The sequence below is a fragment of the Sanguibacter sp. Leaf3 genome (assembly GCF_001425965.1).
GTDB lineage: Bacteria > Actinomycetota > Actinomycetes > Actinomycetales > Cellulomonadaceae > Sanguibacter > Sanguibacter inulinus.
In genome coordinates this window covers 171,077-286,419 of sequence record NZ_LMRH01000004.1, presented here as the reverse complement: position 1 = coordinate 286,419, position 115,343 = coordinate 171,077, and the positions used below count along the sequence as shown (strand labels likewise).

Below are 115,343 nucleotides of genomic sequence, written 5' to 3'. Positions count from 1 at the left end.
TGTACAACCTCATCGAGGCCAAGCGCTCGGTCCGCAAGCTCTACACGGAGAACCTCGTGGCCCGCGGCGACATCAGCGTCGAGGAGGCCGAGCAGGTCCTCCAGGACTACCAGGCCCAGCTCGAGCGCGTCTTCACCGAGACCCGCGAGGGTGGCTACACCCCGCCCGCCAACTCCGACCCTGTCGCCGGTCTCGAGCGCCCTGAGTCCCAGCGCGAGGACGCCGGCACGATGGTCGGCTGGAAGACCGCGACCGACCAGTCGGTGCTCGACCGCATCGGGCAGGCGCACGCCACCCCGCCGGCCGGCTTCACGGTGCACCCCAAGCTCGCGCAGCTCCTCGAGAAGCGTGCGGCGATGTCCTCCGAGGGTGGCATCGACTGGGGCTACGGCGAGATCCTCGCCTTCGGCTCGCTGCTCATGGAGGGCACGCCGATCCGCCTCGCCGGCCAGGACTCGCGCCGCGGGACCTTCGTGCAGCGCCACGCCGTGATGCACGACCGCGAGACGGGCGCCGAGTGGACCCCGCTGCTCTACCTCTCGGGCGACCAGGCGAAGCTCTGGGTCTACGACTCCTCGCTCAGCGAGTTCGCGGCCCTCGGCTTCGAGTACGGCTACTCGGTCGAGCGCCCCGACGCACTCGTGCTGTGGGAGGCGCAGTTCGGCGACTTCGTCAACGGCGCGCAGACGATCATCGACGAGTTCATCTCCTCGGCCGAGCAGAAGTGGGGCCAGAACTCCTCGGTCGTCCTCCTCCTCCCGCACGGCTACGAGGGCCAGGGACCGGACCACTCCTCGGCCCGCGTCGAGAGGTTCCTCCAGCTCTGCGCCGAGGACAACCTCACGGTCGCGTTCCCGAGCACCCCGGCCTCGTACTTCCACCTGCTGCGACGTCAGGCCTACGCCCGTCCGCGCCGCCCGCTCGTGGTGATGACCCCGAAGTCGATGCTGCGCCTCAAGGCCGCCGCCTCGCCGACCGAGGACTTCACGAGCGGCACCTTCCGCGAGATCATCGCCGACGACCTCGCCGAGGCTTCTGCCTCGTCGGTCGACCGGGTGCTGCTCTGCTCGGGCAAGGTCTACTACGACCTGCTCGCGCACCGCGTGAAGAGCGGCGACAGGTCGACGGCGATCGTGCGTCTCGAGCAGCTGTACCCGCTCGAGGGCGAGATGCTCCGCGAGGCGCTCGCGCCCTTCGGTGACGCCGAGGTCGTCTGGGTCCAGGACGAGCCCGAGAACCAGGGCGCGTGGCCCTTCATCGCGCTCAACGCCCCGGAGGCCATCGGCCGCGAGATGCGCGTCGTCTCGCGCACGGCGTCGGCCTCGCCGGCGGCCGGCTCGGCCAAGAAGCACCTCGCCGAGCAGACCGACCTGGTCGAGCGCGCCTTCGCCCGCTGACCCGGCTGCACGACCGCTCCACGTGGACGGGCGCACGACACGCGAAGGCGTGGCGGGCGCCCGTTCCGCGTCTGGCGCGCCGACCTGACGGAGAATGGGCTCAGCAGCCGTGACAGGCTCAGCACGACCGGACGCCCGGCATCCCTCGCCGTCCCCCAGCACCGAACGACCAGGAGCACCCGTGACATCGCCAGGCCAGGACCAGCTCCGCATCTGCGTCGTCGGAGACGAGCTCGCCGCAGGCGTCGGGGACCCGAAGGGCCTCGGCTGGCTGGGCCGGGTCACAGCCCGCACCCACTCCCCAGCGCTCACCATGGTCTTCCCGCTCGTGGTCCCCGGCGAGACGACGACAGCGCTCAGCGCCCGCTGGGAGGGCGAGTTCAACCGCCGGGCGACAGGTGCTCCCGAGGTCGACCACAGGCTCGTGATCGCACTCGGCCGCGCTGACGTCGACGCCGACCTGTCGGTCGCCCGCAGCCGCCTCAACCTCGCGAACATGCTCGACGTCGCCGACTCCCGGCGCATCCCGGCCTTCGTCGTCGGCCCGCCCCCCGGTGCGGACGCCGACCGCGAACGGCTCGCCGAGCTCTCGTCAGCCTTCGGGGACGTGGCCAACCGCCGCCGCGTGCCCTACGTGGACACCTTCACCCCCCTCGTCGACCACGAGCAGTGGCTCGGCGACATCGCCGCCAACGGCGTCCCCTACCCGGGCCAGGCGGGCTACGGGCTCATGGCGTGGCTCGTCCTGCACACGGGCTGGTACGGCTGGTTGGGTCTGCCGGACGACGACGCGTCAGCCTGAGGGCTCGCGGACGGCTGCTAGGGGGCAAGCACCGTGCGCCCATCGGTGACACACCCGGCGACGCGTCGCACAGCGCCGTGACACATGACGAGAGCCCGTCCCCTGAGGGGCGGGCTCTCGTCGTGCGAGCGTCTGGTCCGGTCAGGCAGGATGCTCAGACCACCTGACACCGACCGCCGCGCTCGCTGTCGCTGTCAGAGCGTGTGCGAGACGGTGACGTCTCCGGAGACCGTGCTGGCGTCGACGAAGAGCGTCGCGCCGGCCTCGGCCCGGGTGATCTGCGCCGTGCGGTTCTCCCCCGTGATCCGCTCGCCGTCGAAGGACGCCGTCCCGGTCACGGTGCGCGCCTTGAGGTCGATGCCCGTGCCGGGGGCGACCCGCACCGAGATGCGCCCGGAGACCGTCTTGGCGCTCACGTGCCCGGCGCTGCCGGCCAGCTCGAGGGCGACCTGGCCCGAGACGGTCTGCACGTCCGCCCGGGTGATCGTGCCCGCCACGTGCGCCGTGCCCGAGACCGTCCGGACGGTGACCGGACCCGTGTGCTGCGTGACGGCTGCCCGTCCGGAGGCCGTGGTCAGGGACAACGGACCGGTGAGGCTGACAGCCTCGGCCGAGCCGCTCGCCGTGGTGACGGTGACCGGGGCCTCGACGTCCTGCACGCTCACGTCGGAGCGCGCCGTGGTGACCTTGACCGTCGCGGCGCGCGGGACCCGCACGACCACGTCAGCGGTGTCCTTGCCCGAGAAGCTCTTGACCCTGTCGACCAGGCCCTCGACACCCGAGAAGTCGTAGGAGACCGAGAAGGTCTCCCCCTCCAGCCGGGCGACGACGGGACGGTCGGACAGCGCGAGGACGTCGAGCTCGACGTCGACCCTGTCGTGCGCCTCCACGCGGACCGAGCCGCCCGTCAGCGAGACGACCACGCGGGTCACGGGCCCGTCCCCGGCGCCGAAGGTCGGCTGCTCGCCGAAGGCTGCCGCAGCGTCGGCCGCGTTGGCCACCACAGAGGTCGTCAGGGTCCGCGGCTCCGCGATGACCCAGGTCTCGTTGCGCATGCACACACTCCTGTCGTCGGGGCGGTGCACGTCGGCTCGTCGGCTCTGCGCCCGGCCGGGTCCGTGCACCTCGTCGTCCCACCGTAGACGCCCTGGCTGGGCGTCACCAGAGACGTGCGCCCGACCCGGCGACGACGTGACCGCGCCAGACCTACCCTGCGGTGCTGAGGCCCTCGCGGTCGAGGAGGGTGAAGGGGCTCGACGGGAACACCTGCTCGGTGAGCGTCACCAGCCCACCCCCGACGTAGACCTCGACGACAGTCGCGTCGACCACCACGACGACGTCGACGACGTCGTCCGCCCCGACCGGCAGCGGTGCCCAGTCGACCGAGGGGAAGGCCGGGTGGAAGTCGACGGCACCGCTCTGCGTCCTGTCGCAGGTGATGCTGCGCTCGTCCCCGTCGACCGTGAGGACCAGCCGATCCGACCCGCCGTCGTCACCGGTGAGCACGAGGGCTGTCCGGTCCCCCGCGCCGCAGGGCACGGAGAGCTCGAAGACACCCGGCAGGACCTCCGCCGGAGGCAGGACGGGGTGCTGGCGCACCCGGTGACGCCCGTCCGCGCCCAGCACGAGGTCGACCTCCCGGACGAGGGACATCGCCGAGCGCCACGGAGCTGTCGGGGTGTCGTTGGCGTACTCCCAGTTGCTGGCCCACCCGACCATCAGGCGTCGACCGTCCGGGACGTGGTTGAAGGAGACCGCGGCGTAGTAGTCCCTTCCGTAGTCGAGCCAGTCGTGGTCGGCGGGCTCGGTCGAGGTCGACAGGCGCTCCGCGACGAAGGTCGTCCCGTCGAAGTCTCCGACGAAGTACTGCGAGCCTGATCCTCCGGCGATCCCGCCGGGGTTGAGGCTGACGACGAGCACCCAGCGGGTCTCGCCGGTCTCCTGCACGACGAGCGGGAAGAGGTCGGGGCACTCCCACACACCACCGGTCGCGTGCGCCGGGCCGAAGGCCGACGCGTAGGTCCACGAGAGGAGGTCGGGCGAGGTGTAGAGGACCGCACGCCTGTCGACGGCCTCGACGGCGACCATCACCCAGTGGCCCTCCCCCGGGCCGCCGTCGGCGCCGGCCTCTGCGCCGAACCAGAAGACCTTCGGGTCGCGGAACTCGGTCGACCCGATGTCCAGGACCGGGTTCCCCGCGTACCTGGTCCAGGTGGCTCCGGAGTCCACGCTGTAGGCCAGCGACTGCGACTGGATCCCCGGCGCACCGGCGCGAGGGCGGGCCGCACTGGTGTAGACCGCCACGAGGGCCGTCTCACCGGGCCCTGCGAGCCCGCTGGTGTTTTGGCTGTCGACGACGGCGCTGCCCGAGAAGGCCATCTCGTCGTCGGTCGCCCAGATCGCGACGTCCTGCTCCTGCCAGGTCACGAGGTCGGTCGAGGTCGCGTGCCCCCACGAGATCTCCCCCCAGGTCGACCCCTGCGGGTTGTTCTGGAAGAAGAGGTGATAGGTGCCGTCGTGGAACAGCAGACCGTTGGGGTCGTTGAGCCAGGTGTCGCGCGCCGTGAAGTGGGCGACGGGACGCAGCGAGGGGACTGTGCCCGTGGAGGGAGGGGGGAAGGTCACGGTGTGGCTCCTGAAGAGTCGAGGGGTCGTCGTGCTGCGAGGGGGCGGCCGGAGCCGGAGCGGGCGGTGCGCCCGCTCCGGCTCGGTGGTCAGGCGCCGCCCTGCTGGAAGCGGTCGTAGGCCTGCTGGTAGGTCGCGGTCACGTCGTCGACACCCATCGACTCGAGGGTCGAGACATAGCCGTCCCACTCGGCCCCGACGGTGCCCTCGACGATCCAGCTGGCGAACTTCTCCTTCACCAGGCTGTTGATGTCGGTCACGACGAAGGACGTCCGGTCGAGCTCGTCGGTCGAGAGCAGGACCGGGGGGTAGGCCTCGTTGGCCGCGTAGGGGGCGTAGTACTCCTCGACGAGGTCCTGGCGGACCTTGGCGCGCGGCTCGGGGGCCACGACGGTCTCGAAGTCCTCGGCCGTGGTGATCTTGGGGCCGCCGGGGGCGACCTTCTGGCGTCGCTCGCCCTCGGACTCGCCCTCGGCGGCAGGGATCTGGACCAGCATGCCGTCGGCATCCTCTTCGAGGGTCACGCCGAGCGGGCCCCAGCTGGCCTGCGCGGACATCACCGGGTCGTAGAGACGGTCGGCCCAGCGCATGGTCGCTGCCGGGTAGGCGTTGGCACGGGTGATCGCCATCGCCCCGCGGCTGATCTCCTGGTTGTTCGCCACGCTCGCCAGGCGCTCTCCGTCGACACCCTCGAGGACACCGAGCATCGCGTAGTCGCCGGCGCGGTCGTCGCCGACCATCTCCTCGAGCTCCCACCAGAAGAACGACCCGAGGACCGGGGTCTCGGCCTTGCCCTTGGACAGGTAGGCCACGTCGTCCTGCGAGAAGGACTCGGGGTCGATCAGACCCTGGGAGTACCACTCGGAGAGGCCTTCGATCCCGGCGCGGTACTCGTCCGTGCTCGCGGTGAACTGCACCTTCCCGTCCCGGACGATGCGGTGGTCGTTGTTCTCCGGCTGGCCGCCGAGGGCTGCGACGAGGTCGTGCGGGTTGGCGCAGAACGAGTCGGTCCTGAAGGACAGCGGGATCTCGTCGGCCTTGCCGTTGCCGTTCGGGTCCTGCGTCTTGAAGGCCTCGAGGGCCGCGTGGTACTCCTCGACGGTCGTCGGCATCGCCAGCCCGAGGGCGTCGAGCCAGGCCTTGTTGATGTACAGGAAGTTCGGGTACTGCAGGATCCCGAGCTCTTCGACCGAAGGGAGGGTGTAGATGTGCCCCTCGGAGTCGGTGAGCGCCGCCCGGATGTCGGGGCGCTCCTCGAGGATCGCAGAGAGCGTCGGGGCGTACTCCTCGATGAGGTCTTCGAGGGGCAGCAGCGTCCCGTTGCTGCCGTTCTGGACGATCTCGGCGTCGCTCAGACCCGTGTTGTAGAGGACGTCGGGCAGGCTGTCGCCTGCGAGCATGAGGTTCTTCTTCTCGGCGTAGACCTGCTCGGGGAGGTTGGTCCAGTCGATCGCGATGTTGGTGTCCTTCTCCCACTGCTGGACGAGCTCCATGTCGCCGTAGTCGGGGGCGAGGGCGGACTTCGTCCCGCCGAAGGTCAGCGTGATCTTCGTGTCGACGACCGGCAGCCCCTCGAGGTTGAGGCCGACGTCGGCCGACTGGTCGTCGACGGCTCCGCCACCCCCTCCTCCGCAGGCGGCCAGCAGCAGCGAGCCGGTGACGGTGAGCGTGGTGACTGTGGTGAAACGGCGGTGTCTCATGAGGGTCTTCCTGTCGGTTCGGCGCATCAGGGGGAGCATGGGCGGATCAGCTCTTCACAGCGCCGAGCAGGGCGCCCTTGGTGAAGTGCTTCTGCATGAACGGCAGCACGACCAGGAGAGGGATGCTCGAGATCACGATCATCCCGTACTTGATCAGCTCGCCGAGGCGTTGAGCAGCGGCGTAGGAGTCGAGCCCGGCGGTGCCTCCCGCGGAGGTCACCTCGGACTGGATGAGGACGTTCCTCAGCACCAGCTGCAAGGGGTACTTGCTCTCGTCGTCGAGGTAGATGAGGGCGTCGAAGAACGCGTTCCAGTTCGCCACGAGGTGGATCATGATCATGAGGAAGATCAGCGGCTTCGACAGCGCCAGGACGATCTGGAAGAAGAACCTGAAGTCGTTGGCACCGTCCAGCTGGGCGGCCTCGCGCAGCTCGCCGGGGACGTTGTTCTCGAAGAACGCCCGGGCGATGATGAGGTTCCACACCCCGACGGAACCAGGCAGCACCACGGCCCAGATCGTGTCGAGCATGCCGAGGTCGCGGACCACGAGGTACCGGGCGATGAGACCGCCGTCGATGAACATCGTGGCGATGAAGACCATCATGATCACCTTGCGGCCGAAGAGGTCCCTGCGGGACAGCGCGTAGGCGCCGCACAAGATGAGGACCACGCTGATCGTGGTGCCCAGGACCGTGTACAGGACCGAGTTGGCGAAGCCCCTCAGGATCGCCGGGTCGGCGAAGATCCGCTGGTACCCCTCGACCGTGAAGCCCTTCGGCCAGAGCCACACCTGACCGTTGAGGATCGCCGAGGGCTCGCTGAACGAGGCGATCACGATGAAGTAGAGCGGGTAGAGGATCACGGCGATCGCGACCAGCAGAGTGCCGATCGAGACGACGGTGAACGCGGGGTCGCCGAAGCGCTCCCTGAAGGACCGCAGGGGCGGCAGCCTGCGAGGCTGACGCGGCGGCGGGGTCGAGCCTGCATCGGTGGCAGGGCTCGTCGGAGAGATCGTGTGGGTCATGGCGTCATCACCAGAGGCTCGATTGGCCTGCGCGCCTGGCGATCCGGTTGAACGTCAGGAGCAGGACGAGGTTGATCAGGGAGTTGAACAGGCCGATCGCGGCCGAATAGCTGAACTGCGCCTGCTGCAGACCTGCCTTGTACACGTAGGTCTGGATCACCTCGGAGGTCGGCAGGTTGAGGTCGGTCTGCATGAGCAGGACCTTCTCGAACCCGAGGTTGAAGAGGTTGCCGATCGCCAGGATGAACAAGATCGTCACGACCGGGAGGATCCCGGGGATGTCGATGTGCCGGATCCGTTGCCACCTGTCGGCGCCGTCGACCCGGGCCGCCTCGTGCAGCGAGGGGTCGATCGCGGTGAGCGCGGCGAGGTAGACGATCATCGAGAAGCCGGCGTTCTGCCAGATGTCCGACCCGCTGTACAGGGGCCGGAACCAGTCGGGCGACCCCATGAAGAAGATCGGGTCCCCGCCGAGGGCGACGATCGCGTTGTTGACGATCCCCGACTGGGGCGAGAACAGCAGATGGATCATGCCGACGACCACGACGACCGAGATGAACGACGGCGAGTACAGGACCGTCTGCGTGAACTTCTTGAACCTGTCGCTCTGCAGCTGGTTGACGATCAGCGCGAGGATGATCGGCACCGGGAAGGCGATGAGCAGCCCGAGAGCGTTGACCGTGAGGGTGTTGGCCAGGAGCCTCTCGAACTGGAACGAGCTGATGAAGCGCTCGAAGTGCTCGAGACCGACCCACGGGCTCCCGGAGAAGCCGTCGGCCGGGTTGTAGTTGCGGAAGGCGATCTGGGCGCCGTACATCGGCCAGTACTTGAAGACGAGGACCGAGAGCAGCGCCGGGGCTAGTAATACGTATAACTGCCAGCTCCGCCGAGCACGCCTCAGCGTCTGCCGGAAGCCTGCGGGACGTCGCACCGGGCGCGTCTGCGCGCTCCGGGGTGGGGACTTCGTGGTCATGCGGGCACCTTTGCCTCGGTCACCGATCCACGAGAGATCAGCGAGCACTCGACGGGATGCGCACCGGCGGTGTCCGGAGCGCCAGAGAGAAGGATCTCGACGGCCGTGGTGGCCATCTGCTCGTACGGGAGCTCGAGCGTCGTGAGCCCCGGGTCGAGATAGGGGGCGACCATCTGGTGGTTGTCGAAACCGACGATCGAGCAGTCCTGCGGGGTCCTCAGACCGAGCCTCTCGAGGGCCCTGTAGGCACCCCAGGCTGTGCGGTCGTTCCCGCAGAAGATCGCTGTGGGACGGTCGGAGGCGGACATGAGCTCAGTGGTGAGCGCGAGCCCGTCCTCGACGATCCCAGTGCCGTAGCGGACCCAGTCCGGCCGCTCGGCGATCCCGGCCTCGTCGAGGGCTCGGCGGTAGCCGGCGAGACGTCCGATCCCCGCAGGCAGCGTGCTGTCCGGTGACTGGATGTTGATCATCGCGATCCGGGAGTGACCGGCCTCGACCAGGTGCCGGGTCGCCGTGTAGCCGCCGAGCTCTTCGTCAGGGAAGACGCTCGGGACCCGCCCGGCACTGTCCTGGGCGTTGACGACCACTGTCGGGACGCCGGCGAGCCCCTCGGGCACCTCGACCACCCTGTGGAACATCGAGGCGTAGACGACGCCCCGGACCCTGTAGGACAGCATCGTGTCGACGGCCGCAGCCTCGAGCCCAGGGTCGCCGAAGGTGTCGACCCCGAGGATCACGTTGCCGGTCTCCCAGGCCAAGAGCTGCGCACCCTTGAGGAGCTCTCCTGCGAAGGGCGAGCTCGCGACCTCGTCGGAGATGAAGCCGATCATCCCGGACTCGCCGCTGCGCAGGGACCTGGCGAAGGCGTTCGTGCTGTACCCGAGATCACGGACCGCACCCATGACACGGTCCCGGGTCGCGTCGGCGACCCTGCTCCCGCGCACATTGTTGAGGACGAGCGAGACAGTCGCCTGCGAGACACCTGCACGCTCCGCGACATCCTTCATCGTCACGGGCTGGGTACGTCGCACCATCGCTGCTCTCCATCGAGTCGGTTAATCGTATAACTGAAAGGTAGGGGCGGTCTGCGGGCGGTGTCAAGAGCCGTCTCGCGGCAGTCTGACGGAGGCGGTCGCGCAGGGCAGGCCGGGCGCGTCGACGCCGCGCACGCGGCGCTCGCCGGCCCCGGCCCGGCCCGCCCCTACCGCAGGGCGGCGACCTCAGCCGATCAGACCAGCACCGCGCAGCTCGACCGTGAGGTCCTGCGGGTTCGTCGCGACGGCGCACGCGTCCTCGTAGCTGACCACACCGTCGCGGACCAGGTCGAAGAGATGCTGGTCGAAGGTCTGCATCTTGTAGTAGCCGCCGTCGGCGATGAGGTCGAGCAGCGGCGGGTTGTTCGCAGGGTCGACGATCGCCTCGGCCGTGCGTCCCGTGTTGACCATGACCTCGCAGACCACCCGGCGCCCGGCGATGTCCGCCCGGCGCACGAGCCGCTGCGAGACGACCCCGCGCAGCGACTGCGACAGCGCGGCACGGACCTGCGTCTGCTCGTGCGGCGGGAAGAAGTCGACCACCCGGTTGACGGTCTCCTGCGCGTCGATGGTGTGCAGGGTCGACATGACGAGGTGCCCGGTCTCGGCCGCCGCGAGCGCAGCCCGCACGGTCTCGGAGTCGCGCATCTCGCCGACGAGGATCACGTCGGGGTCCTGGCGCATGGCCGCGCGCAGGGCCGAGCCGAAGTCGTTGGTGTCGTGGCGGACCTCCCGCTGGGAGATGATCGCCTTCTTGTCCTCGTGGAGCACCTCGATCGGGTCTTCGATCGAGATGATGTTGACCTCGCGGAGCGTGTTGATGAGGTCGACCATCGAGGCGAGGGTCGTCGTCTTGCCCGAGCCTGTCGGTCCGGTGACGAGGACGAGGCCTCGGGGTTCCAGGGCGAGCTCCCCGACGATCTCGGGCAGCCCGAGCTCGGAGAGCGACACCGTCCCCTCGGTCACACGGCGCAGCACGAGCCCGACGTGCCCGCGGGCCTGGTAGGCGTTCACGCGGAACCGGCCCACGCCGTCGAGCTGATAGGCGAAGTCCGCCTCGTGGTTGCGCTCGAAGTCGCTCAGGAAGGAGTCGGGGAGCACCTCGGCGAGCATCGACAGGGTGTCGGCGGGCTCGAGCGGGGCGACCTGCAGCTTGCGCAGCCGCCCGTCGACCCTGACGCGCGGCGAGGAGCCGACCTTGCAGTGCAGGTCGGAGGCTCCGGTGCTCGCGAGGGCGTGGAGCAGCGGGATGACGGACTGGCGCGTTTCGCTCACGTGCGATCCATCGGCAGGAGCGCAGCGAGACTTGAGGCACGAGGGCAGGTGACAGCCACCGCCACGCCCGGGTTCGAGGCACTGTCCTATGTGTGGGACCATAGAGACGAGGCTCGTGCGCTGTCGCGCGCGACCAACCAGTCCTTCGACGTCAGGGAGTAACCATGAGCAAGCGCGGACGCAAGCGTCGCAGCCGTAAGGGCAGCGCAGCGAATCACGGCAAGCGTCCCAACGCCTGATTCGTCGATACGTACACGAAGGGCCCCGTCGCAGCTGCGACGGGGCCCTTCGTGCGTCTGGGGGTGAGCGCCCGGATCCGGTGCTCCGGTACAGCCTGACGTGTCACGTGCGCACGTGACTCGGCCGAGGCACCGGCGGGCCTGCTCGCCCGGTGGTGCTCAGCCCTCGCTGAGCAGCGTGATCTGGGTGTGGATGCGCACGCGCAGGTGCTCGGGGGCCTGCTCGGTGCACGAGCGGCGGAGCAGGCGCTTGACCATCTCGTCGATGCCGAGCTCGGCGAGGCACGGAGAGCACTCGGCGACGTGCACGCGCATCTTCTCGGCGTCCGAGGTGGTCATCTCGGAGTCCAGGAACTCGAAGAGGTGCTTCATCACCTCGTCGCAGCTGTCGTCGTCTCTCACCGTTCCCCCTTCGTGCTCGTCGTCCCTGCCGTACGGTCTGCCCCTGCGAATCCCCGGTCGGCCGCGTAGTCCGTCAGCAGCGCGCGCAGCTGGCCACGCCCACGGTGCAGCCTCGACATCACTGTGCCGATCGGCGTGCCCATGATCTCGGCGATCTCCTTGTACGGGAAGCCCTCGACGTCCGCGAGGTACACCGCGATGCGACGGTCCTCCGGGATCTCCTGGAGGGCCCGCTTGACGTCCGAGTCCGGCAGCCTGTCGAGCGCCTCGGCCTCGGCCGACCGCAGACCCGTCGAGGTGTGCGACGCCGCCCGGGCGATCTGCCAGTCCTCGACGTCCTCGGCAGCAGACTGCTGGGGCTCGCGCTGCTTCTTGCGGTACGTGTTGATGAAGGTGTTGGTGAGGATCCTGTACAGCCAGGCCTTGAGGTTGGTGTCAGGCCTGTACTGGTGGAAGGCCGCGAAGGCCTTGGCGAAGGTCTCCTGGACCAGGTCCTCGGCGTCGCTCGGGTTGCGGGTCATCCGCAGCGCGGCGGAGTACAGCTGGTCGAGGTGCGCGAGCGCGTCACGCTCGAACCGTCGGGTCCGTTCGGCGTCGCCCTCGGCCTCGGGCGCGCGGTGGGTGTCTTCAGTCATCACGACCGAGCCTAGTCCCACAGGCACCCCGGTGCCTGCACGGGCAGCCCGGGTGGTCGTCGTCTCTTCCAGTACGCATGTCACGAGGGCGTCAACACGACTGCGGCCGCACGCATTCCCGGTCGCCTCTGCGACGCCCTCGCGCAGCGTCCGCCCACGTCCGGCGATAGAGTCGGAGCCAGACGGCGCCGACCCCGGCGCCAGCACCTGCGAGACCCCGCGGGACCTGCTGGACCAGCTGCTCCCGGCCGGGCACAGCGGGACCTGCCGGACCCTGGTCGTGAGGAGACCCACCGATGCTGCTGCGCAAGATCGCCCGACCCCTGCTGGCCACCTGGTTCGTGCACGACGGCCTCGACGCCCTCCGCCACCCTGCGGCGCACGCCGTGGCGGCGCGCGGTCCGGCCGACCAGGTCACCTCCCGGATCGGCCAGGCCCCGCTCACGGAGAACCAGCTCAAGACCGCTGTCCGCGTGCACGGCGCGCTCACCGTCGCCGCCGCCGTGTCGATGGCCACGGGTGCCGCACCGCGCCGCTCGGCCCTGTTCCTCGCCGCACTGACGGTCCCGGTCGCCCTCGCCGACCAGCCCTTCACCTCCGGCCCGGTCTCCCGCTCCGTGCGGACGGAGCGGTTCGTCCGCAGGCTCGGCGCCCTCGGCGCTGCGCTGCTCGCCGGCGTCGACACCGAGGGGCGTCCCGGCATGTCGTGGCGGATCGAGAACGCCCGCGACAAGCACGCTGCGATCAAGGCCGCCAAGGAGACCACGGCTGCGCGCGCAGCGCGGGTCGCGAAGGTGAGCAAGGCGGCGTCCTCCGCCAAGACGAAGGTCGTCGACGCGGTCACCCCTGACTGACCCCAGCTCTTCAGCCCCGTCCGCGGGGCCCTCGCACGCCACCGGGTGCCGAGACCGCTTCACGGTCTCGGCACCCGGTGCCATAACCTGGGGACCATGACGAGCACCCCCACGACGAGCCCCGCCGAGCACGCCGACCTCTGGGCTGCGCCGACCCTGGCAGCAGCCCCCGGCCGGCTCGACGCGACGGTCGAGGTCCCCGGCTCGAAGTCGCTCACCAACCGGTTCCTGGTGCTCGCCGCGCTCGCCGACGGCCCGGGCACCCTGCGCGGCGCGCTGCGCAGCCGCGACACCGACCTCATGGTCGCAGCGCTCCGCTCCCTCGGTGCGACCGTGGTCGAGGGCGAGAGCCCGAGCGAGTGGCACATCACCCCCGGCGCGGTCAGCGGGGACGTCACGGTCGACTGCGGGCTGGCCGGCACCGTCATGCGTTTCGTCCCGGCTGTCGCCGCGCTCTCCGGCGCCCGGGTGACCCTCGACGGCGACGAGGGCGCCAGGGTCCGTCCGATGGGACCGATCCTCGACGGGCTCCGCGGTCTCGGCGTGCGCGTCGACGACGGCGGGCGTGGGCTGCTCCCCTTCACCATCCACGGCACAGGCTCGGTCCGCGGCGGGTCGGTCGATGTCGACGCCTCCGCGTCGAGCCAGTTCGTCTCCGGTCTCCTGCTGGCCGCAGCGCGCTTCGAGCAGGGCCTCACGCTGCGCCACACGGGCACGACGCTGCCGAGCATCCCGCACATCGACATGACCGTCGAGCTGCTGCGCGAGGCCGGCGTGGTCGTCGACGACTCCCGACCGGCGATCTGGCAGGTCTCGCCGGGCCCAGTCGCAGCGCGCGACGTCAGGGTCGAGCCCGACCTCTCCAACGCCGGTCCCTTCCTCGCCGCAGCCCTCGTGGTCGGCGGCACGGTCCGCGTGCCGGGGTGGCCGGCGACCACCACCCAGCCCGGCGCGATGATGGCCGAGCTGCTGACCCGCATGGGCGGCTCCGCGCACCTCGAGGGCGACGTCCTGGCGGTCACCGGCACCGGCGAGGTCCGCGGGATCGACGTCGACCTGCACGCCGCGGGCGAGCTCGCCCCGACCATCGCCGCCCTCGCCGCGATCGCCGACTCCCCCAGCCGGCTGCGCGGCATCGCGCACCTGCGCGGGCACGAGACGGACCGTCTCGCGGCCCTCGCGACCGAGATCACCCGTCTCGGCGGGCAGGCCGAGCAGACGAGCGACGGTCTGGTCATCACCCCGCGCCCGCTGCACGGCGGGGTCTTCGAGACCTACCACGACCACCGCATGGCGACAGCGGGGGCGATCATCGGCCTGCGGGTGCCCGGGGTACAGGTCGAGAACGTCGGCACGACGGCCAAGACCCTCCCCGGTTTCACCGACCTGTGGTCCGGCATGCTCGCCGCACAGGGCGCGGGAGCCTGACCGCCGTGGGACGACGCCCGATCGACGAGTCCGACTTCCACAGCCGTCCGAGCAAGCGGGGCTCGCGCCCACGGACCAAGACGCGCCCCGAGCACGAGGACGCCGTCTCGGGCCTCGTCACCGGTGTCGACCGCGGCCGCTACACGCTCCTGCTCGACGAGGACCAGCCTGACGAGCACGTGATCTCGGCGATGAAAGCACGCGAGCTGACCCGGCAGCGTGTCGTCTGCGGCGACAGGGTCGACGTCGTGGGTGACACCTCCGGAGAAGAGGGCAGCCTCGCCCGCATCGTCCGGATCACCGAGCGCACCACGGTCCTGCGCCGCACAGCCGACGACACCGATCCCTACGAGCGCATCATCGTCGCGAACGCCGACCAGCTCGTCATCGTCACCGCCCTGGCCGATCCCGAGCCCCGCACCCGCATGATCGACCGCTGCGTGGTCGCCGCCTACGACGCCGGCATGGACGTCCTGCTCTGCCTGACCAAGGCCGATCTCGCCTCCCCCGACGCCCTGCGCTCCCTCTACGAGCCGATCGGTGTGTCCGTCGTGACGACCTTCCGCGGCGACGAGGGCGAGATCACGCCGCTCGACGCCGTCCGCGACGCGCTCTCGGGGCGGACCTCGGTGTTCGTCGGGCACTCGGGGGTCGGCAAGTCGACCCTCGTCAACGCCCTGGTCCCCGGTGCCATGCGCACGACAGGCGTCGTCAACGACGTCACCGGGCGCGGACGCCAGACCTCGACCTCGGCGGTCGCCCTGCGCCTGCCCGAGCACGACGGAGCCCGCGGCTGGGTCATCGACACCCCAGGTGTCCGCTCCTTCGGGTTGGCCCACGTGCAGATCGAGCACCTGCTCACGGCCTTCGACGACCTCGACGAGGTCGCCCAGGAGTGCCCGCGTGGCTGCACCCACCTCGAGGGCTCTCCCGACTGTGCGCTCGACGACTGGGTCACCGCTGCCGACGACGACGAGGTGCGGGCTGCCCGCGCTGCCCGGCTCGACTCCTTCCGCAGGCTGCTGGTCTCGCGCAGCTGACGTCTCGCGCAGGCACGAGCCGGTGCGCCGTCCGCTGGTGACCTCCTGCTGGTGGACGCGCGCCGCGGCGCAGCGCCGCGACCTCACGAGATACGGTGAGGGGCATGACCGCCCGCTCCCAGTACGACGACGACCTCAGGCTCGCGCTCGTGATCGCCGACCAGGTCGACGCGCAGACCATGTCACGCTTCAAGGCCCTCGACCTGCACGTCGAGTCGAAGCCCGACCACACGCCCGTCTCCGACGCCGACAAGAGCGCCGAGGAGATCATCCGTGGGCAGCTGGGCAGGTCACGCGGCCGTGACGCCGTGCTCGGCGAGGAGTTCGGGGCGACGGGCCACGGCGCGCGCCGGTGGATCATCGACCCTATCGACGGCACCAAGAACTTCGTGCGCGGGGTCCCCGTCTGGGCCACCCTCATCGCGCTGGCCGACGGCGACGACATCGTCATGGGTGTCGTCAGCGCCCCGGCGCTCGGGCGCCGCTGGTGGGCCGCTCGCGGGACCGGCGCGTGGACCGGCCGTTCGCTGTCCTCGGCCACCCGTCTGCGTGTCTCCGGCGTCAGCGACATCGCTGACGCGTCGATGTCGTACTCGAGCCTGAGCGGGTGGGAGGAGCGCGGTCGGCTGCCGCACTTCCTCGACCTCTCGCGCCAGGTGTGGCGCACCCGCGCCTACGGGGACTTCTGGTCCTACATGCTCGTCGCCGAGGGAGCCGTGGACATCGCCGTCGAGCCCGAGCTCGAGCTGTACGACATGGCGGCCCTCGTGCCGATCGTCACCGAGGCCGGTGGACGCTTCACCTCGCTCGCCGGTGTCGACGGGCCCTTCGGCGGCAACGCGGCTGTGACCAACGGGCACCTGCACGACCACGTGCTCTCGGCCGTGGGGTTCCAGACGCACTGAGACAGCTCAGCGCCGCAGCGCGACGGCGGCCCAGCGCCCGCCGCAGCCGCCCTGCGCCCGCCGCAGCCGCGCAGTGGCGGCGTCAGCGAGCAGCCCCCAGGAAGATCAGCGAGGGATCGAGGAGATCTCGGTCGCGTCGTACCAGAGCAGGTCGCGGTCGGCCAGACGCTCGATCGCGTCGTCGTCGCCCCCCATGACGGCCTGGATGTCGCTCGCGGCCTCGGGCTCGTCGACGTGCGCGCAGACGATGCGTATGCCCGTCAGTGGACCCTCGACCGTCACTGCGCTCGACGCGACGTCGTCGTCGTCGGCCGCCGGCTCGACGGGTCGGACCGAGGAGTCAGGGACGTCGACCGACACGACGGCGCGGAGCCACGGGACGGCAGGGTCGGCGGCGACGAGGACCAGGGAGTCGTCTGCTGCGGCGAGCTGGGCGACGTACTCGACCTCTTCCAGGTCGTCGACCCCCTCGGCGGCGAGCTCGGCCACGAGGGCCGGGGTCGCGGCGTGAGCCCCCCGCGTCTCGAGCGTCATGGTGGGGCCGGTGAGGGCGTCGATCTCGGCGAGCGTCACGGGGACGTAGAGGCGCATGGCTCTAGTGTGCCACCCGTGGCACACCGGGATACCGAGTCCACAGAGGCGACCTCCGGGTGATGTGGGCGACTTATCCACAGGATCCCGTTTGTCTGTACTTCGTCAACCTCGCATAGCTATACCTAGAGGACCGAGGACCCGGGCAGGAGTCGACGGAGCCGGACGTGCAGTCAGGCCCGAGCACTGGTCTCGGGCCCATCTGTCACCTACCGAAGGACCACCATGACTGCGCTGGCCCCTACAGCCCCCGCCGCCGACAGACAGGAGCTCCGTCGCACCGACACGGCATCTGTCAACCGAGAGAGCTCAACCGCTACGGTCTCGGCACGCCACGGGCTGCGGCACAGGGCCGCTCCGGCACCGGTGCGGCGCACACCTGCCCCACCAGGACGAGAACCCGCCGCCGACCCCGGCGACCCGACGGCGCTGTGCTGCGCCGTCGCCCACGCCGCGACCGAGGTCCTGAGGGGTGTGCGCCCTCTGGCACAGCTCGTGCGGTCGGTGTCCCCCGAGGTCTACGACCAGCTCGAGGCGCTCGCCCGTGTGCGGTCCGCCGCACGCGACCGCCGGGGCGCACCACCCACCCCGCAGTCCCGCTCCAGGGTCCGCAGGGCACGCGTGGTCCGGGTCGCGCCGGAGGCCGCCGAGGCCACCGTGATCATCGACGACGTCGACAGGGTCAGGGCCGCCGCCCTCCGTGTCGAGCTGCACCGCGGACGGTGGCGCGTCGTGGTGCTCGAGATCGGCTGACGCGACCGGCTGCAGCACGACCAGCGTCGCGCCAGCGCTCCAGCATCGCGCTGGCATCGAAGGTACCCAGAACGCAGAGAGGGCCCCACGGTTGCCGTGGGGCCCTCTCTGTCGTGTAGCCGTGCAGTCCTGCTCCGCTGTCAGGGGCAGCCCCTGCCGGCCGACGTCACTTCTTCTTCTTGGCCCGCCGACGCTCTTCGCGGTTGCCCGACCCGTCCTCGTCGTCGGTCGAGACCGTGCGCGTGGCGCCGCCCTCGCCGGTGACCACGGCACCGACGCCGTCTTCGCTCGGAGCCGTGTAGCTGAGCGGGACCTTGCGGTCGGGGCCATCCAGCCCCTTCGCCACGAGAACCTTCTCGGTGCCGTCCTCGTCGGGCTGGGCGACGACAGCACCAGCCGCTCCGAGAGCCTGGGCGGCAGCCGTGCCGGCAGCTGCCGCAGCACCTGCTGCCGTGACCGCCGGAGCGGTCTCGACCTTGACCTCGAGGTTGAACATGTAGCCGACGGACTCTTCCTTGATGGCCTCGGTCATGGCCTGGAACAGCAGGAAGCCCTCACGCTGGTACTCCACGAGCGGGTCGCGCTGGGCCATCGCGCGCAGACCGATGCCCTCCTTGAGGTAGTCCATCTCGTAGAGGTGCTCGCGCCACTTGCGGTCGAGGACCGAGAGCACGACACGACGCTCGAGCTGGCGCATGTTCGCCTCGCCGAGCTCGGTCTCGCGCGCCGTGTAGGCGTGCTCGGCGTCGGAGAGCACCTCTGTGAGGATGAGCTCGTGGGTGAGCGCGTCGACGCTCCCTGCCTGGGCGACGACCTCGTCGACCGTGATCGAGACCGGGTAGACGGCCTTGAGCGCGGTCCACAGGCCTTCGAGGTCCCACGAGTCGGGGTGACCTGTCGCGGTCGCACCCTCGACGTAGGCGGTGAGCACGTCCTTGATGAAGTGCTGGATCTGCTCTGCCATGTCTTCGCCCTCGAGCACACGACGACGCTCGTCGTAGATGACCGAGCGCTGGCGCGAGAGGACGTCGTCGTACTTGAGGACGTTCTTGCGGATTTCGAAGTTGCGGCTCTCGACCTGCCCCTGGGCCGAGGCGATGCCTCGGGTGACGATCTTGGACTCGAGCGGCATGTCGTCGGGGAACCGCTGCATCATCGAGTCGGCGAGCGCGCTGCCGAACAGGCGCATGAGGTCGTCCTGGGTCGACAGGTAGAAGCGGGACTCGCCCGGGTCTCCCTGACGGCCGGAGCGCCCACGCAGCTGGTTGTCGATACGACGCGACTCGTGGCGCTCGGTGCCCAGCACGTAGAGACCGCCGAGCTCGGCGACCTCGTCGTGCTCGTCGGCGACGGCCTTCTTCGCTGCCTCGAGGGCGTCGGGCCACGCGGCCTCGTACTCCTCCGGGGTCTCCGCGGCGTCGAGGCCCCGTGCCTTGAGGTCGGCGATGGCGAGGAACTCGGCGTTGCCGCCGAGCATGATGTCGGTGCCTCGACCGGCCATGTTGGTGGCGACGGTGACTGCGCCCTTGCGGCCGGCGAGGGCGACGATCGACGCCTCACGCTCGTGCTGCTTGGCGTTGAGGACCTCGTGCGGGACGCCCTGCTTCTTCAGCTTGGCGGCGAGCAGCTCGGACTTCTCGACGCTCGTCGTGCCGACCAGGACGGGCTGACCGGCCGCGTGACGCTCGACGATGTCTTCGACGACGGCGTCGAACTTCGCGTTCTCGCTCTTGTAGATGAGGTCGGGCTGGTCGATGCGCTGCATCGTGCGGTTCGTCGGGATGGGGACGACGCCGAGCTTGTAGGTGCCCTGGAACTCGGCAGCCTCGGTGTCGGCCGTACCTGTCATGCCGCCCAGCTTGCTGTACAGGCGGAAGTAGTTCTGCAGCGTGATGGTCGCGAGGGTCTGGTTCTCGGCCTTGATGGCCACGCCCTCTTTGGCCTCGATGGCCTGGTGCATGCCCTCGTTGTAACGACGGCCGGCCAGGATACGGCCGGTGTGCTCGTCGACGATGAGCACCTCGCCCTTGATGACGACGTAGTCCTTGTCGCGCTTGAACAGCTCCTTCGCCTTGATGGCGTTGTTGAGGAAGCCGATGAGCGGCGTGTTGAGGGACTCGTAGAGGTTGTCGATGCCGAGGTAGTCCTCGACCTTGGCGATCCCGGGCTCGAGCACGCCGACGGTGCGCTTCTTCTCGTCGACCTCGTAGTCCTCGTCGACGGTGAGGCGGCGCACGACCCGGGCGAACTCGCCGTACCACTTGTTGGCGTCGCCCGAGGAGGGGCCGGAGATGATGAGCGGGGTGCGGGCCTCGTCGATGAGGATCGAGTCGACCTCGTCGACGACGGCGAAGTTGTGGCCGCGCTGGACGAGGTCGTCGGTCGACCACGCCATGTTGTCGCGCAGGTAGTCGAAGCCGAACTCGTTGTTCGTGCCGTACGTGATGTCCTTCGCGTACTGCTCGCGGCGCTCTGCGGGCGTCTGCCCGGACAGGATGCAGCCTGTGCTGAGCCCGAGGAAGCGGAAGACACGTCCCATGAGCTCGCTCTGGTACTTGGCGAGGTAGTCGTTGACGGTCACGACGTGGACGCCGTCGCCCGACAGCGCGTTGAGGTACGCGGGGAGCGTGGCGACGAGGGTCTTGCCCTCACCGGTCTTCATCTCAGCGATGTTGCCGAGGTGGAGCGCCGCACCGCCCATGAGCTGGACGTCGAAGTGGCGCTGCCCGAGGGTCCGACGGGAGGCCTCGCGGACGGCGGCGAAGGCCTCCGGGAGGAGCTCGTCGAGGGTCGCGCCCTGGGCGATCCGCTCCTTGAAGCGGTCGGTCTCCTCGCGCAGCTCTTCGTCGGTGAGCGCCTCGAAGCTGTCTTCGAGGGCGTTCACCTGGTTGGCGAGCCCTGAGAGCTTCTTGACGATGCGCCCCTCGCCGAAACGTAGGACCTTATCGAGGATCGCAGCCACGCAGTACTCCCGGTTCGAGTTCACAGCTCTCCCGCCGAGCCGAGCGGCTCAGAGGGCATACAACTCTCATCGTATGCGAGACCGGACCGGTCTCGACACACCTCTGCCGGGCGATGTCGGAGCCGACCTGGGAGGTCGTGGTGGTGGGCGCCGGGTCGTGGTGGTGGACGCCGGGTCGTGGTGGTGGACGCCGGGTCGGGTCGCCGGGTCGGGTCGTGGGTCGCCGGGTCAAGTGGTGGACGCCGGGTCGGGTGGGGCGACGCACGTGAGACAGGGGTACTGGGGGGCAGAGTCTGACTCTGCTCCCCCGGCACCCTCCGACCGTCGCACGACGCCCGGCCCCCTCCCCGATCAGGCCGGGTGGGGCGCGTCGCCCTTCCCGCTGCTGGACTGCTCGGTGCTGCCCGTAGTGCCACCAGACGGGACCTCCGGGGATGTCGCGGCATCCGCTCCCGTCTCACCAGCGGCCGCCTGGTCGTCGTCCTGGTCGCCGCCCTCGTCGTCGACCGCCGTGTGCTCGCCACGGAACTGCGTCATGTAGAGGCGGTAGTACGCACCCCGACGCTCGAGCAGCTGGTCGTGCGAACCGGTCTCGACGATCCGGCCGTCTTCCATCACGAGGATGGTGTCGGCGTCGCGGATGGTCGAGAGCCTGTGCGCGATGACGAAGGACGTCCGGTCGGTCCGCAGCGCAGCCATGGCGTGCTGGACGAGCAGCTCGGTGCGGGTGTCGACCGACGACGTCGCCTCGTCGAGGATGAGCAGCGACGGGTTGGCGATGAAGGCCCGTGCGATGGTCAGCAGCTGACGCTCGCCGGCCGAGACGCTTCCACCGTCTGCGTCGAGCACGGTGTCGTAGCCGTCGGGGAGCTGCCGGACGAACCTGTCGACCATCGTCGCCTGGGCTGCGGCCACGACCTCGTCGTCTGTCGCGTCGAGACGCCCGTAGCGGATGTTCTCGCGGATGGTGCCCTCGAAGAGCCAGGCGTCCTGGAGGACCATGCCGACCTGGGACCGCAGCTCGCCACGGCTCAGGGTCGTGATGTCGACCCCGTCGAGCAGGATCCGCCCGCCCGTGAGCTCGTAGAACCGCATGATGAGGTTGACCAGGGTGGTCTTGCCCGCACCCGTCGGTCCGACGATCGCGACGGTGTGCCCGGGCTCCGCCGAGAACGACAGGTGCTCGATGAGCGGGACCTCGGGGTCGTAGCTGAACGAGACGTCCTCCAGCTGGACGAGCCCCTCGGTCCGCTCGGGGAGCGTCGCCGTGGCCTGCTCGGGCTCCTGCTCGTCGGCGTCGAGCAGCTCGAAGGTCCGCTCGGCCGAGGCCACACCGGACTGCAGCATGTTCGCCATCCCGGCGATCTGGCCGAGCGGCTGGGAGAACTCGCGGGAGTACTGGATGAAGGCCGTCGCGTCGCCGAGGGTGATCTGACCCGAGGCGACCCGCAGGCCTCCGACCACGGCGATGAGCACGTAGGAGAGATACGAGACGAAGGTCATCGCGGGCATGATCATGCCCGAGACGAACTGGGCTCCGAACGACGCCTCGTACAGCTTCTCGTTGCGGACGTCGAACTCTTCGAGCATCTCCTCGTCGCGACCGAAGCTGCGGACGAGCTCGAGCCCGGAGTACGTCTCCTCGACGTGACCGTTGACGGCCCCGGTGTTCTTCCACTGCGCGGCGAAGAGCTTCTGCGAGCGTGAGCCGATCACCCCGGCGATGACGCCGGAGAGCGGCAGCGCGATGAGGGCGATGAGCGCGAGCTGCCACGACACGATGAACATCATCGCGGTGATGCCCAGGACCGTGAGGACCGACTGGACCAGCTGGGAGAAGGCCTGCTGGAGCGCGGCCTGGATGTTGTCGACGTCGTTGGTCACGCGGGACATGAGGTCACCACGCTGCCGGGTGTCGAAGTAGCTGAGCGGGAGCCTGTTGATCTTCTCCTCGATGTCCTGGCGCAGCCTGTAGACCACCCGCATGACGAGGCCGTTGAGGATGAACCCCTGGGCCCAGCTGAGGAACGACGCGACGACGTACAGGCCGAGGACCACGAGGATGAGCTGGCCGAGCCTGTCGAAGTCGATGCCCTGGCCGGGCACGATGTCGGCGTTGGAGAGGAGGTCGGCGAACTGGTCGTTCCCCTCCGCGCGTGCGCCGGCGACGACCTCCTCGAGCGGCACGCCCTCGGGCAGCCTGGAGCCGAGCACCCCGTTGAAGATCGTGTCCATCGCACGGCCGAGGATCCTCGGCGCGATGACGGTGAGGACCACCGAGACCACGACGAGCGCGACCACGACAGACATGCGCACCCGCTCGGGGGCCAGGAGCCCGACGAGCCGCTTGGCGGAGGGCCAGAAGTGCTGGGCCTTCTTGGCGGGGGCACCGCCGAACATGTCCCCGTCCATCTCGGTGGGGACGTACTCGGGCTCGAGGTCGTCGACCTCGTCGACCACCACTGTCGAGCCGGGCTGGTGGTCGCCTGCGGCGACGTCCTTCGTCTTCTTGCGCGCCATCATCACGCCACCCCCTCCACGCTCAGCTGTGACTCGACGATCTCGCGGTATGTCTCGTTGCTCTCGAGGAGCTCGTCGTGGGTCCCTCGACCGACGACAGCGCCCCCGTCCATGACGAGGATCTGGTCGGCCGACCGGATCGTCGAGACACGCTGGGCCACGATGATCACCGTCGCGCCCGCCGTGGCCTCGCCGAGACCTTCGCGGAGCCTGGCGTCGGTCGCGACGTCGAGGGCCGAGAAGGAGTCGTCGAAGAGGTACACGCGAGGCCGTGCGACGAGGGCTCGGGCGATGCAGAGCCGCTGACGCTGGCCGCCGGAGACGTTCGTGCCGCCCTGGGACACCCGCTCGTCGAGGCCGTGCGTCTTCTCCCGCACGAAGTCAGCCCCCTGGGCGACCCGCAGAGCCTCCCAGAGCTCGGCGTCTGTCGCCTCGGGGCGGCCGAACCTCAGGTTCGAGCCGATCGTCCCCGAGAAGAGGTAGGGCTTCTGCGGGATCAGCCCGACCACGCTGGCCATCTCGTGACGCCCGAGATCGCTGACCGAGACCCCGTCGATCGCGACGCTGCCCTGCTGGGGGTCGTACTGGCGCGAGACGAGGCTGAGCAGCGTGGTCTTGCCGGCGCCTGTCGACCCGATGATCGCGGTCGTCTGGCCCGGCTCGGCGACAAAGCTGACCCCGTCGAGCACGGGACGCTCGGCGCCCGGGTACCCGAAGGTGACGTCGCGGAACTCGACCCGGCCTGCGGTCGGGACCGTCGCAGCAGTCGTGCGCGGCACCGTCAGGCTGGTCTTGGTCCGCAGGACCTCGTCGATGCGCTCGGCGCAGACGACGGCGCGCGGCACCATCATCACCATGAACACGCCCATCATCACGGCCATGAGGATCTGCAGGAGGTACTGCAGGAACGCGGTCAGCGAGCCGATCTGCATCTCGCCCGCGTCGACCCGGTGACCTCCGAACCACAGCACCGCGGCCGTAGCCAGGTGCAGGATCATCATGATGATCGGGAACATCAGCACGAACACGTTGCCGACCTTGACCGACACCGTGGTGATCGCCATGTTCGCGCGCTCGTAGCGCTCCGACTCGAAGGGCTCCCGGACGAAGGCACGGACGACGCGGATGCCGGTGATCTGCTCGCGCAGCACACCGTTGATCCCGTCGATACGGTCCTGCATCAGCCGGAACAGGGGCAGGAGCAGGTAGACGAGGAAGCTGACGACGATCAGCAAGAACGGGACCGAGACCCACAGCAGCCACGACAGACCGACGTCCTCGCGGAGCGCCATGATGATCCCGCCGATGCACATGATCGGCGTCGACACCATGAAGTTCAGCGTCATGAGCACGAGCATCTGCACCTGCTGCACGTCGTTCGTGCTCCGGGTGATGAGCGTCGCGGTGCCAAAACCGTTGATCTCGAGAGCGCTCAGCGAGTCGACCTTGCGGAAGATCTCCCGGCGCAGGTCGCGACCGACGGCCATGGCGGTCTTGGCGCCGAAGTACACACCGCCGATCGCGGTGAGCACCTGGACGAGGCACACCACGAGCATGGTGATGCCCGTGGACCAGATGAAGTCGGTGTCTCCGGTCGAGACGCCCTTGTCGATGATCTGGGCGTTGAGGCTGGGGAGGTAGAGAGCAGCGATGGTCGAGACCAGCTGCAAGATGAACACCCCCACGATCCACGCGGAGTATGGCTTCGCGTGGCGCAAGGTAAGAGCGACGAGTGTCACGGGACTTCCTTCGAGCAGTCGAGCAGACAGGGGAAGGGACAGGTCGACGCCTGTGGAGGCAGGTGCGACGGCACGGACCGGAGAGGTCCGACGACGGTGCGGTCCAGAGCTGGACGACCGGGGGCGAGCACGTCCGCACAGATCATGCCCGACATGAGCGAAATTCTGCTACTTCATTCTTGCTCTCCTCCGGACGGGGCGGCCGAGTCGTCAAGGGGTGCCGAGTCGCCCAGGAGCACCGAGCGGTCGAGGTGCCCCGAGAGCTCGCCCGCGAGGTCGCCGGCCCGCTCCACCTCGACGTGGTCGAGCCCGAGCCACCGGGCGAGGACGCGGAGCTCTTGGGCGAGCGCAGCCGGGGTGCGGTCGGTGACCTCGGGGTCGCGGTGGGCCGAGAGCACCCTGAGGACACCTGCGCGCCTGTCCGCCTTGAGGTCGACCCGTGCGGTGATCGACTCTCCCTCGAGGAAGGGCAGCACGTAGTAGCCGTGGACCCTGCGGGGCGCCGGGACGTAGATCTCGATGCGGTAGTGCGTGCCGAAGAGCTCGGCGAGTCGCCTCCTCTCGAAGACGAGGGGGTCGAAGGGGCTCAGCAGCGTCTGCGCGACGGCCCGGCGCGGAGTGGTCGCGTCCCGGTGGCGGAAGGCGGGGCGGTCCCACCCGTCGACGACCACGGGCTCGAGTGCGCCCTCCTCGACGAGCTCGGCGAGAGCGTCCCGCGGGGCCGCACCCTTGAGCCGGAAGTAGTCGGAGAAGCAGCGCAGCGTGCCGACCCCGTGCGCCCTCGCACCGATCTCGACCAGCCCACGGATGCACTCGGCGTCCGCGGGCACAGGTGCCGCCAGGACGTCCGCGGGGAGCACCCGCTCGACGAGGTCGTACCTCCGCTCGAAGCTGGCGGTCCGCCCCGCCGAGGTGATCTCTCCTGTGAAGAACAACAGCTCGAGCGCACGCTTGGCCACGCTCCACCGCCAGCCCCAGCCGTCCTCGGGCCGGTCAGAGGCCGAACCGAGGTGCCGCTCGACCTCGGTGGCCGTCAGCGGGCCGTGCTCGGCGACGATCTGGCGGATCGCCTCGACCTCGGCGCTGTGGGTGGCCTCGGTCGCACTGATGCTCCCCCAGGCCTGGTCCCGGTATCTGCGTCGTCGCCACTCGAGCAGCCTGTAGGTGGCGGGCGGGACGAAGGACGCCTCGTGCGCCCAGTACTCCACGAGCCGTCGCGGCGCGCGACCGGCGGCACGGTCGAGCAGCGCGGTGTCGTACGGGCCCAGCCGCGAGTACACGGGGACCAGGTGCGCCCGGGCGAGCACGTTGACCGAGTCGATCTGCAGGAGCCCCATCCGGCCCACGGCCTTGTGGAACCGTGCCGCCGAGACCGGCCCGGACGGCCGCTCCCCTGCCAGCCCCTGCGCGGCGAGCGCGGTCCGGCGCGCGGCAGACAGGGACATCCGACGGGCGGCACGCGGTGCTGGAGAGACCATGGGCTGAGTGTGGCCTGCGCCACCGACATCCGTCGAGGTCAGGTCGCGCCCCTCACCTGTGCCCGCGCACGCCGACGGCGCGACCTCTGCTGAGGTCGCGCCGTCGTCGTGCTGTCCTGCTGGTCACCGCCGCAGGTGATGCTGCGGCGGGACGGTCGGACGCCTCAGTCGGCCGCTGCTGCCGCGGCTGCGAGCGCTGCAGCGTCGATGCTGCAGGAGGTGTCCAGGGCGATCACGCCGTAGGTCCACCCTCGACGCCTGTAGGCGACAGAGGGACGCGCGGTCTCAGAGTCGATGAAGAGGAAGAAGTCGTGCCCCACCATCTCCATCTCGTAGAGCGCGTCGTCGATGGTCATGGCCTCAGCCGAGTGGAGCTTCTGCCGGATCACGACAGGAGAGTCTCCGAGCTGCGTCTCGACGGTCTCGCCCGGGTCCGAGGGAGCTGTCGGCTCCGGGGTGACGGGCGGGAGCGGCGGCTCGTACGGCCGGACGTCCGCGGTGTCCATGGGGGCGGGGTTGCGGAAGCGGTTCTTGCGACGGTCGTTGGCGCGACGCAAGCGTTCGGTCAGCTTGTTCATCGCGAGGTCGAGTGCTCCGAAACGGTCGTCTGCTGCGGCTTCGGCGCGGACGACGGGTCCCTTGTCGCGGACGGTCAGCTCGACGCGTTCGCGGATCCCAGACTGCCGGGGGTTGTTCTCGTGAGTGACCTCGACGTCGACGCGCTGGGCGCTCGGTGCGAGCTGCTCGATCTTGGCGAGCTTGTCCTCAGCGTGTCGGCGAAAACGGTCAGCCACCTCGGTGTGCCTACCGACGACAACGATCTCCATGTGAGCCTCCAAGGGAGTGGGTGGGCGTTGCTCCAACGCCCGTCTACCAGGTACGGGGGCGCCCTCGCGGGAGCCAGTTCTTCACCACCTCCCACCTCTGTCGAGATCTTCTAGACAGGCTATCCCGTCCGACGACCCGAGTGCACCACGAGACTCTGAGAAGAGTCTGTGACACCCTCGTCGGAGCTCTCACCAGGGAGTTGTCGACCGATCGCGCCAGGCCTGGGTGCGACCGCCAGCACGAGCCCGAGGACGACCGAGCACCCCACCTCGTGCAGGGCGCGCTCGCACTCCGCGAGGGTCGCACCCGTGGTGAGGACGTCGTCGACGAGCACGCAGACGATCTCCCGCCCGGTCCCCGGCCGTGCGCGACGCCGGTGACGCCGGCGGGCCCGCAGCGCCCCGGAGAGGTTGCTCGCGCGCTCTCGCGCACCCAGGCCAGCCTGGTCGAGCGTCCGCCTCTTCCGGTGGCCCAGCGCACGGACGAGCCGGACGCCGGGCTCCTGCGCACGCCTGGCGGCCGCGCCCCGTCCTCCGGCTCTCCCCGAGCTCGCTGCGGGCCCCGCGCCCGACAGCACCTCGACCGCCGCCCGCGCGAGCTCGGTGGTCGGCTGCCTCCCGCGTCGGCGCACAGCAGAAGGCGTCGAGGGAGCCGGCACCACCCACACCTCGCAGCCCAGCCGGAGGTGCTCGTCGACGACGGCTCGGCCCTCGGCGACGACCTCGCGGAAACGCGAGACCAGGACCGGCGTGACGTCGGTCCGTCCGCGGTCCTTCCACGCACCGACGAGCGTCTTGACGGACCCGGCGTACGGGACGCCGGCGAGGACCGGCCACAGGCTCACGAGCCCGTCATCCTCCCCGGCGTCTGCCCCGAGACCTCCGGCTGGAGAGGCGCCGACGTCTCGGGTGGGGTCGCCCTCACGGTGCCGCGCCGGAGCAGCACGGGGCGCCGGCAGACGGGCGAGCCGCGGTGCTGACAGGTCAGCACGGCGCGCAGCCGTCCCGAGCGCACCGAGGCAGCCCGGGCAGACCACAGCGTCGGGGGCACCGCAGCCGGCACAGGCCAGCGGTACCACCAGGCGGACGAGGTCTTGGAGGAGTGTGACGCAGGTCGTGGTCGTCCGCTGAGATCTCATGGTCCGACGGTCCCAGGACCTGCCGCTGTCCGGCCATCCAGCCCGCGAGACCTGTGGACGTCACCCCGCGTCCAGCGCAGTGTGGACGACGAGTCCTGAGCCGCCGCGAGGACCCCGTCAACGCCGAGAGCGCCGGAGGGAGCAGGGCACCCGAGGCACCGGAGCCGAGGAGCCTGGGCACCCTGGTCGGCCTGGGCCATCCGGTCGGCCCTGTCGACCCGGCCGGCCCGGTCAGCCCGGGAAGGTCGGCAGCCTGACGTCCTGGGCGACCCGCGTCCAGGTCGCCCCTGTCGTCGCGCGGTTGAGCAGCTCGCCGTCTGTCGTGACCACGTAGACGGCGCGCCGTCCGCGGCCCGAGGCGATCCACTCGGCCCCCTCGACGCCAGACAGCGCCTCGGAGTGTGCAGCGAGCGGCACGAGGTGGACCGTGCGCACACCCGAGGTCTGGCCCTGGGCGAGCACGGCGAGCGTCGACTCGTCGACCCACACCACCTGCGAGGCGTCGACGACGGCCGCGCCTGCCACGAGCGCGTCGGAGAGCCTGACAGGGATGTCGGTGTCGCCCCGGACGATCCCGGCCACGTCGATCCTGGTCTGCCCCGCAGTCCCCGTGCCGTCGCGCGAGACCACGGCGATGCGCGCCCCGTCGCGGGACACCTGGATCGACACGACGCTGCGGCCGTCGAGCCAGTCGGCGGCCACAGCCGTCACCACACCGTCAGGGGACACGACCTGGAGCGGCGAGCCGGGGAGCATGTCCCCGGACCAGGTCCAGCCGAAGCGGTCGATCGACGGCGCGACGAGGTCTTTCCCGGTGAGCAGCACCCGGCTGGGCTCGGCTGCCGTCGCCGCGGTCCGGATCGTCGTCCGCCCCGACCTGTAGACCACCTCGGCCCCGGTCACGCTGATCGCGAGGGCCGTCGGGTCGCTGCCCGCGAGGCTCAGGAGACCCTCGACGGGCTCGACCCCGGAGCTGGACACCGTGCTGACGGCCTCGCCGCTGAGGACCAGCGGGCTCGCGAGCGCGGGCATGGGGTCACGGGTCGGGTCGACCCGTGTGCGGATGTCGAGCGGCGCAGAATTGACGGTCACCTCGACGGCCCGGACACCCGAGACACGCAGCAGCACGGCCTCGAGCTGGGCCCGGAGCATCGCCCGCTCGTCGTCTGTCGCCCCGAGCACCTCTTGGCTGAGGTCGACGCTCGCCGTCCCGTCCTCGTCCACCACGACCGAGTCGAGCACGAGCCGCGTGCCCTCGGGGGCGACGACGGAGACAGAGTCCCGCAGCCACTCGGACGGTCCCGCGAGCACCCCGTTGACAGCGTGCGCCGCGGTGTTGGTGCTCGGGTACCACCGCACGTCGGGGACGAGGAACTCTCCGTCCCGCGACGGGAAGTACAGGCTCGTCTGGCGGAAGATCGTGCTGAAGTTCGAGTCCGACATGAAGGTGCCGTCCTCGGTCCCGGTGATACGCCACTGGCCGTCGGGCTGCTGCTCGAGGGAGAACGAGAGGTCTTGCAGCGTGCCGACTGTCGCCTCGGTGTAGCGCCCCTCGGCGTCGAGCTGGGAGGTCACCGCGACCTGACCGCGGATCTCCGCGAGGACAGGTTCTGCTGGCTCGTCGGTCTCCGAGCCGTCGTCGAGGTCGGTCGGCGCACCGGCGATCGTCTCGTCCGTCGGGCCGGAGACCTGGTCCAGCTCGGGGTCGCGCGCCATGACGACGGTGCGCACCGTCGGGTCCCAGGCCTGAGCCGCGCCCTCGTCGAGGAACTCGCGGGCCGTCACCCAGTCTTCGTAGACGCCACCGGCCTGGGCGCTGAGGAATCCGGCGACGATCTCCTCAGGGCCGGCCCCGGCGCGCGGACCGCGCGGCTGGAGGTAGACGGGACCGGGGTCGGTGATGGTCACGTCGCCCCGCTGGACCCCGCCGTCCTGGGGGATCTGGGCACAGGCTCCCGTCACGAGCACGCTCGCGGCGACGAGCAGCCCCGTCACGGCGCGGCGGGCACGTCCGGGCCGCGATGTGCCACCGCTACCGGGTATGGACTGGTGCTCTCGTCGGCTCATCGTGGCCCTCCGAGCTCGTGGACGGGTCCGACGGCACCTGGACCTGCACCCTCGTCGCCGTCAGGCTCGTGGTCGTCGTGCCCGGGCAGGTGGGCGATGTCGGGCAGGCTCGCCGGTCCCGCCTCGTCGCTGCGGCGGACGTGCGTCTCCGGGTCCGACTCGCGGTCTTCTGGCGCCTGGCCGGCCTCCAGCTCGATCGGCGAGCTGGTCAGCACGATGCCTGCCCGCCGCGGCAAGGTCAGTCTGAAGGCCGCGCCCAGACCGGGTCGGGCCCACGCCTCGAGCCACCCGCCGTGCAGGAGCGCGTCCTCGAGTGAGATCGCGAGCCCGAGCCCTGTCCCGCCGCTCGTGCGCGCTCGCGCAGGGTCGGCGCGCCAGAACCTGTCGAAGACGTGCGAGACCTGGTCCTTGGGCATGCCGACCCCGTAGTCACGCACGTGCACGGCCACGGCGGTGAGGTTGGAGGAGACGCGTACCTCGACGGGACCGCTCTCGGCGTACTCGATCGCGTTGACCAGGAGGTTGCGCACCACCCTCTCGACCCGCCGGCGGTCGATGTCAGCCGTGACAGGCCGCTCGTCGAAGTAGGCCGCGACCCACACGTCCTTGCGCGAGGCGAGCGGGGTCGCGTGGTCGATCGCCGCGTTGACGACGTCCCGCAGGTCGAGCGCCTCGGCGTCGAGGACGGCGGCCCCGGCGTCGAAGCGGCTGATCTCGAGCAGGTCGGCCAGCAGGTCCTCGAACCTGTCGAGCTGCGCCTGGAGCAGCTCTGCAGACCGCTTGAGGACGGGATCGAGCTCGTCACGGCTCTCGTAGATGAGCTCGCTCGCCATGCGCACAGTGGTGAGCGGGGTGCGCAGCTCGTGCGAGACGTCCGAGACGAAGCGGCGCTGCAGGGTCGAGAGGTCGTCGAGGCGCTGGATCTGGTCCTGGAGGCTCTCGGCCATCTCGTTGAAGGAGCGGGCCAGCGTCGCGATCTCGTCTTCACCCTTGGCGAGCAGCCGCTCGTCGAGGTGCCCGTCGGCGAGGCGCTCGGCGACCTGCGCGGCGCGCTGCACCGGTCTGACCACCTGGCGGGTGACGACCCACGTGCTGCACGCGAGGAAGATCACCAGGGCCGCGCCGGCGATGGCGAGCACGCGCTGCATGAAGCTCAGGGTCTCCTGCTCGGCCTCGAGGGAGTACAAGAAGTACAGCTCGTAGCTCCCGGCGACAGGGACGTCGACCTTCGACCCGACGAGCACTCCCGGGATCGTCCCCGTCCCCGAGCTGTCGGGGATCGAGACAGACTGCCAGCGCTGCTCCTCGCCCTGGGCGGTCTGGGCACGCAGGTCGTCGGTGACGAGCCCGCTCAGCTGAGGCGCGGTGCTGCTGTTGAGGACCGAGGACGCGCTGTCGGGGTCGGTGCGCCAGAGGAAGATCTCGCGGCCGCTCGAGCCACCGCCCTGCAGCAGGCGGACCAGGTCGTTGACGAGCTGCTGGACGCCCGTCGTGGTCGTGGCGGTCGTCGTGTTGAAGGTCGTCTGCGCCTGGGAGGTCGAGCGCGCGCTCTCGGTGAGGACCTGGGTGATCCGCTGCTCGAAGAGACCGTCGCGGATCGCGCCCGAGAGGTAGGTGCTGAGCACCATCACGGCGAGGAGCCCGAAGCCGATCGCTGTCGACGTCACGCGCAGCTGCATCGACGTGCGCCAGGCACGCACGATCCTGCGCAGGGCCCACTGGACCCGGCGGACGGCACGTCGCAGGCTGCGTCTCACCGACCGGGGGACCGGACGAGGCGCCCCGGTCATGTCGCCGTGGCGCCAGCCTTGTACCCGACGCCGCGGACCGTCAGCACGATCTCGGGGATCTCGGGGTCGTGCTCGATCTTGGACCGCAGACGCTGCACGTGGACGTTGACGAGGCGGGTGTCGGCAGCGTGCCTGTAGCCCCAGACCTTCTCGAGCAGGACCTCGCGGGAGAACACCTGCCACGGCTTGCGGGCGAGGGCGACCAGCAGGTCGAACTCGAGGGGGGTCAGGGAGATCGCGGTGCCGCCCCGGGTCACGCGGTGACCGGTCACGTCGATCTCGAGGTCGCCGATGGTCAGCCGCTCGGGAGCCGGCTCGTCGGTCCTGCGCAGCCGCGCACGGATCCGGGCGACGAGCTCCTTCGGCTTGAAGGGCTTGGAGATGTAGTCGTCAGCACCGGACTCGAGACCCTGGACCACGTCGAGGGTGTCGCTCTTGGCGGTGAGCATGATGACGGGCACGCCGGACTCGGCGCGGATCTGACGGCACACCTCTGTCCCGTCCTTGCCCGGCAGCATGAGATCGAGCAGGACGAGGTCCGGGGAGGTGCTGCGGAAGACCCCGATCGCAGCGTCGCCGTCCGCACAGAACACCGGGTCGAATCCCTCGGTCTTGAGGACCAGCCCGATCATCTCGGCGAGCGCGGTGTCATCGTCAACGACCAGCACACGTGACTTCATCCAGCCATCTTGCCATCCTCCCCGCGTGGGCGGCGCGTGGCACGATGAGCAGGGAGGATGATCTTCCACGAGCAGCACCCCGTTCTGGTCCGGCGAGCACAGCGAGAGGCACCACCGATGACGAGCCCTGAGGACGCGCCCGAGGAGAAGCCCGCGCCGTTCGCACCGCCCGGTGGGACGCCGCCAGAGCCCGGTCCTGCTGCTCCCGCGCAGCCTGGTGCCGTGCAGCCCACCTCCCCGACGACCCCGGCACCCGGTGGCTGGGGCCAGCCCTCCGCGCAGGTCGGCTACGGCCAGCCCCGCTACGGGCAGTACGCACCGGGCGGCCCGCCGCAGGCCGCGCCCGGGGTTGGGCAGCAGCCGTACCCGGGCGCGCCGCCCTCGGGCCCCGGGTACGGGGCGCCGCAGAGCGGGCAGCAGCACGGCGGGCAGCCGCAGTACGGCGCGCAGCAGTACGGCGGTGCCCAGTACGGCGGGCAGCAGCACGGTGGCTTCCCCGCGCCGGGCTGGCGCCCGGGTCCGGCGAAGCCCGGGATCATCCCGCTGCGTCCGCTCTCCCTCGGCGAGATCTACGACGGTGCCTTCGCGGCGATCCGCAAGAACCCCAAGGTGATGCTCGGGGTGGTCGCCCTCGTGACCGCCGTGGCGACCATCGTCCCCGCGCTGATCTCCTACCTCCTCGCACCGTCGGCCAACCAGTGGCTCGACGACGGCGTCGTCTCGCTCTTCGACGACGGCTCGGGCCAGGTCTCCTCCGAGCTCGGGCTCGACGGCCTGGCCGGCCAGCTGTCCCAGACCCTCTTGGTCACGATCGGTGTGTACCTCGGCTCGATCGTCACGACAGGGCTGCTCATCGTGGCCATCTCGCGCTCGGTCATCGGCAAGTCCTTCACGGTCTCCGAGCTCTGGCTGCAGGTCCGTTCGAAGCTGGTCGGGCTCGTCGCGATCTCCCTGCTCCCCTCGATCGGCATCCTGCTGGTGGCCGGGGTCTTCATCGGCGCCATCGCCCTGCTGGCGTCGGCCGACGCCGTCGGGCTCGTGCTGCTCGTGACTGTCGTCGCGCTGATCGTGATCGTCGTGGTCGCCGTGTGGCTCACGACGAGGTTCATCCTCACCCCCGCCGCCTACGTCCTCGAGGGACAGCGGCTCGGCACGTCGATCGCCCGGGGGTGGACGCTGAGCCGCGGATCGTTCTGGAGGCTCTTCGGCATCTACCTGCTGTCGTCGATCATCACCTCGATCGTCTCCGGCCTCGTCGCCTCGCCCGGTCAGATCATCGCCAGCATCCTCTTCCCCACGGGTGACACCGTCCCCCTCGGCGCGGTCGCGATCACCGTCGTCGCGCAGATCATCGCCTCGACCATCTCGACGACCTTCTTGTCGAGCGTGGTCGCCCTGCTCTACATCGACGTGCGGATGCGGCGCGAAGGACTCGACGTCGAGCTGGCCGCGGCGGCCGACGAGGCCTGATGCACCTCGCAGGCATCCCCGTCGACCCTGACGCGACGACAGCCCGCGACCTGCTGCGCGGCGAGCTGACCAACCCCGTCTACCACGACAGCCCGACGCTCTTCGAGAGGTTCGTGCGCTGGTTCACCGGGTTGTTCGACGGTCTTGTCGTGCCCGGCGTCAGCGGTGTCTGGGGCGCGGTGCTCGTGGTCGCCGGCGTGCTCGTCGTCGCCGGCGTCGCGCTCGTCGTGTCCGGGCCGTTGCGCCGAGACCACCGCCGGACCGCGGCCCCGGTCCTGGACCAGGACGACACCCGGTCGGCTGCAGACCTCCTGGCTGCCGCGGATCAGCAGGCCCGCGCCGGCGACCTGGCCGGTGCGACGCTCGACGCGTTCCGCGCCCTCGTGCGACGCTGCGAAGAGCGCGCGCTGCTCGACGACACCCCCGGCAGGACCGCCGACGAGGCCGTCAGGGCGCTCGGGGCACCGTTCCCCGGCTACGCGTCGGCCCTCGACCACGCGGGCGACACCTTCGACGCCGTCTACTACGGGCGGCGCCCGAGCGACCGCAGCACCTACGACGGCATCCGCGCGCTCGACGACGCGCTCGCCGCGACCTCCCCGCAGCTGCCGGCCGCGCGCACGCCCGTCGTCGGGACGCTCTCATGAGCCTCCAGACGCCCGGGGCTCCGGCACCCGTGCCTCCGGCATCTCGGGTGTTTCCGCCGTCTCCGGTGTCTCCGGCAAGCACGACGACGACGTCGATGTCGTCGACCACCTCGGCCGCGTCTGCGAGCGCCGCGGTGCGCGGGGACGGGACCACCGTCGCGTCCCGCGCGCGTCGACGCTGGCGGACGTCCCGGATGGTCGTGGCCGGGCTCGCCGCAGCGCTGCTCGCCGGGGCCGTCCTCGTGACGCTGACCCCCACGACGTCGACCATCAGGTTCGCCGCCGACAACCCCTCCCCCGACGGCGGGATGGCGCTCGCGCAGGTGCTCGGCGACCAGGGGGTCAGGGTCCGCCCGACCACGTCGGTCGCCGAGGCGATCGGCCTCGCCGGCCCCGGGACGACCCTGCTGGTCGCCGACGACTACGGCATGCCCGACGACGTCGCACGGTCGCTGACCGGCACCGGTGCCCAGGTCGTGCTCGTCGCCCCCGGGCCCGAGCTCCTCGCCGCAGCGACAGACCAGGTGACCCACGCCTCCCGCAGCCCCGACCTCGCGACCCCGTCGCCCGCCCGCTGCGAGGACCCCGACGCCGTCGCGGCCGGTGAGGTCACGACGGCGGGTGCACTGCTCAGGCTCGCCGACGACGCGCAGGACGCGCAGGTCTGCTTCACCGACGCCTCGGGCGCCGGGCACTATGCCGTCACGACGCTCGACGACGACCCCGACGTCACCGTGCGCATCCTCGACGACGCGACAGGCCTGACCAACGCCCAGGTGACGACGGCAGGCAACGCGGCGCTCGGCCTGCGGATGCTGGGGCACGAGGAGACCCTCGTCTGGCTGGTCCCCGACCGCCCGACGACGGCCGACGAGCCCGGGGGCGTCATGGCCATGCTCCCGCCGTGGGCCGTGCCGCTCGCCGTCCAGCTGCTGCTGGTGGTGATCGTCCTGGCCCTGTGGCAGGGGCGGCGTCTCGGTCCGCTCGCGACCGAAGACCTCCCCGTCGTCGTGCGCTCCTCGGAGACGACGCTCGGACGGGGGCGCCTCTACAGGCGGTCGCGTGCCTACGGGCACGCCGGTGCGTCGTTGCGGGCCGGCGCTGCCGACAGGATCGCCCGGCGCCTGGGCCTGCCGAGGTCGAGCAGCCCCGACGCGCTCGTGGACGCCGTCTGCCGCGCCACCTCCCGACCCTCCGAGCAGGTGCTCGGACTCCTCTACGGACCACCCCCAGCAGGCGACGTCGAGCTGACGCGCCTGGCCACAGATCTCGACGAGCTGGAGAGCGAGGTTCACCGCGCGTGAGCACCCCACCCCCACCCCCCTCATCCGAGACCACCCCACCCGCAGACCCCCACGGATCCCAGGAGCCGAGCGTGAGCACCGAGAAGGCACTGGCCCCGGCGACCGCACCAGCCTCCGACGACCTGCGCGCCGTGCTCGGCCGTGTGCGAACCGAGGTCGCGAAGGGGGTCGTCGGCCAGGACGCCGCCGTGACGAGCCTGCTCATCGCACTGCTCTGCCGCGGCCACGTGCTGCTCGAGGGAGTCCCAGGCGTCGCGAAGACACTGCTGGTCCGCACGCTCGCGGCGACCCTCGCCCTCGACACCAAGCGTGTGCAGTTCACACCCGACCTCATGCCCGGCGACATCACCGGCTCGCTCGTCTACGACGCCCGGACGGCCGAGTTCAGCTTCCGTGAGGGCCCGGTCTTCACCAACCTGCTGCTCGCCGACGAGATCAACCGCACCCCTCCCAAGACCCAGGCGTCGCTGCTCGAGGCGATGGAAGAGCGCCAGGTGAGCGTCGACGGCGCGCCGCTGCCGCTGCCCGACCCCTTCCTCGTCATCGCGACGCAGAACCCCGTCGAGTACGAGGGCACCTACCCGCTGCCCGAGGCGCAGCTCGACAGGTTCTTGCTCAAGGTGCTGCTCCCGCTGCCCGAGCGCGACCAGGAGCTCGAGGTCCTCGCCCGGCACGCCGCCGGCTTCGACCCCCGCAACCTGGGGGCCGCGGGCGTCAGGTCGGTGGCGACCGCCGACGAGCTCGAGAGGGCGCGCCGCGAGGTCTCGCAGGTCCAGGTGTCGCCCGAGGTCCTGGGATACGTCGTCGACGTCTGCCGCGCGACGCGGTTCTCCCCCTCGCTGTCCCTCGGCGTCTCGCCCCGTGGCGCGACGGCCCTGCTCGCGACGTCTCGCGCCTGGGCCTGGCTCAACGGGCGCACCTTCGTCACGCCCGACGACGTCAAGGCGCTCGCCCACCCGACCCTGCGGCACAGGGTCCAGCTGCGCCCGGAGGCCGAGCTCGAGGGCGTCAGCGCCGAGACCGTCCTGTCGACGGTGCTCGCCTCTGTGCCTGTCCCGCGCTGACCCGTGGTCCTCACCTGGCGTGCCGTCGCCCTCACAGCGCTCGGGGTGGTCCCCGTGCTGCTCACAGGCAGCACGGGGACGGTCCTGCTCTGGGCCGTGGTGGTCGCCGCGCTCGTCGCGCTCGACGCAGGTCTCGCCGCGTCCCCGCGCGAGGTGTCGGTCGAGCGGACGGTCCCGCGGGCCGTGCGCCTCACCGAGCAGACACGGTCGACGCTGCTGCTGCGCAACGAGTCCCGGCGTCGGTTCGTCGGCGTGGTCCGCGACGCGTGGCAGCCCTCGGCAGGAGCCGTGTCGAACCGGCACGCCCTCGACCTTCCCCGAGGCGAGCAGCGCCGAGTCGCGACCACCCTCGTGCCGACCCGGCGCGGGGACCGGCAGGCCGACAAGGTGACGCTGCGCTCGCTCGGACCTCTCGGCATCGCCGGACGGCAGGCGTCGATCGTCGTCCCCGGTGTGCTGCGGGTGCTGCCCGAGTTCGCCTCCCGCCGTCACCTGCCGAGCCGTCTGGCCCGCCTGCGCGAGCTCGACGGGCAGGCCGCCGTGCAGATCCGGGGCGAGGGCACCGAGTTCGACTCGCTGCGCGAGTACGTCATCGGGGACGACGTCAGGTCGATCGACTGGCGTGCGTCTGCGCGCGGGCAAGAGATGGTCGTGCGCACGTGGCGTCCCGAGCGGGACCGACGGGTGCTCATCGTCCTCGACACAGCCCGCACCTCGGCGGCCCGGATCGGCGACCAGCCGAGGCTCGACGCGAGCATCGAGGCGGGTCTGCTGCTCGGGGCTCTCGCCTCCCGCGCGGGTGACAGGGTGGAGATGGTCGCCTACGACCGCCAGCTGCGCGCCCGGGTCGCCGGAGCCGCAGGCCCCCGGCTGCTGCCAGCCCTCGCCGACTCGATGGCACCGCTCGAGCCGAGCCTCGTCGAGACAGACTGGCCCGGGCTCGTGGGCCTGGTCCGCGAGCGCCTGTCGCAGAAGTCCCTCGTCGTGCTGCTCTCGACCCTCGAGCCCGCTGCGATCGAGACCGGTCTGCTGCCCGTGGTCGAGCAGCTGACAGCGCACCACACCGTGGTGCTCGCCTCGGTCGCCGACCCGGCGGTCGCCGAGCTGCGTGCCGGGCGGTCCACGGCCGCCGAGGTCTTCGACGCCGCGGCTGCCGAGCGCACCGAGCTCGAGCGTGCAGCAGCGACAATGGTCCTGGGCCGGCGCGGCGTCGACGTCGTGTCAGCCCTCCCCGACGAGCTCGCCCCGCGGCTCGCCGACACGTACCTCTCACTCAAGGCCGCAGGAAGGCTCTAGATGCGACTCTCACCCAACAGCTCCGAGGCGCGCGAGCGCCGCAACCGCCGCGTCGCGCTCGCGATCGTCGCGGCGCTCGTGCTGACGATCGCGGCACCGGCTCTGGCCCTCCTCCTCGGCTGAGCACCATCGGCTGGGCTGCGCGGGCCGGTCCGCGGGCCGCCGCGACGGCCCTTCCGGCAGACGGCGACCCGGTGCGATCCGGTCGCCGACCGAGTGCGAGACGATCGAGGACCAGACGGGTCTCAGCCCGCGACCTGCTGGACGCTCCCGGCACGTTCTTCGTCGAGGTCCCCGGTCGCGCCCTGCGCGACAGCGCGCCGGCCGAGCACGAGCACGTAGACCCAGAACACCGCGAGGGCGAGCGCCCCGATGACGATCTTGAGCCACCAGACGAGCGACGACCCGGTGACGAAGCCCTCGACGAGGCCTGACAGCGCGAGGGTCGCCACGAGGCCCACGGCCACGGTGAACAGCGAGCGCCCTTCCTCGGCGACGGCGCGACCGCGGGGCCTCGGGCCGGGCGAGACGAGCGTCCAGAAGATCTTGAGACCTGCGGCGCCGGCGACGAGGATCGACGTGAGCTCGAGCAGCCCGTGCGGCGTGATGAGCTGGAGGAACATCCCGAGCTCGCCGTAGTGCGCCATCATGCCGCCGATCGCACCGACCATGACGAAGTTCTGCACGAGCATGTAGACAGGCCAGATCCCGGTGATGCCGAAGGCGACGCACTGCGCGGCGATCCACGCGTTGTTGGTCCACACCACGGCGGCGAACCCTGCACCCGGGTCGTAGTACGAGGCGAAGGCGCTCTCGACGTACTCCTCGCGGTAGCTCGGCGGCCCGACCGCGGCCAGACCCTGCGGCGTGGTCGCGACCCACACACCGGAGACGACGGCGAGCAGCAGGCAGGCGAGGGTGACAGCCACGACCCACCAGCGGAGCCTGTAGAACGCGGCGGGCAGCGACACGAGGACGAAGGTCTTGACGTCTCGCCACGCGGGCTCGTGCGCCCCGGCGATGGTCGTGCGCGCCCGGTTGAGCGTCTGGGACAGCTCGGAGACCAGGACGGGGTCCGGCGCTGAGGAGCGCAGCGTCGACAGGTGAGTGGCGACGGTCTGGTACAGACGGACGAGCTCGTCAGCCTCGGCTCCGTCGAGGCGGCGGCGTCCGCTCAGCTGCTTGAGCCGCTCCCACTCGCCGCGGTGCACGTCGGAGAATGCGTCCAGGTCCACGGACGATACCCTGCCATAGAACTGTGCGGTGCGTCGCTCGACGTGCGCACCCCGACGGACCTGCAGGAGGACTCCGTGGACGACGGCATCGTCATCGGCGAGGGCGTGGTGCTCGACGCCCGTCCAGCGTCCTTCGCGACCCGGATGCTCGGCAGCGCGCTCGACATCGCCGTCCAGGGGGCGGTGCTGCTCGTCCTGCTGTGGCTCGCGACAGGGAGCGTCGCCGTCGGCGGCGAGGACATCGCGCCCGCGCTGCTCGTGTCGGTCCTCGTGCTCGTCATGGTCGTGGTGCCCACGACCGTCGAGACGCTGACCCGTGGCCGGTCCCTCGGCAAGCTGGCGACGGGCATCCGGGTGGTCCGCGACGACGGTGGGCCTGTGCGGGTGCGGCACGCGTTCATCCGGGCGCTCGTGGGCGTCGGGGAGCTGTGGCTCACCTTCGGGACCGTCGCGCTCGTCGCGTCCCTGACGAACACCAAGGGCAAGCGCATCGGCGACATGCTCGCCGGGACCTACGCGATCCGCATCCGCGGCGGGCGGTCGACCGTGGCTGTGGTCTACATGCCGCGGCCCCTCGCCGGCTGGGCGGCCTCCGCAGACATGCGCCGCCTCCCGGACGGCCTGGCCCTCGCGGTCCGGCAGTTCTTGGCCCGCGGGCAGAGGATGAACGAGACGTCGCGGGTCCGGATGGGGCAGGATCTCGCCGGGCGGGTCGAGAAGCTCGTCGCCCCCGGACCGCCGCCCGGGACCCCGCCCGAGACCTTCCTCATGGCCGTCCTCGCCGAGCGCCGCTCACGCGAGTGGGCCGCAGCCCAGCGTGCACGGTCTGTCGCTGCCGAGCAGGCCGAGACCGTCCGCACGCTCCCCTACGGGATCCCCGACCCGGCGCGCTGAGGGACCTCGGTCTGCAGCACCCGGCTCTGTCACCGCCGCGTCCCCTGCTGTCCCCTGCTGTGGTCGCCCTGTCCCCACCGTGTCCGCCGCTGTGCTCCCACGTCGTCCCCGTAGCGTCCCCACCGTGTCCCCGTCGCGATCATGCCGCGGCCAGGGCGACGACCGGGCGCGGTCGCCGCTGGCCGAGCTGCTCGATCCTCTCGAAGACGCGGACCAGCACGAGCAGCACCACCAGGCAGGCCGCGAACCACGCCGGCCGGGTGAGCCACCAGGACGAGGTCCACCCCTCGGGTAGATCCACGTGCGCACCGACGGTCATCAGGCCGATCACCACGAACATCGCGGTGAGGTGCCAGAGGTAGACGGTCATGGACCGCGCCGACAGCCACGCGACAGCGCGGGCCACCCATGGGGTCTGGGCGAGCGCCACCAGCGGTCCCCTCAGCGCGACCGCGCCGAAGACCTGCACGAGGGTGAGCGCGACGAGGCACAGGGTGGGCGGCCCCATGTTGGAGAAGGTGTCGCCGGGCATGCCCACCATGCTCAGCGGGTAGGGCCCCACGGTGACCGCGACCACGAGGCCGACGAGCCCGGCCGCTGCCAGCGCCGCGCAGGCCCGGGACGACCAGGAGAGCCGCCCGTCGGCGTAGGCGAAACCGAGCGTGTACGCGAAGGCCCACACGAGGAAGAGGTTGGCGAGCCCGACGTGGGGGACGTCGGCCCCGAAGCGCAGTGCGTCGACGCCCAGGGCGGCGGCACCGATCGCGGCGACCCCGACCACCCCGGTCTTGGCGTACCAGGCCAGCAGCCCGTGCGACGCGGCGAGCAGCACCACGTAGATGCCCAGGTACCAGAGCAGCTGTGGGGCGATGGTCGCCGCGACCTCGACGGCCCCCTCAGGCACCCCGAGGGCGGGCAGTGCTGCCCGCAGCACCAGCCAGGTCCCGGCGAAGACCGCGACGGGCGGGACCAGCCGCCGCAGCCGGACACCCATGAACTGCGACCATGGCGCAGGCCTGCGCCGCACCTGCCCGAAGGTCGCCGCCCCGGCGACGAAGAACATCAGCGGGATCACCTGGATCAGCCAGGTGACCACCCATCCCGGTCCGCTGCCCAGGACGTTGACGACGCTCATCTCGGAGCCGTCCCACGCGACCTGCGGCATGAGCCAGTGGGCGATCACCACGGCCACGGTCCCCACGGCACGCAGGAGGTCGAGCAGCGGGTCGCGGGCCTGGCGGGCCAGCGGTCCTGCCTGCGCGCCAGTCCTCGTCGCAGGGGTGGGAATGGTGGAGCGTGTCGCGGCGGACGACGACGCACGCTGCGCAGGCGGGCGAGAGACGTGCGTACCGGTCTGACTCAGGCGCACCTGGACGGTCGGCGTGGAGGGGGCGGGACGGGACATGTGGACGACCTCGAGAGCTGGGGGACTGTGCTCTTCGAGTCTTGTCGTCGCAGGTCACGGCGCCCATGGGACAGTCCTCCGAGTCGCACGGAGGCCGACCCACCCAGCGGGGTGAGGCCGTCCCACCCACCAGGGTCGGGTTCTCCCACCCCCGTCGCTGAGGGCCCGTCGTGCGGTCCGTCCCTCAGGCGTTGAGGCGGCGCAGCACGGCGAGGACACGGCGGTGGTCGCCGGCGTCGAGCGGGAGGTCGAGCTTGGTGAAGATCGACGAGACGTTCTTCTCGACGGCCCCGTAGGAGAGCACCAGACGCTCGGCGATCGCGGTGTTGGACCGCCCCTGGGCCATCAGCTCGAGGACCTCGTTCTCCCGCGGGGTCAGGCGGGTGAGGCCGTCGTCGGCCCGCGCGGCTCCCATGAGCTGGGTGACGACCTCGGGGTCGAGGACCGTGTGGCCGTCGGCGATGCGCTCGAGGGCGTCGATGAAGTCCGAGACGTCGGCGACACGGTCCTTGAGCAGGTAGCCGACACCGCGGGCGTCACCAGTGAGCAGCTGGGCGGCGAACCGGGTCTCGACGTACTGCGAGAACAGCAGCACACCCTGCTGCGGGTCGGCCGAGCGGATCGCGAGCGCAGCGTGCAGGCCCTCGTCGGTGAAGGTCGGGGGCATCCGGATGTCGATGATGACCACGTCGGGTGCGCGCTCGGGCTCGAGGTCGGCGAGGAGCGCGCGGAGCTGCTCGCCGTCGCCCGCCGCCCCGACGACCTCGTGGCCGCGCCGGGTGAGGAGCGCGACGAGGCCGTCGCGCAGGATGACGGAGTCTTCGGCGATGAGCAGACGCACGGGGCTGTCCTGTCGGTCGTGGTGCGGGTGGGTGGTACGGGGCCGGACGGACGTCCGGGTGGTGGACTGCTCAGACGTGCAGCGGCAGCACGACAGTGACGAGCGTAGGCCCACCGGGCGGGCTGGTGACGACGAAGGTCCCGTCGACCGAGCCGACCCGTTCGGACAGACCGGCGAGCCCGCTGTGGTGACCTTCGGCGTCGGGGACGAGGATCACCGCTCCGCCGACCCCGTCGTCACGGATCTCCAGGCGCAGAGCCCGGGCCCGGACGGCAACCCGCACGTACAGGGCCGTGGCCTGGGCGTGCTTGATCGCGTTGGTGAGGAGCTCCGTCACACAGAAGTACGCGATGGTCTCGATCGCCTCGGCAGGCCGTGACGCCGGCGGGCCCGGGAGGTCGACGTCGAGCTGGACGGGCAGCGGGCTGCGCGCCGCCAGGGTCTCGAGGGCGACCCCGAGACCGTTGTCGAGGGCCGGCGGGTGGATCCCGCGGGACAGCTCTCGGAGCTCGACGAGCGTCTCCTTGGTCGAGACGTGCGCCGCAGCGATGAGATCAGTCAGCTCGCGCGAGGCCCCGCTGGCCGAGGCCTGCTCCTTCGCCTCGCCGAGCTGCATGGCGATCGCCACGAGCCTCGCCTGGGTGCCGTCGTGCAGGTTGCGCTCGATGCGGCGCAGCGTCGAGTCGGCGTCCTCGACAGCACGCCCGCGCGACTGCTCGAGGCTCGCGACACGCATGCTCGCCTCCGTGGGACCGAGCAGGCCCTCGGCGAGCATCCTGTGCAGGTGCGCCAGGCCGCGGACGATCGCCGCCCCGACGAAGAACAGCAGCAGGCCGGCGACAGCCATGACCACCTGGCGCGGGGTGGTGTCGACGAAGTAGTCGGGGAGCAGCTCGGCACCGCGGTGCAGGACACCTCGGGTGTCCGGGACGGCGGGGAGGAACCTGGACCAGTACCAGTGGGTCACGGCACCGAGCGGGACGGCGAGCCACACGACGGCGATCACGAGGGTGGCGATCGCGAGGGGCAGCTGGAGCACCATGAACGCGACGGCGCGCCAGCCGACGCCGTCGCAGACCATCGACCAGATCCCGGCCCAGAGACCCTTCTTGCGGCGGAACGGCCGCGGGTTGTTGATCTCGGCGCGCAGCATCCCGCGGGCCAGCCCGCGGTCGGCGGCTCCGAAGCCCCGCGCGCCCACGATCATCGCGCCGAGGATCCCGCCCCCGCCGACCACCGTCACGAGGAGCCCGGCGGTCAGCGCGAACATCACGACGACGTAGACGAAGCCGACGACCGACCACAGGGTGACCACGAACAGGTAGGCGAGCTCACGCCAGGTGCGAGCCCTGAAGGCACCGCTGAAGAACCCGACGCGCTCGAGGGGCTCAGGCTCCCGGGCGCGCCGCCAGGGGTAGGTCAGCGTCTCCATGCTCTCCATCGTCGTCACTGCCGGGCGCGCCGACCAGGGTGGCGTCCGCCGAGGTGCACGGGGGAGGTCCCCCGCGCGCCCCGACGGACGTGCCTCTCTCGCACGTCGCTCAGTACCTGTAGTGCTCTGCCTTGTAAGGGCCGTCTGCGTCGATGCCGAGGTAGCCGGCCTGCGCCGGGCTCAGCGTGGTGAGGCGGACACCGAGGGCGTCGAGGTGCAGGCGTGCGACCTTCTCGTCGAGGATCTTCGGCAGGCGGTGCACGGCCACGGGGTACGCCTCGTCGGTCCCGGCCTTGGTGTAGATCTCGATCTGGCCGATCACCTGGTTGGCGAAGGAGTTGCTCATGACGAAGGACGGGTGACCCGTCGCGTTGCCGAGGTTGAGCAGGCGCCCCTCGGACAGCACGATGATCGACCGACCGGCACGCTCCCCCGTCGTGAAGGTCCACTCGTGCACCTGCGGCTTGATCTCGGTGCGCGTGACACCGGGGACCTGGGCGAGACCGGCCATGTCGATCTCGTTGTCGAAGTGGCCGATGTTGCCGACGATCGCCTTGTTCTTCATCCGCGTCAGGTGGTCGGCCGTGATGACGTCCTTGTTGCCCGTCGTGGTGATGAAGAAGTCGGCCTCGTCGAGGACGTCTTCGATCGTGGCGACCTGGTAGCCGTCCATCGCGGCCTGCAGGGCGCAGATCGGGTCGATCTCGGAGACGATGACGCGCGTGCCCTGGCCGCGGAAGGCCTCGGCCGCGCCCTTGCCCACGTCGCCGTAGCCAGCCACGAAGGCGACCTTGCCACCCATGAGCACGTCGGTCGCGCGGTTGATGCCGTCCGGCAGGGAGTGGCGGATGCCGTACTTGTTGTCGAACTTGCTCTTGGTGACCGAGTCGTTGACGTTGATCGCCGGGAACAGCAGCTGACCGGACTCGGCGAGCTGGTAGAGCCTGTGGACGCCTGTCGTCGTCTCCTCGGTGACACCGAGGATGTTCTCGGCGATCGTGGTCCAGCGCAGCGGGTCGTCCTGAAGCACGCGGCGCAGGAGCGCGAGGACGACGTTGGTCTCCTCGGAGTGGTTGGGCTCCCCCGGGCGGGTGTCCGGCGGGACGGCGCCGGCACGCTCGTAGGCGAGGCCGTCGTGCACCAGCAGCGAGGCGTCGCCGCCGTCGTCGAGGATCATGTTGGGACCTGCGTAGGGGGCGTCGACGCCGTCGACGGAGTCGCTCGGCCAGAGCAGGATCTGCTCCGTGCACTCCCAGTACTCCTCGAGGCTCTCGCCCTTCCACGCGAAGACCGGGACACCCTGCGGGTCCTCGACCGAGCCGTGAGGTCCGACGACCACGGCGGCGGCGGCCTCGTCCTGGGTCGAGAAGATGTTGCAGGACGCCCAGCGCACCTTCGCACCGAGGGCTGTGAGCGTCTCGATGAGCACGGCAGTCTGCACGGTCATGTGGATCGACCCTGCGATGCGGGCGCCCGCGAGCGGCTGGCTCTCGCCGTACTCGGCGCGCAGCGCCATCAGACCGGGCATCTCGTGCTCGGCGAGGCGGATCTGGTGCCGACCCGCCTCCGCGAGGGAGAGGTCGCGGACCTTGTACTGGCCGGGGGACTCGCTGAAGCTGTGCGTCGACATGATGCTCCGAGGTCTCGGTGTGAGGGTCGTCGCCAGACTACTCGGCGAGCACCCTCCCAGCAGGGTTGTCCACAGGTGCCCGGAGGGCTGCTGCTGCACCTCGCAGACCTCGCGAGCCGCCCGGGCTCGACAGTGCGGACAAGCGTCGCGAGATGACCGATCGTTGACCGGATCGCCTCTGGCGGGCAAGGCTTGGCAAACTTCAGCAGGCGTGAGCCACGCCACTGGATTCCTGTGACCCAGGCAACATCCGCTGATTTGCAGCGATTGAGTAGATCACAGACGGGTAACGATCGTGATCCGCGGCAGATCGCCGACGAGCCGCAGGTTTCCGGGTAAAGGAACGGTATCGCCACCCTCCGTTCACCGCTCGAGCATTAGCCACGACGGAGCGCATGGGGCATGGTGGAAAAGACCGATCAAGGACACGATCGGCCTGCGAGCGCCTTGAGCCGCCGCCGTCCGACGTGGAGTCATCCCGGACCGGTCGCGTGATCTCGGCGCTGTGGCGCGACGAGCTCGTCTCGACTGCGCCTTCGCCTCGACGCCCTTCCCGGCACCCTCCCAGGTGCCGTCCTGGTGCGCCGACGCAGGCCTCACCCTGCCGCCAAGCAACGGACGGCAGGACACGCGAACGGGGAGACAGTGACCGTAGGACCAGGAGTCACCACACAGCAGGACCCGCACCAGGCAGGACGCACGGACGCAGCGGCAGGACAGGCCGCGCCCAGCGACTCCGACCAGGGTGTGCAGGATTCGCTGCTGAGCAAGACCACCGGCACGGCCACCGGGGCCGAGGGCACGCCCGCGGTGCAGGTCGAGAACGTCTACAAGATCTTCGGCCGCCGCTCCGGCGAGGCCGCACGCAAGCTCAAGGCCGGCGCGAGCCGCGCCGACGTCGCCTCGCTCGGCACCGCCGCGGTGATCGACGCGAGCTTCGAGGTCGCCAAGGGCGAGATCTTCGTCGTCATGGGCCTCTCGGGCTCGGGCAAGTCCACGCTGATCCGCATGCTCAACGGTCTGTGGAAGCCGACGTCGGGGACTGTGCGCCTCGGCGGGCAGGACATCAACGCCGTCGGCGCCAAGAAGCTCCGTGACATCCGCCAGAAGAGCGTGAGCATGGTGTTCCAGCACTTCGCGCTGCTGCCGCACCGCACCGTGCTCGACAACGCCGCGTACCCGCTCGAGATCCAGGGCGTCGACAAGGCCAGCCGCCTCGAGCGTGCCCGCACGGCCCTCGACCTCGTCGGCCTGACCGACTGGGCCGACAAGCTGCCCTCGCAGCTCTCGGGCGGCATGCGCCAGCGTGTGGGCCTGGCCCGTGCCCTGGCCGCCGACACCGACGTGCTGCTCATGGACGAGGCCTTCTCGGCCCTCGACCCGCTGATCCGCCGAGAGATGCAGGAACAGCTCGTCGAGCTCCAGAGCAAGCTCGGCAAGACCATCATCTTCATCACGCACGACCTCAACGAGGCCATGTTCCTCGGCGACCGCATCGCCGTCATGCGCGACGGACGCATCGTGCAGATCGGGTCCTCGGAGGAGATCCTCTCCGACCCGGCCAACGACTACGTCGCGCAGTTCGTCGCCGACGTCGACCGCACCCGCGTGCTCACGGCCTCCTCGCTCATGCACCGCCCGCGTGCCGTCGTCCCGATGTCTGCGGGTCCCCGCGGGGCCTCCCGCACGATGCGCGAGGCGCAGGTCTCCGCCGCGTACGTCGTCGACCGCTCGCGCACGCTGCGCGGCGTCGTCTACGACGCCGAGGTGGTCGACGCCCTGCGCGCCGGTGTCACCTCGCTCGAGGGCCTCGTCCGCGACGACCTCACCGCTGTCACCGAGGACACCTCGCTCGCCGAGGTCTTCGCCCCCGCGGCCGAGTCGCCGCTCCCCGTGCCCGTCACCGACGCGGCGGGACGCCTCGTCGGCGTCATCCCGCGCGTGGTGCTGCTCGAGGCCATGGTGCCTCAGCACCTCGAGGAGACGACCGACGAGACCCGCACGCAGGGCAGCGCGGACGACGACACCGTCGCGTCCGCCGCGGTCGAGCAGGCACCGACGAGCGCCGGGGCCGCTGACGCGGTCGCCGCAGCGCCCGTGCCCGCCGACCCGTCCGAGCAGACGACAGGAGAACGCCCGTGATCACCGCCGCAGAGACCCAGTCGGGTCTCCCCCGCATCCCCTTCGGCGACTGGGTGGACACGGCAGTCTCGTGGATCACCTCGACCTTCGCCTGGCTCTTCGACCTCGTCAAGGACGTCGTCGTCTGGTGCTACGACCAGATCGACCTCGTGCTCAGCGCGCCACCGTTCTGGGTCATCGCCCTCGTGCTCGCCGCCCTCGCCTTCTGGGCCAAGGGCTGGAGGCTGGGCCTGGGAGCCCTCGTCGGCTTCGCGGTCATCGACGTGATGGACCAGTGGAGCAACGCGATGGACACCCTCGCGCTCGTCATCCTGGCGAGCGTCATCGCCCTGGTGATCGGCATCCCGCTGGGTATCTGGGCCGCGCGCAACGACGCGGTCTCGCGCGTGCTGCGCCCGGTGCTCGACTTCATGCAGACCATGCCGGCCTTCGTGTACCTCATCCCGACGGTCATCATCTTCCGCGTCGGCGTGGTCCCCGGCATCATCGCGACCGTGATCTTCGCGCTCGCCCCGGGCGTCCGCTTCACCGAGCTGGGCATCCGTCAGGTCGACCGTGAGGTCGTCGAGGCCGGGCACGCCTTCGGTGCGACCGAGGGACGCATCATGCGCCAGATCCAGCTGCCCCTCGCGCTGCCGACCATCATGGCCGGGATCAACCAGGTCATCATGCTCGCGCTGTCGATGGTGGTCATCTCCGGCATGGTCGGGGCCGCCGGTCTCGGCGGCGACGTCGTCGCCGCTCTCAACCGCGTCAACATCTCGCTCGGCTTCGAGGCCGGTCTCTCCGTGGTCATCCTCGCGATGTTCCTCGACCGCATCACCTCGGCCCTCGCCGACCGCGCCCCCGTGGCCAAGGCCCTCAAGGCCGCCGCGGTCTGACACACCCGTCCGCGGCTCCGGGGCTGTCGTCACCGACGGCCTCGGCGCTGCGTCTGCACCACCTACCAACCCCGCGGCAGCGGCCACCAGGGCTGCTGCCTCCAGGAAGGAACCATGTTCAACCGCTCTACGCACCGCACAGCACTCGTCGCCGGCTCGCTGGCCGTCGCCCTCGGCCTCGCCGCCTGCTCCTCTGACAGCGACGCCTCCGACGCCCCGCGTCTGGACAACGGAGACCTCGAGACCATCTCGATCGGTGTCCACACAGGCTGGGACGAGGGCATCGCCGTCTCGCACCTGTTCAAGGTCATGCTCGAGGACGAGGGCTACACCGTCGACACGACCGAGGCCGAGGCCGGCGTCGTCTACACCGGGCTCACCGGTGGCGACTTCGACGTGAACTTCGACATGTGGCTGCCGAACACGCATGAGGACTACCTGAAGCAGTACGGCGACAAGATGGAGATGCTGGGCGTCTGGTACGACGACGCGAAGCTCACCATCGCCGTCAACGAGGACTCCCCCATCACCTCGCTCGACGAGCTCGCCGCGCAGGCCGACACCGTGGGCAACCGCATCGTCGGCATCGAGTCGGGCGCTGGCCTGACCCGTGTGACGCAGGACGACGTGATCCCGGGCTACGGCCTCGAGGACATGGAGTTCATCGTCTCGTCCACCCCCGCGATGCTCGCCGAGCTCAAGGGCGCGACCGACGCGGGCGAAGACATCGCCGTGACGCTGTGGCGTCCGCACTGGGCCTACGACGCGTACCCCGTCCGCGACCTCGAGGACCCGAAGGGCCTGCTCGGTGAGGCCGAGGAGATCAACTCGGTCGGCCGCGAGGACTTCGCCAAGGACTACCCGACCGCAGCATCGTGGATCGGCGCCTTCAAGCTGACCGACGAGCAGCTGTTCTCGCTCGAGAACATCATGTTCAACGAGAACAACGGCTCTGACCCGGACGCCTCCGCCAAGGAGTGGCTCGAGCAGAACCCGACCTTCGTCGACGACCTCAAGGCCGCAGCCGAGGCCTGAGCACCACCTGACGGACAGGTGCGCTGAGCACCCGTCCTGAACGCACGAGGCCGGTCTCCCCTGGTGGGGAGACCGGCCTCGTGCGTTCTCTCGTGCGGTCTGGCACCCAGGTCGTCCTCCGTACAGCGAGGTCGTACAGACACGCCAGATCAGGCCGCCCGAGGCGATCTTCCGGCGTGTCCGTACGACCTCGCGGGAGACCATGCGACCTCGTGGGCGTCAGTGCGACCTCGCGGTCCTCCGCGGGGTTGAACCGGGACCGAGTCAGCGGAGGCTGCTCAGAGAGCTGTCAGGGAGCCGTGGTCCCGCGCAGCGTGCCGGCGGCGTCGCGGAGGTCGGGCTCGAGGTAGATGCGCATCGTCAGTCCCGGGACCGCTGCACGCACGCGTGACTCGGCCTCGTCGATCGCGTCGGCGACCTCGCTCGCGCTCTCGGTCGTGTCGACCTCGATCTTCGCGGCGACCAGCAGCTCTTCAGGGCCGAGGTGGAGCGTCTTGAGGTGGATCACCGACGGCACGCCAGGTCCCACGAGCGCCTTCTCGATCGCCGCGACGGCGTCCTTCGAGGCGGACTCCCCGAGCAGGAGCGACTTGGTCTCGAGGGCGAGCACCACGGCGATGAGCACGAGCAGCACACCGATGCAGGCAGTCCCGGCAGCGTCGTAGCGACCGTCACCGGTCACCAGGGTCATCCCGACACCACCGAGGGCGAGCACGAGGCCGACGAGCGCGCCGAAGTCCTCGAGCAGGACGACGGGGAGCTCGGGGGCCTTCGCGGTGCGGATGAACTGGCTCCACGTCTGCTTGCCCCGCACGAGGTTCGACTCGTGGACAGCGGTCCGGAAGGAGAACCCCTCCATGCCGATCGCAGCGACCAGCACGACGACGGGCACCCAGTGCCAGGAGTCGATCCCGTGAGGGTCGGAGAACTTGTGGTACGCCTCGTAGAGAGCGAAGAGGCCACCGAGGCTGAACAGCACGATCGAGACGATGAAGGCGTAGATGTACCGCTCGCGCCCGTAGCCGAAGGGGTGCTGGGCGTCGGCCTCGCGGCGCGCACGCTTGCCACCGACGAGCAGCAGCGCCTGGTTTCCCGAGTCTGCGAGCGAGTGGACCGACTCCGCGAGCATCGAGGAGGAGTGCGTCAGCAGGTACGCGACGAACTTCGTGACCGCGATACCGAGGTTCGCGGCCAGAGCCGCGACGATCGCCTTGGAACCACCGTGTGCTGACATCGTGCCTCATCGTCCTGGTACGACGCGCGGGGCCACCGTCTTGGGCCGTCTCACGCGGCAGCGCCGTGCTGCGGCGTCAAACCTACTCTGCCGCCGAGAGGTCGACGACCCGAGCGCAGGAGCGTGTCAGTCCGCGAGCCTGCGCAGCGCCCCGCCCTTGTGTGCGGCGTGCGCACCGGTCTTCTCCGACTCGACGACGAAGGCGGGCTCGTCCTGCGAGGCGGTGAACTTCTGACCGGCCAGCTGGAAGTCGGCGGTCTTGCGCTCGACGACCTTCCCCTGGGTCCGCCCCTGAGGGGTGCCCCACGACACCCGGTCTCCGACCTTCAACGGCTCGGCCATGTGCTCGTCCCCTCGCTGGTCCTCGTCGGTCCTCGTCGGTCCGCGCCGGCGCGTCGCGTCGGTCTCGGACCAGTCGACCACGGCGGTCGCCGACCTGCAGCGCGAGGGCAGCCGCCCCGCAGCGCGGGGGCTGACGTCCACCCCCGCGCGCAGCGTCGTCAGACCAGCGCCTCGGACTCCTCCCAGAGCCGCGCGGCGAGGTCCGCGTCGAGCGAGAGCGGGTTGACGTTCTTCGCGATCTCCTTCGACTCGTAGTAGGCCCCGGGGGTGAAGGTGACGCCAGGTGTCCCCTCCGCGAGCCAGACGAGCTCGTCGGCAGCCTTGTCGGGCTTGATGGTGAAGAGTCGCTTGAGCGGCGTGTGGTACAGGAACCGCATGAGGTGCGTCGTGTCGCTCGCGAAGCTCGTCGCGACGACACCCGGGTGGAAGGCCACGGCCGAGATCCCCTGGTCGCCGTAGCGTCTCTGCAGCTCGGAGGTGAAGAGGATGTTCGCGAGCTTGCCGTTGCCGTAGGCCGCCTGCGGGGAGTACGCATGCTCGCCCTGCAGGTCGCCGATGTCGAACTTCGCGAAGACCCGGGCCGCGATGCTCGCGGTCTGGATCACGGTGGCCCTGCCTGCGACGAGCGAGGGCAGGAGCAGCTGCGTCAGCAGGAAGGGCGCGAGGTGGTTCACCTGGAAGGTCTTCTCGTACCCGTCGACGGTCGTCTGACGGGCCCCCATGATCCCGCCGGCGTTGTTGGCGAGCACCTCGATCTGCGGGTACGCCTCCAGCAGGTCGCCGGCCAGCCGGCGGACCTGGGAGAGGTCGGCGAAGTCGGCGAGGTGGTGGTCGGCGCCGATCTCGTCGGCGACGGCGCGGGTGCGCTCGGGCGAGCGGCCCACGACGACCACCCGCTCCCCCGAGGCGGCGAGCCGGCGCGCCGCAGCGGCACCGATCCCGTCGCTGGCACCGGTGACGACGATGGTCTTCGGCACGGCCTAGAGCCTGCGCGCGTCGTCGACGAGCAGCACCGGGATGCCCTCGCGGACCGGGTAGGCGAGCGGCTCGTGCTCGGCCGTCGAGTGGAGCTCGGGCGAGCCGTCAGGGCCGACGCCGTCGACGAGGGTCGCCCCGCTCACCGGGCAGCGCAAGATCTCGCGCACCCACGGGTCGATCGGGAAGGGGCTCCCCGTGCCTGCCGCCTGCGCGCCGGGCTGCTGCGTGCTCATGCCGTCACCTCGTCCGTCTCGTCCTGCTGTGCGGTCGTCGTCGAGCCTGCGGAGTCTGCCGCGCGGACGAGCGAGAGCACGTCGTCGCGGACCTTCTCCATGATGTCTTCGTCCTCGGCCTCGACGTTGAGGCGCAGCAGCGGCTCGGTGTTCGAGGCACGCAGGCTGAACCACCAGCGGGGACGCTCGTCCCAGTGCGTGACCGTGAGGCCGTCGAGCTCGTCGACCGTGACAGGCCCGGCGCCCTCCTCGGTGACGTAGGCCTGGACGACGCGCTCCCGCGCCGCCGCGACGTCGTCGACCGAGGAGTTGATCTCCCCGCTGGCCGAGTACGGCTCGTAGGCGAGGGCGAGGTCGGAGAGCGGGTGCGGCTGCTCGCCGAGCGCCGCGAGGACGTGCAGGGCGGCGAGCATGCCGGTGTCGGCGAAGAAGAAGTCGCGGAAGTAGTAGTGCGCGCTGTGCTCGCCGCCGAAGACGGCGTCGTGCTCGGCCATCTTCGCCTTGATGAAGGAGTGGCCCACGCGGGTCCGCACCACCGTGGCGCCGGCGGCGGAGAGCACGTCGGGCACGGCCCGCGACGTGATGAGGTTGTGGATCACCGTGGGGGTGCGCCCTTCCGCGAGCTCGCGGGCGACCTCGCGCAGCCCGACGAGCGCGGTGATAGCCGAGGGGCTCACAGCCTGGCCCTGCTCGTCGACAACGAAGCACCTGTCGGCGTCGCCGTCGAAGGCAAGACCGAGGTCCGCGCCGTGCTCGACCACGGCGGCCTGCAGGTCGACGAGGTTCTTCGGGTCGAGGGGGTTCGCCTCGTGGTTCGGGAAGGTCCCGTCGAGCTCGAAGTACAGCGGCACGATCTCGAGCGGCAGGGCCGGCAGCCCGGCGGCGGTCTCGAGGACCGCCGGGACCGTGTAGCCACCCATGCCGTTGCCGGCGTCGACCACGACCTTGAGCGGGCGGATGCCGGAGATGTCGACGAGCCCGCGCAAGAACGCCGCGTAGTCGCCGAGGGTCGAGCGCTCGCTCGTCTGGCCGAGCTCGGTCGCCGGGCCGGGCAGGCCGTAGCCGAGGTACTGCTCGGCGAGGACCTTGATCTCGGCGAGACCGGAGTCCTGACCGACAGGTCGCGCGCCCGCACGGCACAGCTTGATGCCGTTGTAGCGGGCCGGGTTGTGGCTGGCTGTGAACATCGCACCCGGGACGCCGAGCACACCGGAGGCGTGGTACAGACCGTCGGTCGAGCACAGACCGATCTGCACGACGTCGACCCCTGCGGCCACGAGACCGCGCGAGAAGGCCTCGACGAGCTCAGGACCAGAGTCGCGCATGTCGTGACCGACGGCGACCGTCGGACGGCGGCGCGTGCCCGTGGCAGCCGCAGTGCCCAGGACAGACTCGCTCGGCGTCGCGTCAGCCGCGTCGCCCGCGTCGGGGATCACGACGACTGTCGCGAAGGCCGCGCCGATGGCCTCGGCCACCGCCGGGCTGAAGGGCTCGGGCACCACACCGCGCACGTCGTAGGACTTGATGAGGTCCGAGAGGTCGACCGGAGCCGGGCCGTCAGACGCGAGAGTGGAGTCACGGGGTTCCATGAGCACCAATCCTACGTGTCGCTCCCCAGCACGGAGTCCCTGTCGAGGGGGCGGCCGTCGGCGGCTGCGTACCAGCCCGTGCGCTCGCAGTCGTGGCAGGAGAGGAACACCGCGGGGACCCCTGAGCCGCTGACCGACAGGCGGGTGAGCGAAGACGAGGCGCAGCCGGGGCACGAGGTCGGCCCGGGCGCGGCTGTGCGCGGCTGGCTCAGCGAGCCGAGCGGGACGTCTGGCGCCGGAGCCTTGCGGCGCCGCCGCGGCGCGGCCGCACCACCGGTGTCAACCACGGCTGGTCAGCCTTCGCCGCGCAGGATGCGCAGGTGCCCGCGTCGCGCGACCTCGCCCGTCTGGACGGGCTCAGGGTCGGCCAGGTGCTTGGGCCGGCCGGCCTCACGGACAGCCTCGGCGAGGGCGACGAGGTCGTCGGGGGTCGGACCCTGGTCGACGTAGGCGGGCGCGAGGCGCACGACCTCCCAGCCGCGCGGCGCCGTCAGACGCTCCGAGTGCGTCTCGCAGAGGTCGTAGCTGTGCGGCTCCGCCATGTGCGCGAGCGGCCCGAGGACAGCCGTCGAGTCCGAGTACACATAGGTGAGCGTCGCCACTGCGGGTCGCGCGCAGGCGGTTCGGGAGCATTGGCGTACGGAGATCACACCGCAGACGGTACCTCCCACCACCGCTGCGCCATGCGTCCCACGCCGGACGTGACGGCCCTGACACCGTCGAGGGGGCCACCTTCACCCGCTCGGACGGACGGCGTCGCCGAGAACCGACCTCCGGTCCGGGGCGCCGCGCGGACGTCGCCACCCGCGGGTCGGTCCACAGGCAGGCTGCGGTCGTCCGTCTGCCGGCCCGGGCGGACCCGAGGGCTAGGCTGGGCAGCATGCGTGATCTCGTCCCGTCCGACCCGACCGTCCGGGGCAGCCGTCGTGACCGTCGCGGTCGTGGCATGCGCGGCCCTCTCCTGCCGATGTCCGTCCCCGCGCACCGCACCCGCGCCGAGCGCTTCGACGAGCACGTGCTCGCCACGGTCCAGCGCCTCGAGGCGTCGTGGGGCCGAGAGCTCACCGGGACCGAGTTCGCCGTCGAGGACGTCCCGCCCTCCGACCCGGCGCCGTGGGAGCACGGCGGCGTGCCGATGGGCCGCTACTTCCCGGCCGAGTCCGGGCAGCCCGGACGCATCCTCGTGTACAGGCGCCCCGTCGAGTCACGGGCAGTCGACGCGGCCGACCTCGCCGACCTGGTGCGCGACGTGGTCGTCGAGCAGGTCGCGCACATGCTGGCCCGCAGCCCTGAGGAGATCGACCCGCACTTCCGCGAGCCCGGCTGAGCGCAGCCTGGGTGAGCGCGGCCCGGGAGACTACGGTCCGGCTCGACCCGGTGAGGCGAGAACGAGCCCGGCGGCGCACAGCACGCGCAGGCCTGCAGGCCCGGCTACTCGCGCGGCAGCCCGACGGTCGGTGAGCGTCGCACGACGATCGCGTCCTGCGCCGCGCTCGGGACCGTCGGCAGCAGGGTGCTGATCGACCCTGTCACGCCGCTCGCCCGGGCGGTGAGGACCCAGGCCGCCACGGTCGAGGCCTGCGGGTCGGGCACGAAGCGAACGGCTCCGATCTCGGTGTCGTCGTCTCCCCGCGCTGCTGAGCTCTCGACGAGGTCGGCGAGGTCCACCGTCGTGGTCTGCCCGAGGGCGAGCTCGACGTCCTGGTCGACGATCAGGCGTCCGTCGGTCCCGTAGACCTCGAGGGTGCCCACCGTCGACGGGTCCCACGACGTCGGGTCGCCAGCTGTCGCGTCGGTGGTCGCCTGGTCCGTCGCGTCGTCACCAGCAGCGTCGTCAGCGGCATCGGCGGCGGCCTCCTCGTCGTAGACGATCGGGACCTGGTCGGCGAGCTCGGTGCTGCCGTCGACCTCAGCAGGCAGCGCGACGAGCGACACCGTCCCCTGCGTCCCGTCGGGCAGCACGACGCTGCTCGGGCTCGTCGCGCTGCCGCGCTGCGAGGCGATCCAAGTCCGGTCGACCGGTGTGCCGAGCAACGGCTCGTCGCGGTCGGCCTTCCCGGTCTGGGTCGTCACGGCACCGGCGACGACGGGTGCGTCGGACTGCACGACGACGGAATAGGTCCCTGCCGGCAGGCCGGACAGGCTCACGTCGGTCACGGTCCCGGCGACGAGGTCGGCGGTCTGCGCGCCGCGCAGCACACGCTGCCCGTCAGCACCCAAGACGATGATCGTCGCCGTGGCGTCGCCCTCGGGTGCGAGCAGACGGACCGAGGCCACGTCGTCGTCGCCGATCTCGGAGGCCTCGACGGTCAGCCCGGCGAGGGTCTGCGCCGTGGCCGGGGCCTCGCCGGCGACCACGAGGTCGACACCGCGGGCGGTCAGACCGTCCAGGACGGAGTGCTGGAGCGTCGCGGTGACGAGGGCCCCCGTCGAGCTGGCCCGGACGACGATGCCCCGCTGCTGGGCGGCGAGGCCCTCGACGAGCGTCGAGACTTGCTCGCCCGGGGGCACGAGATAGGTGGTGGGTCCAGCGGGGTCGATCGGCCCTGACGGTCCCCAGAGCTCAAGGGTCACGGTCGCCGGGGTGCGGCTCGGGTTCGCGAGGGTGAGACGGCTGCTCGACCCGAGCTCGGTGCCTCCCCCGACGAGCCACTGGTCCACCCCGGGCGCGGCACAGCTGGCCGCGGCGAGGCCGCGGAGGTCACCCGAGGTGGTGAGCGAGGACGCGCTCGCCGAGGTGTCGGACCCGTCGCCGGCTGACGTCGTCGAGCGCACGGCCTCTGCGCTGCCGCTCTGCTCGAGGAGCGCGTAGGCGCTCGGATCGGCGCCCTGGACCGTCCGCTCGGGCCCCGCCGCGCTGCCTGTCGAGAGCGGGCTGAGCACGGAGGTGGTGGCGGAGCCGAAGGCCGCGACCTGGAGGGTCGAGGCGGTCTCGACAGGCGTCGAGCCGAACTCGCTGTCACCTGTCGTGCCAGGGTCGGCCAGGGTCACCGGAGCTGGGCAGACGAGCGTGGCCGTGCGTGCCTCGACCGCGACCTGCTCGCCTGCGGGGACGTCGAGGGCACCTGCGGACCAGAGGTCGTCGCCGAAGGCGGCGAGGGAGCCCGTGACCGCGACGACCGCGAGGCTCGCGACCACGGCACGCGTGGCAGACCTGCGGCGCAGGCGGCGCTCGGGTGTGGTGCGCGGGCTCATCGGGCCCCTCCTCGACGACGACGGACCGGCAGGGCGAGCAGCACGAAGACCACGAGCACGGTGCCCTGCAGGATCAACCACGGTGCACGGCTGGCTCGCTCGTACTCGACCACGAGATGACCGCCGGCAGCGCCGAGCTCGAAGGCAGGCTGCTCGTCGCCGACCGACCGCAGCGGCTGCCCGTCGAGCGTCGCACGCCACCCCGGCGCGTAGTTCTCGGCCAGCACGACCACGCGCCCCGCAGCACCGGCAGGCACCTCGACGTCGACACGCAGCGGCTCTGCAGCCAGGACACCTGACGGCACGAGGGTCCCGCTCTCGTCCGGGCTGTAGACGTCGGCCCACCCGGGCTGGAGCGCGGTCTCGGCCGAGCCGTCGGGTGCGACCCGCCAGATCGTGCCCGACTCGTTCTCGGTGATCCGCTCGAGACCGGCGACGGTGTCGATGCGGCTGACGAGCTCGGCCCTGGCGAGGTCAGGGGACGGCGGCACGAGGACAGCGCCGATCCCCGCCTCGCCGAGGACCGCGACCTGGTCGCCGTCGAGCCCTGCAGACAGCTGGGCGACAGGCTCGGCGAGGCTGTCGGGACGGTTCGTCAGACGGGCGACGTCGACGACCACCGAGGAGTCGACGAGCTGGGGTCCGTCGTCGTGGAGCAGCTGGTAGTGGACCGAGCCGTCGGCGCCGACCTCGAGGGCGAGCACCCGGGCCTGGCGACCGGAGTCCTGCATCTGCTGACCGACGGCCGGCACGATCGCCCGGTCGAGCGACTGCACGAGCACCGGGCTGTCGTCGCTGCGGGCCTGGACGGTCCATGCCGTGAGCCCCGCGAGCGGGACGGCAGCCAACACTGTCGCGAGCGCGCCGACGGCCACCTGCCGCCAGCCGAAGGTGTGACTCACAGCCTTCTCGCTGAGACCGTCGAGCCCGAGGAGGGCAGCGGCGAGCAGACCCAGGGTCATGAGCGAGAGCCCTGCGCCGGGCCATCCCGTCACGGCGCCGTCGACCCCTGCGGCGACGACTGTCGCACCGGAGACGAGTGCTGTCGCCAGACCGAGGGCTGCGACAGCCCAGCCGGCACGAGCGGCAGAGCCGCGTCCGCCCGAGCGGAGCAGACCGACGAGCGCAGCGAGCAGGAGCAGCCCGCCGAGCAGCCCCGGTGCGTACCGCCAGATCTCGGCCCACACGCCGTCTGCGACGAACCACGGACGAGCAGGACCAGGGAAGCCGAGCAGCTGCTGCCACGCGACGGGTGCCTGCGACGGCGTCGCGAGACCGGGGTCGCCGAGCAGGATGCGCCAGCCGCCGCTGTCCCAGGTCACCACGGCCCGGACCACGAGGGGCCCGAGGACCGCGAGGGCGGGCACGGGGACGAGCAGCAGCGGACGACGGTGCCGCGGTGCGGCAGCGGCGACGACGACCAGGGCCACGAGGATCGGCAGCATGAGCACAGGGGCTCCAGCGACGACCACCGCGCAGAGCAGGGCTGCGGCGCCGAGGGCCGCGAGAGAACCGCGGACCGGCGTGCGTGGTCCCGCAGAGGACGCCGGGCGGGGCGCGGCGTCGACGGGCGCGGCGTCGAGGCCCGTGCCGGCGCCGTCGTAGAGGTCGTCGGGGTCGTCGACAGTCACCGTGAGCGCGTCGGTCGACCGGCCGGCCGGGTGGGTGCCGACAGTCTCCTCAGCCGCGGTCTTCTCGACCGCACCAGCGGTCTCGCTCGCCTCAGCCGTCCCGCTGGCCTCAGCCGCCTCCTTCGCCTCAGCGGTCTCGGAGACGGCCGCAGCAGCCGCACGCGCGGCGAGTCGCTCGCGCTCCCGGTCCTGGAAGCGCTGGTCTGCGCGGGCCTGCGACCGCATGCGCAGCCGGCCCCACACGTCGGTGCGCTGGAGGCCGAGGGCTCGGACGAGAGCGAGGGCGAACCACGGGAGCGCGGCATGGGCGAGGATCGCACCGAGGCGCCCCTGCCCGACCGCCGCGAGCAGCGTCGGGGCGGCGACCCACACCAGGACCGCCCAGGACCGCAGGCTCAGCGACCGGGTCACGACGCCGGCCGCGAACCAGGCTCCGAGGCCCGACAGCACGAGCCCGGCGACGACGAGCAGGTTGACCGCGAGCTGGAGGTCGCCACCCGTGAGCGCGGTGACCGGGGCGATGGCTGTGAGCAGCGGGTCGGCCGGCGCCGAGGCACCGAGGCCGTCACGGACCCAGCCGCCGGAGATCGCCTGCCACAGGTCGGACCAGCCGCCGCGAGCCGGGAGCAGGGCGCCGCCGACGACGCGCCCCGTGCTGGTGAGGGTCGAGACCGCGGGTCCGAGGGCGACGACGGTCACGACGCAGAGCAGCAGCACCAGGCCGAGCAGCGTGAGTCGACGCCGCCTGCCGGTCTGCCGGATCTCGGCGCGGTCGAGGTCGTCGTTCCTGTGGAGCGCCTTGCGCCGGGCACGCGCGGCGAGCCTGCGGTCCTGGTGAGAGGTGATGACGTCACGAGTCGTGGCCAGCAGCGGGGCGAGGCGTCGGCGCGGCACCGAGCTGGTGCGGGCCGCGACAGTCCGCGCCCTGATGGTCCGCGGGGTCCGGCCGACGAGCCACAGCGGCGCCCAGATCTCCTCGAGCGCCTGGCCGGGCTGCTTGACGGCGATCCTGTAGAGCGCGCGGACCGGACCGGCGACCACGGCGAGGACGAGGAAGAACGGCAGCACGACGACGGGCAGCGTCGAGGCGAGGAAGAACAGCTGGGACCGCAGGCGCGGCCCGAAGGACGGGTCCCCCGAGACGAGGCTGTCGGAGGCGCCTGCCGCGTCGGTGCGGGCACCGGCGGCGGTGCGGCTGCGCTCCCCGGTGAGGGACGCCCGGGCGTGGTGCACGACCGCCGTCGGCACCACGATCACCCGGTGACCGGCGCGGCGGGCGCGGTAGCAGAGGTCGAGGCTGTCGCCGAAGACGCCGTAGGTGGGGTCCGTCCCCCGGAGCTCGAGCCACACCGAGCGGCGCACGAGCGCGCCCGTGAGGCCGACCGCGAGGACGTCGTCGCGGGAGTCGTGCTGGCCCTGCTCGAGCTCGCCGTCTTCGACGCCTGTCATGCGGCGACCGCTGCGGGAGACCGTGTAGCCGACCTCGAGCAGCTCCTCGGGGGCGTCCCAGCGGACCTGCTTGGACCCGGCCACGGCGACGTTGCTCGTGTGCTCGAGGGCGCGCAGCAGGTGGTCGAGCGACCTGCGCTCCGGGGCGGAGTCGTCGTGGAACAGCCAGAGCCACGTGCTGTCGACGGCGGGGAGGTCGGCGAGCACCGCAGAGACGGCGGTCCCGAAGGAGCGAGCCCCGGGGACCCTGTGCACGACTACCTGGTCGGCGAGGTCGGGGGCGACCTGTGCGCTCGAGTCCTCGGAGGTGTCGGCGACGACGACCCGCGACGGAGCACGGTCGGCAGCCAGCACGGCGCGGAGGGAGGCGTCGAGATAGGGCGTGGTGCCACGGGTGACGAGGATCGCGGTCACGACCCCGGCGGGGGTGCGCTCCGCGGTCGGGTCCGCCGTGGGGAGAGGGCTCGGAGTTGTCATACCGTCGTCCATAGTGCCTCAACCGCCCGCAGACCGGCGGCGGCGAGCACGGCGCGGCGCGAGTCTGGGTGCTGCCTGTGGGGCGCCACGCACGCAGGTGCGTGCGGTCGAGGACGCGCCCCGGGGGAAGGGGTGGTTCAGACCGCGCGGCGCTTGAGCTTGCGGCGCTCGCGCTCGGAGAGCCCGCCCCAGATGCCGAAGCGCTCGTCGTTCTCGAGCGCGTAGTCGAGGCACTCGGACCTGACGTCGCAGCTCACGCAGACCTTCTTGGCCTCGCGGGTCGAGCCGCCCTTCTCGGGGAAGAACGCCTCGGGGTCGGTCTGGGCGCACAGTGCGCGCTCCTGCCACCCGATGATCGCCTCGTCGTCGGCGGCGCCGAAGAGCGGCAGCACAGGCGCGAGCGTCTGCGGTGCGTCCTCGGTCAGTCCCGCGTCAGTGGGGAAGTCTTTGTCCTCGTCGAGCAGGTCCCACATGGCACACCCCCTCCGGGCATCAGCAGTCGTCTCACGATCGGCAGCCGCGGCAGACGTATGAGCGTGATCTCGCTCACGTTCTCAGGGCGCACGGCGTGGACCGTTGACGTAAATTACACGCGTGTCACTTCTATGAGTCAAGCCGAGTTGTTCCGTTTAGGACATAGGGGCGGGTGAAGTTCCGCACACCCCCGCGATTCGTGGCCCGACTACGATCGTGCTATGCCGCACACTCTGCCCTCCCTCCTCGGCGCCCTGACGACCGAGCCCGGACGACCACGCCTGACCTGGTACGGAGACGGCGGCGAACGCATCGAGCTGTCGGGCGCGGTGCTCGTCAACTGGGTGTCCAAGACGACGAACCTGCTGGTCGAGGAGTTCGACGCCGAGCCGGGCACCGTGGTCGTGACCGACCTGCCGCCGCACTGGCGGACCCTCGTCTGGGCTCTCGCGACGTGGCGGGCCGGTGCTCACCTGCGCGTCGTGGACGACTCCTCGGACCCCGCCGCAGACCTCTCGGGCGCCGACGTCGTGGTCACCGCGACCCCCGACCGCTGGACTACGCCGGACGGCACACGTCCCCGTGGCACCGAGCTCGTCGCCGTCGCGCTGCCCGCGCTCGCCCGGAGCTTCGGCGCGGACCTCCCTCCCGGGACCGTCGACGCCGCGTCGGCCGTCATGACCTACGGCGACCAGGTCGGGTACGTCGCGCCGCTCGACGCGGACGAGACCGCCCTGAGCTCAGCGCGAGGCGACGTGGCCTTCGCCGCGCTGCTCGACTGGTCCCGGTCGCAGGTCGATCCCGTGATGCTCGGCGACCGGACCCTCGTGGCGGTGCCGGCGGGACCGGGAGCTGTCGTCAGCCTGCTCGCGACAGCGCTCGACGTGTGGGCCGCGGACGGGTCTCTCGTGCTCGTCCAGCCCGACGACGACGGCACCCTGCCGACCGACCGGCTGGCCCGCCTCGTGGAGACCGAGCGGGTCACGGCACAGCGCTGACCACCCGGTCAGGCGCACGCCGCGGCACGAAGTCGGGCAGACTGTGACGATGCGCGGAATCATCTTGGCCGGCGGGTCCGGCACCAGGCTCCACCCGATCACGCTCGGCGTCTCGAAGCAGCTCGTGCCCGTCTACGACAAGCCGATGATCTACTACCCTCTCTCGACGCTGATGCTCGCAGGGATCCGAGACGTCCTCGTCATCACGACCCCCCACGACGCCGAGCAGTTCCGGCGCCTGCTGGGCGACGGGTCGCAGTTCGGCATCTCGATCCAGTACACGGTCCAAGAGGTCCCTGACGGGCTGGCCCAGGCCTTCGTGCTCGGCGCAGACTTCATCGGCGACGACTCGGTCTCGCTCGTGCTCGGCGACAACATCTTCTACGGCCCCGGCCTGGGCAACCAGCTCTCGCGCTTCACCGACATCGACGGCGGCGCGGTCTTCGCCTACAGGGTGTCCGACCCCACCGCCTACGGCGTGGTCGAGTTCGACGACGCAGGCAAGGCGCTCTCGCTCGAGGAGAAGCCGACGCACCCCAAGAGCAGCTACGCGGTGCCCGGGCTGTACTTCTACGACAACGACGTCGTCGAGATCGCCCGGTCGCTCGCGCCCTCGCCCCGCGGGGAGTACGAGATCACCGACGTGAACCGCACGTACCTCGAGCAGGGGCGGCTGCAGGTCGAGGTGCTCCCGCGTGGGACCGCGTGGCTCGACACCGGGACCTTCGACTCGCTGCTCGAGGCGTCGGACTACGTCCGGACGATCGAGAACCGGCAGGGACTGAAGATCGGCGCTCCCGAGGAGATCGCCTGGCGCCGCGGGTTCCTCGACGACGAGGCGCTCGCCGAGCGCGCCCACGCGCTCGTCAAGTCCGGCTACGGCAGCTACCTGCTCGGGCTGCTGGAGGAGGGGCCCGGTCCGCGCTGACCGGCCCCTGCCCCGCCGGTCAGGACGTCGCGACGACGTCCTGACCGGCGACTGCCCAGCGTCCGCGCCAGTCGCCGATCGGCTCGACACCGGCAGCCACCAGGCTGGCGTGCCCCAGGACCGAGTAGGCGGGGCGAGGCGCGGGCCGCACGAAGTCCGCGCTCGTCGTCGGCGTCACCACCTCAGGGTCGAGACCAGCCGTCGCCACGGCCTCACGGGCGAAGTCGAACCACGTCGCCTCTCCCGAAGACGTCGCGTGGAAGATCCCGCCAGCCACCTCGGCGTCGACCAGCCGGAGGACGAGGTCGGCCACGTCACCCGTCCACGTCGGCTGCCCGTGCTGGTCGTCGACCACCGAGACTGCGCCGCGCTCGGCTGCCACCCGTGCGATGGTCCGCGGGAAGCTCCCGCCCGCGGCGCCGTAGAGCCAGGCCGTGCGCACGACCAGGTGCTCGGGGCTCGCCGCGAGCACAGCCCACTCCCCCGCCGCCTTGGTCCGGCCGTACGCCGAGACCGGCGCGATCTCCGCGTCAGCCTCGTAGGGCTGGGTGGCCGAGCCGGCGAACACGTAGTCGGTCGACACCTGCACGAGGCGTGCGCCGTGCGCCGCGGCTGCGCGGGCGAGGTTCGCCGCGCCCACGGCGTTGACAGCGAAGGCCTCCGCCTCGTGGGTCTCGGCGTCGTCGACCGCCGTCCACGCCGTGCAGTTGACCACCACGTCGAAGCCCGCGAGCACCTCGACGCACGCGGCGGCGTCGGTGACGTCGAGGGCGTCGCGTGCCAGCCCGGTGACGTCACGCCCACCGCGCTCCAGGCGCGCGACCATGTCGTGGCCGAGCATGCCGGCAGCCCCGACGACCGCCCAGCGCGCCGTCGTCTCGGGGGTCGGCGTCCCGGGTGCCCGGTGCGTCCCGCTGTCCTCGTGCACGATGTCTCCTGTCGTCGTAGGTCCCGCAGCCGCGAGCCCGGACCAGCCTATCGGCGACAGGCACGACTACGATGGCCGTCCCGTCACGAAGGAGAGAGACCTGTGGAGTTCCGACAGCTGTCAGTGCCCGGTGCGTGGGAGATCACGCCGAAGCAGTTCGGCGATCCCCGCGGGGTGTTCCTCGAGTGGTTCAAGGGCGCGCCCTTCGCGGAGGAGGTCGGTCACGACCTCTCTCTCGCGCAGGCCAACCTCTCGGTCTCGGCCGCCGGGGTGCTGCGTGGCATCCATTTCGCAGACCTGCCCCCTGGGCAGGCGAAGTACGTGACCTGCGCACGCGGAGCGGTCCTCGACGTGGTCGTCGACATCCGCGTCGGCTCACCGACCTACGGGCAGTGGGACTCGGTCCTGCTCGACGACGTCGACCGTCGGGCGATCTACCTCTCGGAGGGGCTCGGGCACGCCTTCTTGTCCCTCGAGGACAGCTCGACCGTGCTCTACCTGTGCTCCGCGCCCTACGCGCCCGGCCGTGAGCACGGCGTGCACCCCCTCGACCCTGCGATCGGCATCGACTGGCCGACGACGGCTCGGGACGGCTCACCGCTGCGCTACGAGCTGTCCGAGAAGGACGCTGCGGCACCGACCCTCGCAGAAGCCCTCGAGAGCGGGCTGCTGCCCTCGTCGGGTGATGTCGAGCAGTTCCTCGCCGGCCTCGTCTGACCTCGCTGAGGCTGGGCCACCCCGAGCCAGCACCTTCACGCGCGAACCGGCACGGGCAGCTGCGGGCCACGGTCGCGACGAGCCGGCGACGCCTGCTCGCGGCAGCGGAGGATGGGGGACGGAGAACACGGTGCGGTCACGACATGGCGTGGCGTAGGTGGTACCTAGAGACCGTCTAGGTACTGTGACCGCACTGTGAACATCGTCTGCAGGGGCGACGTGCGACCTCTGCGACCCAACGAGGGAACACCCACATGAAACGTCAGACCGCACTCGCGGTCGCGGCGGCGCCCCTTCTCGTCCTGTCTCTCGCCATCGCCGCACAGGCGGTGCCGTCAGACGACCCGAGCGCTCCCGTGACCGAGACCAGCCCGGCCGAGGCGACCGAGGTCCCCACCGAGGGTGCCCCGACCGACACCTCGACCAGCACCCCGACGGACGGCACAGACCCTGCGGCGGTGCCCTCCGACGACACCGCCCCGAGCGAGCCCGTCCAGTCCGAGGAGGACGGGGCAGCCGCGGTCGAGCCGAACGCAGCCCTGCCCGACGCCACGCTCCCTGACGCTGTCGCACCTGCCGAGGGTGACCTCGAGAGGCCCGCCGACCCGGCGCTCGCCGCGGCAGACGTGCAGATCTCGCTGGCCTCGACAGACCTGGTCGCAGGTGCGGTCCTCGTCAGCGGCTACGTCACCGAGGTCGAAGAGGGCGGGACCTGCTCGCTCACCCTGACCCGCGGTGCCGAGGTCTTGACGATCGAGGCCCCGGCCGAGGCCGACGCGACGACGACGGTCTGCGGTGGTCTCACGATGACCACGACAGGCCTCGCTCTCGGCGACTGGTCGGCGACGATCGGCTACGACTCCCCGACCCGCTCCGGGGTCAGCGCGGCGACGACGGTGACGATCCGATGACCCTCGCCCGTTCCCGCCGCGGAGCCGCGGCCCTCACCTTCGTCTTCGTGCTGCTCGCAGCGCTCGTCACCCCGCTCGTCACGGCGGGCCAGACCCCGGCCCAGGCGGCGACCTTCCGGGCCGGCATGATCATCACCGACGCTGAGTTCAACAACTCAGGGTCGATGACCGCGTCCCAGGTCCAGACCTTCCTCAACCAGAGAGCGCCCTCGTGCGTGCCCTCTGGCACGGGTGTGCCCTGCCTCAAGGACTTCCGCCAGACCACCCCGAACCGGGCCGCGACAGCACGCTGCGCCGCCTACACCGGGGCGGCGAACGAGACTGCCGCCACCATCATCAAGAAGGTCGGCACGGCGTGCGGCATCAACCCCAAGGTGCTGCTCGTCCTGCTCCAGAAGGAGCAGAGCCTGGTCACCGCGAGCGGCACGGCCCTGACGCCCCGCAAGTACCAGATCGCCACAGGGTTCGGCTGCCCCGACACCGCAGCCTGCGACGACGCGTACTACGGGTTCTTCAACCAGGTCTACAACGCGTCGTCGCAGTTCAAGCGGTATGCGCAGAACCCCTACGGCTACGCGCACGTCGCGGGTCGTACCCAGTCGATCCGTCTGCACCCGAACGCGGCGTGCGGCAGCGTCACGGTCCGCATCGAGAACCAGGCGACCGCGAGCCTCTACAACTACACCCCGTACACCCCGAACTCGGCGCTGCTCGCCGGCAGCCCGGACGGCTGCTCCTCGTACGGCAACTTCAACTTCGCGAAGTTCTACGACGACTGGTTCGGTCGCCCCAACTTCCCGGTGATCGGTGCCATCGCGACGGTGTGGCAGGCCAACATGAACCTGCTCGGCCAGCCCACGGCAGTCGAGAAGAGCGGCCTCACCCAGGGAGGCGTCATGCAGCCCTTCGAGAAGGGCAACGTCTACTGGTCCCCGGCGACGAGCGCGCAGATGGTCCGCGGCGGTGTCGGGACCTACTGGGGCGGTCAGGGCTGGGAGCGTGGGCGCCTCGGCTACCCGGTCTCGCCCGAGAAGTCGCTGGCGCGCGGTGGTGTCGTGCAGTCCTTCCAGGGTGGCCACGTCTACTGGAGCCCCGCCGGAGGCCCGCAGACGGTCCTCGGGGCGATCGTGTCCCGGTGGGCATCGACAGGCTGGGAGAACGGCGTCCTCGGGTACCCGGTCTCTTCCGAGCGTGCGCTGCGCGACGGCGGCGCGGTGCAGAGCTTCGAGGGTGGCCCGATCTACTACTCCCCCGCCTACGGCGCGCACGCGATCCGCGGCGCGATCTACCAGTGGTGGGCCGTCCGCGGCTGGGAGAACGGGATGGGCTACCCGACGGTGAGCGAGCGCGGCGGGCTGCGTGCCGGCGGGACCGTGCAGAGCTTCGAGCGCGGTGCCATCTACTGGACCCCGATGTACGGAACCAAGGCCGTGAACGGTGCGATCCTCACGTGGTGGGGGCACAACGGCTGGGAGAACGGGCGCCTCGGGTACCCGGTCACCGACGAGATCACCTCCGGTGCGCTCGTGTACCAGAGCTTCGAGCGTGGGCGCATCACCTTCGACACCCGCAACGGTGCCGTCTCGGTCAGCTACAGCTGACGCACCCGGCGGATCCCGCCACAGCACGAGGCCCCGGCCCCCTCGCCGAGAGGGGGCCGGGGCCTCGTGCGTGCCTCACGCTGCGTCGGTCGGGCCGTGCTGGGACCCGAGCACCCTGGCTCTGCGTCAGACGAAGCGACCTCTGCGTCAGACGAAGCGACGCACGACCCTCCAGTAGGCCTTGAGGACACCCTGGACGAGACCGCCACCGGCAGGCAGCGGGAACTGCGCGGGGTCGAAGGTGTCCGTGAGCAGGTGCACCAGGTCCTTGTCCGGGACCGTGCGGGTGGACTGGACGAGCCTGCGGCGCTGGCGGACCCACCCGAGGTTCCGAGCGATCCAGCCCCACCCCTTGACCTTCTGGCGCCACCAGCCCTCCTTGAGGGCGATGAGGAAGATCGCCGCCTCGAAGGCGAGCAGCGGCAGCGCGAGCAGCGCCAGGAGACGGGCACCGTAGCCCGTCAGGACGAACAGCAGGCGGTTGCGCTCGACGAGGTACATCTTCAGCGGCGAACGGCTGAACTCGTAGTGGTGGTCCGCCACGGCGGCCGGCACGTAGTGCACGGTGAGACCGCGCTGCCAGACCCGCCAGCTGACCTCGAGGTCTTCGACGTAGGCGAAGAACTCGTCAGGGAAGCCGCCGAGGGAGCGCCACAGGTCGGCTGTCACGACGAGGCAGGCACCTGTCGCCGACGCGATGGTCCGAGGCTCCTGGTGCGCTGCGACAGGTTCGTCCATGCCACCGGCCCAGCTGAGCCCGAGGACGTGGATCGGGTTGCCGACGCTGTTGACCAGCTCCGGCTTGTCCGCGAGCCGCACGCAGGCACAGACGATCCCGCGACCCGGGAGGTCGACCTCGTCCACGAGGATCCGCAGCGCGTCGGGCGCGACGACCGCGTCGCTGTTGACGAAGGCCAGGTGCTCGGACGTCGCCTCGAGGGCCCCGAGGTTCACCCCACCCGCAAAACCGAGGTTCTCGGCCGGCCGCAGGACCTGGATGCGCGGGTCCTGGGGCAGCATGGCCACGGCGTCGGACGTGCACCCGTTGTCGACGAGCACGAGCTGCACCTCGATGCCCTCGGAGGCGAGGACGGCGGCGACGGCCTCGCCCAGGTACTCCTCGACCCCGTAGGCGAGCATGATCACGGACACGTCCTGTGCGGGCACGCGGACTCCTTCGAGGTCAGGGGCAGGGTGGGGGTGGGGGTGGGCTCTCATGGTCTCAGGCGTCTTGTCCGTAGCTGGCGCGGACGTGGCGCCTGTAGAGCCAGGCGTAGGCGGGCGGTGCCACCTTGAGCAGCACCCCACCAGCCGCCGTGACCGGCGCGACGCGGGCCAGGCGCACCAGCGTCACGAGCCGGATACGACGACGGCAGTCCCGGACCACCTGCCTGTCATGAGCCGTGGCCGGGTCCTTGAGCAGAGCGCGCTGCGCGGAGCTGAGCGTGAGGAACACGGTCGCGTGGTCGACAGCGGCGCGCATCGCGGGAGTCACCCCGGCCCCGGAGAGGAGCGCGTCGCGCAGGTAGCGCTCTGCGGTGTCGAGCTCGCTCACCGGCGGGATCGAGCCCCACGTCACAGAGTCCGCGCGCACGTGGTACAGGTACACGGGTGCGTCGACGACCCGGACCGTCCGCGCCCCGGCGGCCAGCACCGGGTTGGTGAGGAAGTCCTCGTTGATGATGCCTTCGGGGTACCTCACGCCGTCGTAGAGGCTGCGGCGCAACAGCTTGTCGCACGTGAAGGGCGTGATCTTGTCGAGCAGGCCGAGCTCGGCGGCGCGCGGCCCGGGGAAGTCGCCCGTGACCGCCGGGTGCCTCTCGCGGCGCGAGCCGTCCGGGCGGACGTAGACGATGTTCCCCACGACGACGTCGACGCCCTCGTCGAGCGCCCCCACCAAGGTCTCGAGATACGTCGGCAGCATCTCGTCGTCGGAGTCGACGAAGGCCACGAAGTCCCCCGTGGCTGCCGAGACGCCGGTGTTGCGCGCGGCCGCGGCACGGCGGTTCGACGGGTGCGCGAGATAGCGGACCCTCTCGTCACCACCCCGCTCGGCGAGGTGCGCCTGGACGGTCGCGACAGAGCCGTCCGAGGACGCGTCGTCGACGAGCAGGAGCTCGAGGTCCGTGTGGGTCTGGTCGAGCACGCTGCGCACGGCGCGCACGATCGTGTCCTGGGCGTTGTAGACCGCCATGATGACGGAGACTGTGGGCACGACGACGCACCTTCCTGGTTCTGCGGGGCGGTGCAGCTCGGTGCACCCTGGACGCTCCTGCCCGGCTGCCACACCTCTGCGGCGGGCAGCGTCGGGCCGTCAGCCGGCCTGCGGCGTCTCGGGTCCGCCGTCGTCGGGCACAGGGGTCGGGTGCGAGGTCTTGTCCGCGATGCCGGCCTCGTCGAGGGTGCACCGGATGAGCGCGATCTCCTCGGCGAGCGTCCGGGACTGCTCTTCCTGGGCGGAGAGCGCGACGCTCAGCTGGATGCACACGCCCAGCAAGATCACGAGGGCTACGGCGAACACGAGGTTCGACGGGGTCTCGACCCCGACGAGCCGGGCCAGCGAGACTGCGAGGTTCGGCCACACGCACACGACGATGATGCCCAGGCCGAGCGCGATCCACACAGCGGCGTACTTCTCCCGGATGCGGCGGCTGCGCATGAGGCCGACCAGGGAGGCGAGGACGACGACCGACAGGCCGACGACAAATCCGTAACCGCTCATCAGACTCTCTCCTCCTTGGGGACACCCGGCCGGGTGAGGGCGATGGACAGCGCGAGCATCGCCCGGACGAGGAACACTGCGGCCTTGACGGGGCTGTGGGACGGGCGCCCGCCGGCCCGCGGACGCATGGTGACGCCGACCTGCCCGACCTTCATCCCAGCCCGGGCCGCGATGACAAGAGCCTCGACGGTGTCCCCGAGGTACTCGGCGGGGTAGGTCCGGGAGAAGAGGTCGACGGCGCGAGGGCCGCAGGCCTTGAACCCGGAGGTGGTGTCGGTGAGCCGTGCGCGCGTCACCCGGGACAAGATCGTGGAGAGGACCTTCATGGCCCAGCGGCGCGGGCCTCGGGCCTCGTACTCTCCCTCGCCCGCGAAGCGTGCACCGATCATCACGTCGTTGCCCGTCGCGCTCAGCGCGTCGAACATGGTGACGACCCCTGCCGGCGGGTGCTGACCGTCTGCGTCGAGCTGGACCGTGTACCCGTACTGGTTGCGGACGGCGAACTTGTACCCGGCGCGCATCGCGCCGCCGACACCGAGGTTCACGGGCAGCTGGAGCACCCGGACGCCCTTCTCGCGGGCGACCTCGTAGGTGCGGTCGGTCGAGCCGTCGTCGACCACGAGGACGTCGACGTAGGGCAGCTCGGAGGCCACCTCGTCGAGCACCGCGCCGAGAGTCTCCTCCTCGTTCCACGCCGGGATGATGACGAGCACGCGCTCGGTGAGGAAGTCGACCATGCCCGTCATCCTACCGATCGAGGAGCGCGGGACCGCACGAGGGCTGCCGCGTGGATCGAGGCGCCGACGAGCGGGCTGATCCACAGGCTCAGCAGGACGCGCTGCTCGAGAGCCCACGGCGGGAGCAGGAGGAGCACCGCGAGGATGCTCGCGACGGCCCAGCCGGCCGAGTAGGCACGGTGCTTCCCCAGCGCCAGGACTGCTGTGCCGGTCAGCGTGAGGAGGGCGAGCAGAGCCCCGGCGCCGGTGAGTGCCGCGAGCACGCCCGAGCCGATCTGCTGGTCGAGGACGACCTCCATGAGCCACGGGCCGACCAGCGCCGCGAGCCCTGCACCCACGGCGCCGACCACCACGACGATCCCGACGATCACCGTGAGCGTCCGGGCGCGGCGCTCAGGGTGCTCGACGAAGTGCGCGATCGCGACGCCCTGGAAGGCGTTCAGCGGGAGCAGGAGGGGAGCACGGGTCAGCGAGATCGCCAGCAGCAGGGGGGCGGCGGCCGTGACGACGTCGTCAGGTGTCGTCAGCTGGATGAGGACCGGGAAGCCGACGACGAGGATCGCCGTGGACGACGACGCGACGATCGCGTGCCCGAGCCCCGACACGTACCGGCGGGCAGGTCTGTCCGCCCGCATGGTCAGGGTGCTGCGCACCTGCCTGCTCGCGGCGAGCGCCAGCAGCCAGGCGGCGGTCGCCACGGCGGAGGCGACCATGAGGTTGAAGAGCGTGGCGCTCACGACGACCACGGCGACCACGAGCACGAGCCGGACGACAGACTCGAGGCCGACGACCCGGGCGTAGACCTTCCAGGCGCCGGCACCGGCCAGGGCACCGGTCGCCGAGGCGTGGCCCGAGAACAGCAGGGCCGCGACAGCCACGAGGACCACACCGGCCACGGTGTGCTCCTGGAGGACGCTCGAGGCCCAGAGGGGTGACGTGGCGAGCACGGCCACCGCGATGAGCCCGCCCACGGCGAGCCCGACCGGGACCACGCGGGCCCCCTGGACGCCTGGCCGGACCTCGTCGTGCAGGGCAGCCCGGACGGCCCGGGTGCTCTCGTTCTGGATGCCGCCGGTGATGCCGACGACCGCGAACAGCAACGACCAGAAGACGAGGAAGAGCGCTGTGTCTGCCGCTGACGCGGTCCTGGACACGAGGGCCTGCACGACGAAGCCCGTCGCGGCGACCACGATCCCGGCGACAGCGACGCCGCGGGCACCGCGCCCGTCGAGCTCGCCGGCCTGCTGGGCCGGGGGCAGTGGCACCACCTCGGGGCTGCTCAACCGACGATCCTGAACAGCTGGGCTCCCCCGACCTGCTCGACGAGCTCGAAGGCCGGGTTGTCCTCGATGCCGATGAAACCGGCCGCCCGGCTCATGCCGTGGATCCAGCCCTCGCCGACGATGACGTACTCGATGCCGTACTCGTCGACGATGTCGCGAACCTCTTGGTCGGTCGCGATGTCTGAGAGGTGGAAGAGCAGCGCCTCTTGCGTCTCCGAGAGGCCGGCCTGGTTGGGGATGGCGAGGGTGATGCCGCCGAAGAACGGACGCAACCCTTCCGTCGCGAGCATCCAGGTGGACCCGTCTGTCGGGTCGTTGAGCACCATCTGGCCCTCGGGGACGATCTCCGCTGCCTTGGCCCAGAGTGCGAGGTCGTCGTCCCCGATGACCGCTCCGCTCTGGAAGTTCCAGTACATGCGGTCAGCGTTCTGCGCCGCGTACCCCGCGTGGCTGAGCATCGAGAAGGCGTAGACCAGCACGACCACGACACCACCTGTCGCGACCTTGAGGCCGACAGGCGTCCGACCGCTGACCCAGCGCGGCACACGCTCGACGATTGCGGCGACACCGACACCCGCGGCGACCGCCACGAACATCGCGACCATCGCCGCGAAGCGCCAGCGGTCGTTCCACCACGGCGCTGTGAGGTCTTCCCCCGTCGGGGTGTCGTACGCGGCGGCGAGCACGAACAGGCCGAGCGAGAGGATCCCCGCGACCCAGAACCACCACATGGAGCGCATCTTGCGGAAGGAGAGCACACCGACCACGGCGAGCAGCACGATCGCCCACTGCGGGCCGCTCCGGGCGTGGTTGAGCAGGAGAGCCTCGCCGACGGCCTGACCGGCAGTCTCGACGGCAGGCCAGTCCTGGCGGGCGCCGGTGCTCGCGCTGATCGCGGTGAGCAGCGACGGTGCGGCCACGAGGGCAGCGACGAACCCTGTCGCGACGATGGTCAGCAGGTCGCCGACGACGAGACGCCGGTGCGTCATCCACCGCTGGAGGATCCACGGGACGAGGAAGATGAAGGCTGTGTAGACCCCGCTGGGGTGCACGCCGACCACGCCACCTGCGGCGAGCCCGGTCGCGACGACCAGACCCGTCGAGCGCAGGGTCAGCGTCCTGTCGAAGAGCAGGACGAGCGCGGGCACCATCGCGAGACCGACGGCGAAGGGGATGAGAGGACCACGCCACAGGGTGTCGAAGACGAGCGCCGACGGCATCGTCACGAGGATCGCGCTCGCTCCGGCAGCCACGGGGTTGCGGGTCACGCGCAGCACCAGGCCGGCGATGCCGAAGGCGAGGAGGATCGGCATCATGAGCGAGCCGGCATTCAGCAGGCGGGGCACCGAGTCGACGCCCAGGTCCCAGCCGAGGGCCGCCAACCCGTGCCACGAGCTCGGGTAGAAGAAGGTCTCGACGGTCTCGCGGTTGTTGAGCTGTGCGATCGAGGACTGCGAGAGGTCCCCCGTCTCGGCGATCCAGCGCACCACAGCCGCGTGGAAGACACCGTCCCAGTCCTGGACCACAGCATTGAGCGAACCCATGCCGCGGCGCAGGACGTAGGCACCGAAGAGACCTCCGAAGGCGGCGCAGGCCGCGACGAGCGCGTGCGCGCGCCACGTCAGGCGTCGTGCCAGCGGCACGGGCGCCTCGGCGTGCTCTCCGGTGACGTCGAGCTCGTCGTCCGCATAGAGGTCGTCGTCGACGACAGCGCGGCCGACCCGCGGGACGAAGGTGCTCAGGACGAAGGCGACCGCAGCCCACAGGACCGTCGTCAGGGCGAGCGTGAGGACGGACCACGACAGTCCGGTCCAGCTGGCCAGCGCCCCACCGATCGTGACGATGCCGTACGTGACGAGCGGGGAGGCCACGAGGACCCAGCCTCGCTGTCGGGCTGCAGCGAGGACAGCAGCACCAGGGACGACGGCCAGCAGCAGGCTCGCGCAGACTGCCCAGATCTCTTCGAGCATCACAGCTTCTCTTCTTCGGTCGGGTGCCGCTCTCGGCGCTGGCTTCAGCAGGCCGCGGCGCGCAGGGCTCCGGTCGTCAGGAGCGCGCAGGACCTCAGCAGCCTACGGTAACGCCTCGACGGCACCGCACAGGGAGTCTGTCGCGGGCGTCACCTTCACTAGACCTGCCCAGCTGGTTGCTAGATCGCCGGTTCCTGGTGGGCGACAGCACCGGCACGGACCCGCTTGGTGTCGTACGTGCGCACGTGGCGCATCACCCGGCGCTCGAGCAGGAGCCAGCTGGCCGTGGCAGGGATCACGACCAGGACGGCGGTGACGACCATGTAGACGGCGAGGTTCTCGTAGAGCCCGTAGACCGCCAGCAGCTGCTGGATCGGGAAGGTGTAGATGTACACGCCGTACGAGATGTCGTGAGTGCGGAGCAGCCTCGGGGACGGGATCACGGTCGCGAGCCACAAGAGCGTGATCGCGATCAGGGGCGAGGCCGCCTGACCGCCCCACTGCGGCCAGAGCGAGACGAGCACGAAGGCGACGACCCCTGACGCGACACCCACGACAGCGCGCAGCGGGATGCGCTCGCGCAGCATGTACACGACGGCTCCCCCGAGGAAGTACGGGAGCAGCTTGGTGAGCAGGACCACGTCACCGTTGCCGCCGAAGAGGCGGGCGACCGCGCCGACCTTCGCCTGCGCGACGACGCTCACGACGAAAGCCGCGAGGATCGGCCAGGGCGACCGCTTGACGATCGGCACGAGGGCCAGCACCCCGATGACGAGGTAGCAGAGGAACTCGTAGTAGAGGGACCACAACGACCCGTTCCACGCGCCGGGGTACGGGACGCCCGCCGGTGTCCCGGCGACCGAGAAGTCGCCGATCCGCAGGAACATCGACGAGTAGAGGTGGTTGAGAGGCGTGGTCGGCGTCGTCAGGTAGCCGGACAGCGTGCCGTTGAGGCTGAGGTAGCCGAGCGGCGCGAACACCACCACGACGACCACGAGGCTCATGAGGAACGCCGGGAAGATGCGGGCGATCCTGTGCACGAGGTACTCAGCCATGTGGGTGCGCATACGGCTCGCGGTGATGAGGTAGCCGCTGATGATGAAGAACCCGCACACGGCCCAGCCGCCGATGCTCTCCCCCTGCCACATCGGCTCCGGTCGACCTGCGAGCGTGCAGGCGTGCGCGACGAGGACCGCGAGAGCCAGGACCAGCCGGAACAGGTTGAGGCTGTTGTCGCGCGGGTCGAGCTGGCGAGGGCTGAGCAGCGTGAGCGCTCGTCGGTTCGGCTGGGTCACCGGGTCAGTCTCCCGTGCCTGGTGTCGAGAGCACAAACGTGCTGACGGGCGCGGTGCTCGGCGGCCCCGCCGGGGCGTGGTCGCGACGTTCGATACGCTGGCGGCTCACGTTCTGTCCTGGAGGAACCACACATGCGTCTGCTCGTCACCGGCGGGGCCGGATTCATCGGCTCGAACTTCGTCCACACCACCGTCCGCGACCGCCCCGAGGTCGAGGTCACCGTGCTCGACGCCCTCACCTACGCCGGAGACGCGACCTCGCTCGCCCCCGTCGCGGACCGCGTGACCCTCGTCGAGGGCGACATCACCGACGCGCAGCTCGTCCACAGGCTCGTCGGCGAGAGCGACCTCGTGGTCCACTTCGCCGCAGAGTCGCACAACGACAACTCGCTCACGGACCCGTGGCCGTTCGTCCAGACGAACATCGTCGGCACGTACACGCTGCTCGAGGCTGTACGAGCGCACGGCGTGCGGTTCCACCACATCTCGACCGACGAGGTCTACGGCGACCTCGAGCTCGACGACCCCGCGAAGTTCACGCCTGAGACCCCGTACAACCCGTCGAGCCCGTACTCCTCGACCAAGGCCGGCAGCGACCTGCTGGTCCGGGCGTGGGCACGGTCCTTCGGGGTGCAGGCGACGATCTCGAACTGCTCCAACAACTACGGCCCGTACCAGCACATCGAGAAGTTCATCCCTCGCCAGGTGACCAACCTCATCGACGGCATCCGTCCGCGTCTGTACGGCGCAGGTGAGAACGTCCGCGACTGGATCCACGTCGAAGACCACAACACGGCGGTCTGGGCGATCATCGACCGCGGTCAGATCGGTGAGACCTACCTCATCGGGGCCGACGGCGAGAAGAACAACCTCGAGGTCGTGCAGACGCTCCTCGAGGTCTTCGGTCGGCCGACCGACGACTTCGACCACGTGACGGACCGAGCCGGGCACGACCTCCGCTACGCGATCGACTCGTCCCGCCTGCGCACCGAGCTCGGCTGGGAGCCGGCGTTCACCGACTTCGGTGCCGGGCTGCGCGACACCGTCGAGTGGTACCGCGCCAACGAGGCCTGGTGGCGCCCGGCGAAGGCCGCGACCGAGGCCAGGTACGCACAGGCCGGTCACTGACGTCGTGCGCCAGGGCCGCGCCCTGGCGCACGACGAGCGTCACCCGTAGATCTCGCGGCCGATCCTCTGGACGGCCTCGCTGTGCTTCTCGGCCCGCTCCGGGAGGCTGCCAGCACTGCCCGCCTCGCCGGCCGTCTGCCCGGCTGAGACAGTCTCCCAGGCCGACCCCATGCGCCGCACGGCTGCGTGCTTGACGTCGTAGTAGTCCTCCCGGATCGAGAGCGTGACACCCGAGGCGCCTGCTCCGGCGGCGAGGATGTGCGGGTGGAACCTGCTGGAGATCCACCGCTGGTGCGCAGCGGCTGGGAAGCCGTCGCGCAGCACCTCCCACAACGAGTAGAACCGCAGATCGGGGAACTCCGGGAGCAGCCTGTCGTAGATCCGACGGTCGACCCGTGGGATGCACTCGACCACGCCGATCGCCTGCCCCTGCGCACCCCAGGCGCGCAGCGTGCTCGAGACGGTCTCGACGACAGGAGTGAAGTCGTCGCTCGGGTTGAGGTCGTCCTGGACGCAGAGCATGAACCCCGGTGCACCCGCCGCGTCACGGGCATAGAGCGGTCCGAGACCGCCGAGGAACACGTCGTCGGGCGCGAGGCGCGCCTGTGGCGCTCCGTCGAAGAGCTCGTGCGACTCCGTGTCCCTGACGGTGAGCACGTCGAAGGACGGCGCAGCCTCACGCCAGAGCTCGTCCGCGCCGTCGTCGGCCGGCATCAGCCCCAGCCCCGTGGCGGCGATGCGCGCGTCCGTCGCCCGGGACATCCACCGCGCCACGGCGACGATGCCCGTGTGCCGGGGCCAGATGGTGTTGACGTAGCCGCCTCCGACCACGTGGAACACGTCGGCTGTCCGCAGCAGATCGATCCCTGGGATCCAGCGGGGAGCCTCCCCCGGGTCGTCCAGGGCCCGCGTGACGAAGTTGTCGACCTCTCTCACGCTGTCCCCCGGGGCGTCCCAGCAGAGCCTGAACACCGTGTCGGTGAAGTGCACGTCGGGGTGGGCGTCCTTGAGGAGCGCGGCGGCGGGGCCGGGGTTCGGGCAGTCGACCCACACCTGAGACCCTGGCTCGACCTTTGCCAACGTCTCGAGCCAGCGGCGGACGATGACCTCGTCGCCGAAGTTCGGGTGCCCGGGTGTCGCCACGAGGTAGATCAGCCGGGCGAGGGCTGCCGGACGTCGACGCTGCTTGAACACGTGTCCCCTAGGCTTCGGAAGGTCCCGGGCCAGCATCGGCGCAGGGTGCACCCATCATCGCGCACACCGGCGGGCCTGGGCAATCGGTCTCGGGCACGGTCCGGGTGCTCAGCACGCGTCGACCGCGTAGACGCGGGCCCGCTCCGCCTCGTCGACGAGGACGAACCCGTCGACCGCCGGAGGCTCGCCGGCCATGCCCGCGTAGAGCAGCTGGGACGGGTGCGTCGGCCAGTACAGCTGCGGGTCGACGTAGAGGTGCGTGACCCCGAGGTCTTCGATGGCGGCGCACACCCGGGGGTCTGTCTCGAGGTCCGCCAGGTGGAGGCCGAGGTAGCGGGCCTCGGGCGACCAGTCGCCGCGGAGGTGCGGGAACACGACGTCGGTGCCACCCAGGGCGTAGACGAGCGCGGCACCGGTGAACGGGTTCCCGAGCACGACGGCGTCGTCGGGGAGCTCCTCGGCCAGCCGTTCGACGAGCTCGATCTCACCCGTCGTGAGGATGCCGGGCCAGGCCGGGTCGTCCGACCGGCCGTACTCGGCGAGCACCCGCTGCGTGCGCAGCCCGTCCCTGGCGAGGTCTGTCGTCGCGAGGAACACGACCAGCACCCCGGCGCCTGCGACCGAGACGACAGCGCCGCGCAGGACTGCAGGCCGCCCCGGCCGCGCCAGGGACGGGAGCAGCACGGGGACCGCGCTGGCTGCCGCGAGCACGAGGGCCGTCACGGCCTCCAGGGCGAGACCGACCAGGGGCACGGCGACGACGACCACGAGCCCACCCAGGCGCACGGCGTCGCTGTACCACGGGCCAGCGAGGAAGCCGAACGGCAGCGTGGGGTCGTTGGCCGCGACGAACAGCACCAGCACGACGAGATAGGCGATGGCCAGCCAGCGGAGGCGGGCCCTGACCACCGCGATGACGAACCCCAGCACGGTCAGCCCCCCGAGGGCCCACGAAGGATGTGCGTTCCCGGCGCCTGTCGCGACGAGCTGGGAGTCTCCGAGCGCCTGCCAGACCGCGTCGAGCCCGGTCGCGTACGTCGGCCTGTCGTAGGCGATGGCCGACTGCATCTGGGGGGTCAGGAACAGCATCATCGTCACGGAGACAGCCGCAGTCGTCCCCGCGAGCACGCCGGCCACCCGCAGGTGGCGGCCTGTGTCGAGCGCCTCCGCAGCAACCTGCAGGGCACGGAGGACGACCAGCACGCCCGCGACGGCCACATAGCCGAGCAGCGCGTTCGGGTGTGCTGCGGTGATCGCGGCGAGGGAGAGGAGCAGCGCCAGCACGAGAGGTGGCCGGCTGGCCTCGGTCTCCATCAACGGCAGGATCAGGGCTCGGTCGCCCCGAGAGGTCGAGCGCCCGACGTCCCGGCGTTGGTCGCCGGCGCTCGGGCCACGCGCGGCGACGGGGGCGACGTGCCGCGCTGTGGCAGGTCTCCCTGAGTACATGGTGGTGCGGCCGGACCGCACGAGGATGCGCACCGTGAGCGCGAGAGCGGCCGGGAGGAGCGCGTAGGCCAGGGCGTTGGGCCACAGGGTGCCGTACGACAGCATCCTGCTCGGGAACGCGACGAAAGCCACGCTCGCGACGGCGGTGAGACCGGGGAGCAGGCGCGACCCGGGGAGCAGCGCTGCACCGAGCAGTGCGCACCCGACCGGGAAGATCACGGCGGCCACGAGAACCGCGAGGACGTTCGTCGCCACGACGACGTCGTCGGTGGCGACGAGGGAGACGACACCGTGCCAGGCGGCCGGGTAGATCGCCAGGTCGCTCGAGGGCGAGCTGAGCCGTCCTAGATGGAGCGAGGACGCGTCCTGGGTCTCGAGGATCCGCCGGACGGCATTGAGGTGGAAGATCGCGTCCCAGGTCTGCGGGGGTGCGTCGGGCTGTACGATCCCGTCTCGCATCGACCGGGCGGCGAGCAAGGCAGCCACCCCGACGCCGACGACCGTCGCGGGCCACCAGCCGAGCGGCGCGACATCGGGTCGCCAGACCCTGCGGAGCAGGGTCTGCGAGCCCAGGAGCGCTCCGGCGGTCAGCAGGCTGGCTGCGCCGGCGCTGACGGCGGTCCACGGCACTCCCGCCGCTGAAAGCAGGACCGCCCACACCGCGAGCGTCCCGACGCTCAGCGCCGGGGCGACGGCGACGAGCCACCAGCGCCGGAGTCCGATCGCGAGGCCGACGAGGGAACCTGGCACCCAGAGGACCAGGACCGCCCGGAGCACCTCGTCCCAGGTCGAGCCCCAGGTCACGGTCAGCCTCGCATCCGCTTCACGACGTCGTGGCTCTCGCCGTCCGCGACGATCTTGCCCTTCTCGAGGAGGATCCCGCGGTCGCACAGGTCGGCGACCATGTCGAGGTCGTGGCTGACGATCACCAGGGTGCGCCCCTCGGCCGAGAGCTCGCGGATCCTCGCCAGGCACTTCTTCTGGAAGGGCTCGTCACCGACCGCCAGGATCTCGTCGATGAGGAACACCTCGGGGTCCGAGTGGACCGCGACGGAGAAGGCGAGGCGCAAGAACATGCCCGAGGAGTAGAACTTGACCTCGGTGTCGATGAACTTCTCGATCTCGGAGAAGGCGACGATGTCGTCGAACCTCTTCTCGATCGCCTGCTCGCTCATGCCCAGGATCGCGCCGTTCATGTAGACGTTCTCACGCCCGGTGAGATCGGGGTGGAACCCCGCGCCGACCTCGATCAGCCCGGCGACGCGTCCGCGGGTGCGGATGCTCCCGCCGTCTGTGTGCATGACTCCTGCGATGAGCTTGAGCAGCGTGGACTTGCCGGACCCGTTGAACCCGAGGAGTGCCACGGTCTCGCCCTCGTGGACGTCGAAGCTCACGCCGTCGAGCGCGTTGAAGCTGTTGGACAGGTCCTTGCCCTTGACGGACGCGACGAGCAGCTCCTTGAGAGAGCGCTGGTGGCGCAGCGTGAAGGACTTGGTGACGTCGGCGATCTCGATGTTCACCGGAGCGGTGGTGGTGCGTGGCGTGGCCATGTGCTCAGAGCTCCTGGGCGAATCGGCCTTCGAGCCGACGGAAGACCGTCTGGCCGAGGGCGAGGACGACGAGCGCGACGACGAAGCCGATGGCGGTCGTCTGGGCCATGCTGTCGGGCATCTGCTCCATGGCGCGAGGGCCTCCGACCGGGACCCAGAACGCGTAGTGGAACAGCTGGACCGCCACGGTGATCGGGTTCAGCTCATAGACGGTGATGAGCCACTCGTGGTTCTTGAAAGCGTCCTTGACCATCGCGAAGGAGTAGAGCACCGGAGACGCCCAGGTCGCGACGAGCAGCAGCAGGTCGACGAAGTTCTCGGCGTCCCTGAAGTACACGTTGACGGAGCCGAAGAGCATGCCGAGCCCCAGGCCGAGGATCGCCGTCAGCAAGAAGCCGAGCAGCGCCGCCAGCACCCCGAGCAGGGTCGGTCGCCAGCCGACCACCAGAGCGCCGATCAGCAGCACCACGAGCTGGGGCAAGAAGTGCACCACCGACACGTAGATGGCGCTCACCGGGAAGAGCTCACGCGGCAGATAGATCTTCTTGATGAGCTGCGCGTTCCAGATCAACGTCCGTGTCGCGTTGCCAAAAGCCTCCGAGAAGAAGTTGATGACGACGATCCCGGAGAACAGGTAGACGGCGAAGTAGTCGATGTCCGAGCCGACCTTGAGGAACACACCCATCGCGAAGTAGAACACGATGAACTGCGTCGCCGGCTTGACGTACGACCACGCCATGCCGAGCACCGAGCCGCGATAGCGGACACGGAGCTCTTTGCGCACGAGGAGCTTGAGCAGGTACCGCTGGGAGAGGACGTCGAGGAGACCGCGTCCTCTCCCGGGCACCGAGAGTTCAGTCTGTGCCATGTGCTAGCGCTCGCCCCTGAATGTCTTCTTCCACTCGTCCTGGCCGACGAGCGACTCCATCGAGCCCTTGTACTGCTCTGACAGCTCGGGCCACGCCCGGAGCAGCTGCTCGTGGATCTTGACCGACCGGCTCATGAGGTCGCGGAAGCGCTGCGGGTCGCGGTGGTACCACGAGGCACCGGAGCCGTCCGAGGTCGAGACGACCGCGGAGTCGAACTGCGCGAGCATCCACCACTTGGCGTCGGCAGCGTGCACCTCGGCCTCGGGGTGCTCCGTCGAGAGCGGGCGGATCGGACGGAGCTGCTTGACGGCGCCGACGGCGGCCATCTTCAGCAGACCTGCTCGGTTGGACGGAGGACGGACCCCTTCGCCCTTCTTGGGCATCTTCTCGCGGCGAGGAGCGGGGAAGGCCCCGGGGTCCTTCTCGACGGACGAGTCCGAGTGCGCAGCACGGACCGCGCGGATGTCCGCCAGTCGCGTGCCGAGCTGGTCGTGCATGTGCTCGGGCCCGCTGAGCAGGTCCTCGAGAGCCATGAGGCGCAGCTCGGCCACGGAGTACTGCGAGGCGAGCAGGTGGCGGGTCTGGTGGATGAAGGACTCACGGACGAGCCGCCCACCGCGCGGGTACTGCGAGTGCAGGAGGGCCGCGACGAAGCGGTTTCGCTCGTGGTAGTACGCCTGCCAGTCGAGCGTGTCGTCCTTGTCGGTCCACGGCACGTGCCAGACGGCAGCACCGGGGAGCGTGACTGTCGGCACGCCGGTCTGGCGGGCGCGCAGCGAGTACTCCGCGTCGTCCCACTTGATGAAGAGCGGGAGCGACAGACCGATCTCGCGGACCACGGACAGCGGGATGAGGGTCATCCACCACCCGTTGTAGTCGACGTCGACACGGCGGTGGAGCTCGCGGGTGCTGCGCAGCGACTCCTTGTCGAGGTGGTGCCCCTCCGAGTCCGTCAGGACCGGTCCCCACCAGAAGCGCCACGGCTGGATGCGCTCTCCCATGGAGTGCAGGTAGGGGCGGTCGAACATGGAGAACATCTGGCCGCCGACGATGGTCGGACGGCGCGAGAGGTCGGCGAAGGTCGCCGCGCGGACGATCCCCTCGGGCTCGGTGCGGACGTCGTCGTCGGAGATGAGCACGTACGTGCTCTTCTCCGCGTCGAGCGTCTCGCTCATGCCGCGGGAGAACCCGCCGGAACCACCGAGGTTCGCCTGGATGATCACGCGCAGGCGGCCGTCCAAGCCCTTCTCGGCCTCGGCGAAGCCCTCGGCGTCGGTCGGGTGCTGGGAGCCCTGGTCGACGACGATGACCTCGTCGAGGATCGAGAGGAGCTCGGGGTCCGCGCCGTGCTGCCCGAGCAGCGCGACGACGTCGTCCGGACGGTTCAGCGTCGTCACGGCGATCGACAGGGTGCCGGGCGTGGCGCGGTCCTCAGGGACCTCCGCCTCCCAGCGAGCGGCCTTGACGGTCGCTCCCCCGTCGGCGGCGATGACGTCGAACCAGTACCAGCCGCCGTCGGCGAAGGTGGAGAGCGGGAGGTCGAAGGTGACCTCAGCACCGCTGATCCCGCCGTCCACGCGCGTCGAGTCGACGCGGTACACGTTGCCCTTGGCGTTGGACCTGTAGACGATCACGTCGGCCTCGCCGAGGACCGTCACACGGAGGGTGACCTCGGTGACGACGGTCCAGCGCCGCCAGTAGCTCGCCGGGAAGGCGTTGAAGTACGTGCCGAAGGACGTGCGCTGCTGGGCACGGACGGCATAGCTCGTCCTGGAGAGGACCTGCGAGAGGTCCTGCGCCTCGGCGGCTGCACCGCGCTCCTTGCCGTTCGGGACGACGGGCGGCTGCTGCTGCTCGCCCTCGACGTAGAGCGGGAGGATGTCCTGGTCGGCCTCGAGGGGCAGCACCACACGCTGGAGCGTGCGGGTCACGGTCGCAGGGGCAGCCGAGGCTGCTGTGGTGGCGCTCATGCGTCGACCCCGCCGCTCTCGATCGAGCGTCCGGCACCGAAGTGCGGCGCGAGCTTGTTGTCGACCATCGAGAGCGCCGAGCCGATCGCCATGTGCATGTCGAGGTACTTGTACGTCCCGAGGCGCCCGCCGAAGAGGACGTCCTTCTCGGCCGCAGCGAGGTCGCGGTACGCGAGCAGGCGCTCACGGTCGGCCGCGGTGTTGATCGGGTAGTACGGCTCGTCGGTCTTCTCCGCGAAACGCGAGAACTCGCGCATGATCACGGTCTTGTCCTTGGGGTAGTCCCGCTCGGGGTGGAAGTGGCGGAACTCGTGGATGCGCGTGTACGGCACGTCGGCGTCCGGGTAGTTCATCACCGGGGTGCCCTGGAAGTCCCCGATGGGCAGGACCTCCTCCTCGAAGTCGAGGGTGCGCCAGGAGAGGTCGCCCTCGGCGTAGTCGAAGTAGCGGTCGACCGGTCCGGTGTAGACGACGGGCACGTTGCCGACGACATTCTTCTTGTTGACAGGCTGCGACTCGTCGAAGAAGTCGACGTCCAGGCGGACCTCGATGTTCTTGTGGTCCGCCATGCGCTCGATCCAGCGGGTGTACCCGTCGGTCGGCAGCCCCTCGTAGGTGTCCGAGAAGTAGCGGTTGTCGTACGTGTAGCGCACGGGCAGACGCGAGATGATGCTCGCCGGCAGGTCCTTGGGGTCCGTCTGCCACTGCTTCGCGGTGTACTCGCGGATGAAGGCCTCGTACAGCGGGCGCCCGATGAGGGAGATGCCCTGCTCGTCGAGGTTCTCCGGCGTCTTGCCACCGAGCTCGGCCGCCTGCTCGTGGAGCAGGTCGCGGGCGGCCTGGGGACCGAGCGCCGATCGGAAGAACTGGTTCACGGTGCCGAGGTTGATCGGCATCGGGTACACCTCGCCCTTGTGCGTGGTGTACACCCTGTGCACGTAGTCCGTGAAGGACGTGAACCGGTTGACGTACTCCCACACGCGCTCGTTCGAGGTGTGGAACAGGTGGGCACCGTAGCGGTGCACCTCGATCCCCGTCTGCGCCTCGTTCTCCGAGTAGGCGTTGCCGCCCACGTGGTGACGGCGGTCGACGACGAGGACCTTGCGGCCGTACTCCTCGGCGATCCGCTCGGCGACGGTGAGACCGAAGAATCCAGAACCGACGATGACAAGGTCCGCGTCCAACGCACACTCCCTCAGTAGAGATACCAGCACACAAGGTTAACTGGTGACACTACCGGGAGGGGCCAGGGAGCAGGAGGACTCGTGAAGAACCTCACGAGAGCCCGCAGGGCCGGGGGCGGTCCCAGGCCCGAGAGGCTCGGCCGGCCGAGCCGTCACCACCACCCCGTGACCAGCCCGAGACGCGTGTCGATCGGGGCGGCGAGCGTGCGGCTGAACGTCGCGGTCAGGTGGTCCGCGTCGATGTACACCTGGACGTTGCCGATGACTGCGGGGCACGACCCCTCGTCGCAGAAGAGGTCGGAGAGGTCGATCGCGGAGACCGTCCCCGCCAGCCGGGCGACCACGGCGTCGAGCGGGTTCTCGGGTGAGAGCACCTCGTCACGGGCGACGGTGCAGCCTTCTGCTCCGCGCAGGACCAGGCACTCCGAGGTGTGGAACGGCATCCAGGGGTTGTCACGGACCGCGACGACGGCCACCCCCGCCTCCTCGAGCACACCCCACAGCCGCTCGTAGGACGCCGGGACGTAGTCCCCACCGTCCGGAGCAGGTCTGGTGCCCGTCACGACCACGGCGTCGTAGCCACCGTCGAGCACGTGGTCGAGGACGTTCGCAGACCACGCCGTGCACGACGTCGGGTCGTCCTCGAGGAGCTTGAACGGGCAGCCCTGCTTGAAGTAGGTGTCGAGCTGGATCCCCCGCACCTGGGACACCGCGTCGAGCGGCTCGACGAGGCTCACCGCGTGCGACCCGCCCACCAGCGCGACCCTCCGGGCTCCGCCGTCCTCGCCGAACACGCACGAGTAGACGGTCTCTTCGACCGCGTCCGCCGTGCAGCCCGAGCGGTCCCGCGCCGGCCAGTCGTCGAGCGCCAGCAGAGGCTCGGGGAACGACTCCACGCCGTCGGGCGTCGACCACGTGGCCGCATCGACCAGGGTCAGAGCCCCCGGGTACACCGCGGAGTCGATCGCGGCCGCACCCAGGACCGCGTCGCGCTCGGCCTGGGTGTGCGACGTCCACGCCGAGGCGGTCACGAGCACGCCGACGACCCCGAGGGTGCCGACGACGACCCTCGTGGTCGCCCAGCCGGGCAGCGAGCGCCCGCGGGCCGTCGCCCAGGTGAGCGACGGTCGCCACCCCAGCAGCAGCTCGGTGAGCCACGTGAGCAACGCGGCACCGAGGAGCACGAGCGTCCCCTCGTACCACCCCGGCTGACGACCCGTGAGGGTCACGACGAGCACGAGGAGCGGCCAGTGCCAGAGGTAGAAGCCGTAAGCACTGCTCCCGGCCCTGGCCAGCGGTCCCACGGCGAGGGCACGCGACACGGCGCTCGGGCGGTCTCCTGAGCCCGCGAGGACGATCGCTGCCGCACCGAGCAGCGGGAGCAGGGCCGCCGGTCCGGGGAACAGCGAGAGCCCGTCGACGACGACACCCGTCGCGAGGACCGCCACGAGACCGAGGGCCCCGAGCGTGCCGCGCAGCGCCTGGGGCATGCGGCGCCCCGTCCCGCGCGCGACCACGAGCGCGAGCACGGTGCCGAGCAGGAACTGCCACGCCCGGGCAGCCGTGCTGTAGTACGCCAGCCCCTGGTCGACCTGGACGAGCCAGGTCGCGTACACGAAGGATGCGACAAGCAGGGCCACCACCACCCCGGACAGCACGCGCAGCGTCGCGAGGCGCCCCAGCACGAGGGTGAGGACGAGCAGCAGCAGCGGCAGCGCGACGAACAGCTGGCCCTGGACCGAGAGAGACCAGAAGTGCTGGGTCGTGCTCTGGGTCGGGTCTGCGGCACCGTAGTCGCGCCCCGTCGTCGCCAGGTACCAGTTCTCGTAGTAGAACAACGACGCGAGGGTCTGGTGGACGGTCTCGGTCATCCGGGTGCGAGGCAGCAGGGTCCACGTGGTCAGCAGGACCATCGCCAGGACCAGGGCCGCGGCCGGGACGAGCCTCCCGAGCACCTTCGCGTAGTAGCGCCAGAGGCTCGGCGCGCGACCCTGCGCGTACGAGCGGACGACAGAGGCCCCGACGAAGAACCCCGAGATCATGAGGAATACGTCGACACCGCCGGACACCCGCCCGACCCAGACGTGGTAGACCGCGACCATGAGGATCGCGACGGCGCGCAACCCCTCGATGTCCGCACGGAAGCCCGGCCGGTCACGTCGCGCCGAGGTGGCGTCCGGGGCTGAGGTCACGGTCACCCGACCGATGATCCCCGCCCGCACAGGACCTGCACAAATCTCGGGTGCCCACCGAGGGTCAGCGGCACGCCGTGATCTCGTACACGCCTGTCCCGCCAGCAGAGGCGACCAGCTCGAAGCCCTCGGTCACGTCGACCCCGTAGAGACCGGGCCAACGAGCCGCCACGTCGGTGCCCTCGATCCAGCCGGGCTCGTCCGCGTAGAAGTGCGTGATCCCGCGCTCGCGGACGTACTGGCAGACCTGCGGGTCGCTGAGGATGTCGCGGAAGTGCTGCTCGAGGTACTGCTGGTCGGGGTCGGCGAAGGCTGCTCCCAGCTGTGGGAAGACGACGTCCACGTCGGAGACCGCATAGGCGAACGCGGCCCCGTTGAACGGGTCGCCCAGCAGCACCGCATCGTCGGGCAGCACGTCGCCGAGCGACTCGAGGAGCCCGACCTCCTGGGCGCCGACCATCGCCCCGTACCGGATGAGGTCAGGGTCGTAGGCCTGTGCCGTCCGGAACGCCCTGTCGTCGTGCCGGAACCCCTCCGTCCCGGCCCACGCGGCGCCGAGCAGCACGACCGGGACGCAGACCGCGAGGGCAGCCGGCAGCACGGGGCTGCGACGAGGCGACTCGTGACGACCGCCGGCGCTCCGGCGTGCGAGCGCCCAGCGCGCCACCCGCTCGGCCAGGTGCCCGGCCCACACGGCTCCGAGCGCACCGAGGACGCTCGCGGCGACCGGGACCAGGGCCGCGACGCGCGGTGAGCTCTTGTACCAGAAGCCGGTCAGCCAGCGGAGGTCGTTCTCGGGGCCCGTCGCGAGGCCGACCAGACCGACGCACGAGACCCAGGCGACGACGAGCCATCCAGCCTCGCGACGCACGACCGCGGCGACGCACCCCAGGAGGACGAGCACGAGCACGGCGACACCGGGCGTGACGGCCGAGAGCGCAGGGACGTCGAGCAGACCGTCTCGCAGGCCGTCCACCACCGACCCGGTCGGAGCGCGCCTGTAGGCGAGCGTGGTGCGCAGGACCGCCGAACCGCTGAGCATCTCGACGACGCCCGCAGCAGCGACCACCACGAGGACGCACCCGCCGACGACCCACCAGCGGTGCCCGGCGCGCCACAGCGCGAGAGCACCGGAACCGGCGCGAGCCACGACGAGCGGGACGAGGAGCACGACGAGCGCGAAGGCTCCGCTGGCGTGCACGAGCACGACTCCCGCCAGGGCCGGGAGCACGACCACGAGCCCGCTGACGCGGGTGTCGCGCCAGGACCGCAGGACGAGAGTCACGAGAGCCAGGACACCGGGCAGCAGCGCGACCGACAGGCTGTTGGGCCACTGCCCGGACGTGGTCAGCAGGACTGTCGGGAACGCGACGAAGCTCGCACCGACCACGGGCGCCGCGAGAGTGACGAGCGATAGCCGAGGGACGGCTGCGCGGGCCAGCGCGGCCAGGCCCAGGGGCCACACCAGAGCCGCGATCACGACAGTCGAGGCGTTCGCGGCGACGGGCACGGCGCCCGGGGTGAGCGCGACGAGCGCGTGCCACACGCTGGGGTAGTACACGACAGGTGCCCTCGACCCCGACAACGAGTTGAGCCCACCGATCGACGACGCGTTGCCCAGCTCACGCACGGCCTGCACGCCGTTGAGATGGAACACCGAGTCCCAGGACTGCAGCAGAGCGTCCGGGGCACCCATCCCGGACCGCAGCGCGGTGAGCGACACCGTCGCAGCGGCCGCCCACGCGACCACGAGCCCGCCGACCTGCGCTGCTCCCAGCGGAGCACCGAGTGTCCCGCTCCACGTGGTCGCCGTCCGACGCCGCCACCACCCGAGCAGCGCACCGCAGCCCAGCAGGAGCACAGCGCCGACCGCGTAGGCAGGAAGACCCCACGTGAGGCCGACCTGGTCTGCCACGACCCCCATGACCCCGAGCATCGCGGCGCTCACGGCCGGAGCGGCCCCGACGAGGACCAGACCACGCACCCCGGCGAGCAGCCCGAAGCCGAGACCCGGGAGGTACAGCAGAGCAGCGAGCCCGAGCACGGACGGCAACGCACCGGCCCAGCTCACCCGACCCGCCCCCTCACAGGTCCTGAGACCTGTCGCGACGCACGACGAGCCTCCGGTAGGCGACCTTGCGCAGCGCTTCTGGGACCAGCCTGTACCCGCCGCGGACCAGCACGTTGCGGACGAGCTGGGGCCACGACGTCCAGCCGATCCGGCGCATGAGCACCTGCAGCCTGACCTCCGACCGCAGCAGCTGCAGCCCCCCACGGCGCGCGTAGGCCCCCGCACCGACGCGGTAGAGCACGAGCGGCTCGGCGATGTTGCAGGCACGAGCCCCTGCCGAGAGCATCCGGACGAACAGCCAGTAGTCCTCCATGAGCGGCAGGTGCTCGTAGCCGCCCACCCGCCCGACGACGCTCGCACGGTAGACGACCGACGGGTGGTTGAAGGGCGAGACGAACCTCGAGGCACGGAGCACGTCGTCGTCGCTCAGCGGTGGCACCCTGACGATCCCGGGCTCGTTCTCGTCCGTGAACTCCTGGATGGCCGATCCGACCAGGTCGTACCCCTCGGCGAGCAGGGGCACCTGCTGGGCGAACCTCTCCGGGAGGCTCACGTCGTCGGCGTCCATGCGGGCGACGACGTCGTGCGCGCAGCGCGCCAGACCGCGTTCGAGGGCGCGCGCCAACCCGACGTTCTCGGCGATCTCGACGACCGTGACAGGCACGTCTCCCGGCGTGCGGAGCTGCTCCAGGACCGCCGCGAGCGCATCGCCCACAGGTCCGTCACGGACCACGACGACCTCGGCGGGACGCAGCGTCTGCTCGCTCGTCACCGACCGGAACGCCCTCCGCACGAAGGCGGGGTCGTCCCCCGCGTACACGGGCAGCAGCACCGAGAAGGCCGGGACGGCCTCGGGGGTCATGACCGGCGCCCCTCCACCCTCGCGACAGCCGCCGAGACGGGGAGGCCGGACAAGACCGCGGTGGTCGGCCGTGGGGCACCCAGGACACCGTCGCGCAGCCCGCGGAGGGCAGCCGAGGCGAGGACGCCGCGGTTCTCCGACCGTGCGAAGGTCCGCACCCACCGGCGCAGGGCGGCACCCGTGTAGAGCACCCGCTCAGGGCCGGAGAGTGCCGCAGACCGCGTGAACATCCAGATCTTGTTGCGCACCTCGTAGTAGAACCGCGGGCCCGGGTCGGTGTCCGTCGCCCCGAAGGTCTTGGTGCGGTGCTCGACGACGCTCCCCGGCACGTAGAGTCCGGTCCCACGGCGCAGCAGCCTGCAGGAGTACTCGAAGTCGTCGTTCCAGATGAAGTAGTCCGCGATCGGCAGCCCGTGGTACCGGACGGCCTTGGCGTTGACGAGCATCGAGACGAAGGAGGAGGAGCGCACAGGACGTGCCCCGGCCCGGTCGGCGACGTCCATGAGCTCACCCGAGACGCGCGGGCGCTTGCGAGGGGTGTTCATCGGGTGGTCACGTCCGTCGTGCCACACGACCCGGCTGCCGAGCAGGGCCACGGGGCCCTCGTAGGAGTCGGCCGCCCGCAAGAGCTCGGCGAGCGCGTCCTCGGTCGGGATCGTGTCGTCGTCCATGAGCCAGACCCAGTCAGGGGCCCTGTCGGCCGGGACGTCGAGCGCGGCGGCGATGCCCGCGGCAAACCCACCAGCGCCTCCGGTGTTCCGGTCCAGGGTGATGACGCGCGCCCCGACCGGGTGGTCTGCCGCGACCGTGGCCGAGTCGTCCTCGGAGCAGTTGTCGAGCACGACGACCTCGTCGACCGGACGCGACTGCGCCGCGAGCGCGTCGAGGGCCTCGGTCAGCAGGTCACGCCGGTTGTAGGCGACGAGGACGACGCTGACACGGCGGCGCTCGCTCAAGCCGGGACCCCGGTCCCGATGACCACGCGCGGCACGCCGGCCCACAGGGCTGCGTCGGTCGCGCGGCGCCCGTCGACGAGCAGCCGCAGCCCGGGGACCTGGACCGGGGTGAGGGTCGTGTACTCGGCGTGGTCCGCCTGGACGATCGCGACGTCTGCGGCCTCGCCGTAGTGGTAGGCGTCGAATCCGTGGGCGGCGAGCTCGTCGTCGCTGAACATCGGGTCGTGGACGACGACGCGGGCACCGCGGGCCCGCAGGGCTTCGACCGTCGCGAAGACACCGGAGAAGGCCGTCTCCTTCACGCCACCGCGGTACGCGGCTCCGAGGACGACCACGCGCAGACCGTCGAGCGAACCGAGGAGGCTCTCGGCCTGTGCGACGACCCGCTCGGGGACGGCCGCGTTGACGGCGCGGGCCTCTCGGACGATCGACGCGTCAGGGTCGACCGAGAGGTACAGGCGCGGGTACACGGGGATGCAGTGGCCGCCCACGGCGATTCCCGGGCGGTGGATGTGGCTGAAGGGCTGCGAGTTGCACGCGTCGATGACCGAGTACACGTCGATGCCGACCTTCTCGGCGAAGGCGCCGAACTGGTTGGCCAGGCCGATGTTGACGTCGCGGTACGTGGTCTCGGCGAGCTTGGCCATCTCGGCCGCCTCGGCCGAGCCCAGGTCCCACACGCCGTTGGCACGTGGCAGGTCAGGGCGCTCGTCGAAGGTGAGCACGGCCTCGTAGAACTCGCGGGCGCGGCGCGCCCCCTCGTCGCTGAGACCACCGATGAGCTTGGGGTACTTGCGGAGGTCGGCGAAGACCCGACCGGTCAGCACTCGCTCCGGCGAGAACACGAGGTGGAAGTCTGTGCCCTCGGTGAGGCCGGACCCTTCCTCGAGCATCGGCTTCCAGCGTCCACGGGTCACACCGACGGGCAGCGTCGTCTCGTAGGAGACGAGGGTGCCGGCCGTGAGGTGCTCGGCGAGCGAGCGGGTCGCGGCGTCCATCCAGCCGAAGTCGGGCGCGGCCGTCGCCTCGTCGACGAACAGCGGCACGACGAGGACGACGGCGTCGGCACCAGGGATCGCGTCTGCGTAGTCGGTCGTGGCGCGCAGGCGTCCGGCGGGGACGAGCTCGGCGAGCTTCTCGGCGAGGTGCGCCTCACCCGGGAAGGGCTCGGTCGCGGCGTTGACCAGGTCGACGACGGTCTGGTTGACGTCGACACCGACGACGTCGTGCCCCTGATCGGCGAACTGGACGGCCAGCGGGAGACCGATCTTGCCCAGGGCGACAACTGCGATGCGCATGCAACATCCTCACGACGAGCGGCTTGGCCCGGCGCAGGACGGCGGCAGGGCTCCCAGCAGGATACTGCGACACTCGTGCAGAGCCTCATCGGGGCAGGTCGTCCTGCTCGCACGTCCCGCCGGGGACCTGGAGGACGTCGCGGGCTGGCGCGCACCCTGCCAGTTCCGTCAGACCAGGACGGACGACGCCATGAGCCGCAGCGGCGCCTCGCGCGCCAGGATCATCCGCAGGTCACGCGGGACGAGGGTGGCCGGTCGCCCGTGCCGCCGCCGGGCGCGCGCCCGTGCCAGCAGGTCTGCGCCCGGTACGGCGGGGTCGACGACGGCGTCGAGCACAGCACGGTCGGCGTGGGACATCACCCGCTCGCAGCCAGGTGCCGCCTGGAGGACCGCCTGGGCGACGAGGGCGAGCTCTTCACGCTCTGCGGCGTCCCAGAAGCTCTCGTCTCGGTTGCCGAGCACCCCGAAGACGTGGATGCGCAGCAGCTTCACGCCTGCCGCGGCGCGCTGCCGGACCGTGTAGCCGCGGAACCAGTCGGCGGCGACGAGCCGTCGGACGAACTCCAGCTCGTCGGCGACGGGGCGTGACACGTGGGTGATGCGGTCTCCAGCGTCGTCCTGCACGAGGTAGGCCGGTCCGCGTCGGTCGAAGGCGATCGGGGCTCCGCTGAACCAGAGCCGCGTGACGACCTCGACGTCTTCGCCGACCTCGAGCCCCGGCGTGAACCGCAGGCCGAGGCTGTCGAGGGTGGCACGCTCGACCAGACCGAGCGGTGCCGAGCGGTAGCTGAGACGGTCGAGGACACCATCGAGCCCGGTGCTGCGGAAAGGGCGCGCTGGAGGCGTGGGGACGGTCTTGCCTGCTCCGGCTCCGGCAGCGTGCGCGAGCCGTGCGATGACGACGGCGGCGCCGGTGCGGCGCTGGAGCGCGACCCACGAGTCGAGGGCTCCGGGCTCGAGCCTGTCGTCAGACCCCATGACGGCGACGAAGGGAGCGGTCGCCGCGTCGAGCCCACGGTTGAAGGGCCCCGCGGGGCTCCGGGTGCCGTCGCTCAGGGCGAGGACCCGCACGCTCGACCGGTCGGGCACGTCCACAGGTGCCAGGTTGGCCTCGATGAGCGCCGGTTCCACGTGGTGCGCCACGACCGTGACCCGGACGGGGGCCCGGCAGTCGAGCACCGACGCGACAGCCCGGGCGACGGGTCGCTGCGCGGTGTGCACGGCGATCACGACGTCGACGACGGGCTGTGTGCCGTCCGCAGCACCGTCGGGCACGCGCTCGGCCGGGTGAGCCTCGCTCATCGCCCGTGCTCCTGGACGGCCTGGGCGTAGGCGTCGGCGTACCCGCGCTGGACGGTCTCGGCAGAGAACCTGGCCCCGATCGTCCCTGCGACAGAGTCGGAGCTGAGCCCCGCGGTCGCGGCGGCGACACGCTCGACCGCGGCGGCGTAGGCGCCCACCGTCTGCTCGGCGACGAGCTCGCCGACGTGCGGCTCGATGTACTCGCCCTGCCCACCCGTCGCCCCGACGACCACGGGCCGGCCGTGCACGAGCGCCTCGGCGGCCGAGACGCAGAAGTTGTCGGCCTTGGTGGGCAGGAAGAAGAGGTCTGCGGCGTCGAGGGCCTCGCCCACGCCTGCGGTGTCGACGGACCCGAGGAGCGTGACCCTGTCGGAGACTCCGAGCCGCGACGCGAGCGCGAGGGCGTCGTCGCGCAGGGGTCCGCTGCCCGCCCACGTGAGGCGGGTGTCGAGGCCGCGGCGGCCGAGCTCGGCGACGACCTCGACGGCCAGCAGGGGGTCCTTGCGGTCGACCAGCCCGCCGACGCCGACGAGCTCGAGGGGGCGGCCGCCGAGCGGACGACGCGGCACCAGGTCCTGCACGGGTGGGACGATGCAGGGGACGAGGGTTGTCGGTCCGCGCCGTACGGCGCGGACCGGCCGCGCGAGGTAGTCGCAGACGGCGGTGACGACGTCGGGGCGCCGCAGCAGCTGCGTGAGCGCGGGGAGGGCGACCCGCCAGGCGAGGGGCAGGGTCGCGGGAGTGGTGAGCCCAGACCAGTGCTCGGTGTGCACCCACGGACGGGTGGGCCGGCGGACCGCGAAGGGCAGGAGCGTGGGGAAGGCCATGGTGTGGACTAGGTCGGAACGCTCGATCAGCGGGCCGAGGGCCCGACGGGCGGCTGCCGCGTGGTCAGGGCGCTGGGGTGACATGACGAACCTGCGGACGGTGATCCCGTCACGGTCGACGGTGTCTGCACCGCCAGCCTCGACAGTCGACCTGTCAGCGAGGTGGGGGGCGACGAGGTGCACGACCTCGACGTCGTCGTGCTGGGCGATCGCCCGGACGTCCTTGTCGACGAAGGTGCCCATGGTCGGGGACGCGTCGCTGGGGAACCAGGTCGTCACGGCGAGGATCTTCACCTCGGCGACGCTACCAGCGTCAGGATGCGGCGGTGACGGACCCGCACGGCTCGGCGTGGGGTCGCCACAGATCCCTGCGTAGACTCGTCGACCGTGAAGATCCTCTCCGTCGTCGGTGCCCGTCCGCAGTTCGTCAAGCTCGCCCCGATCGCGCACGCTGCCGCCGCGCGCGGAGTGGAGCACCTGATCGTGCACACCGGCCAGCACTACGACCCCATGCTCTCGGACGTGTTCTTCACCGACCTCGGCATCCCTGCACCTGACGTCCACCTCGGCGCAGGGTCGGGCTCGCACGGCCAGCAGACGGGTGCGATCCTCTCGGCGATGGACGCCGTGCTCGAGGAGGCACGCCCCGACTGGGTGCTCGTCTACGGAGACACCAACTCGACGCTCGCCGGGACGCTGTCCGCCGTGAAGATGCACCTGCCCGTCGCGCACCTCGAGGCAGGCCTGCGCTCTTTCAACCGCGCGATGCCCGAAGAGCACAACCGTGTGCTGACCGACCATGCCGCAGACGTGCTGCTGGCACCGACCGAGGTCGCTCGCGAGCACCTGGCCGCTGAGGGTCTCGCCGAGCGGACCGTCGTGGTCGGTGACGTGATGACCGACGTCCTGCACACCGTGCGCGACTCGCTCACCGGCGCTCCGGCCTCGGTGCTCGCGAGCGCCGGCGTCGAGGCCGGCGAGTACTACGTCGCGACGATCCACCGGGCCGAGAGCACCGACGACCCTGAGCGTCTCGCGGAGATCGCGCGCAGCCTCAAGGCGCTCGACAAGCCTGTCGTGCTGCTCGCGCACCCGCGGCTCGTGGCCCGCTCCGAGTCCTTCGGGATCGACTGGTCCGGCGGCTCGGTCCGCCTGCACGCCCCGCTCCCCTACCCGGAGCTGCTCGCGGCGACCATGTCGAGCGCGGGTGTCGTCACCGACTCGGGCGGTCTGCAGAAGGAGGCCTTCCTGCTGCGCGTCCCGTGCACCACGGTCCGCACGGAGACCGAGTGGGTCGAGACCGTCGACCTCGGGTGGAACGTGCTGGCGACCACCGCGGAGGAGATCCTCGCCGGGGTCCAGCGGCCCGCGCCGACACCGACCGACGCGACGCCGTACGGCGACGGGCACGCTGCGGAGCGTGTCATCGACGAGCTGCTGCGTCGCACGCGCGACTGACCTCTCGTCCTCTCCTCGCGGCTCGTGCCGCCCAGCCGACCGCGGCGGTCCGTCGCGAGCTCGTGGCCCTCCGGCAGACGCCCCGCAGCCCCTCCGGGCTGCGGGGCGTCTGCCGTCCCGGAGCTGACGGTGGTCACGGGGCCTCGGGCAGGGCCTCGGGTAGGGCCTCGGGTAGGGCCTCGGACTTCGAACGCATGTTCGACATGATTCAGGAGTCAGAGCCGGTGCGCAGCGACGCTGCCGCAGCGTTCGAGTCGCTCAACCAGGCCTACCGCGCCAGGTTCGGGACCAACATCTCGATCACCGACTCGTACCGGACCCTCGCCGCGCAGCAGCACCTCTGCGAGACCAAGGGCCCGGGCCTGGCAGCCGTGCCCGGCACCTCCAACCACGGGTGGGCCCTCGCGGTCGACCTCGGCGGAGGCATCAACAGCTTCGGCACCGCCCAGCACGTCTGGATGGTCACCAACGGCCCCGCCTACGGATGGATCCACCCGACGTGGGCCCGCCAGGGCGGCGGCCGTGAAGAAGCCTGGCACTTCGAGTACGACGGCAGCACCACACCCGCACCACCGACCACTCCCACCACCCCATCCCCGGAGGACGACATGCCTTTCCGTATCCACGTGACCTCGAGCCCCAACACCCCCTCAGAGGTCGGGAAGATCTACCTCGCCCAGTTCGGCCCGACCGGTCAGTGCCTGTTCCAGCACATCAACCCCGAGGAGAACGGGGTCCACGACCTGGTCAAGACTCCGATCTACAACGTCAGCCACTACCAGAAGGACCTCATCCGCAAGAACATCATCACGCGCGAGGCCGCCTGGAAGGTCGTCTGACCGCACGCCACGCGCCGAGCCCGGTCGAGCGACCACTCACCACGCGACGCAGCACCCCGCTCGTCTCACGGCGAACGGGGTGCTGGTGAGTCCGGCGTCGGCGAGACCGTCGACACCGGACGCACCGGGTCACGCCGACGGGCCGGACGTCGCAGGTCCTGTCCTGCGCAGGACAGTCGGTCCAGCCGGGTGCTCGAGCTACGCCGGGTGGTCTAGGAGCCGGTCGACAGCATCCACCCACCCCGTCGACTGCACCTCCGCGGAGAGCTCCCGAGCATGCTGGTGCGAAGCCTGACGCCAGGACTCGACCACCCGCGGCTCGAGCGTGCCGAGCACGGCCGCGAACCCGGCCGCGGTGAAGTCCGCCGTCACCGCACCGAGCCCTCGCGCCTCCACCTCACGCGCCATCTCCGGGCTGGGCCCGACGATCACGCCGAGCCGGGCCTGCACGTAGTCGAAGAACTTGTTCGGCAGCGTCCACTCGTAGTTGACGTTGACCGGCGGGAGCACGAAGACCCCGACGTCGTAGCCGTTGAGCGTCCGCAGCAGGTCGCGGTACGGGACAGGGTCGAGCACCCGCACGCGCGTCGACCCGGCGTACCGGGCACGGAGCTCGTCGCGGTAGGCCTCGTCGTTGGGCATGAGCAGCAGGTCGAGCGTCACGGGCGTCGTGGACTGCTCGACGCCGTCGATCATCACCTCGAGCTGCCTGTTGCGCTGTGCGTTGCCCGAGTGGACCAGCCTGACGGGCGAACCCACGACACCCGGGGCGAGCTCCGCGTATGGCGCGGCGTTCGTCACGACGCCGACGGGGAACCCGAACTCCCTCGTGTACCGCTCCGCGATGCCTTGCCCGACAGTCGTCACCGACGCCGCCCTCGACACGAACCTGCGGCAGATCCACCGGATGTACGGCGCGACGAACCAGCGCCATCTCGGCAGCTCGCTGTTCTGCCCGGGCGCGTACTCATGGAGGTCGGCGTGCACCCCGCGACGCGGCTGGAGGGACAGCGCGAGCGGGACCGTGTCGACGTCGTCGGCGAGCACAGCGTCGAACTCCCCCACAGGCAGCACGCTGCGGGCGTAGGCCACTGCGGCATTCCCCCAGTAGACCCGCGAGTACTGCCGGGCCAGCAACCACCGCGGGTCTTTGCGCCAGGCCAGCAGGTCGGCCGGGACCTCGTGGTGCTCGACGACCCCCTCGGGTGCCGGGCCGTAGCCGCAGGTCGTCACGTCGTAGCGGTCGGCGAAGAGCCGCACCTGCTTGAGGACGCGCGCGTCGTCGGCAATCGGCGAGAAGGACAGGATGAGCAGCGACGGGCGGCTCATGCGGCACCTCCCTCGACGAGCGCGTCGACAGCACGCTGCCACCCGGCGACCTCGATCTCGGCCGAGAGCTCTCGGGCGCGGGCGTGCGCCGACTCCTTGAGTCCTCGGACCGTCTCGCGGTCGAGGGAGGTGAGCACCTCCGTGAGCGACTCGACCGAGAAGTCGGGCGACACGACCCCCACCCCCCACTGCTCGACGCGTCCCGCCATCTCGGGCGACGGCCCTACGACCACCCCGAGCCGCGCCTGCACGTAGTCGAAGAGCTTGTTGGGCAGCGACCACCGGATGTTGAAGTTGACGAAGGGGAACACGGCGAGCCCCACGTCGTAGCGGTTGAGCGTCTCGACCAGCTGCGCGTAGGCGACGGGCTCGTGGAACCTGACGCGCCCGCGAGGGTCGGCGGCGGCGCGCTCGCGCAGCTCGAGCAGGTGCGCGGGGTCGTTCGGCATGAGGAACAGGTCGAGCGTCACGTCGGCCGGTGTCGCGTGCACGGCGTCGACCAGCAGGTCGAGCCGCCTCTTGCGCTGCGCGACACCACTGTGGACGAGCCTGAGCGGGCCCTCCTCAGGTGCTGGCACAGCGCCGGGCTGGAGGTCGTGGAACGGCGCCGCGTTGGTCACGACACCTGCCTCGACGCCGAAGACCCGCCGGTACTCGGCCGCGATGCCGTCGGCCACCGTGGTAACCGACGCCGCACGCGTGACGTACCGGCGGCAGATCCACGCCTTGTACGGCGCGATCCGCTTCTTCCACGCCGCGTTCTCGTCGTGCTGGGCCGGTGCGTACTCGTGCAGGTCGGCGTGCACGCCGTAGGTCGGCGCGAGGCCCACCGCGACGGGGACCGCCTCGACGTCGTTGGCGAGCACGACGTCGAAGCGCCTGCCGCGCAGCGACCGGCGTGCCCACGCGACCGCAGACGTCGACCAGTACGCCCTGCTGTACCAGCGGGCGGTGATGAGCCTGCCGTCGACGTCGGTCGCCGAGAGCCCGGCAGGGACCTCGACATGGTCGACCACGCCCGCAGGAGCCGGTCCGAAGCCGCAGGTCGTCACGTCATAGCGGTCCTTGAAGAGCTCGACCTGCTTGAGCACCCGGGCGTCCGCGACGATCGGCGAGAAGGACAGGACGAGCAGAGTGGCTCGGGTCATGGTGACTCCGTCCGAGATCGGCGGGTGAGGGAGGCGTAGCGCTCGGAGAGCTCGGCTGCGCTGCTGCGGATGCTGCGGCGTGCCACGGTGAAGTCGCGCGCGGCGCGGGACAGGCGCCGCCGATCGGTGGCCGCCAGACGCAAGATGTCGCCGACGGCACCGGCGAGCGCGTGGGTGTCACGCTCGGGGACGAGAGTCCCCGTCGTCCCGTCGTCGAGCATCTCGGGAGCGCCGCCGCTCGCGTAGACCACGACAGGCACACCGCAGGCCTGGGCCTCGAGCGTCACCAGACCTGCTGCCTCGCGCCACTCACCGTCCTGCTGCGTGGGCAGGACGAACACGTCCGCCCGGCGCATGGCGTCGCGGACGCCGGCGCGGTCTCGCATCCCCTCGAGGGCGATGTGCGGGTGCTCGGCGGCGGCCGCGCGCACGAGGGCCTCCTGAGACCCGGCGCCGACCACCCGGAGCCTGTGCGGGACGCTCCGCGCGAGCTCGACCGACGCCTCGATCGCGTCAGCCACACCCTTGCGCCGCTCGAGAGCTCCGAGGAACAGCACCTCGGGGAGGTCGTCGCGCCCGCCGTGGCGCGGTTCGCCGCTCGGGGACAGCTCGTCGAGCAGCTCGTCGCTGGTCGCCCCGAGAGGCTCGGCGGCGTCGGGGCCGGCCGGGGTGAAGAAGTCGGTGTCGACGCCCTGGTAGTGGACCTCGATCTTCTCGGCCGGATAGCCGCGGCGCACCGCCTCCCCCGCGAGCCACCCGCTCACGGCCAGCAAGGTGGTGGCCCGCTCCCCGCAGGTACGCAGGTTGCGGGCCGTCACCCAGGTCCAGAAGTCTCGGACTGCATCGGACCGGCGGAACACGTCGTAGCCGTGGAGTGTCGCCACGAAGGGCACCCCCAGGTCGCGGGCGGCGCCGGAGCCCGCGAGGCTCCACGTGCCGAAGTGCTGGTGCACCAGGTCCGGGGCGAAGTCTCGCACCGCGCGGCGCTGGCGGCGCACCGCCGCGAAGGCCGCCGCGCTCCCCCGCAGGCCCGGGACCCCGTAGGGGGTCGAGGTCTCCACGAGCGGCTCGACAGCAGGGTCGTCGACCTCGGCCGAGAGCGCGAACAGCCGCCCGTCGACGTCAGGCATGTGCAGCAGGTGGTTGACCACGAAATAGGTCGGTGGGATCCGCACGGGTCCCGTCGTGACCGCGACCCGCGTCATCGCCAGAACCTGTCGGCGACGTAGTAGCGCAGCGTGCTCTCACGGTCGAGAGCACCGAGCACCCCGGGCGGCAGCAGGCGCGCGACCCGACCCGCGCGTGTGCGGGCCGACGCAGCGGCGACGAGCGACTGCGGGGTCGAGGCCGGGTCGAGGCAGGCGTCGAGGACCAGCCGGTCCGCAGCCGAGAAGGGGCGCAGCACCCGCGGGGCGACGGCGACGAGGCTGCTCACGACGTCGCGCAGGTAGTCGGCCTCGCCGTCGGCCCAGAGGTCGACCGCGTCGCGCCGCCCGACGTTGTCGAGCACGTGGATGCGCAGCACCTTGATCGCGACAGCACGCTGGTACGCCCGTGGGAGCCTGGCGAACCAGTCACGGGCCAGCAGCGCGGTGTAGGGCGCCAACGACACCGCGAGCGGGCGGACCGTCGTGGTCACGCGCGTCTGGGCGTCGACACCCACCACGTACGCCGGGTCGTCCCACGCGAGGTCGATACGCTCGGCGAGGTCCCACAGACGCACGGTGAACGCGATGTCTCCACCCACCTTCATGCCCTCGTCGAGACGCAGCCCGAGGTCGCTGAGCGACTCCCGACGCATGAGCCCGAGCGGGGCCGTGCGGTAGGCCATCCGGTCCTTGACGGCGTCCAGCCGGGTCGTCCGGCGGGGACGGACCCGCGGGGTGTTGATGGGCGCCCCGCCCTGCATCGTCATCCGGGCGAGGACCATCTCGGCGCCCGACTCCTCGGCGCGGGCGTGCCAGGCCAGCAGCGCACCGGGCTCGAAGAAGTCGTCCGAGCCGATGATCGTCACGTAGGGCGCCGTCGCCGCGTCGATCCCCGCGTTGTACGGACCTGACGGGCTGCCGAGACCGTCGCGCACCTCGAGCAGGCGCACGGAGCCACGGAGGTCTTCGGGGAGCACGGCGGCGACCTCGGACGCGTCGAGCTCGTGGCACGCGACAGTGACGCGCAGACGCCCGTCCGCGACGACCCGTCCCTCGGGCAGCGCGAAGACCGACCGGACGGTCCGGGCCACGGGCCTGCTGAGGTCGTGCAGCGCGACGACGACGTCGACGAGCGGGGTCGGTGCTCCCGCAGCGTCGAAGCCCCCGGCCGCCACGAGCCGAGCGGTCACGACCGGCCCGGGCGCTCGAGCGCCGCGACGGCCAGGCGGAGGAGCCCGTCGACCTCGTTCTGCCAGGTGAGGGTCCGGGCCGCAGCAGCCGAGGCCGCGCGGTACGTGCCGGCGTCCGCGATGACGGCGGCGATCGCGTCGGCGGTGGTCTGCGCGTCGTCGATGTCGAAGACCTGACCTGCACCCGTCGCGCTCACCACCGAGGCGATGTCCGGCAGGTCCGACGCAGCGACGGGCAGCCCCGCGTGGATCGACTCGAAGAGCTTGTTGGGCAGGCTGAACCGCTGGTTGAGCGTCACGGGGCGGCTGAAGATCACGGAGGCGTCGGCGTCGCGCAAGGTCGCGGGAACCTCGTCCGACGGCACGATGCCGACGAAGTGCACCCTGTCCTCAAGTCCCGCCGCGGCCACCCGGGCGTCGAGCACCGCGCGGTAGGCCTGAGATCCGCGTCCGAGGAGCACGAGGTGCGTCGAGGGGTCGAGCAGCTCGAGGGCGTCGAGCGTCTGCTCGATCCCGCGGTTGATCGTCACGGCACCGCAGTAGGCCACGACCCGCGTATCGGCGCCGAGCCCGGCGAGCTCGCGCAGGCGACCCGTCGCAGCGGGGTCCGAGACGACGGGCGCCGGTCCCACGGGGACGTTCCGCACGAGGGTCGGGGCTGCCGCGAGCCTGAGCTCACGGTGGAGCCAGTCGACGATGCTGCCCGACACCGTCGTCACCCCGGACGCACGCGGGGTGAGCCGCTTCTCGACCCAGGCCTCCCACCGACGAGCCACCGGCCGGGAACCCGCCTTGACACGCGCGGTCCAGATCTCGTGCGCGTCGAAGATGTACGGCGTCCCGAGGGATCGACCGGCGAGCCACGCGGGGAGCAGGGTGTCGGCGTCGTTGGCGTGGACGAGGTCTGGGCGCCAGCGCCGCAGAGACCGGAGCGAGCGCAGCTGGAAGGAGCCCAGCCGGACCGTGTAGTGCATCCGCATCCACAGGCCGACCACCCGTGCCTTGAGACCGGCGGGGACGGCGGGCGTCGAGCGCGGCGTGCCGTGGGTCGTCGACCCTGCCGACGGACCGAGGTCGCCGTCCTGAGGGCTGCGGGTCTGGGCGGTCGCCTCAGACCGCGCGTCGCTGGTCGTCGGAGCGGTCGGCCCGGCCGTCGCCGATCCTCGGGAGCCTCGACGGAGAGCACCGCGGGCACGGGCCACGACCTGGCGAGCCGTGCTGCCCAGCCGTGGCAGCGTGTGGTCGAGCTCGACCAGGGGCAGCCGCTCGACCTCGATCCCGCCGTCGAGCACGGTCAGGCCCGGCTCCATCCCCTCGAAGGTCCCGAAGGCCACGACCCGCACCTGAGCGCCGGCAGCGGCGTAGCTGTACGCCGTCTTGAGCACCCGGGTGTCGACCGAGAAGTCGTTGTAGACGAGCAGCGCGACGCGCGGGGCGCGCCCGTCGACGCTCGGCAGCTGGCGCAGGTTCTCGAGCCTCACAGGATCCCTCCGTCGACCTCTCCGGCCAGCCCGGCAAGAGCCGCCTGGGCTGCGAACTCGGGGACCGCAGCGACGAGCTCGTCGAAGGTCCCCCGGGCGACGATCCGCCCGTCTTTCATGAAGCACACCTGCTGGCTGGTCCGGATCGTCGAGAGCCTGTGGGCGACCGAGATGACCGTGATCTCACCCGCCAGCTCGGCGATGGCCTGCGACACGTCCGCCTCCGTCTTGGTGTCGAGAGCGCTCGTCGCCTCGTCCATGACGAGCACGAGCGGGTCGACGTAGAGCGCCCGCGCGATACCGATGCGCTGGCGCTGCCCGCCCGAGAGCGCCATGCCCCGGTCGCCGATCCGCGCGTCGAGACCTCCCTCACGGGCCTCGATGACGTCGAGCAGCTGGGCACGGCGCAGCGCGTCCCGCACGCGCTCGCGGTCGTAGTCCTCGGTCCACGTCAGGGCGACGTTCTGCGCGACGCTCGCGTCGAAGAGCGACACGTCCTGCGGCACGTATCCCACGCGCGAGCGCCAGGCTGCGAGGACGTTCTCGAGCGGCTCGCCGTCGAGCTCGATCTCCCCCTCCGACGGGACGAGCAGACCGAGCAGGATGTCCACGAGGGTCGTCTTGCCCGAGCCTGACGAGCCGACGAGGGCGAGCGAGCTGCCCATCGGCAGGGACAGGTCGACCCCGGTGACAGCAGGGGTGCTCGAGCCCGGGTAGGTGAACTGGACACCGCGCAGGTCGAGGCTCAGCGGCTGCTCGGCGATCGGGTCCTTGCCGACCCGCTCGGCGTTCTCGATGTAGGACTTCGACGCGGTGATGTCGTTGATGACAGCCCGGACGTGCGGGATCGTCGAGGCAGTCTGCGTGACCACGGCCTGGAAAGCCGTGAGCGCTGGGACCATGCGGAAACCCGCGACGCCGAAGAAGGCGACGGCACTGATCGCCGCGGCCTCGCCGCCGGTCGCGTAGGTCACCGCTCCGATGAGCAGGAAGCCGCCGACGAGCGCAGCCTCGAGCACGTAGCGCGGGAGCCCGCCGAGGAACGAGAGGTTCGAGCGGGCCCGCGTCGTGTGGAGGCGGTTGGCGTGCACCACCCGGGCGACCTCGGGAGCCTGGCCCCGCAGGGTGATCTCCTTGAGGGCGCCGACCATCTCGGTCATGAGGCTCGCGACCCTGAAGGAGTAGTCCCGGTTGACGCGTCCGGCGATCAGCGCCCGCTTGGACACCCCGAAGTACAGCGTCCCGGCGATGACGCCGAGGTACAGCAACGTGATCCCCGCGGTGAGCGGCTGGACGATGATGAGCATCGTCAGGACAGCGAGAAAGGTCGTCACGAGCGACGGGAGCGTCGACACCGGGAGCAAGAACCCCGAGGTCGCGTTGGCGATCCCGACGTCGGCGAGCCGCACGAGCTGCGCGGTGTTGCGCTTGAGCCGCTCTGTCCACGGCGCGCGGATGTAAGCGTCGAAGAGCTGGTCTCCGATCTCGAGCTCGTAGACGGCGAAGCGACGTGTCGCGACCCACTGGAGCGCTACAGCGACAACTCCCTTGAGCACGATGAGCAACGAGATCGCCGCGAGCACCCAGACGACAGAGTCGCGCTGGATCTCGCCGACCAGGGGCAGCGGGATCCCCGAGCCGTCGGTGTCGACCATCGCCGCGAGGGTGATCGCGAGCAGACCGAGCGCGGCGATGTCGAGGAGCGCGAGAGCGCTCGTGGCGACCACGTAGAACCCCAGGAAGCGTCGCGCCTTCGCCGGCAGCAGAGGCAGCACGTCCTGCAGGGTGCGCCAGATGAGTTTCACGGTGCGGAGGTCCTTCGGGAGGGGGTGAGATGGTCTGGCTCGAGCTGCGCTGCGGGACGCGTGCAGCGACTCACAATCGTCACACGCCTGTCACGAGGGCCGGGCCGCGGAACGCACGACGTCAGCGGCAACGTCGCCGGCGTGGTCCGCCGAGGCGTTCTGGCGGACCCACTCTCCCAGACGCGCGCGCGCAGCCGGCGCGGGTGGTTGGGCGACGAGCATCGCCGTCATGGCCTCGGCGACCTCCTCGACGTCGTAGCCGGTGACCGTACCGAGCTCGTTCTCGGTGATGACAGGCCCGGCCGGTCCAGGCCCCGCGTAGAGCACCGGGGTGCCGCACGCCACGGCCGCGAAGACCTTCGTCGGGAAGGCGAAGTCGTAGCCCTGCCCGGGCCGCAGGCTGACGAGGGCTCCGCGCGCACCACGCAACCACGCGGCGGCACCGGCCGGCGGTGCCGCTTCGACGAAGGTCACCGCGGCGGTGCTCTCCCCCAGCCCGAGGCCGTCGGCGGTCTCGCGCATGGCGGGCCACGCGCTGCCCTGGCCGAGGAAGACGACTCGCGCGTCCGGGACGCTCTCGCGGACCCGGACGAGGGCGTCGATGAAGATCTCTGCTCCCTGCCACTCCGAGGCCGTCCCTGCGTACAGCAGGTACGGGGCGCCGTCGGCCTGCGGCTCGACGGGTCCGTCCGGGGTGAACACCGCGGTGTCGATCCCGTTGCGGACCACCGAGATCCGCGCGTCCTCGACGCCCAGCGCCCGCACCCGGTCAGCCACCCCGTCGGAGACGGCGACGGTCGCGCGGGCACCGCGCAGCGCCCAGCCCTCGAGGGCGGTGAGAAGCCGCACCACAGCACGGGGCGCACCGGTGCTCGCGGCGGCATCGGACCAGACGTCCGCCGCGTAGTAGACGTACGGGACGCGGCGGACCGCGCAGACGGCGCGCACGACGACACCGGTCGTGGGCGGCGGCTCGCTCACGACCACGTCGGGCCGGCGGGCGACGAGCAGGCGGAGAGCGAGCGGAGCGTCGAAGCTCAGGTACTGCAGGTATCCGCGCACCACGCCGGAGGCGTCACGCAGCACCGGCCAGCGGGAGACGGTGACCCCGTCGGGCACGACGGCACCGGGGCCCCCGACGGCCGCCCTCGAGACGCCCGCTGTCGGCCGGACGGTCAGCACGGAGACCGTCGCGGAGACTCGGCGGAGCGCAGCCGTGAGGGCCCACAGACGGAACGACGCCGCCGCCGGCTCGGGAGCGAAGATCCGGCTCGCGACGACGACGTGCGGGCGCCGCTGGCCGGACTGCCCTCTACCCAAGGTCGATGCTCTGCCCGGTACGGGCCGACTCGACCATCGCCTCGGCGACACGCAGGGTCTGGAGGCCTTCTTCGAGCGTGACGACGTCCTGTCGGATGCCCAGGACGGCATCCCGGAACGCCTCGTGCTCCACACGCAGCGGCTCGCGCTTGTGCAGCGCAAAACGCACCACGTCCCCCTCGGAGACGCCGCGGAAGGCCGCGATCGAGTCCCAGGCCGTCGCGATGGTGCCGTTGGCGTAGAAGGTCAGGTCGGCGCTGCCGGTGTCCACGACGAAGGCGCCGCGCTCGCCGGTGACCACGGTGACCCGTTCCTTCATCGGGGAGAGCCAGTTGACCGTGTGGTTGACGATCACGCCGTTGGCGAGGCGCCCTGTCGCGAGGACCATGTCCTCGAACTCGCGTCCGCTGCGGTGAGCGGTCTGCGCCGAGATCGACGCGTAGGAGCTCTGGGCGACCCACGCCGTGAGGTCGATGTCGTGCGTCGCGAGGTCCTTGACGACACCCACGTCCGCGATGCGGGCGGGGAACGGTCCCTGACGGCGGGTGACGATCTGGTAGATCGCCCCGAGCTCGCCCGCAGCGAGCCGCTTGCGGAGCTCCTGGAGCGCGGGGTTGAAGCGTTCGATGTGCCCGACGGCACCGACCAGCCCTGCCTGCGCGAAGGCGTCGACGATCCGCTGCCCGGCCTCGCCCGTGCTGGCGATCGGCTTCTCGATGAGCGCGTGCACACCAGCCTCTGCGAGCGCGAGCGCGATGGCCTCGTGGTAGACGGTCGGGACAGCGACGACAGCCGTGTCGATCCCGGCGGCGATGAGTGCCTGCACGTCCGCGAGGACCTCGAGGTCGCCAGACACGGAGTGCGGGTCCCCCGCGGGGTCCGCTACGGCGACGAGGTCGACCCCGTCGATCTCCCGCAGGACTCGGGCGTGGTGACGCCCCATCGCCCCGAGGCCGATGAGCCCGGCCCGCAGCGTGCGCTGTGCGCTCATCAGGAGCCCGCCTTCACGGTCGCGGTGACTGCGGCGACGATGCGCTCGAGGTCTCCGTCGGTCAGCGAGGGGTGCACAGGCAGCGAGATGACCTGCTGGGCGGCCTCTTCGGTCTGCGGCAGGTCGAGCCCCGGTGCGAAGCGGGCGAGCGACGGGAGGCGGTGGTTGGGGATCGGGTAGTACACACCCGAGCCGACCTGGTGCTCCTCGCGCAGCGCGGTGACGATGCGGTCGCGGTCCTCTGCGACGCGGATCGTGTACTGGTGGTAGACGTGCACGGCGCCCTCGCGGACCGTCGGCACCGTGACCCCCTCGAGCCCGGCCAGGCCGGCGTCGAGGTGCGCGGCGTTGGCCTGGCGCTGAGCAGTCCAGCCCTCGACCTTGGTGAGCTGGACGCGACCGATGGCGGCGTGCAGGTCGGTCATGCGGGCGTTGAACCCGACGACCTCGTTCGCGTACTGCGTCTCCATGCCCTGGTTGCGCAGCAGGCGGATGTTCCGCGCGATCTCGTCTGTCGCGCACGAGACCATGCCGCCCTCGCCCGAGGTCATGTTCTTGGTCGGGTACAGGCTGAACATCGCGAAGTCGCCGAAGGCGCCTACAGGAGTCCCGTGCAGCTGTGCACCGTGCGCCTGGGCCGCGTCCTCGTACAGCGCGATGCCGTGCTCGTCCGCGATCACGCGCAGCTCGTCCATCGCAGCCGGGTGCCCGTAGAGGTGCACAGGCATGATCGCCTTGGTGCGCTCCGTGATCGACGCGCGCACCGAGGCGGGGTCGAGGCAGAAGGAGACCGGGTCGATGTCCGCGAACACCGGGGTCGCTCCGGTCAGCGCGACAGAGTTGCCTGTCGCGGCGAAGGTGAAGGACGGGACGATGACCTCGTCGCCAGGCCCTACACCCGCCGCCAGAAGGCCCAGGTGGAGACCCGATGTCCCCGAGTTGACCGCCACGCACTGGCGTCCGCCCACGAGCCTGTCGGCGAACTCGACCTCGAAGGCCTTGACCTCGGGGCCCTGGGCGACCATGCCCGAGAGCAGCACACGGTCGACCGCGGCCCGCTCGTCGTCCCCGATGATCGGCTTTGCTGCTGGGATGAACTGAAGGCTCATCGTGTCACGACCTCTCTCAACGTCTTGTCCTCGTCAGCCTGGTAGACACGCCCGGTGACCGGGCAGGACCATCGTCCGCTGCCCTCGTCCACCAGGGGGTGACCTGCGTGCCCGACCCAGCCGCGCTGCTTGGCGGGGACGCCCGCCACGATCGCGAAGTCGGGGACGTCGCGTGTCACCACGGCACCGGCGGCCACCGTAGCCCACGCCCCGATGCGCAGCGGGGCGACACAGACGGCACGCGCCCCGATGGACGCACCTGTCCCGACGTCGACCCCGACGGCGTGCCAGTCGGAGGTGTCCTTGATCGAGCCGTCAGGGTTGACCGCTCGCGGGTACTGATCGTTCGTCAAGACCGCTGCGGGGCCGACGAACACTCCGTCGGCGAGCGACGCGGGCTCGTACACCAGCGCGTAGTTCTGGATCTTGCAGTCGGAGCCCACCTGGACGCCGCTGCCGATGTAGGCCCCGCGGCCGACGACGCAGCGTTCTCCGAGGACGACTCCGTCTCGTACCTGAGCGAGGTGCCAGACCTGCGAACCGTCACCGATCACCGCCGTCTCGTCGACGTCTGCGGTCTCGAGGATCTTGGTCGCCATACATCGTTCCCGTCTGCTCAGGAGTGGAGCGCGACGCTGGTTGACGCGCCTCGTGAGCCTATCGGAGATCGGATGGGAGAATGGCGGCATGCAGGCATCTCACTCGGACCAGGTCGCGCCCGGACCGACCCGCTACGCGGACGACTGGCTCGTCATTCCCCTCTACAACGAGGCGACAGTCGTCGGCGACGTCATCAGCGCCGCTCTCCCCACCTTCCCGAACATCGTCTGCGTCGACGACGGGAGCTCGGACGGGTCTGGCGACGCCGCGCGCGCCGCCGGGGCGACGGTCCTCACCCACGCCGTGAACCTCGGCCAGGGCGCAGCGCTGCAGACAGGTATCTCCTTCGTCTGCGAGCAGCCCGGTGCCCGGGCCCTGGTCACCTTCGACGCCGACGGTCAGCACCAGGTGCAGGACGCCGCCGCCATGGTCGACCTCATCGACTCGGGCGAGACCTCGATCGTCTTCGGGTCCAGGTTCCTCGACGGGCGGACCAAACCAGGGTTCGTCAAGCGCACGATCCTCACCTTCGCGGTGTGGTTCACCAAGCAGAGCACCGGCATGCGCCTCACCGACGCGCACAACGGGCTGCGCGCCATGAGCGTCCAGGCCGCCCGCCGCGTGAACCTCCAGCAGGACCGGATGGCCCATGCGAGCGAGATCGTGCTCCAGCTCGGGCGCACGGGTCTCCCCTGGCGCGAGCACCCTGTGCACGTGCTCTACACCGACTACTCCCGCGGCAAGGGACAGTCGGTGTGGAACTCGGTCAACATCCTCGTGGACCTCCTCTTCAAGTAGGTGTGCGCGCAGCGGGCCCCTCCCCCACGTGCGCCGCACACCACTCCCCCCGACCGAAGGAACCTCATGGGCGGACAATCCGCGCTCATCCAGCTGATCCTCCTCGCAGCCGTCGCCGTCGTCGCGGTGCTGCTCACGCGGTCGACCGCCGACGCCCGGCACCAGGCGATCCGCCGACTCTCGCTCATGGGGTTCGTCGTCGCCGCAGTCTTCTCGATCATCTTCCCGGAATGGCTCTCACGTGCCGCCAACGCCGTCGGTGTCGGCCGCGGGACCGACCTCCTGCTCTACGGCCTGGTCATCGCGTTCCTCAGCTACATCTCGACGAGCCACCGGCGGATGAACCTCATGTCGCGCCGCATCACGCTGCTCACGCGTGAGCTGACGCTCGCGGAGGCCCGAGGCGAGCGCGGACCAGGGGCCGCGTCGCTCGCTCCGACAGACCGCGAAGATCTCGAGGACCGAGGTGGACCGACGACCTGAGGCGGCACCCGCGAGCCTGTGGCGAGTCGCCGTCGAGGCGGATCAGCGGAACTCGCCGTCGCCGGACTACCGGCATACCGACGTCGTCCGGCAGCCGCCCGCTCGGTATCCGCAGACACCAGTTCCGCAGGGCTCGCCCGGCTCCATCGTGACGTCGTGGGGCACGCCGGTCTGCACAATCCCTTCACCCAGCGGGTGCTCAGGCTTCTCCACGCCCCCTGAACCGCACCCTAGGATGACTGATCGTGACCTCCTCTGACGCCCCTACGCGGGCTGCCCGCCGCGCAGCCCGCAGCTCCACGTCGTCCCGGCCACCCGTGCACGCCCGCTCCCGGAGTCGGCACAGGGTCGGGCGGGCCGTGGCGCTGACGCTCGTCGGAGTCTTCGCCTTCGCCGGCACCGCCGCCGGCGCGCTCTACTACACCCTCGAGCACAACATCACCGAGGTCGACATCGAAGCCCTCACCGTCGAGGCACTGCGCCCGGAGGCCCCCGAGCCTGACCCTGAAGACCCGAACGGTGGGAGGGCGCTCAACATCCTGCTCATCGGCTCCGACTCTCGCGACGGTGAGAACGGTGCCATCGGCGGCGACGCTCCCGGCATGCGGTCTGACACGACGATGGTCATGCACGTCTCGGCCGACCGCACACGGGTCGAGGTCGTCTCGATCCCGCGAGACAGCATCGTCGACCTTCCCTCGTGCCTGACGACGAACGGCGAGGTCCCCGCACGCGCTGCGAGCCCGACGACGATGTTCAACTCCGCATTCGCCTATGGCTGGGACCGCGGCCAGGACATCGAGTCGGCCGTGAGCTGCACCCGGACCGCGGTCGAGTCGCTGACCGACGTCCGGATGGACGGGTTCATCGTCGTGGACTTCACAGGGTTCGAGCACATGGTCGACGCGATCGGAGGCGTACCGATCACGCTCGACGCCCCGATCAACGCGCCGCAGGCGGACCTCGATCTTCCTGCGGGCGAGCAGACGCTCAACGGGCAGCAGGCGCTCGGTCTCGCGAGGGCTCGCAAGGGTGAGGGCCTCAACGGGTCAGACCTGCAGCGCATCGACCGCCAGCAGGACCTGCTCGACGCGATGGCCTCCGCGATCCTGTCCAAGAACCTGCTGACGGACACCCCCGCGCTCATCCAGTTCCTCAGCTCCGCCACGTCGTCGCTCACCGTGAGCCCGAACTTCTCCTCGATCCCCGAGCTCACGGGTCTCGCCCTGTCGCTCAAGAACGTCTCGACCGACAGCATCGTCTTCGAGACCATCCCGGTCGCGGACTACCCAGCAGACCGCAACCGCGTGATGTGGACGAGCGCCGCCGACGAGGTGTGGGAGAACATGAAGAACGACATCCCGATCCCCGTGTCCGAGTCGCCGTCGGGGACAGGCATCAGCAGCCCTGCTCCCGCCGACACGGCTGTGGAGGCACCCGCCACAGCCGACGTCGTGGTTCCATGAGCACGACGCCCTTCACCCGGTACCCGGCACGGACCACAGCAACGACGGCCCGCCGGCCACTCTGACCTGGAACCGCATGTCACCCGACCCCACGCCCAGGCGCACACCGCCGCCGAGCTTCACGCCGCAGTCCGGACGCCCCACGCGCCCGTCGGTCCGTGACGCCGCGATCGAGGTCCCGGACTCCGGCGAGCAGCCGCTCTCGGCAGCACCTGCGTCACCCAGGGCACCGCTGAGCACCAACGCTCCACGCGCCGGAGCCTCAGGCCGTGTGCCCGCGCGGGTGCCGCGCCCGCCAGAGCCGTCCTCCCCGTCGCGCCCTGCGACCATCCCGCCGGCGCGCCCCACGAGCCGGCCCGCCCGTGACGCCGACGGCGCAGGGGTGGCCGCCGCGAGCCGGACCCCCACGAACGGGACGGGCACGCCGGTCTCCTACGCCCCGGCGTCCCGCACGGCGCGTCCGGGGGCGACAGGTGCCGCACGCACCAGCTCTCCCCAGCCCCCTGCGGCGGCCCGGAAGGTCTCGTCCTCGGCTCAGGCAGGGTCCCGGCCTGTGTCGTCACGCCCGAGCACAGCTCGCCCGACGACCGCACCCGCTCGGCACCCGGCCCCCGGCGGCCGGCCTCCCGGCAACCGTCCCCCGGGTACCACCCCTCCGGGCGCGGCTCCTCTCGGCGCCGCGAAGCGCGGCGGCACCCGACCGCGCTGGCGGCGGATCGTCCCCCTCGCCCTCGCGCTCCTCCTGATCCTGGTGATCGCCTGGCCTGTCGGCCTGATGATCTGGGCCAACGGCAAGATCAGCCACGTCGAGGCGCTCTCGGGCGCGGCGAACACCCCGGGCACCACGTACCTGCTCGCAGGGTCAGACTCGCGGGCCGATGGTGGCGTGTACGACGACGGCACCGAGGGCGCCCGCACCGACACGATCATGATCCTGCACGTCCCGGACTCCGGCCCGTCGGCGCTCATCAGCCTGCCGCGCGACTCCTACGCCGAGATCCCCGGTTTCTCAGCCAGCAAGCTCAACTCGGCGTACTCGTGGGGCGGGGCCCCCCTGCTCGTCCAGACCGTCGAGGGCATGACGGGGCTGACCATCGACCACTACGTCGAGGTCGGGCTCGCCGGCATCGAGCAGATCGTCGACGCCGTCGGTGGCGTCGAGCTCTGCCTGGACTACGACGTGGACGACCCCAAGAGCGAGCTCGTCTGGGCCGCCGGGTGCCACGTCGCCGACGGCAAGACCGCGATCGCCTTCTCGCGGATGCGCTACTCCGACCCGCAGGGCGACATCGGACGCGCCGAGCGCCAGCGCCAGCTCATCTCCGCGGTCAGCACGAAGCTGCAGGACAAGTCGATCGTCGTGAAGCCGACCATGCAGACCGCGCTGATCGACGCCGGACTCGGGGCTGTCACCGTCGACGGCGGGACGGGGATCATCGACATCGGCAAGCTGGCGCTCGCCTTCCGGAGTGCGAACGGGGCCGACGGCATCACCGGGACCCCGCCGATCTCGACGATCGACTACCGTCCCGGCAACGTGGGTTCGACGGTGCTGCTCGACCCAGACCTCAGCCCGCAGTTCTGGAAGGACATCCAGGACGGGACGCTGCCCCCAGGTCCCGTCGGCGGCATGCCGCAGTCCTGAGCACCGACACGTCGCACGACGCGTCAGCGGGCCCGGTCCGGGTAGATCTCGGACCAGGCCCGCTCGCAGAGCCTGAGGATCGGTGGAGCAGCGTCAGACGCTGAAGCCGGTCCGCCTGTCGCGCCCCGCGCGCAGGCGCGCGCCCTTCTCCTTGGCCTGCTCGCTCAGCGCGGCCTGGAAGGCGACCATCCGCTCGCGCAGCGCGAGCGACTCGTCGTCGGTCGCGCTCGCGAGGATGCGGGCGGCCAGCAGACCGGCGTTGCGCGCCCCGCCGATCGACACAGTCGCGACGGGGACCCCGGCGGGCATCTGCACGATCGACAGCAGCGAGTCCATGCCGTCGAGGTACGCGAGCGGGACGGGCACGCCGATCACCGGCAGGGGCGTCACGGCGGCCAGCATGCCGGGCAGGTGGGCAGCTCCCCCGGCGCCGGCGATGATGGCGCGCAGACCGCGTCCGGCGGCCTCGCGGCCGTAGTCGATCATCTCGGTCGGCATGCGGTGGGCGGACACGACGTCGACCTCGACCTCGACGCCGAGCTCGGCGAGCGCGTCGGCTGCGGCCTGCATGACAGGCCAGTCGGAGTCGGAGCCCATGACGATGCCGACGACGGGGTTGCTCATGCGATTCTCCTCAGGGACGGTACTGGGCTTGTCGTGCAGTGCAGTCTCGTGCCGTGCTGGTGCTGGTCGACCGATGGCTGTCCGGTCTGAGCCGGTCCCACGGGCTCCGCCACGAGTCTGTGCCGTGGCTGTCCCGCTGGGGCGGCTCTCGACGTCAGCCGGGCAGCGTCTGACCGCGCAGCATCGCCGCCGCGGCGACGGCGCGCCGACGGACCTCGTCGAGGTCCGCGCCGCTGACGTTCACGTGGCCGAGCTTGCGACCGGGCCGGACCTGCTTGCCGTAGAGGTTCACCCGCGCGTCGGGGAAGGCAGCCAGCACGGCGGGCAGGGCATCGGTGACGTCGTCGAGCGCGCTGCCGAGCACGTTCGCCATGACGGTCCACGGGGCAGTCGCGGCGGTCTCGCCGAGCGGGAGGTCGAGCACCGCACGCAGGTGCTGCTCGAACTGGCTGGTGACCGAGCCGTCGATCGTCCAGTGCCCGGAGTTGTGCGGGCGCATGGCGAGCTCGTTGACGACGAGCGCCGGCTCGGCGTCGCGGCCCGTGCGGACCTCGAACATCTCGACGGCCAGGACGCCGGTGACGTCGAGCCCCTCGGCGATGCTCAGCGCGACGGCGCGGGCACGGTCTGCCTCTGCGGGCGTGAGGCCCGGGGCCGGTGCGACCACCTCGGAGCAGACTCCGTCCCGCTGGACGGACTCGACGACGGGCCAGGTGCGCGCCTCGCCGCTCGGACGTCGGGCGACCAGGACCGCGAGCTCGCGGGTGAAGGGCACCTTCTCCTCGACGAGCAGCGTCGGTCCGCCGTCGGCGACAGCCGCGAACCAGTCGGCGACGGCGTCGGCCGAGGCCACGACCCGCACCCCCTTGCCGTCGTACCCGCCGCGGGAGGTCTTGACGACGACCTCGCCGCCGCCCCCTTCAGAGATGAAGGCGTCGAGTGCCGTGCGGGCGGCGCTCTCCTCGCGCGGGAGCTCGAGCCAGCGTGGGCACGGCGCACCGAGCTCGGCGATCCGCCGTCGCATGACGATCTTGTCCTGGGCCTGGACGAGGGCGTCTGGGCCGGGGTGCACAGGGGTGCCCGCGGCGACGATCTCGCGCAGCAGCTCGTTCGGCACGTGCTCGTGCTCGAAGGTCAGGACGTCGGCACCGATCACCAGCGCGCGCAGCGCGGACTCGTCGGAGGCGAGACCCACCGGGGCGTCGACCACCAC

General features: G+C 71.0%; 98 protein-coding genes (2 of these 98 running past the window's edge). 31 read left to right on the top strand and 67 right to left on the bottom strand.

All coding sequences use genetic code 11. The annotated features are described in order from the left end of the window. Positions 1 to 1,397, top strand: partial view of a multifunctional oxoglutarate decarboxylase/oxoglutarate dehydrogenase thiamine pyrophosphate-binding subunit/dihydrolipoyllysine-residue succinyltransferase subunit gene (locus ASG53_RS18735; RefSeq protein ID WP_156382895.1) — the 3' portion only. Its footprint begins 2,434 nt before the window's first position; the window shows 1,397 of its 3,831 coding nt (coding positions 2,435–3,831); its start codon lies off the left edge, out of view; the stop codon is at positions 1,395 to 1,397. Positions 1,398 to 1,578: 181 nt separating this feature from the next. Further along, complete coding sequence (locus tag ASG53_RS18730; RefSeq protein ID WP_056136890.1) at positions 1,579 to 2,199, top strand: GDSL-type esterase/lipase family protein; 621 nt, start codon at positions 1,579 to 1,581, stop codon at positions 2,197 to 2,199. Between the two features lie 194 nt (positions 2,200 to 2,393). On the opposite strand, the gene ASG53_RS18725 is transcribed toward ASG53_RS18730, so the two are convergent. The 7 genes from ASG53_RS18725 to ASG53_RS18695 all read right to left on the bottom strand — a co-directional run bounded on the left by ASG53_RS18725 (position 2,394) and on the right by ASG53_RS18695 (position 10,830). Then, positions 2,394 to 3,254: a DUF4097 family beta strand repeat-containing protein gene (locus ASG53_RS18725; protein WP_056136888.1), complete on the bottom strand. Its 861-nt coding sequence runs from the start codon at positions 3,252 to 3,254 to the stop codon at positions 2,394 to 2,396. 151 nt (positions 3,255 to 3,405) lie between these two features. After that, positions 3,406 to 4,824: a glycoside hydrolase family 32 protein gene (locus tag ASG53_RS18720; RefSeq protein WP_056136885.1), complete on the bottom strand. Its 1,419-nt coding sequence runs from the start codon at positions 4,822 to 4,824 to the stop codon at positions 3,406 to 3,408. 89 nt (positions 4,825 to 4,913) lie between these two features. Next, positions 4,914 to 6,524: an ABC transporter substrate-binding protein gene (locus ASG53_RS18715; RefSeq protein ID WP_056137167.1), complete on the bottom strand. Its 1,611-nt coding sequence runs from the start codon at positions 6,522 to 6,524 to the stop codon at positions 4,914 to 4,916. A gap of 46 nt (positions 6,525 to 6,570) precedes the next feature. Continuing rightward, entirely contained in the window at positions 6,571 to 7,548 is a 978-nt protein-coding gene (locus tag ASG53_RS18710; RefSeq protein WP_082544227.1) for a carbohydrate ABC transporter permease, read from the bottom strand. 7 nt (positions 7,549 to 7,555) lie between these two features. Beyond that, positions 7,556 to 8,521 (bottom strand): ABC transporter permease, encoded by a 966-nt coding sequence (locus ASG53_RS18705; RefSeq protein WP_056136883.1) that lies wholly within the window; start codon positions 8,519 to 8,521, stop codon positions 7,556 to 7,558. Beyond that, the gene (locus ASG53_RS18700; protein WP_156382894.1) at positions 8,518 to 9,555 is read right to left on the bottom strand and encodes a LacI family DNA-binding transcriptional regulator; all 1,038 of its coding nucleotides are present in this window, start codon (positions 9,553 to 9,555) and stop codon (positions 8,518 to 8,520) included. The genes ASG53_RS18705 and ASG53_RS18700 overlap by 4 nt, the downstream gene beginning before the upstream one ends. A gap of 186 nt (positions 9,556 to 9,741) precedes the next feature. Beyond that, the gene (locus tag ASG53_RS18695) at positions 9,742 to 10,830 is read right to left on the bottom strand and encodes a type IV pilus twitching motility protein PilT (RefSeq protein ID WP_056136880.1); all 1,089 of its coding nucleotides are present in this window, start codon (positions 10,828 to 10,830) and stop codon (positions 9,742 to 9,744) included. A 164-nt stretch (positions 10,831 to 10,994) separates the two neighbouring features. Between ASG53_RS18695 and ASG53_RS20690 the strand changes: the two genes are divergently transcribed. Next, a complete protein-coding gene (locus ASG53_RS20690; RefSeq protein ID WP_156968370.1) occupies positions 10,995 to 11,069 on the top strand; it encodes a 50S ribosomal protein bL37 in 75 nt (24 codons plus the stop codon). Positions 11,070 to 11,228: 159 nt separating this feature from the next. On the opposite strand, the gene rsrA is transcribed toward ASG53_RS20690, so the two are convergent. Together rsrA and ASG53_RS18685 are read right to left on the bottom strand one after the other, a co-directional pair. Further along, the gene (gene rsrA, locus ASG53_RS18690) at positions 11,229 to 11,471 is read right to left on the bottom strand and encodes a mycothiol system anti-sigma-R factor (protein WP_082544226.1); all 243 of its coding nucleotides are present in this window, start codon (positions 11,469 to 11,471) and stop codon (positions 11,229 to 11,231) included. Further along, complete coding sequence (locus ASG53_RS18685) at positions 11,468 to 12,178, bottom strand: sigma-70 family RNA polymerase sigma factor (protein ID WP_306526180.1); 711 nt, start codon at positions 12,176 to 12,178, stop codon at positions 11,468 to 11,470. Before ASG53_RS18685 ends, rsrA begins: the two co-directional genes overlap by 4 nt. 224 nt (positions 12,179 to 12,402) lie before the next feature. On the opposite strand from ASG53_RS18685, the gene ASG53_RS18680 reads away from it, so the two are divergent. From ASG53_RS18680 to hisN, 4 genes are all read left to right on the top strand, one after another. Beyond that, entirely contained in the window at positions 12,403 to 12,960 is a 558-nt protein-coding gene (locus ASG53_RS18680; protein ID WP_056136879.1) for a DoxX family membrane protein, read from the top strand. A 96-nt stretch (positions 12,961 to 13,056) separates the two neighbouring features. Then, positions 13,057 to 14,388 carry a 3-phosphoshikimate 1-carboxyvinyltransferase gene (gene aroA / locus ASG53_RS18675; RefSeq protein WP_056136877.1) on the top strand — a complete coding sequence of 444 codons (1,332 nt, stop codon included), beginning with the start codon at positions 13,057 to 13,059 and terminating at the stop codon, positions 14,386 to 14,388. A gap of 5 nt (positions 14,389 to 14,393) precedes the next feature. After that, entirely contained in the window at positions 14,394 to 15,428 is a 1,035-nt protein-coding gene (rsgA, locus tag ASG53_RS18670) for a ribosome small subunit-dependent GTPase A (protein WP_056137156.1), read from the top strand. Between the two features lie 104 nt (positions 15,429 to 15,532). Then, on the top strand, positions 15,533 to 16,333 hold the full coding sequence (gene hisN, locus ASG53_RS18665) for a histidinol-phosphatase (RefSeq protein ID WP_056136875.1): 801 nt from the start codon (positions 15,533 to 15,535) through the stop codon (positions 16,331 to 16,333). 105 nt (positions 16,334 to 16,438) lie between these two features. Here the strand turns inward: hisN and ASG53_RS18660 are convergent, their stop codons facing one another. Next, a complete protein-coding gene (locus tag ASG53_RS18660) occupies positions 16,439 to 16,924 on the bottom strand; it encodes a DUF6912 family protein (RefSeq protein ID WP_056136872.1) in 486 nt (161 codons plus the stop codon). A 225-nt stretch (positions 16,925 to 17,149) separates the two neighbouring features. Here ASG53_RS18660 and ASG53_RS20480 point away from each other — a divergent pair, with 225 nt between their 5' ends. Then, positions 17,150 to 17,677: an Rv3235 family protein gene (locus tag ASG53_RS20480; protein ID WP_056136870.1), complete on the top strand. Its 528-nt coding sequence runs from the start codon at positions 17,150 to 17,152 to the stop codon at positions 17,675 to 17,677. Positions 17,678 to 17,843: 166 nt separating this feature from the next. Here ASG53_RS20480 and secA read toward each other — a convergent pair whose 3' ends face one another. From secA to mtrA, 9 genes are all read right to left on the bottom strand, one after another. Further along, positions 17,844 to 20,639 carry a preprotein translocase subunit SecA gene (secA, locus tag ASG53_RS18650; protein ID WP_056136868.1) on the bottom strand — a complete coding sequence of 932 codons (2,796 nt, stop codon included), beginning with the start codon at positions 20,637 to 20,639 and terminating at the stop codon, positions 17,844 to 17,846. Between the two features lie 351 nt (positions 20,640 to 20,990). Next, on the bottom strand, positions 20,991 to 23,162 hold the full coding sequence (locus ASG53_RS18645) for an ABC transporter ATP-binding protein (RefSeq protein WP_082544225.1): 2,172 nt from the start codon (positions 23,160 to 23,162) through the stop codon (positions 20,991 to 20,993). Continuing rightward, entirely contained in the window at positions 23,162 to 24,898 is a 1,737-nt protein-coding gene (locus tag ASG53_RS18640) for an ABC transporter ATP-binding protein (protein WP_056136866.1), read from the bottom strand. Before ASG53_RS18640 ends, ASG53_RS18645 begins: the two co-directional genes overlap by 1 nt. 173 nt (positions 24,899 to 25,071) lie before the next feature. Then, positions 25,072 to 26,376: a winged helix-turn-helix domain-containing protein gene (locus ASG53_RS18635; RefSeq protein ID WP_056136864.1), complete on the bottom strand. Its 1,305-nt coding sequence runs from the start codon at positions 26,374 to 26,376 to the stop codon at positions 25,072 to 25,074. A gap of 164 nt (positions 26,377 to 26,540) precedes the next feature. Then, positions 26,541 to 27,203 (bottom strand): ribosome hibernation-promoting factor, HPF/YfiA family, encoded by a 663-nt coding sequence (gene hpf / locus ASG53_RS18630; protein WP_056136862.1) that lies wholly within the window; start codon positions 27,201 to 27,203, stop codon positions 26,541 to 26,543. Between the two features lie 119 nt (positions 27,204 to 27,322). Further along, complete coding sequence (locus ASG53_RS18625; RefSeq protein WP_156382892.1) at positions 27,323 to 28,048, bottom strand: ComF family protein; 726 nt, start codon at positions 28,046 to 28,048, stop codon at positions 27,323 to 27,325. A gap of 525 nt (positions 28,049 to 28,573) precedes the next feature. Further along, complete coding sequence (locus ASG53_RS18620; protein ID WP_056136858.1) at positions 28,574 to 30,337, bottom strand: LpqB family beta-propeller domain-containing protein; 1,764 nt, start codon at positions 30,335 to 30,337, stop codon at positions 28,574 to 28,576. 68 nt (positions 30,338 to 30,405) lie between these two features. Further along, entirely contained in the window at positions 30,406 to 32,166 is a 1,761-nt protein-coding gene (gene mtrB, locus ASG53_RS18615) for an MtrAB system histidine kinase MtrB (protein WP_082544223.1), read from the bottom strand. A gap of 29 nt (positions 32,167 to 32,195) precedes the next feature. After that, positions 32,196 to 32,879 carry an MtrAB system response regulator MtrA gene (gene mtrA / locus ASG53_RS18610; RefSeq protein ID WP_056136853.1) on the bottom strand — a complete coding sequence of 228 codons (684 nt, stop codon included), beginning with the start codon at positions 32,877 to 32,879 and terminating at the stop codon, positions 32,196 to 32,198. Positions 32,880 to 32,996: 117 nt separating this feature from the next. Here mtrA and ASG53_RS20535 point away from each other — a divergent pair, with 117 nt between their 5' ends. The 6 genes from ASG53_RS20535 to ASG53_RS20530 all read left to right on the top strand — a co-directional run bounded on the left by ASG53_RS20535 (position 32,997) and on the right by ASG53_RS20530 (position 38,783). Beyond that, the gene (locus ASG53_RS20535; protein ID WP_156382891.1) at positions 32,997 to 34,349 is read left to right on the top strand and encodes a hypothetical protein; all 1,353 of its coding nucleotides are present in this window, start codon (positions 32,997 to 32,999) and stop codon (positions 34,347 to 34,349) included. Continuing rightward, positions 34,349 to 34,996, top strand: coding sequence for a DUF4129 domain-containing protein (locus tag ASG53_RS18600; protein WP_056136849.1), 648 nt, complete (start codon positions 34,349 to 34,351; stop codon positions 34,994 to 34,996). The genes ASG53_RS20535 and ASG53_RS18600 overlap by 1 nt, the downstream gene beginning before the upstream one ends. A gap of 95 nt (positions 34,997 to 35,091) precedes the next feature. Next, positions 35,092 to 36,300, top strand: a complete 1,209-nt coding sequence (locus ASG53_RS18595; RefSeq protein WP_056136847.1) for a DUF4350 domain-containing protein — start codon at positions 35,092 to 35,094, stop codon at positions 36,298 to 36,300. A gap of 71 nt (positions 36,301 to 36,371) precedes the next feature. Continuing rightward, complete coding sequence (locus ASG53_RS18590) at positions 36,372 to 37,364, top strand: AAA family ATPase (RefSeq protein WP_056136845.1); 993 nt, start codon at positions 36,372 to 36,374, stop codon at positions 37,362 to 37,364. A 3-nt stretch (positions 37,365 to 37,367) separates the two neighbouring features. Further along, complete coding sequence (locus tag ASG53_RS18585; protein ID WP_056136842.1) at positions 37,368 to 38,660, top strand: DUF58 domain-containing protein; 1,293 nt, start codon at positions 37,368 to 37,370, stop codon at positions 38,658 to 38,660. Beyond that, the gene (locus ASG53_RS20530; protein WP_257152708.1) at positions 38,661 to 38,783 is read left to right on the top strand and encodes a hypothetical protein; all 123 of its coding nucleotides are present in this window, start codon (positions 38,661 to 38,663) and stop codon (positions 38,781 to 38,783) included. It begins immediately after the preceding gene. 122 nt (positions 38,784 to 38,905) lie between these two features. Here ASG53_RS20530 and ASG53_RS18580 read toward each other — a convergent pair whose 3' ends face one another. Then, on the bottom strand, positions 38,906 to 39,895 hold the full coding sequence (locus ASG53_RS18580) for a stage II sporulation protein M (protein ID WP_056136840.1): 990 nt from the start codon (positions 39,893 to 39,895) through the stop codon (positions 38,906 to 38,908). A 75-nt stretch (positions 39,896 to 39,970) separates the two neighbouring features. Between ASG53_RS18580 and ASG53_RS18575 the strand changes: the two genes are divergently transcribed. Beyond that, a complete protein-coding gene (locus tag ASG53_RS18575) occupies positions 39,971 to 40,789 on the top strand; it encodes an RDD family protein (RefSeq protein ID WP_056137154.1) in 819 nt (272 codons plus the stop codon). A gap of 139 nt (positions 40,790 to 40,928) precedes the next feature. Here ASG53_RS18575 and ASG53_RS18570 read toward each other — a convergent pair whose 3' ends face one another. From ASG53_RS18570 to ahcY, 4 genes are all read right to left on the bottom strand, one after another. After that, positions 40,929 to 42,194: an acyltransferase family protein gene (locus tag ASG53_RS18570; RefSeq protein WP_056136838.1), complete on the bottom strand. Its 1,266-nt coding sequence runs from the start codon at positions 42,192 to 42,194 to the stop codon at positions 40,929 to 40,931. Positions 42,195 to 42,378: 184 nt separating this feature from the next. Beyond that, positions 42,379 to 43,035, bottom strand: coding sequence for a response regulator transcription factor (locus ASG53_RS18565; RefSeq protein ID WP_056136836.1), 657 nt, complete (start codon positions 43,033 to 43,035; stop codon positions 42,379 to 42,381). Between the two features lie 70 nt (positions 43,036 to 43,105). Then, positions 43,106 to 44,467 (bottom strand): sensor histidine kinase, encoded by a 1,362-nt coding sequence (locus ASG53_RS18560; protein ID WP_235534000.1) that lies wholly within the window; start codon positions 44,465 to 44,467, stop codon positions 43,106 to 43,108. A 109-nt stretch (positions 44,468 to 44,576) separates the two neighbouring features. After that, entirely contained in the window at positions 44,577 to 46,097 is a 1,521-nt protein-coding gene (ahcY, locus tag ASG53_RS18555) for an adenosylhomocysteinase (protein ID WP_056136835.1), read from the bottom strand. Between the two features lie 810 nt (positions 46,098 to 46,907). On the opposite strand from ahcY, the gene ASG53_RS18550 reads away from it, so the two are divergent. The 3 genes from ASG53_RS18550 to ASG53_RS18540 all read left to right on the top strand — a co-directional run bounded on the left by ASG53_RS18550 (position 46,908) and on the right by ASG53_RS18540 (position 50,155). Then, positions 46,908 to 48,239 (top strand): quaternary amine ABC transporter ATP-binding protein, encoded by a 1,332-nt coding sequence (locus tag ASG53_RS18550; RefSeq protein ID WP_056137150.1) that lies wholly within the window; start codon positions 46,908 to 46,910, stop codon positions 48,237 to 48,239. Beyond that, positions 48,236 to 49,120, top strand: coding sequence for an ABC transporter permease (locus ASG53_RS18545; RefSeq protein WP_056136832.1), 885 nt, complete (start codon positions 48,236 to 48,238; stop codon positions 49,118 to 49,120). Before ASG53_RS18550 ends, ASG53_RS18545 begins: the two co-directional genes overlap by 4 nt. 114 nt (positions 49,121 to 49,234) lie before the next feature. Continuing rightward, complete coding sequence (locus ASG53_RS18540; protein ID WP_056136830.1) at positions 49,235 to 50,155, top strand: glycine betaine ABC transporter substrate-binding protein; 921 nt, start codon at positions 49,235 to 49,237, stop codon at positions 50,153 to 50,155. Between the two features lie 289 nt (positions 50,156 to 50,444). Here ASG53_RS18540 and ASG53_RS18535 read toward each other — a convergent pair whose 3' ends face one another. The 7 genes from ASG53_RS18535 to ASG53_RS18505 form a co-directional block, all read right to left on the bottom strand. After that, the gene (locus ASG53_RS18535) at positions 50,445 to 51,389 is read right to left on the bottom strand and encodes a cation diffusion facilitator family transporter (RefSeq protein WP_056136828.1); all 945 of its coding nucleotides are present in this window, start codon (positions 51,387 to 51,389) and stop codon (positions 50,445 to 50,447) included. Between the two features lie 126 nt (positions 51,390 to 51,515). Then, entirely contained in the window at positions 51,516 to 51,731 is a 216-nt protein-coding gene (locus tag ASG53_RS18530) for a DUF2945 domain-containing protein (RefSeq protein WP_056137147.1), read from the bottom strand. Between the two features lie 158 nt (positions 51,732 to 51,889). After that, positions 51,890 to 52,708: an SDR family NAD(P)-dependent oxidoreductase gene (locus ASG53_RS18525; RefSeq protein ID WP_056136825.1), complete on the bottom strand. Its 819-nt coding sequence runs from the start codon at positions 52,706 to 52,708 to the stop codon at positions 51,890 to 51,892. A 3-nt stretch (positions 52,709 to 52,711) separates the two neighbouring features. Beyond that, positions 52,712 to 52,942: a Trm112 family protein gene (locus tag ASG53_RS18520; protein ID WP_056136823.1), complete on the bottom strand. Its 231-nt coding sequence runs from the start codon at positions 52,940 to 52,942 to the stop codon at positions 52,712 to 52,714. Then, entirely contained in the window at positions 52,939 to 54,531 is a 1,593-nt protein-coding gene (locus ASG53_RS18515; protein WP_056137146.1) for a phosphomannomutase/phosphoglucomutase, read from the bottom strand. The genes ASG53_RS18520 and ASG53_RS18515 overlap by 4 nt, the downstream gene beginning before the upstream one ends. A gap of 11 nt (positions 54,532 to 54,542) precedes the next feature. Further along, positions 54,543 to 54,818 carry a hypothetical protein gene (locus ASG53_RS18510; RefSeq protein WP_056136821.1) on the bottom strand — a complete coding sequence of 92 codons (276 nt, stop codon included), beginning with the start codon at positions 54,816 to 54,818 and terminating at the stop codon, positions 54,543 to 54,545. A gap of 6 nt (positions 54,819 to 54,824) precedes the next feature. After that, entirely contained in the window at positions 54,825 to 55,181 is a 357-nt protein-coding gene (locus tag ASG53_RS18505) for a DUF3499 domain-containing protein (protein ID WP_056136819.1), read from the bottom strand. Positions 55,182 to 55,411: 230 nt separating this feature from the next. Between ASG53_RS18505 and ASG53_RS18500 the strand changes: the two genes are divergently transcribed. Then, a complete protein-coding gene (locus ASG53_RS18500; protein ID WP_228087551.1) occupies positions 55,412 to 55,858 on the top strand; it encodes a metallopeptidase family protein in 447 nt (148 codons plus the stop codon). Between the two features lie 104 nt (positions 55,859 to 55,962). On the opposite strand, the gene ASG53_RS18495 is transcribed toward ASG53_RS18500, so the two are convergent. The 3 genes from ASG53_RS18495 to ASG53_RS20650 all read right to left on the bottom strand — a co-directional run bounded on the left by ASG53_RS18495 (position 55,963) and on the right by ASG53_RS20650 (position 61,756). After that, a complete protein-coding gene (locus tag ASG53_RS18495) occupies positions 55,963 to 57,726 on the bottom strand; it encodes a DUF5719 family protein (RefSeq protein WP_056136817.1) in 1,764 nt (587 codons plus the stop codon). Continuing rightward, positions 57,723 to 61,283 (bottom strand): glycosyltransferase family 2 protein, encoded by a 3,561-nt coding sequence (locus ASG53_RS18490; RefSeq protein WP_056136815.1) that lies wholly within the window; start codon positions 61,281 to 61,283, stop codon positions 57,723 to 57,725. The genes ASG53_RS18495 and ASG53_RS18490 overlap by 4 nt, the downstream gene beginning before the upstream one ends. Positions 61,284 to 61,420: 137 nt before the next feature. Further along, complete coding sequence (locus ASG53_RS20650; protein ID WP_056136813.1) at positions 61,421 to 61,756, bottom strand: WhiB family transcriptional regulator; 336 nt, start codon at positions 61,754 to 61,756, stop codon at positions 61,421 to 61,423. Between the two features lie 222 nt (positions 61,757 to 61,978). On the opposite strand from ASG53_RS20650, the gene ASG53_RS18480 reads away from it, so the two are divergent. Then, complete coding sequence (locus tag ASG53_RS18480) at positions 61,979 to 62,755, top strand: TIGR03089 family protein (protein ID WP_056136811.1); 777 nt, start codon at positions 61,979 to 61,981, stop codon at positions 62,753 to 62,755. A 49-nt stretch (positions 62,756 to 62,804) separates the two neighbouring features. Further along, complete coding sequence (gene rfbA / locus ASG53_RS18475; protein ID WP_056137143.1) at positions 62,805 to 63,683, top strand: glucose-1-phosphate thymidylyltransferase RfbA; 879 nt, start codon at positions 62,805 to 62,807, stop codon at positions 63,681 to 63,683. A 19-nt stretch (positions 63,684 to 63,702) separates the two neighbouring features. Here rfbA and rfbD read toward each other — a convergent pair whose 3' ends face one another. Then, a complete protein-coding gene (rfbD, locus tag ASG53_RS18470) occupies positions 63,703 to 64,611 on the bottom strand; it encodes a dTDP-4-dehydrorhamnose reductase (protein WP_268793446.1) in 909 nt (302 codons plus the stop codon). 102 nt (positions 64,612 to 64,713) lie between these two features. Between rfbD and ASG53_RS18465 the strand changes: the two genes are divergently transcribed. The 3 genes from ASG53_RS18465 (at position 64,714) to ASG53_RS18455 (ending at position 67,840) form a co-directional block, all read left to right on the top strand. Next, on the top strand, positions 64,714 to 65,328 hold the full coding sequence (locus ASG53_RS18465) for a dTDP-4-dehydrorhamnose 3,5-epimerase family protein (protein ID WP_056136809.1): 615 nt from the start codon (positions 64,714 to 64,716) through the stop codon (positions 65,326 to 65,328). Positions 65,329 to 65,582: 254 nt separating this feature from the next. Further along, positions 65,583 to 66,239, top strand: coding sequence for a hypothetical protein (locus tag ASG53_RS18460; RefSeq protein WP_056136808.1), 657 nt, complete (start codon positions 65,583 to 65,585; stop codon positions 66,237 to 66,239). Continuing rightward, entirely contained in the window at positions 66,236 to 67,840 is a 1,605-nt protein-coding gene (locus tag ASG53_RS18455; RefSeq protein WP_056136805.1) for a hypothetical protein, read from the top strand. Before ASG53_RS18460 ends, ASG53_RS18455 begins: the two co-directional genes overlap by 4 nt. 147 nt (positions 67,841 to 67,987) lie before the next feature. On the opposite strand, the gene ASG53_RS18450 is transcribed toward ASG53_RS18455, so the two are convergent. From ASG53_RS18450 to ASG53_RS18420, 7 genes are all read right to left on the bottom strand, one after another. Beyond that, positions 67,988 to 69,007, bottom strand: a complete 1,020-nt coding sequence (locus ASG53_RS18450; RefSeq protein ID WP_235533999.1) for a glycosyltransferase family 2 protein — start codon at positions 69,005 to 69,007, stop codon at positions 67,988 to 67,990. 55 nt (positions 69,008 to 69,062) lie between these two features. Further along, positions 69,063 to 70,055: a glycosyltransferase family 2 protein gene (locus ASG53_RS18445; RefSeq protein WP_056136802.1), complete on the bottom strand. Its 993-nt coding sequence runs from the start codon at positions 70,053 to 70,055 to the stop codon at positions 69,063 to 69,065. Between the two features lie 99 nt (positions 70,056 to 70,154). Then, complete coding sequence (locus ASG53_RS18440) at positions 70,155 to 70,562, bottom strand: DUF2304 domain-containing protein (protein WP_056136800.1); 408 nt, start codon at positions 70,560 to 70,562, stop codon at positions 70,155 to 70,157. Next, positions 70,562 to 71,299 (bottom strand): glycosyltransferase family 2 protein, encoded by a 738-nt coding sequence (locus ASG53_RS18435; RefSeq protein ID WP_056137140.1) that lies wholly within the window; start codon positions 71,297 to 71,299, stop codon positions 70,562 to 70,564. Before ASG53_RS18435 ends, ASG53_RS18440 begins: the two co-directional genes overlap by 1 nt. Before the next feature lie 5 nt (positions 71,300 to 71,304). Continuing rightward, positions 71,305 to 72,582 (bottom strand): hypothetical protein, encoded by a 1,278-nt coding sequence (locus ASG53_RS18430; protein WP_156382890.1) that lies wholly within the window; start codon positions 72,580 to 72,582, stop codon positions 71,305 to 71,307. Beyond that, positions 72,579 to 74,552 carry a DUF6541 family protein gene (locus tag ASG53_RS18425; protein WP_156382889.1) on the bottom strand — a complete coding sequence of 658 codons (1,974 nt, stop codon included), beginning with the start codon at positions 74,550 to 74,552 and terminating at the stop codon, positions 72,579 to 72,581. Before ASG53_RS18425 ends, ASG53_RS18430 begins: the two co-directional genes overlap by 4 nt. Positions 74,553 to 74,731: 179 nt before the next feature. Beyond that, on the bottom strand, positions 74,732 to 75,847 hold the full coding sequence (locus ASG53_RS18420) for an acyltransferase family protein (protein WP_056136793.1): 1,116 nt from the start codon (positions 75,845 to 75,847) through the stop codon (positions 74,732 to 74,734). Positions 75,848 to 75,979: 132 nt separating this feature from the next. Here ASG53_RS18420 and rfbB point away from each other — a divergent pair, with 132 nt between their 5' ends. Then, complete coding sequence (gene rfbB, locus ASG53_RS18415; protein WP_056136791.1) at positions 75,980 to 76,975, top strand: dTDP-glucose 4,6-dehydratase; 996 nt, start codon at positions 75,980 to 75,982, stop codon at positions 76,973 to 76,975. A 39-nt stretch (positions 76,976 to 77,014) separates the two neighbouring features. Here rfbB and ASG53_RS18410 read toward each other — a convergent pair whose 3' ends face one another. The 13 genes from ASG53_RS18410 to ASG53_RS18350 all read right to left on the bottom strand — a co-directional run bounded on the left by ASG53_RS18410 (position 77,015) and on the right by ASG53_RS18350 (position 94,990). After that, entirely contained in the window at positions 77,015 to 78,169 is a 1,155-nt protein-coding gene (locus ASG53_RS18410; RefSeq protein WP_056136788.1) for a polysaccharide pyruvyl transferase family protein, read from the bottom strand. 108 nt (positions 78,170 to 78,277) lie between these two features. Then, on the bottom strand, positions 78,278 to 80,419 hold the full coding sequence (locus tag ASG53_RS18405) for a DUF6541 family protein (protein ID WP_056136786.1): 2,142 nt from the start codon (positions 80,417 to 80,419) through the stop codon (positions 78,278 to 78,280). Positions 80,420 to 80,421: 2 nt separating this feature from the next. Next, entirely contained in the window at positions 80,422 to 81,165 is a 744-nt protein-coding gene (locus ASG53_RS18400) for an ABC transporter ATP-binding protein (protein ID WP_056136784.1), read from the bottom strand. A gap of 4 nt (positions 81,166 to 81,169) precedes the next feature. After that, positions 81,170 to 82,033: an ABC transporter permease gene (locus ASG53_RS18395; RefSeq protein WP_056136782.1), complete on the bottom strand. Its 864-nt coding sequence runs from the start codon at positions 82,031 to 82,033 to the stop codon at positions 81,170 to 81,172. Positions 82,034 to 82,036: 3 nt separating this feature from the next. Next, positions 82,037 to 84,004, bottom strand: coding sequence for a glycosyltransferase (locus tag ASG53_RS18390; RefSeq protein WP_056136780.1), 1,968 nt, complete (start codon positions 84,002 to 84,004; stop codon positions 82,037 to 82,039). Continuing rightward, positions 84,001 to 85,188 carry a UDP-galactopyranose mutase gene (glf, locus tag ASG53_RS18385; RefSeq protein ID WP_056136778.1) on the bottom strand — a complete coding sequence of 396 codons (1,188 nt, stop codon included), beginning with the start codon at positions 85,186 to 85,188 and terminating at the stop codon, positions 84,001 to 84,003. The genes ASG53_RS18390 and glf overlap by 4 nt, the downstream gene beginning before the upstream one ends. A 152-nt stretch (positions 85,189 to 85,340) precedes the next feature. Continuing rightward, the gene (locus ASG53_RS18380) at positions 85,341 to 87,386 is read right to left on the bottom strand and encodes an acyltransferase family protein (protein ID WP_156382888.1); all 2,046 of its coding nucleotides are present in this window, start codon (positions 87,384 to 87,386) and stop codon (positions 85,341 to 85,343) included. A 58-nt stretch (positions 87,387 to 87,444) separates the two neighbouring features. Beyond that, on the bottom strand, positions 87,445 to 89,451 hold the full coding sequence (locus ASG53_RS18375; RefSeq protein WP_056136774.1) for a DUF6541 family protein: 2,007 nt from the start codon (positions 89,449 to 89,451) through the stop codon (positions 87,445 to 87,447). 13 nt (positions 89,452 to 89,464) lie between these two features. Further along, entirely contained in the window at positions 89,465 to 90,313 is an 849-nt protein-coding gene (locus ASG53_RS18370; RefSeq protein WP_056136771.1) for a glycosyltransferase, read from the bottom strand. Next, positions 90,310 to 91,269, bottom strand: a complete 960-nt coding sequence (locus ASG53_RS18365; RefSeq protein ID WP_056137138.1) for a glycosyltransferase — start codon at positions 91,267 to 91,269, stop codon at positions 90,310 to 90,312. Before ASG53_RS18365 ends, ASG53_RS18370 begins: the two co-directional genes overlap by 4 nt. Further along, positions 91,266 to 92,567: a nucleotide sugar dehydrogenase gene (locus ASG53_RS18360; RefSeq protein WP_056136769.1), complete on the bottom strand. Its 1,302-nt coding sequence runs from the start codon at positions 92,565 to 92,567 to the stop codon at positions 91,266 to 91,268. The genes ASG53_RS18365 and ASG53_RS18360 overlap by 4 nt, the downstream gene beginning before the upstream one ends. Before the next feature lie 168 nt (positions 92,568 to 92,735). Next, positions 92,736 to 93,869, bottom strand: coding sequence for a glycosyltransferase family 2 protein (locus ASG53_RS18355; protein ID WP_056136766.1), 1,134 nt, complete (start codon positions 93,867 to 93,869; stop codon positions 92,736 to 92,738). After that, positions 93,866 to 94,990: a glycosyltransferase gene (locus ASG53_RS18350; RefSeq protein WP_056136764.1), complete on the bottom strand. Its 1,125-nt coding sequence runs from the start codon at positions 94,988 to 94,990 to the stop codon at positions 93,866 to 93,868. The genes ASG53_RS18355 and ASG53_RS18350 overlap by 4 nt, the downstream gene beginning before the upstream one ends. 93 nt (positions 94,991 to 95,083) lie before the next feature. Between ASG53_RS18350 and wecB the strand changes: the two genes are divergently transcribed. Both wecB and ASG53_RS19685 read left to right on the top strand, forming a co-directional pair. After that, the gene (gene wecB, locus ASG53_RS18345) at positions 95,084 to 96,154 is read left to right on the top strand and encodes a non-hydrolyzing UDP-N-acetylglucosamine 2-epimerase (RefSeq protein ID WP_056136762.1); all 1,071 of its coding nucleotides are present in this window, start codon (positions 95,084 to 95,086) and stop codon (positions 96,152 to 96,154) included. 203 nt (positions 96,155 to 96,357) lie between these two features. Beyond that, on the top strand, positions 96,358 to 96,993 hold the full coding sequence (locus tag ASG53_RS19685) for a M15 family metallopeptidase (RefSeq protein WP_235533998.1): 636 nt from the start codon (positions 96,358 to 96,360) through the stop codon (positions 96,991 to 96,993). Between the two features lie 198 nt (positions 96,994 to 97,191). On the opposite strand, the gene ASG53_RS18335 is transcribed toward ASG53_RS19685, so the two are convergent. The 10 genes from ASG53_RS18335 to ASG53_RS18290 all read right to left on the bottom strand — a co-directional run bounded on the left by ASG53_RS18335 (position 97,192) and on the right by ASG53_RS18290 (position 109,113). Next, positions 97,192 to 98,322 (bottom strand): glycosyl transferase, encoded by a 1,131-nt coding sequence (locus tag ASG53_RS18335; RefSeq protein WP_056136760.1) that lies wholly within the window; start codon positions 98,320 to 98,322, stop codon positions 97,192 to 97,194. Beyond that, positions 98,319 to 99,470, bottom strand: a complete 1,152-nt coding sequence (locus ASG53_RS18330; protein WP_056136758.1) for a glycosyl transferase — start codon at positions 99,468 to 99,470, stop codon at positions 98,319 to 98,321. The genes ASG53_RS18335 and ASG53_RS18330 overlap by 4 nt, the downstream gene beginning before the upstream one ends. Further along, a complete protein-coding gene (locus ASG53_RS18325; RefSeq protein WP_056136757.1) occupies positions 99,467 to 100,675 on the bottom strand; it encodes a glycosyltransferase in 1,209 nt (402 codons plus the stop codon). The genes ASG53_RS18330 and ASG53_RS18325 overlap by 4 nt, the downstream gene beginning before the upstream one ends. Continuing rightward, entirely contained in the window at positions 100,672 to 101,808 is a 1,137-nt protein-coding gene (locus ASG53_RS18320; protein WP_056136755.1) for a glycosyltransferase, read from the bottom strand. The genes ASG53_RS18325 and ASG53_RS18320 overlap by 4 nt, the downstream gene beginning before the upstream one ends. Next, a complete protein-coding gene (locus ASG53_RS18315) occupies positions 101,805 to 103,289 on the bottom strand; it encodes a glycosyltransferase (RefSeq protein ID WP_056136752.1) in 1,485 nt (494 codons plus the stop codon). Before ASG53_RS18315 ends, ASG53_RS18320 begins: the two co-directional genes overlap by 4 nt. Then, positions 103,286 to 105,094 (bottom strand): ABC transporter ATP-binding protein, encoded by a 1,809-nt coding sequence (locus ASG53_RS18310; RefSeq protein WP_056136750.1) that lies wholly within the window; start codon positions 105,092 to 105,094, stop codon positions 103,286 to 103,288. Before ASG53_RS18310 ends, ASG53_RS18315 begins: the two co-directional genes overlap by 4 nt. 90 nt (positions 105,095 to 105,184) lie before the next feature. Further along, on the bottom strand, positions 105,185 to 106,414 hold the full coding sequence (locus ASG53_RS18305) for a glycosyltransferase family 4 protein (protein WP_235533997.1): 1,230 nt from the start codon (positions 106,412 to 106,414) through the stop codon (positions 105,185 to 105,187). Next, positions 106,407 to 107,405 carry a Gfo/Idh/MocA family protein gene (locus tag ASG53_RS18300; RefSeq protein ID WP_056136748.1) on the bottom strand — a complete coding sequence of 333 codons (999 nt, stop codon included), beginning with the start codon at positions 107,403 to 107,405 and terminating at the stop codon, positions 106,407 to 106,409. The genes ASG53_RS18305 and ASG53_RS18300 overlap by 8 nt, the downstream gene beginning before the upstream one ends. After that, positions 107,405 to 108,514 carry a DegT/DnrJ/EryC1/StrS family aminotransferase gene (locus tag ASG53_RS18295; protein ID WP_056136746.1) on the bottom strand — a complete coding sequence of 370 codons (1,110 nt, stop codon included), beginning with the start codon at positions 108,512 to 108,514 and terminating at the stop codon, positions 107,405 to 107,407. Before ASG53_RS18295 ends, ASG53_RS18300 begins: the two co-directional genes overlap by 1 nt. Further along, complete coding sequence (locus ASG53_RS18290) at positions 108,511 to 109,113, bottom strand: acyltransferase (protein ID WP_056136744.1); 603 nt, start codon at positions 109,111 to 109,113, stop codon at positions 108,511 to 108,513. The genes ASG53_RS18295 and ASG53_RS18290 overlap by 4 nt, the downstream gene beginning before the upstream one ends. A gap of 88 nt (positions 109,114 to 109,201) precedes the next feature. Between ASG53_RS18290 and ASG53_RS18285 the strand changes: the two genes are divergently transcribed. The 4 genes from ASG53_RS18285 to ASG53_RS19680 all read left to right on the top strand — a co-directional run bounded on the left by ASG53_RS18285 (position 109,202) and on the right by ASG53_RS19680 (position 113,506). Beyond that, positions 109,202 to 109,912 (top strand): glycosyltransferase family 2 protein, encoded by a 711-nt coding sequence (locus ASG53_RS18285; protein WP_056136741.1) that lies wholly within the window; start codon positions 109,202 to 109,204, stop codon positions 109,910 to 109,912. A gap of 66 nt (positions 109,913 to 109,978) precedes the next feature. Continuing rightward, the gene (locus ASG53_RS18280) at positions 109,979 to 110,395 is read left to right on the top strand and encodes a DUF2304 domain-containing protein (protein WP_082544213.1); all 417 of its coding nucleotides are present in this window, start codon (positions 109,979 to 109,981) and stop codon (positions 110,393 to 110,395) included. A gap of 245 nt (positions 110,396 to 110,640) precedes the next feature. After that, complete coding sequence (locus tag ASG53_RS18275; RefSeq protein ID WP_235533996.1) at positions 110,641 to 111,861, top strand: LCP family protein; 1,221 nt, start codon at positions 110,641 to 110,643, stop codon at positions 111,859 to 111,861. Positions 111,862 to 111,937: 76 nt separating this feature from the next. Then, on the top strand, positions 111,938 to 113,506 hold the full coding sequence (locus ASG53_RS19680; protein WP_082544212.1) for an LCP family protein: 1,569 nt from the start codon (positions 111,938 to 111,940) through the stop codon (positions 113,504 to 113,506). Positions 113,507 to 113,599: 93 nt separating this feature from the next. On the opposite strand, the gene purE is transcribed toward ASG53_RS19680, so the two are convergent. Both purE and ASG53_RS18255 read right to left on the bottom strand, forming a co-directional pair. After that, positions 113,600 to 114,130, bottom strand: coding sequence for a 5-(carboxyamino)imidazole ribonucleotide mutase (gene purE, locus ASG53_RS18260; protein WP_056136735.1), 531 nt, complete (start codon positions 114,128 to 114,130; stop codon positions 113,600 to 113,602). 154 nt (positions 114,131 to 114,284) lie between these two features. After that, on the bottom strand, positions 114,285 to 115,343 hold the 3' portion of the coding sequence (locus ASG53_RS18255; RefSeq protein WP_442983377.1) for a 5-(carboxyamino)imidazole ribonucleotide synthase. Its footprint extends 78 nt past the window's final position; the window shows 1,059 of its 1,137 coding nt (coding positions 79–1,137); its start codon lies off the right edge, out of view; it ends in the stop codon at positions 114,285 to 114,287.

Coding starts and splice junctions, on each gene's coding strand:
- ASG53_RS18490 (WP_056136815.1), bottom strand. CDS start 61,283: ATGACAACTCCGAGCCCTCTCCCCACGGCGGACCCGACCGCGGAGCGC.
- ASG53_RS18515 (WP_056137146.1), bottom strand. CDS start 54,531: ATGGAACCCCGTGACTCCACTCTCGCGTCTGACGGCCCGGCTCCGGTC.
- ASG53_RS18440 (WP_056136800.1), bottom strand. CDS start 70,562: ATGAGCGGTTACGGATTTGTCGTCGGCCTGTCGGTCGTCGTCCTCGCC.
- ASG53_RS18395 (WP_056136782.1), bottom strand. CDS start 82,033: ATGGCACAGACTGAACTCTCGGTGCCCGGGAGAGGACGCGGTCTCCTC.
- ASG53_RS18535 (WP_056136828.1), bottom strand. CDS start 51,389: ATGTCAGCACACGGTGGTTCCAAGGCGATCGTCGCGGCTCTGGCCGCG.
- ASG53_RS20530 (WP_257152708.1), top strand. CDS start 38,661: ATGCGACTCTCACCCAACAGCTCCGAGGCGCGCGAGCGCCGCAACCGC.
- ASG53_RS18295 (WP_056136746.1), bottom strand. CDS start 108,514: ATGAGCCTTCAGTTCATCCCAGCAGCAAAGCCGATCATCGGGGACGAC.
- ASG53_RS18700 (WP_156382894.1), bottom strand. CDS start 9,555: ATGGTGCGACGTACCCAGCCCGTGACGATGAAGGATGTCGCGGAGCGT.
- ASG53_RS18460 (WP_056136808.1), top strand. CDS start 65,583: ATGAAACGTCAGACCGCACTCGCGGTCGCGGCGGCGCCCCTTCTCGTC.
- rfbA (WP_056137143.1), top strand. CDS start 62,805: ATGCGCGGAATCATCTTGGCCGGCGGGTCCGGCACCAGGCTCCACCCG.
- ASG53_RS18360 (WP_056136769.1), bottom strand. CDS start 92,567: ATGCGCATCGCAGTTGTCGCCCTGGGCAAGATCGGTCTCCCGCTGGCC.
- ASG53_RS18480 (WP_056136811.1), top strand. CDS start 61,979: ATGCCGCACACTCTGCCCTCCCTCCTCGGCGCCCTGACGACCGAGCCC.
- ASG53_RS18600 (WP_056136849.1), top strand. CDS start 34,349: ATGCACCTCGCAGGCATCCCCGTCGACCCTGACGCGACGACAGCCCGC.
- ASG53_RS18455 (WP_056136805.1), top strand. CDS start 66,236: ATGACCCTCGCCCGTTCCCGCCGCGGAGCCGCGGCCCTCACCTTCGTC.
- ASG53_RS18495 (WP_056136817.1), bottom strand. CDS start 57,726: ATGAGCCCGCGCACCACACCCGAGCGCCGCCTGCGCCGCAGGTCTGCC.
- ASG53_RS18425 (WP_156382889.1), bottom strand. CDS start 74,552: ATGCTCGAAGAGATCTGGGCAGTCTGCGCGAGCCTGCTGCTGGCCGTC.
- ASG53_RS18500 (WP_228087551.1), top strand. CDS start 55,412: ATGCGTGATCTCGTCCCGTCCGACCCGACCGTCCGGGGCAGCCGTCGT.
- ASG53_RS18325 (WP_056136757.1), bottom strand. CDS start 100,675: ATGACGCGGGTCGCGGTCACGACGGGACCCGTGCGGATCCCACCGACC.
- ASG53_RS18290 (WP_056136744.1), bottom strand. CDS start 109,113: ATGGCGACCAAGATCCTCGAGACCGCAGACGTCGACGAGACGGCGGTG.
- ahcY (WP_056136835.1), bottom strand. CDS start 46,097: ATGTCGACGCACAGCTTCAGCGAGTCCCCCGGCCAGTACAAGGTCCGC.
- ASG53_RS18355 (WP_056136766.1), bottom strand. CDS start 93,869: ATGAGCGAGGCTCACCCGGCCGAGCGCGTGCCCGACGGTGCTGCGGAC.
- hisN (WP_056136875.1), top strand. CDS start 15,533: ATGACCGCCCGCTCCCAGTACGACGACGACCTCAGGCTCGCGCTCGTG.
- ASG53_RS18560 (WP_235534000.1), bottom strand. CDS start 44,467: ATGGAGACGCTGACCTACCCCTGGCGGCGCGCCCGGGAGCCTGAGCCC.
- rfbB (WP_056136791.1), top strand. CDS start 75,980: ATGCGTCTGCTCGTCACCGGCGGGGCCGGATTCATCGGCTCGAACTTC.
- ASG53_RS18660 (WP_056136872.1), bottom strand. CDS start 16,924: ATGCGCCTCTACGTCCCCGTGACGCTCGCCGAGATCGACGCCCTCACC.
- ASG53_RS20535 (WP_156382891.1), top strand. CDS start 32,997: ATGACGAGCCCTGAGGACGCGCCCGAGGAGAAGCCCGCGCCGTTCGCA.
- ASG53_RS20480 (WP_056136870.1), top strand. CDS start 17,150: ATGACTGCGCTGGCCCCTACAGCCCCCGCCGCCGACAGACAGGAGCTC.
- ASG53_RS19685 (WP_235533998.1), top strand. CDS start 96,358: ATGATTCAGGAGTCAGAGCCGGTGCGCAGCGACGCTGCCGCAGCGTTC.
- ASG53_RS18645 (WP_082544225.1), bottom strand. CDS start 23,162: ATGATGGCGCGCAAGAAGACGAAGGACGTCGCCGCAGGCGACCACCAG.
- ASG53_RS18715 (WP_056137167.1), bottom strand. CDS start 6,524: ATGAGACACCGCCGTTTCACCACAGTCACCACGCTCACCGTCACCGGC.
- ASG53_RS18300 (WP_056136748.1), bottom strand. CDS start 107,405: ATGAGCGCACAGCGCACGCTGCGGGCCGGGCTCATCGGCCTCGGGGCG.
- ASG53_RS19680 (WP_082544212.1), top strand. CDS start 111,938: ATGTCACCCGACCCCACGCCCAGGCGCACACCGCCGCCGAGCTTCACG.
- ASG53_RS18335 (WP_056136760.1), bottom strand. CDS start 98,322: ATGAGCCGCCCGTCGCTGCTCATCCTGTCCTTCTCGCCGATTGCCGAC.
- aroA (WP_056136877.1), top strand. CDS start 13,057: ATGACGAGCACCCCCACGACGAGCCCCGCCGAGCACGCCGACCTCTGG.
- ASG53_RS18635 (WP_056136864.1), bottom strand. CDS start 26,376: ATGGTCTCTCCAGCACCGCGTGCCGCCCGTCGGATGTCCCTGTCTGCC.
- ASG53_RS18530 (WP_056137147.1), bottom strand. CDS start 51,731: ATGGCCGAGCCGTTGAAGGTCGGAGACCGGGTGTCGTGGGGCACCCCT.
- ASG53_RS18725 (WP_056136888.1), bottom strand. CDS start 3,254: ATGCGCAACGAGACCTGGGTCATCGCGGAGCCGCGGACCCTGACGACC.
- ASG53_RS18520 (WP_056136823.1), bottom strand. CDS start 52,942: ATGAGCACGCAGCAGCCCGGCGCGCAGGCGGCAGGCACGGGGAGCCCC.
- ASG53_RS18710 (WP_082544227.1), bottom strand. CDS start 7,548: ATGACCCACACGATCTCTCCGACGAGCCCTGCCACCGATGCAGGCTCG.
- ASG53_RS18370 (WP_056136771.1), bottom strand. CDS start 90,313: ATGACCCCCGAGGCCGTCCCGGCCTTCTCGGTGCTGCTGCCCGTGTAC.
- ASG53_RS18400 (WP_056136784.1), bottom strand. CDS start 81,165: ATGGCCACGCCACGCACCACCACCGCTCCGGTGAACATCGAGATCGCC.
- ASG53_RS18435 (WP_056137140.1), bottom strand. CDS start 71,299: ATGGTCGACTTCCTCACCGAGCGCGTGCTCGTCATCATCCCGGCGTGG.
- ASG53_RS18705 (WP_056136883.1), bottom strand. CDS start 8,521: ATGACCACGAAGTCCCCACCCCGGAGCGCGCAGACGCGCCCGGTGCGA.
- ASG53_RS18390 (WP_056136780.1), bottom strand. CDS start 84,004: ATGAGCGCCACCACAGCAGCCTCGGCTGCCCCTGCGACCGTGACCCGC.
- ASG53_RS18680 (WP_056136879.1), top strand. CDS start 12,403: ATGCTGCTGCGCAAGATCGCCCGACCCCTGCTGGCCACCTGGTTCGTG.
- ASG53_RS18595 (WP_056136847.1), top strand. CDS start 35,092: ATGTCGTCGACCACCTCGGCCGCGTCTGCGAGCGCCGCGGTGCGCGGG.
- ASG53_RS18330 (WP_056136758.1), bottom strand. CDS start 99,470: ATGACCCGAGCCACTCTGCTCGTCCTGTCCTTCTCGCCGATCGTCGCG.
- ASG53_RS18280 (WP_082544213.1), top strand. CDS start 109,979: ATGGGCGGACAATCCGCGCTCATCCAGCTGATCCTCCTCGCAGCCGTC.
- ASG53_RS18570 (WP_056136838.1), bottom strand. CDS start 42,194: ATGTCCCGTCCCGCCCCCTCCACGCCGACCGTCCAGGTGCGCCTGAGT.
- ASG53_RS20650 (WP_056136813.1), bottom strand. CDS start 61,756: ATGTGGGACCTGCTCGACGAGGACAAAGACTTCCCCACTGACGCGGGA.
- mtrA (WP_056136853.1), bottom strand. CDS start 32,879: ATGAAGTCACGTGTGCTGGTCGTTGACGATGACACCGCGCTCGCCGAG.
- purE (WP_056136735.1), bottom strand. CDS start 114,130: ATGAGCAACCCCGTCGTCGGCATCGTCATGGGCTCCGACTCCGACTGG.
- ASG53_RS18285 (WP_056136741.1), top strand. CDS start 109,202: ATGCAGGCATCTCACTCGGACCAGGTCGCGCCCGGACCGACCCGCTAC.
- hpf (WP_056136862.1), bottom strand. CDS start 27,203: ATGGAGATCGTTGTCGTCGGTAGGCACACCGAGGTGGCTGACCGTTTT.
- ASG53_RS18540 (WP_056136830.1), top strand. CDS start 49,235: ATGTTCAACCGCTCTACGCACCGCACAGCACTCGTCGCCGGCTCGCTG.